This is a genomic window from Campylobacter sp. RM19073 (genome assembly GCF_024723495.1).
Lineage (GTDB): Bacteria > Campylobacterota > Campylobacteria > Campylobacterales > Campylobacteraceae > Campylobacter > Campylobacter porcelli.
The window spans coordinates 57,363-172,705 of record NZ_JANQCT010000001.1 but is presented as its reverse complement, the minus strand read 5'-3'; the positions used below and the strand labels follow the sequence as shown (position 1 = coordinate 172,705).

The 115,343-nt window shown below is 34.0% G+C and carries 117 protein-coding genes and 1 tRNA gene (2 of these 118 cut by a window edge); 52 read left to right on the top strand and 66 right to left on the bottom strand.

What is annotated here, in order from left to right:
• The 13 genes from metK to CSUIS19073_RS00835 all read left to right on the top strand — a co-directional run.
• Positions 1-1,018, top strand: partial view of a methionine adenosyltransferase gene (gene metK / locus CSUIS19073_RS00895; RefSeq protein ID WP_086236690.1) — the 3' portion only. Its footprint begins 176 nt before the window's first position; only the last 1,018 of its 1,194 coding nucleotides appear in the window; its start codon lies beyond the left edge, outside the window; the stop codon is at positions 1,016-1,018.
• Positions 1,019-1,021: 3 nt separating this feature from the next.
• Positions 1,022-2,737 (top strand): protein-disulfide reductase DsbD, encoded by a 1,716-nt coding sequence (gene dsbD / locus CSUIS19073_RS00890; protein ID WP_086242102.1) that lies wholly within the window; start codon positions 1,022-1,024, stop codon positions 2,735-2,737.
• A 9-nt stretch (positions 2,738-2,746) separates the two neighbouring features.
• Complete coding sequence (locus CSUIS19073_RS00885; RefSeq protein WP_086236688.1) at positions 2,747-3,133, top strand: rhodanese-like domain-containing protein; 387 nt, start codon at positions 2,747-2,749, stop codon at positions 3,131-3,133.
• On the top strand, positions 3,130-3,447 hold the full coding sequence (locus CSUIS19073_RS00880) for a hypothetical protein (protein ID WP_086236687.1): 318 nt from the start codon (positions 3,130-3,132) through the stop codon (positions 3,445-3,447). Before CSUIS19073_RS00885 ends, CSUIS19073_RS00880 begins: the two co-directional genes overlap by 4 nt.
• Positions 3,440-4,084 (top strand): HAD family hydrolase, encoded by a 645-nt coding sequence (locus CSUIS19073_RS00875; protein WP_086242101.1) that lies wholly within the window; start codon positions 3,440-3,442, stop codon positions 4,082-4,084. Before CSUIS19073_RS00880 ends, CSUIS19073_RS00875 begins: the two co-directional genes overlap by 8 nt.
• 89 nt (positions 4,085-4,173) lie before the next feature.
• On the top strand, positions 4,174-5,850 hold the full coding sequence (locus tag CSUIS19073_RS00870; protein WP_086242100.1) for an acetolactate synthase large subunit: 1,677 nt from the start codon (positions 4,174-4,176) through the stop codon (positions 5,848-5,850).
• A 2-nt stretch (positions 5,851-5,852) separates the two neighbouring features.
• Positions 5,853-6,317, top strand: coding sequence for an acetolactate synthase small subunit (gene ilvN / locus CSUIS19073_RS00865; RefSeq protein WP_086236684.1), 465 nt, complete (start codon positions 5,853-5,855; stop codon positions 6,315-6,317).
• Entirely contained in the window at positions 6,317-7,279 is a 963-nt protein-coding gene (gene lpxD, locus CSUIS19073_RS00860) for a UDP-3-O-(3-hydroxymyristoyl)glucosamine N-acyltransferase (protein WP_086236683.1), read from the top strand. Before ilvN ends, lpxD begins: the two co-directional genes overlap by 1 nt.
• Position 7,280: 1 nt before the next feature.
• The gene (locus tag CSUIS19073_RS00855) at positions 7,281-9,371 is read left to right on the top strand and encodes an RNA degradosome polyphosphate kinase (protein ID WP_086236682.1); all 2,091 of its coding nucleotides are present in this window, start codon (positions 7,281-7,283) and stop codon (positions 9,369-9,371) included.
• A 424-nt stretch (positions 9,372-9,795) separates the two neighbouring features.
• Complete coding sequence (gene metE, locus CSUIS19073_RS00850; protein WP_086242099.1) at positions 9,796-12,057, top strand: 5-methyltetrahydropteroyltriglutamate--homocysteine S-methyltransferase; 2,262 nt, start codon at positions 9,796-9,798, stop codon at positions 12,055-12,057.
• Between the two features lie 52 nt (positions 12,058-12,109).
• Positions 12,110-13,060, top strand: a complete 951-nt coding sequence (locus CSUIS19073_RS00845; RefSeq protein ID WP_086242098.1) for a methylenetetrahydrofolate reductase — start codon at positions 12,110-12,112, stop codon at positions 13,058-13,060.
• Positions 13,061-13,356: 296 nt separating this feature from the next.
• Positions 13,357-13,698: a DUF485 domain-containing protein gene (locus tag CSUIS19073_RS00840; protein WP_086236678.1), complete on the top strand. Its 342-nt coding sequence runs from the start codon at positions 13,357-13,359 to the stop codon at positions 13,696-13,698.
• The gene (locus CSUIS19073_RS00835) at positions 13,695-15,338 is read left to right on the top strand and encodes a cation acetate symporter (RefSeq protein ID WP_086236677.1); all 1,644 of its coding nucleotides are present in this window, start codon (positions 13,695-13,697) and stop codon (positions 15,336-15,338) included. Before CSUIS19073_RS00840 ends, CSUIS19073_RS00835 begins: the two co-directional genes overlap by 4 nt.
• Positions 15,339-16,019: 681 nt before the next feature.
• Here CSUIS19073_RS00835 and trmA read toward each other — a convergent pair.
• From trmA to CSUIS19073_RS00820, 3 genes are read right to left on the bottom strand one after another with little or no spacing between them, the layout of a single operon-like run.
• The gene (gene trmA / locus CSUIS19073_RS00830; protein WP_086236676.1) at positions 16,020-17,117 is read right to left on the bottom strand and encodes a tRNA (uridine(54)-C5)-methyltransferase TrmA; all 1,098 of its coding nucleotides are present in this window, start codon (positions 17,115-17,117) and stop codon (positions 16,020-16,022) included.
• A gap of 3 nt (positions 17,118-17,120) precedes the next feature.
• A complete protein-coding gene (locus CSUIS19073_RS00825) occupies positions 17,121-17,867 on the bottom strand; it encodes an SDR family NAD(P)-dependent oxidoreductase (RefSeq protein WP_086242097.1) in 747 nt (248 codons plus the stop codon).
• 9 nt (positions 17,868-17,876) lie between these two features.
• Positions 17,877-19,298, bottom strand: coding sequence for a COG3400 family protein (locus CSUIS19073_RS00820; RefSeq protein ID WP_086236674.1), 1,422 nt, complete (start codon positions 19,296-19,298; stop codon positions 17,877-17,879).
• A 142-nt stretch (positions 19,299-19,440) separates the two neighbouring features.
• On the opposite strand from CSUIS19073_RS00820, the gene tgt reads away from it, so the two are divergent.
• Positions 19,441-20,559, top strand: coding sequence for a tRNA guanosine(34) transglycosylase Tgt (gene tgt / locus CSUIS19073_RS00815; RefSeq protein WP_086236673.1), 1,119 nt, complete (start codon positions 19,441-19,443; stop codon positions 20,557-20,559).
• Positions 20,560-20,569: 10 nt separating this feature from the next.
• Here tgt and CSUIS19073_RS00810 read toward each other — a convergent pair whose 3' ends face one another.
• The 9 genes from CSUIS19073_RS00810 to CSUIS19073_RS00770 are packed head-to-tail and all read right to left on the bottom strand — an operon-like array spanning position 20,570 to position 27,738.
• The gene (locus CSUIS19073_RS00810) at positions 20,570-21,334 is read right to left on the bottom strand and encodes an RluA family pseudouridine synthase (protein WP_180379354.1); all 765 of its coding nucleotides are present in this window, start codon (positions 21,332-21,334) and stop codon (positions 20,570-20,572) included.
• Positions 21,335-21,336: 2 nt separating this feature from the next.
• Positions 21,337-22,455, bottom strand: a complete 1,119-nt coding sequence (waaA, locus tag CSUIS19073_RS00805) for a lipid IV(A) 3-deoxy-D-manno-octulosonic acid transferase (RefSeq protein WP_086236671.1) — start codon at positions 22,453-22,455, stop codon at positions 21,337-21,339.
• A complete protein-coding gene (locus CSUIS19073_RS00800) occupies positions 22,452-23,165 on the bottom strand; it encodes a zinc ribbon domain-containing protein (protein ID WP_086236670.1) in 714 nt (237 codons plus the stop codon). The genes waaA and CSUIS19073_RS00800 overlap by 4 nt, the downstream gene beginning before the upstream one ends.
• Positions 23,166-23,179: 14 nt before the next feature.
• Positions 23,180-23,905, bottom strand: a complete 726-nt coding sequence (locus tag CSUIS19073_RS00795) for a Nif3-like dinuclear metal center hexameric protein (RefSeq protein WP_086242096.1) — start codon at positions 23,903-23,905, stop codon at positions 23,180-23,182.
• Entirely contained in the window at positions 23,902-24,759 is an 858-nt protein-coding gene (gene glyQ, locus CSUIS19073_RS00790) for a glycine--tRNA ligase subunit alpha (protein WP_086236668.1), read from the bottom strand. The genes CSUIS19073_RS00795 and glyQ overlap by 4 nt, the downstream gene beginning before the upstream one ends.
• Positions 24,756-25,244, bottom strand: a complete 489-nt coding sequence (locus tag CSUIS19073_RS00785; RefSeq protein ID WP_086236667.1) for a DUF3972 domain-containing protein — start codon at positions 25,242-25,244, stop codon at positions 24,756-24,758. The genes glyQ and CSUIS19073_RS00785 overlap by 4 nt, the downstream gene beginning before the upstream one ends.
• On the bottom strand, positions 25,241-25,747 hold the full coding sequence (purE, locus tag CSUIS19073_RS00780) for a 5-(carboxyamino)imidazole ribonucleotide mutase (protein WP_086236666.1): 507 nt from the start codon (positions 25,745-25,747) through the stop codon (positions 25,241-25,243). The genes CSUIS19073_RS00785 and purE overlap by 4 nt, the downstream gene beginning before the upstream one ends.
• Positions 25,748-27,016, bottom strand: a complete 1,269-nt coding sequence (locus CSUIS19073_RS00775; protein WP_086236665.1) for a peptidase U32 family protein — start codon at positions 27,014-27,016, stop codon at positions 25,748-25,750.
• Positions 27,013-27,738, bottom strand: a complete 726-nt coding sequence (locus tag CSUIS19073_RS00770; RefSeq protein WP_086236664.1) for a chemotaxis protein — start codon at positions 27,736-27,738, stop codon at positions 27,013-27,015. The genes CSUIS19073_RS00775 and CSUIS19073_RS00770 overlap by 4 nt, the downstream gene beginning before the upstream one ends.
• A 154-nt stretch (positions 27,739-27,892) precedes the next feature.
• Here CSUIS19073_RS00770 and CSUIS19073_RS00765 point away from each other — a divergent pair.
• The 3 genes from CSUIS19073_RS00765 (at position 27,893) to glnA (ending at position 30,348) form a co-directional block, all read left to right on the top strand.
• A tRNA-Arg gene (locus tag CSUIS19073_RS00765) sits at positions 27,893-27,969 on the top strand.
• 84 nt (positions 27,970-28,053) lie between these two features.
• Entirely contained in the window at positions 28,054-28,833 is a 780-nt protein-coding gene (locus CSUIS19073_RS00760; protein WP_086242095.1) for a histidinol-phosphatase, read from the top strand.
• An 87-nt stretch (positions 28,834-28,920) separates the two neighbouring features.
• Complete coding sequence (glnA, locus tag CSUIS19073_RS00755) at positions 28,921-30,348, top strand: type I glutamate--ammonia ligase (RefSeq protein WP_086236662.1); 1,428 nt, start codon at positions 28,921-28,923, stop codon at positions 30,346-30,348.
• Between the two features lie 22 nt (positions 30,349-30,370).
• Here glnA and acpS read toward each other — a convergent pair whose 3' ends face one another.
• The 18 genes from acpS to rpe form a co-directional block, all read right to left on the bottom strand.
• Complete coding sequence (gene acpS / locus CSUIS19073_RS00750; RefSeq protein WP_086242094.1) at positions 30,371-30,730, bottom strand: holo-ACP synthase; 360 nt, start codon at positions 30,728-30,730, stop codon at positions 30,371-30,373.
• The gene (gene fliL, locus CSUIS19073_RS00745) at positions 30,727-31,236 is read right to left on the bottom strand and encodes a flagellar basal body-associated protein FliL (protein WP_086242093.1); all 510 of its coding nucleotides are present in this window, start codon (positions 31,234-31,236) and stop codon (positions 30,727-30,729) included. The genes acpS and fliL overlap by 4 nt, the downstream gene beginning before the upstream one ends.
• Positions 31,237-31,277: 41 nt before the next feature.
• Positions 31,278-32,144, bottom strand: coding sequence for a fumarylacetoacetate hydrolase family protein (locus tag CSUIS19073_RS00740; protein ID WP_086236659.1), 867 nt, complete (start codon positions 32,142-32,144; stop codon positions 31,278-31,280).
• Entirely contained in the window at positions 32,141-33,295 is a 1,155-nt protein-coding gene (locus CSUIS19073_RS00735) for an aminotransferase class III-fold pyridoxal phosphate-dependent enzyme (protein WP_086236658.1), read from the bottom strand. The genes CSUIS19073_RS00740 and CSUIS19073_RS00735 overlap by 4 nt, the downstream gene beginning before the upstream one ends.
• Positions 33,296-33,298: 3 nt before the next feature.
• Positions 33,299-33,922 (bottom strand): trimeric intracellular cation channel family protein, encoded by a 624-nt coding sequence (locus tag CSUIS19073_RS00730; protein ID WP_086236657.1) that lies wholly within the window; start codon positions 33,920-33,922, stop codon positions 33,299-33,301.
• 21 nt (positions 33,923-33,943) lie between these two features.
• Positions 33,944-34,429, bottom strand: coding sequence for a flavodoxin domain-containing protein (locus tag CSUIS19073_RS00725; protein ID WP_086236656.1), 486 nt, complete (start codon positions 34,427-34,429; stop codon positions 33,944-33,946).
• Between the two features lie 122 nt (positions 34,430-34,551).
• A complete protein-coding gene (locus tag CSUIS19073_RS00720; RefSeq protein WP_086236655.1) occupies positions 34,552-35,106 on the bottom strand; it encodes a 2-oxoacid:acceptor oxidoreductase family protein in 555 nt (184 codons plus the stop codon).
• Complete coding sequence (locus tag CSUIS19073_RS00715) at positions 35,103-35,948, bottom strand: 2-oxoglutarate ferredoxin oxidoreductase subunit beta (protein WP_086236654.1); 846 nt, start codon at positions 35,946-35,948, stop codon at positions 35,103-35,105. The genes CSUIS19073_RS00720 and CSUIS19073_RS00715 overlap by 4 nt, the downstream gene beginning before the upstream one ends.
• Positions 35,949-35,950: 2 nt before the next feature.
• Complete coding sequence (locus tag CSUIS19073_RS00710) at positions 35,951-37,072, bottom strand: 2-oxoglutarate synthase subunit alpha (protein WP_086236653.1); 1,122 nt, start codon at positions 37,070-37,072, stop codon at positions 35,951-35,953.
• Between the two features lie 9 nt (positions 37,073-37,081).
• Complete coding sequence (locus CSUIS19073_RS00705) at positions 37,082-37,387, bottom strand: 4Fe-4S dicluster domain-containing protein (protein ID WP_086242092.1); 306 nt, start codon at positions 37,385-37,387, stop codon at positions 37,082-37,084.
• A 191-nt stretch (positions 37,388-37,578) separates the two neighbouring features.
• A complete protein-coding gene (locus tag CSUIS19073_RS00700) occupies positions 37,579-38,478 on the bottom strand; it encodes a lactate/malate family dehydrogenase (RefSeq protein WP_086242091.1) in 900 nt (299 codons plus the stop codon).
• A gap of 3 nt (positions 38,479-38,481) precedes the next feature.
• Positions 38,482-40,674 carry an NADP-dependent isocitrate dehydrogenase gene (locus tag CSUIS19073_RS00695; RefSeq protein WP_086242090.1) on the bottom strand — a complete coding sequence of 731 codons (2,193 nt, stop codon included), beginning with the start codon at positions 40,672-40,674 and terminating at the stop codon, positions 38,482-38,484.
• Positions 40,675-40,772: 98 nt separating this feature from the next.
• Entirely contained in the window at positions 40,773-41,258 is a 486-nt protein-coding gene (locus CSUIS19073_RS00690) for a SixA phosphatase family protein (protein WP_086242089.1), read from the bottom strand.
• On the bottom strand, positions 41,255-42,043 hold the full coding sequence (locus tag CSUIS19073_RS00685) for a ferritin-like domain-containing protein (protein WP_086236649.1): 789 nt from the start codon (positions 42,041-42,043) through the stop codon (positions 41,255-41,257). Before CSUIS19073_RS00685 ends, CSUIS19073_RS00690 begins: the two co-directional genes overlap by 4 nt.
• Positions 42,040-42,573 (bottom strand): rhomboid family intramembrane serine protease, encoded by a 534-nt coding sequence (locus CSUIS19073_RS00680; protein WP_442863270.1) that lies wholly within the window; start codon positions 42,571-42,573, stop codon positions 42,040-42,042. Before CSUIS19073_RS00680 ends, CSUIS19073_RS00685 begins: the two co-directional genes overlap by 4 nt.
• A gap of 4 nt (positions 42,574-42,577) precedes the next feature.
• Positions 42,578-43,219: a hypothetical protein gene (locus tag CSUIS19073_RS00675; protein WP_086236648.1), complete on the bottom strand. Its 642-nt coding sequence runs from the start codon at positions 43,217-43,219 to the stop codon at positions 42,578-42,580.
• A gap of 1 nt (position 43,220) precedes the next feature.
• The gene (locus CSUIS19073_RS00670; RefSeq protein WP_086236647.1) at positions 43,221-44,024 is read right to left on the bottom strand and encodes a 3'-5' exonuclease; all 804 of its coding nucleotides are present in this window, start codon (positions 44,022-44,024) and stop codon (positions 43,221-43,223) included.
• 15 nt (positions 44,025-44,039) lie between these two features.
• Positions 44,040-44,681: a ribulose-phosphate 3-epimerase gene (gene rpe / locus CSUIS19073_RS00665; protein WP_086236646.1), complete on the bottom strand. Its 642-nt coding sequence runs from the start codon at positions 44,679-44,681 to the stop codon at positions 44,040-44,042.
• Positions 44,682-44,805: 124 nt separating this feature from the next.
• Between rpe and rseP the strand changes: the two genes are divergently transcribed.
• Together rseP and CSUIS19073_RS00655 are read left to right on the top strand one after the other, a co-directional pair.
• Positions 44,806-45,912, top strand: a complete 1,107-nt coding sequence (gene rseP, locus CSUIS19073_RS00660; protein ID WP_086236645.1) for an RIP metalloprotease RseP — start codon at positions 44,806-44,808, stop codon at positions 45,910-45,912.
• Positions 45,913-46,533 (top strand): YggS family pyridoxal phosphate-dependent enzyme, encoded by a 621-nt coding sequence (locus tag CSUIS19073_RS00655; protein ID WP_086242088.1) that lies wholly within the window; start codon positions 45,913-45,915, stop codon positions 46,531-46,533.
• Between the two features lie 73 nt (positions 46,534-46,606).
• Here the strand turns inward: CSUIS19073_RS00655 and CSUIS19073_RS00650 are convergent, their stop codons facing one another.
• The gene (locus CSUIS19073_RS00650) at positions 46,607-49,180 is read right to left on the bottom strand and encodes an ATP-dependent Clp protease ATP-binding subunit (protein WP_086242087.1); all 2,574 of its coding nucleotides are present in this window, start codon (positions 49,178-49,180) and stop codon (positions 46,607-46,609) included.
• A 172-nt stretch (positions 49,181-49,352) separates the two neighbouring features.
• Between CSUIS19073_RS00650 and CSUIS19073_RS00645 the strand changes: the two genes are divergently transcribed.
• Genes CSUIS19073_RS00645 through CSUIS19073_RS00610 form a run of 8 tightly spaced genes read left to right on the top strand, consistent with a single transcriptional unit; the run spans position 49,353 to position 55,585 of the window.
• Positions 49,353-50,627, top strand: a complete 1,275-nt coding sequence (locus CSUIS19073_RS00645; RefSeq protein WP_439099125.1) for a S41 family peptidase — start codon at positions 49,353-49,355, stop codon at positions 50,625-50,627.
• A 10-nt stretch (positions 50,628-50,637) separates the two neighbouring features.
• Positions 50,638-51,351, top strand: coding sequence for a phosphoribosylaminoimidazolesuccinocarboxamide synthase (gene purC / locus CSUIS19073_RS00640; protein WP_086242085.1), 714 nt, complete (start codon positions 50,638-50,640; stop codon positions 51,349-51,351).
• 20 nt (positions 51,352-51,371) lie between these two features.
• Positions 51,372-51,602 carry a phosphoribosylformylglycinamidine synthase subunit PurS gene (gene purS, locus CSUIS19073_RS00635; RefSeq protein ID WP_086236640.1) on the top strand — a complete coding sequence of 77 codons (231 nt, stop codon included), beginning with the start codon at positions 51,372-51,374 and terminating at the stop codon, positions 51,600-51,602.
• 2 nt (positions 51,603-51,604) lie between these two features.
• Positions 51,605-52,270 carry a phosphoribosylformylglycinamidine synthase I gene (purQ, locus tag CSUIS19073_RS00630; protein ID WP_086236639.1) on the top strand — a complete coding sequence of 222 codons (666 nt, stop codon included), beginning with the start codon at positions 51,605-51,607 and terminating at the stop codon, positions 52,268-52,270.
• Positions 52,264-53,406 (top strand): hypothetical protein, encoded by a 1,143-nt coding sequence (locus CSUIS19073_RS00625; protein ID WP_086236638.1) that lies wholly within the window; start codon positions 52,264-52,266, stop codon positions 53,404-53,406. Before purQ ends, CSUIS19073_RS00625 begins: the two co-directional genes overlap by 7 nt.
• Positions 53,390-54,073, top strand: coding sequence for a lysophospholipid acyltransferase family protein (locus tag CSUIS19073_RS00620; RefSeq protein WP_086242084.1), 684 nt, complete (start codon positions 53,390-53,392; stop codon positions 54,071-54,073). The genes CSUIS19073_RS00625 and CSUIS19073_RS00620 overlap by 17 nt, the downstream gene beginning before the upstream one ends.
• A gap of 7 nt (positions 54,074-54,080) precedes the next feature.
• A complete protein-coding gene (locus CSUIS19073_RS00615; protein WP_086236636.1) occupies positions 54,081-54,683 on the top strand; it encodes a DedA family protein in 603 nt (200 codons plus the stop codon).
• Complete coding sequence (locus tag CSUIS19073_RS00610; RefSeq protein WP_086242083.1) at positions 54,680-55,585, top strand: AEC family transporter; 906 nt, start codon at positions 54,680-54,682, stop codon at positions 55,583-55,585. Before CSUIS19073_RS00615 ends, CSUIS19073_RS00610 begins: the two co-directional genes overlap by 4 nt.
• On the opposite strand, the gene fliP is transcribed toward CSUIS19073_RS00610, so the two are convergent.
• The 10 genes from fliP to CSUIS19073_RS00560 all read right to left on the bottom strand — a co-directional run bounded on the left by fliP (position 55,578) and on the right by CSUIS19073_RS00560 (position 64,556).
• Entirely contained in the window at positions 55,578-56,303 is a 726-nt protein-coding gene (fliP, locus tag CSUIS19073_RS00605) for a flagellar type III secretion system pore protein FliP (RefSeq protein ID WP_180379368.1), read from the bottom strand. The two genes, CSUIS19073_RS00610 and fliP, sit on opposite strands and share 8 nt — an antisense overlap.
• 74 nt (positions 56,304-56,377) lie before the next feature.
• Positions 56,378-57,082, bottom strand: a complete 705-nt coding sequence (cmoA, locus tag CSUIS19073_RS00600) for a carboxy-S-adenosyl-L-methionine synthase CmoA (RefSeq protein WP_086236633.1) — start codon at positions 57,080-57,082, stop codon at positions 56,378-56,380.
• Positions 57,072-57,971, bottom strand: a complete 900-nt coding sequence (locus CSUIS19073_RS00595) for a bifunctional riboflavin kinase/FAD synthetase (protein ID WP_180379367.1) — start codon at positions 57,969-57,971, stop codon at positions 57,072-57,074. The genes cmoA and CSUIS19073_RS00595 overlap by 11 nt, the downstream gene beginning before the upstream one ends.
• Positions 57,940-58,641 carry a 23S rRNA (cytidine-2'-O)-methyltransferase TlyA gene (gene tlyA, locus CSUIS19073_RS00590; protein ID WP_086236631.1) on the bottom strand — a complete coding sequence of 234 codons (702 nt, stop codon included), beginning with the start codon at positions 58,639-58,641 and terminating at the stop codon, positions 57,940-57,942. The genes CSUIS19073_RS00595 and tlyA overlap by 32 nt, the downstream gene beginning before the upstream one ends.
• Entirely contained in the window at positions 58,631-60,577 is a 1,947-nt protein-coding gene (ligA, locus tag CSUIS19073_RS00585) for an NAD-dependent DNA ligase LigA (protein WP_086242082.1), read from the bottom strand. The genes tlyA and ligA overlap by 11 nt, the downstream gene beginning before the upstream one ends.
• Complete coding sequence (gene folP, locus CSUIS19073_RS00580) at positions 60,574-61,713, bottom strand: dihydropteroate synthase (RefSeq protein WP_086236629.1); 1,140 nt, start codon at positions 61,711-61,713, stop codon at positions 60,574-60,576. The genes ligA and folP overlap by 4 nt, the downstream gene beginning before the upstream one ends.
• Complete coding sequence (locus tag CSUIS19073_RS00575) at positions 61,710-62,333, bottom strand: DNA polymerase III subunit delta' (protein ID WP_086236628.1); 624 nt, start codon at positions 62,331-62,333, stop codon at positions 61,710-61,712. The genes folP and CSUIS19073_RS00575 overlap by 4 nt, the downstream gene beginning before the upstream one ends.
• Positions 62,330-62,869, bottom strand: a complete 540-nt coding sequence (locus tag CSUIS19073_RS00570; RefSeq protein ID WP_086236627.1) for a HobA family DNA replication regulator — start codon at positions 62,867-62,869, stop codon at positions 62,330-62,332. The genes CSUIS19073_RS00575 and CSUIS19073_RS00570 overlap by 4 nt, the downstream gene beginning before the upstream one ends.
• Positions 62,869-64,086 (bottom strand): aspartate kinase, encoded by a 1,218-nt coding sequence (locus tag CSUIS19073_RS00565; protein ID WP_086242081.1) that lies wholly within the window; start codon positions 64,084-64,086, stop codon positions 62,869-62,871. The genes CSUIS19073_RS00570 and CSUIS19073_RS00565 overlap by 1 nt, the downstream gene beginning before the upstream one ends.
• Positions 64,086-64,556, bottom strand: coding sequence for an RNA pyrophosphohydrolase (locus CSUIS19073_RS00560; protein WP_086236625.1), 471 nt, complete (start codon positions 64,554-64,556; stop codon positions 64,086-64,088). Before CSUIS19073_RS00560 ends, CSUIS19073_RS00565 begins: the two co-directional genes overlap by 1 nt.
• Before the next feature lie 113 nt (positions 64,557-64,669).
• On the opposite strand from CSUIS19073_RS00560, the gene hemW reads away from it, so the two are divergent.
• Positions 64,670-65,704, top strand: a complete 1,035-nt coding sequence (gene hemW, locus CSUIS19073_RS00555) for a radical SAM family heme chaperone HemW (protein WP_086236624.1) — start codon at positions 64,670-64,672, stop codon at positions 65,702-65,704.
• A 17-nt stretch (positions 65,705-65,721) separates the two neighbouring features.
• On the opposite strand, the gene dnaK is transcribed toward hemW, so the two are convergent.
• From dnaK to CSUIS19073_RS00530, 5 genes are read right to left on the bottom strand one after another with little or no spacing between them, the layout of a single operon-like run.
• Entirely contained in the window at positions 65,722-67,593 is a 1,872-nt protein-coding gene (dnaK, locus tag CSUIS19073_RS00550) for a molecular chaperone DnaK (RefSeq protein ID WP_086236623.1), read from the bottom strand.
• A 53-nt stretch (positions 67,594-67,646) separates the two neighbouring features.
• Complete coding sequence (locus CSUIS19073_RS00545; RefSeq protein WP_086236622.1) at positions 67,647-68,165, bottom strand: hypothetical protein; 519 nt, start codon at positions 68,163-68,165, stop codon at positions 67,647-67,649.
• A gap of 1 nt (position 68,166) precedes the next feature.
• Positions 68,167-68,553 (bottom strand): hypothetical protein, encoded by a 387-nt coding sequence (locus CSUIS19073_RS00540; protein ID WP_086236621.1) that lies wholly within the window; start codon positions 68,551-68,553, stop codon positions 68,167-68,169.
• Positions 68,554-68,568: 15 nt separating this feature from the next.
• Complete coding sequence (locus CSUIS19073_RS00535) at positions 68,569-69,090, bottom strand: nucleotide exchange factor GrpE (RefSeq protein WP_086242080.1); 522 nt, start codon at positions 69,088-69,090, stop codon at positions 68,569-68,571.
• Positions 69,087-69,875 carry an HrcA family transcriptional regulator gene (locus tag CSUIS19073_RS00530; protein ID WP_086236619.1) on the bottom strand — a complete coding sequence of 263 codons (789 nt, stop codon included), beginning with the start codon at positions 69,873-69,875 and terminating at the stop codon, positions 69,087-69,089. Before CSUIS19073_RS00530 ends, CSUIS19073_RS00535 begins: the two co-directional genes overlap by 4 nt.
• A gap of 235 nt (positions 69,876-70,110) precedes the next feature.
• Between CSUIS19073_RS00530 and CSUIS19073_RS00525 the strand changes: the two genes are divergently transcribed.
• Positions 70,111-70,278 (top strand): hypothetical protein, encoded by a 168-nt coding sequence (locus tag CSUIS19073_RS00525; RefSeq protein ID WP_180379353.1) that lies wholly within the window; start codon positions 70,111-70,113, stop codon positions 70,276-70,278.
• Here the strand turns inward: CSUIS19073_RS00525 and CSUIS19073_RS00520 are convergent.
• Genes CSUIS19073_RS00520 through CSUIS19073_RS00505 form a run of 4 tightly spaced genes read right to left on the bottom strand, consistent with a single transcriptional unit; the run spans position 70,267 to position 74,103 of the window.
• Entirely contained in the window at positions 70,267-70,500 is a 234-nt protein-coding gene (locus tag CSUIS19073_RS00520; protein WP_086236618.1) for a hypothetical protein, read from the bottom strand. The genes CSUIS19073_RS00525 and CSUIS19073_RS00520 overlap by 12 nt on opposite strands.
• Positions 70,500-71,513 (bottom strand): DHH family phosphoesterase, encoded by a 1,014-nt coding sequence (locus CSUIS19073_RS00515; RefSeq protein WP_086236617.1) that lies wholly within the window; start codon positions 71,511-71,513, stop codon positions 70,500-70,502. The genes CSUIS19073_RS00520 and CSUIS19073_RS00515 overlap by 1 nt, the downstream gene beginning before the upstream one ends.
• Positions 71,514-71,525: 12 nt before the next feature.
• A complete protein-coding gene (flhA, locus tag CSUIS19073_RS00510) occupies positions 71,526-73,697 on the bottom strand; it encodes a flagellar biosynthesis protein FlhA (protein ID WP_236845248.1) in 2,172 nt (723 codons plus the stop codon).
• Position 73,698: 1 nt separating this feature from the next.
• Positions 73,699-74,103, bottom strand: coding sequence for an Rrf2 family transcriptional regulator (locus tag CSUIS19073_RS00505; protein ID WP_086236616.1), 405 nt, complete (start codon positions 74,101-74,103; stop codon positions 73,699-73,701).
• Positions 74,104-74,348: 245 nt separating this feature from the next.
• On the opposite strand from CSUIS19073_RS00505, the gene murJ reads away from it, so the two are divergent.
• From murJ to CSUIS19073_RS00490, 3 genes are read left to right on the top strand one after another with little or no spacing between them, the layout of a single operon-like run.
• Entirely contained in the window at positions 74,349-75,746 is a 1,398-nt protein-coding gene (gene murJ, locus CSUIS19073_RS00500) for a murein biosynthesis integral membrane protein MurJ (protein ID WP_086236615.1), read from the top strand.
• On the top strand, positions 75,733-77,109 hold the full coding sequence (gene cysS / locus CSUIS19073_RS00495) for a cysteine--tRNA ligase (protein ID WP_086236614.1): 1,377 nt from the start codon (positions 75,733-75,735) through the stop codon (positions 77,107-77,109). Before murJ ends, cysS begins: the two co-directional genes overlap by 14 nt.
• Entirely contained in the window at positions 77,097-78,815 is a 1,719-nt protein-coding gene (locus tag CSUIS19073_RS00490; protein ID WP_086242223.1) for an ABC transporter ATP-binding protein, read from the top strand. The genes cysS and CSUIS19073_RS00490 overlap by 13 nt, the downstream gene beginning before the upstream one ends.
• Before the next feature lie 58 nt (positions 78,816-78,873).
• On the opposite strand, the gene CSUIS19073_RS00485 is transcribed toward CSUIS19073_RS00490, so the two are convergent.
• Positions 78,874-79,746, bottom strand: a complete 873-nt coding sequence (locus tag CSUIS19073_RS00485; protein ID WP_086242079.1) for a hypothetical protein — start codon at positions 79,744-79,746, stop codon at positions 78,874-78,876.
• 172 nt (positions 79,747-79,918) lie between these two features.
• The gene (locus tag CSUIS19073_RS00480; RefSeq protein WP_086242078.1) at positions 79,919-81,517 is read right to left on the bottom strand and encodes a multicopper oxidase family protein; all 1,599 of its coding nucleotides are present in this window, start codon (positions 81,515-81,517) and stop codon (positions 79,919-79,921) included.
• A 286-nt stretch (positions 81,518-81,803) separates the two neighbouring features.
• Between CSUIS19073_RS00480 and CSUIS19073_RS00475 the strand changes: the two genes are divergently transcribed.
• From CSUIS19073_RS00475 to CSUIS19073_RS00430, 10 genes are read left to right on the top strand one after another with little or no spacing between them, the layout of a single operon-like run.
• On the top strand, positions 81,804-82,862 hold the full coding sequence (locus CSUIS19073_RS00475) for a quinone-dependent dihydroorotate dehydrogenase (RefSeq protein WP_086242077.1): 1,059 nt from the start codon (positions 81,804-81,806) through the stop codon (positions 82,860-82,862).
• The gene (locus CSUIS19073_RS00470) at positions 82,863-84,110 is read left to right on the top strand and encodes a M16 family metallopeptidase (RefSeq protein WP_086242076.1); all 1,248 of its coding nucleotides are present in this window, start codon (positions 82,863-82,865) and stop codon (positions 84,108-84,110) included.
• Positions 84,107-85,000: a 4-hydroxy-tetrahydrodipicolinate synthase gene (gene dapA, locus CSUIS19073_RS00465; protein ID WP_086242075.1), complete on the top strand. Its 894-nt coding sequence runs from the start codon at positions 84,107-84,109 to the stop codon at positions 84,998-85,000. Before CSUIS19073_RS00470 ends, dapA begins: the two co-directional genes overlap by 4 nt.
• Positions 85,000-85,788: an enoyl-ACP reductase gene (locus CSUIS19073_RS00460; protein WP_086236608.1), complete on the top strand. Its 789-nt coding sequence runs from the start codon at positions 85,000-85,002 to the stop codon at positions 85,786-85,788. Before dapA ends, CSUIS19073_RS00460 begins: the two co-directional genes overlap by 1 nt.
• Entirely contained in the window at positions 85,788-86,333 is a 546-nt protein-coding gene (gene pgsA, locus CSUIS19073_RS00455; protein ID WP_236845255.1) for a CDP-diacylglycerol--glycerol-3-phosphate 3-phosphatidyltransferase, read from the top strand. Before CSUIS19073_RS00460 ends, pgsA begins: the two co-directional genes overlap by 1 nt.
• 9 nt (positions 86,334-86,342) lie before the next feature.
• On the top strand, positions 86,343-87,092 hold the full coding sequence (locus tag CSUIS19073_RS00450) for a transporter substrate-binding domain-containing protein (protein ID WP_086242074.1): 750 nt from the start codon (positions 86,343-86,345) through the stop codon (positions 87,090-87,092).
• Positions 87,085-87,747 (top strand): amino acid ABC transporter permease, encoded by a 663-nt coding sequence (locus CSUIS19073_RS00445; protein ID WP_236842465.1) that lies wholly within the window; start codon positions 87,085-87,087, stop codon positions 87,745-87,747. The genes CSUIS19073_RS00450 and CSUIS19073_RS00445 overlap by 8 nt, the downstream gene beginning before the upstream one ends.
• 9 nt (positions 87,748-87,756) lie before the next feature.
• Positions 87,757-88,497 (top strand): amino acid ABC transporter ATP-binding protein, encoded by a 741-nt coding sequence (locus CSUIS19073_RS00440; RefSeq protein ID WP_086242073.1) that lies wholly within the window; start codon positions 87,757-87,759, stop codon positions 88,495-88,497.
• Between the two features lie 2 nt (positions 88,498-88,499).
• Positions 88,500-89,369 carry an EamA family transporter RarD gene (gene rarD, locus CSUIS19073_RS00435; RefSeq protein WP_086242072.1) on the top strand — a complete coding sequence of 290 codons (870 nt, stop codon included), beginning with the start codon at positions 88,500-88,502 and terminating at the stop codon, positions 89,367-89,369.
• Entirely contained in the window at positions 89,356-89,790 is a 435-nt protein-coding gene (locus CSUIS19073_RS00430; protein ID WP_086236603.1) for a hypothetical protein, read from the top strand. The genes rarD and CSUIS19073_RS00430 overlap by 14 nt, the downstream gene beginning before the upstream one ends.
• Here CSUIS19073_RS00430 and CSUIS19073_RS00425 read toward each other — a convergent pair.
• The 10 genes from CSUIS19073_RS00425 to CSUIS19073_RS00380 form a co-directional block, all read right to left on the bottom strand.
• Positions 89,787-90,845, bottom strand: coding sequence for a glycoside hydrolase family 3 N-terminal domain-containing protein (locus CSUIS19073_RS00425; RefSeq protein ID WP_086242071.1), 1,059 nt, complete (start codon positions 90,843-90,845; stop codon positions 89,787-89,789). The genes CSUIS19073_RS00430 and CSUIS19073_RS00425 overlap by 4 nt on opposite strands.
• A complete protein-coding gene (locus CSUIS19073_RS00420) occupies positions 90,842-91,732 on the bottom strand; it encodes an NAD(P)H-dependent glycerol-3-phosphate dehydrogenase (RefSeq protein ID WP_086236601.1) in 891 nt (296 codons plus the stop codon). The genes CSUIS19073_RS00425 and CSUIS19073_RS00420 overlap by 4 nt, the downstream gene beginning before the upstream one ends.
• Positions 91,729-93,147 (bottom strand): Asp-tRNA(Asn)/Glu-tRNA(Gln) amidotransferase subunit GatB, encoded by a 1,419-nt coding sequence (gatB, locus tag CSUIS19073_RS00415; RefSeq protein ID WP_086236600.1) that lies wholly within the window; start codon positions 93,145-93,147, stop codon positions 91,729-91,731. The genes CSUIS19073_RS00420 and gatB overlap by 4 nt, the downstream gene beginning before the upstream one ends.
• Positions 93,148-93,217: 70 nt before the next feature.
• Positions 93,218-93,754 (bottom strand): thiamine phosphate synthase, encoded by a 537-nt coding sequence (locus CSUIS19073_RS00410; RefSeq protein ID WP_086236599.1) that lies wholly within the window; start codon positions 93,752-93,754, stop codon positions 93,218-93,220.
• Between the two features lie 178 nt (positions 93,755-93,932).
• On the bottom strand, positions 93,933-94,613 hold the full coding sequence (locus CSUIS19073_RS00405) for a F0F1 ATP synthase subunit A (protein WP_086236597.1): 681 nt from the start codon (positions 94,611-94,613) through the stop codon (positions 93,933-93,935).
• A 78-nt stretch (positions 94,614-94,691) separates the two neighbouring features.
• A complete protein-coding gene (locus tag CSUIS19073_RS00400; protein WP_086242070.1) occupies positions 94,692-95,456 on the bottom strand; it encodes a TSUP family transporter in 765 nt (254 codons plus the stop codon).
• Between the two features lie 8 nt (positions 95,457-95,464).
• Positions 95,465-96,898 carry a potassium/proton antiporter gene (locus tag CSUIS19073_RS00395; protein ID WP_086236595.1) on the bottom strand — a complete coding sequence of 478 codons (1,434 nt, stop codon included), beginning with the start codon at positions 96,896-96,898 and terminating at the stop codon, positions 95,465-95,467.
• The gene (locus tag CSUIS19073_RS00390; protein ID WP_086242069.1) at positions 96,891-98,564 is read right to left on the bottom strand and encodes a cation:proton antiporter; all 1,674 of its coding nucleotides are present in this window, start codon (positions 98,562-98,564) and stop codon (positions 96,891-96,893) included. Before CSUIS19073_RS00390 ends, CSUIS19073_RS00395 begins: the two co-directional genes overlap by 8 nt.
• 5 nt (positions 98,565-98,569) lie before the next feature.
• The gene (locus CSUIS19073_RS00385) at positions 98,570-98,929 is read right to left on the bottom strand and encodes a heat shock protein transcriptional repressor HspR (RefSeq protein WP_086236593.1); all 360 of its coding nucleotides are present in this window, start codon (positions 98,927-98,929) and stop codon (positions 98,570-98,572) included.
• 9 nt (positions 98,930-98,938) lie between these two features.
• Positions 98,939-99,826 carry a DnaJ C-terminal domain-containing protein gene (locus CSUIS19073_RS00380; protein ID WP_086236592.1) on the bottom strand — a complete coding sequence of 296 codons (888 nt, stop codon included), beginning with the start codon at positions 99,824-99,826 and terminating at the stop codon, positions 98,939-98,941.
• Positions 99,827-99,978: 152 nt separating this feature from the next.
• Here CSUIS19073_RS00380 and CSUIS19073_RS00375 point away from each other — a divergent pair, with 152 nt between their 5' ends.
• From CSUIS19073_RS00375 to CSUIS19073_RS00365, 3 genes are read left to right on the top strand one after another with little or no spacing between them, the layout of a single operon-like run.
• On the top strand, positions 99,979-101,391 hold the full coding sequence (locus CSUIS19073_RS00375) for a Do family serine endopeptidase (RefSeq protein WP_086242068.1): 1,413 nt from the start codon (positions 99,979-99,981) through the stop codon (positions 101,389-101,391).
• 45 nt (positions 101,392-101,436) lie between these two features.
• On the top strand, positions 101,437-102,111 hold the full coding sequence (locus CSUIS19073_RS00370; RefSeq protein ID WP_086242067.1) for a response regulator transcription factor: 675 nt from the start codon (positions 101,437-101,439) through the stop codon (positions 102,109-102,111).
• Between the two features lie 17 nt (positions 102,112-102,128).
• The gene (locus tag CSUIS19073_RS00365) at positions 102,129-103,376 is read left to right on the top strand and encodes an ArsS family sensor histidine kinase (protein WP_086236589.1); all 1,248 of its coding nucleotides are present in this window, start codon (positions 102,129-102,131) and stop codon (positions 103,374-103,376) included.
• Here CSUIS19073_RS00365 and CSUIS19073_RS00360 read toward each other — a convergent pair.
• From CSUIS19073_RS00360 to CSUIS19073_RS00345, 4 genes are read right to left on the bottom strand one after another with little or no spacing between them, the layout of a single operon-like run.
• Entirely contained in the window at positions 103,347-104,603 is a 1,257-nt protein-coding gene (locus CSUIS19073_RS00360) for a ComEC/Rec2 family competence protein (RefSeq protein WP_086236588.1), read from the bottom strand. The genes CSUIS19073_RS00365 and CSUIS19073_RS00360 overlap by 30 nt on opposite strands.
• Complete coding sequence (locus tag CSUIS19073_RS00355) at positions 104,604-105,899, bottom strand: TolC family protein (protein WP_086236587.1); 1,296 nt, start codon at positions 105,897-105,899, stop codon at positions 104,604-104,606.
• 1 nt (position 105,900) lies between these two features.
• Positions 105,901-107,826, bottom strand: coding sequence for a MacB family efflux pump subunit (locus CSUIS19073_RS00350; RefSeq protein WP_086242066.1), 1,926 nt, complete (start codon positions 107,824-107,826; stop codon positions 105,901-105,903).
• Positions 107,826-109,016: an efflux RND transporter periplasmic adaptor subunit gene (locus tag CSUIS19073_RS00345; protein WP_086242065.1), complete on the bottom strand. Its 1,191-nt coding sequence runs from the start codon at positions 109,014-109,016 to the stop codon at positions 107,826-107,828. Before CSUIS19073_RS00345 ends, CSUIS19073_RS00350 begins: the two co-directional genes overlap by 1 nt.
• Before the next feature lie 135 nt (positions 109,017-109,151).
• Between CSUIS19073_RS00345 and glmU the strand changes: the two genes are divergently transcribed.
• The 7 genes in view from glmU to truA are tightly spaced (each overlapping or abutting the next) and all read left to right on the top strand, a layout consistent with a single transcriptional unit that may run on beyond the window.
• A complete protein-coding gene (gene glmU / locus CSUIS19073_RS00340) occupies positions 109,152-110,456 on the top strand; it encodes a bifunctional UDP-N-acetylglucosamine diphosphorylase/glucosamine-1-phosphate N-acetyltransferase GlmU (RefSeq protein ID WP_086242064.1) in 1,305 nt (434 codons plus the stop codon).
• Entirely contained in the window at positions 110,446-111,606 is a 1,161-nt protein-coding gene (coaBC, locus tag CSUIS19073_RS00335) for a bifunctional phosphopantothenoylcysteine decarboxylase/phosphopantothenate--cysteine ligase CoaBC (RefSeq protein WP_086236583.1), read from the top strand. Before glmU ends, coaBC begins: the two co-directional genes overlap by 11 nt.
• Positions 111,603-112,274, top strand: a complete 672-nt coding sequence (locus CSUIS19073_RS00330) for a hypothetical protein (protein WP_086236582.1) — start codon at positions 111,603-111,605, stop codon at positions 112,272-112,274. Before coaBC ends, CSUIS19073_RS00330 begins: the two co-directional genes overlap by 4 nt.
• Positions 112,271-112,948 carry a polyprenyl diphosphate synthase gene (gene uppS / locus CSUIS19073_RS00325; RefSeq protein WP_086236581.1) on the top strand — a complete coding sequence of 226 codons (678 nt, stop codon included), beginning with the start codon at positions 112,271-112,273 and terminating at the stop codon, positions 112,946-112,948. The genes CSUIS19073_RS00330 and uppS overlap by 4 nt, the downstream gene beginning before the upstream one ends.
• Positions 112,948-113,670 (top strand): prepilin peptidase, encoded by a 723-nt coding sequence (locus CSUIS19073_RS00320; RefSeq protein ID WP_086236580.1) that lies wholly within the window; start codon positions 112,948-112,950, stop codon positions 113,668-113,670. The genes uppS and CSUIS19073_RS00320 overlap by 1 nt, the downstream gene beginning before the upstream one ends.
• Positions 113,667-114,692 (top strand): LptF/LptG family permease, encoded by a 1,026-nt coding sequence (locus tag CSUIS19073_RS00315; RefSeq protein ID WP_086236579.1) that lies wholly within the window; start codon positions 113,667-113,669, stop codon positions 114,690-114,692. Before CSUIS19073_RS00320 ends, CSUIS19073_RS00315 begins: the two co-directional genes overlap by 4 nt.
• Positions 114,692-115,343, top strand: the 5' portion of a protein-coding gene (gene truA / locus CSUIS19073_RS00310; RefSeq protein WP_086236578.1) for a tRNA pseudouridine(38-40) synthase TruA. Its footprint extends 110 nt past the window's final position; 652 of the gene's 762 nt are visible here — the first part of the coding sequence; its start codon is at positions 114,692-114,694; its stop codon lies off the right edge, out of view. The genes CSUIS19073_RS00315 and truA overlap by 1 nt, the downstream gene beginning before the upstream one ends.

The following is a 115,343-nucleotide window of genomic DNA, read 5'->3' as shown; positions in this document are numbered from 1 at the left end:
AAATTTAAGTCATCAAGAGTATAGAACAATAGTTAAAAATGCCTTAGCAAAAATAGGATATAACGGCAATCCGCACTTTAGCAAAGCTCAATGTCTCCATCCAGATGATATTGAGGTAGATGTATTTTTGAATCAGCAAAGCCCAGATATAAATCAAGGCGTAGATCAACAAAGTGGCGAAATAGGTGCTGGAGATCAGGGGATTATGTTTGGATTTGCTTCGTGTGAGACTAATAATTTAATGCCAGCAGCGATAACTTACGCAAGAGTGCTTTGCGATAAGGTTTATAATTACGCTCTTAAAAATCCAGATAAACTAGGTGTGGATATAAAAACACAAGTTACAATCGATTATGGCACAAAATCAAATTTTGAAAATTGCAAACCAGAAAAAATCCATACAATAGTAGTTTCAGCCCCAAGCGTTGAGAGCTTAAAAATAGAAGAAGTAAGAGATTTGATACAAGGCTTGATAGATGATGCTGGACTTCCAAAAGAGCTTTATGACAAAGAAAAAACCATAATCTACATAAATCCAACTGGCAGATATGTAAATCACAGCTCACTTCACGATAGCGGATTAACAGGTAGGAAATTGATCGTAGATAGCTTTGGTGGATACTCACCTATTGGCGGTGGCGCTCAAAGTAGTAAAGACTACACAAAAGTCGATCGTAGTGGATTATACGCAGCTAGATGGATAGCTAAAAACATAGTCGCAGCAGGACTTGCTAAAAAGTGTATCGTCCAGCTAAGCTACGCTATAGGGGTAGCAAAACCAGTGAGCGTAAGCGTGGATTGTATGGGGACAAATATAAATAGCAATGATGATAAGCTTTCTGAGTTTGTCTATGAGAAATTTGCCTTAACTCCAAAGTGGATTACTGATAAATTTGGACTAGATAAACCTAGCAAAGATACATTTTTATACTCTAATGTAGCGGCTAAAGGGCAAGTAGGAGATCCTAGCTATCCATGGGAGAAGCTAGATGCTGTAGAGATATTTAAACAGATTTAATATATGAAAAAGCTATTATATCTATCTATTTTCATTGTATCTTTATGTCTTGGTAATATTTTAGAGCCTAAAGATGCCTTTAAAATCGCTATTTTAGGGGATAACCAAAGCGGTATAGTGGCTAAATTTGATATTGCTAATGGGGTATATCTATATCAAGATAAGATAAAAATAGAGCTTGATAGTAGTGATATTACTAAATTTTTAAATATTCCAAAAGCGATAAAATATGATAATTATGAAATTTATAGGGATTTAGAGATATTTATCCCTGCTGGCTTGGCGATAAATAAAGATAGATTTGAGCTTGATATTTACTATCAAGGTTGTAGCGATAGTGGATTTTGCTATCAACCTTTGCGGGATAAATTTGATATTAAATTTGATACAGATGGCAAGGTTATAGCAAATAGATTAAAAGCAGATCAAACGCCAAAATCACTAAATAAAGATAGCGGTAAAACCACACAAAATGAGCAATCTCAAATCGCTTTAAATTTAGAAAATAACTCGATTTTATGGATAATCTCTACCTTTTTTATCTATGGAGTTTTACTCTCGTTTACCCCATGCGTATTTCCTATGATACCAATTCTTTCTGGACTAATAATCTCCAAAGGCTCTAAGGATATTAAAAGCAACTTTATCATCAGCTTAATCTATGTCTTATCTATGAGTTTTACCTACGCTATAGCCGGAGTAGTGGCTAGTATGATAGGAGCTAGCGTTCAAGGATTGCTCCAAACTCCAGTTGTGCTAATTATATTTAGTGCTCTTTTTGTTATACTCTCTCTTTGTATGTTTGGGCTGTTTGAGTTTGATATTCCAAAGAGTTTGCAAAGTTATATAAACTCTAAAAGCTCTAAATTTAGCCATATTGGCGGTGTGATTTTTATGGGTGTTACATCAGCTTTGATAGTAGGGCCATGCGTAGCAGCACCACTGGCTGGAGCGCTTTTATATATCGCAAATAGTGGTGATATGATAGTTGGGGGATTGGCTTTATTTGTAATGAGCTTTGGTATGGGGTTACCACTTCTTGCCATTGGACTTGGTGCTAATAAATTCTTGCCAAAGCCAGGCGAATGGATGATAAGAGTAAAAATCGCATTTGGTTTTATCATGCTTGCTATGGCTATTTGGGTGGTTTCGCCTATTCTTAAAGATGAATTTGCTATGCTTGGATATGCTATTTTAGGCGTGATTTTTAGCGTGATTTTTGGTACATTTGATAGGGCATTTAGCATGGCTCAAAGAGTGATTAAGGCTATATCTATCATTATTTTTTCTATTAGTATAGTGGTGATTGTAGATTTTAGTATTGGTAAATTTGCACCAAATTTAAAGCCAAATCCTAAGATAAATTTGGCTAAAAATGAGATTAAATTTGATTATGTAACCAATCTAAAAGAGTTAAAAGAGATTATAAAAACTACTAAAACCCCACTTCTTATAGATTTTTGGGCTAGTTGGTGTGTGAATTGTAAGGAGCTTGAAAGCAGTGTTTTTACCCAAAGCGATGTAGCAAAAAGATTGAGCGAATTTAAGCTTATTAAAATTGATGTAAGCCAAAATAGTATAGAAAATCAAGAGTTGATGAAAGAGTATCAAATTTTTGGCCCACCAGTTTTATTGATTTATAATAATAGCCAATTAAAATATCAAATAACTGGGCTAATCACGCCTGAAGAGCTACTAGAAAAATTAAATCAAATTTAAGGAAATAAAATGATAAAGGTGTTATTAATGATGTTTTTTACAACTGCGATGGCTATGGCTAAGTATATAAATGTAGATATAGATGAGAGTGTAGTTAATGACAAAAATATACAAATTGTAGATATTCGCACTCCGATCGAGTGGAGTTATGGAGTATTAAAGGGTGCTATTTTAGTAAATTTAACAGATGATAATGGGTATTATAATGAGAATTTTATAAATATGATAAAAGAAAAAACAGACCCAAATAAGAAGATTGCTGTAATTTGTAGAAGCGGACATAGAAGCCAAACCGCATCTGAAATTTTAATCCAAAATGGATATAAAGATGTGATAAATTTATCCGGTGGTATGATATTAGCGACTAAAAAAGGTCTTGATATAGTAAAGCCATGAATGATAAAGTAAAGCGGGTCAAATATCTAAGGGGGCTTGAAAAATTTGCTAAATTAGCTATTAGAAATTTAAAAAGAGATGATTATGATGAGAGTAAATTTCGAGCTCTTGTAGATAAAAACTCACAAATTCTAGCTAAAATAGAGCCTGTCTATTTAGATCAGCCATACTCAAAATCACTTTGCGAGTTTGTAAATTTGGTTATTACTCTAAATGATAAAACAACACTTTTAAAAGCTGCAAATTCACTTGAAAAGCTTAAAAATTTAAAAAGCTACAAAAAAGATAAACACAAAGGTCAGATTTATGAGTAGGGTTATAATCTTTGATATGGATGGTACTCTTGTTGATAGTGATAAGGCGATTTGTAATACTATTAATTATATGCGACAAGGGCTAAATATGCCCCCATTAGATGATAATGAGATTATAGAAATTATCAATAATCCAGCAAAAAACTATATGATGGAATTTTACGCAGTAGAGAGAGTTAACCAAAATATGATTAAAATTTTTGAAGAGGAGTATCAGAAAAACTACTTTTTACACGCTAAAATTTATCAAGATACTTTGGATATAATGGATTATTTTCAAAAAATGGGTTATAAAATGGCAGTTGCTTCTAACGCTCCAGATACAAGCCTAAATCAGATATTATCAAATCTTAAAATATTAGATAAATTTGAGATAATTGTAGGTGCTAGCGCTACCATGCCTTGTAAGCCAGCCCCAGATATGCTGAATTTCATCACAAATAGACTTGGCAATCAAGCAATATTTATAGGCGATAGCTATAAAGATAAACTAGCTGCTAAAAATGCAAAAATAGAATACATAAATGTAACTTGGGGAGCAAATAGGCAAATTCTAGATAGCATAAATTGCCAAAATGCCAAAGAGGTGATAGAAAAAATCGATTTAATATGTAAATTTGATACATTTGTAATTTAATTTTACTTAATTTCATATTTTTAACCTTTCTAAATAAATTTAATGCTATAATCAAAGAATTTTAATCAAAGTTAATAAAAGGTAAAAATATGAAGAAGCTAAATGGCTCGCAAATGATAAGCGAAGCACTAAAATATGAGGGTGTTAGCGTTGTCTTTGGCTATCCAGGCGGTGCAGCATTAAATATATATGATGAAACATACAAACAAGAGTATTTCACACACATTTTAACACGCCACGAGCAAGCAGCCCTACACGCTGCTGATGGCTATGCAAGGGTTAGCGGTGAGGTTGGTGTGGCATTTGTTACTAGTGGTCCAGGCTTTACTAATGCTATAACCGGCTTAGCTACGGCGTATGCTGATTCTATCCCGTTAGTGCTTATTAGCGGTCAGGTTGGCTTACCATTAATTGGCACTGATGCATTTCAAGAGATTGACGCTGTAGGTATCTCAAGACCATGTGTTAAGCACAATTTTTTAGTCAAAAGCATTGAAGAGCTACCGCTTATATTAAAACAAGCATTCTATATAGCAAGAAGTGGTCGCCCAGGTCCTGTTCATGTCGATATTCCTAAAGATGTAACGGCTGCTATTGGCGATTTTGAGTATCCTAGCCAGATAAAAATGCAAACATATAAGCCAACTACAAAAGGTCATCCAAATCAGATTAAAAAGGCTTGCGAGGCTATACTAGTGTCCAAAAAACCCATTGTTTATATAGGTGGCGGTGCTGTAAGTAGTGGTGCTAGTGATGAGATTAGAGAGTTTGTTCAAAAGACTCAAATTCCAGCTGTAGAGACGCTAATGGCACTTGGGGTTTTAACTCCTGTTAATCCTTTGAATTTAGCTATGGTTGGAATGCATGGTAGTTACGCTGCTAATATGGCCTTAAGTGAGGCTGATTTGATTATCTGTCTTGGGGCTAGATTTGATGATAGGGTTACTGGCAAACTTAGCGAATTTGCCAAAAATGCTAAAATAATTCATATAGATATTGATCCAAGTAGCATTGGTAAAATCGTTCGTGTGGATTATCCTATAGTTGGTGATTTGAAAAATGTAATGGTAGAATTAAATGATAGAATTAATCTAAATGGCGATGAATTTGCTGCTTGGAGAGAGCAAATTGAAATTTATAAAAAACTTCATCCACTTAGTTATAAAGATAGCGATGAAGTTTTAAAACCACAATGGGTAGTAGAAAAAATGGGGCAAATGCTACCAAAAGAGTGTGTAATTGCCACCGATGTGGGTCAGCACCAGATGTGGGTAGCGCAGTTTTTTCCATTTAATCGCCCTAGACAATTACTTACAAGCGGTGGCTTAGGCACTATGGGATATGGACTTCCAGCTGCGATGGGTGCTGCTTGGGCTAGTGATGCTCCAGTGATTGCAGTTAGTGGTGATGGTGGATTTTTGATGAATATCCAAGAGCTAATGACCTTAGTGGCAAATAAAAAGCGAGTTATAAATATTATTTTAAATAATAATTTCTTAGGTATGGTGCGTCAGTGGCAAACATTCTTTTATGATGAGAGATACTCACACACTGATCTTAGCATTCAGCCTGATTTTATCAAAATTTGCGAAGGCTTTGGCGGTAAAGGATTTGTAGCTACTACAAAGAGTGAGTTTGAATCTGCTTTAAATCAGGCTTTGGAGTGCGAGTGCGTAAGCGTGATCGAGGTTAAGATAGATAGATTTGAAAATGTCTTGCCGATGGTTCCAGCTGGTGCTGCAATTTATAATATGATATTGGAGTAAGAATGAGAAGAGTTATTTCAGCAATTGTATTAAATGAACACGGGGTTTTAAGCCGTATAGTTGGGTTATTTTCTGGGCGTGGATACAATATCGACTCTTTAACAGTAGCTCCGATACCCGATAGCGAATTCTCAAGAGTTACAATTACTACAAGTGGCGATGCTAGAGTATTTGAGCAGATTGTCAAGCAACTTCATAAACTCATACCTACATATAAGGTTATAGATGATAGTGGCGAATATGTAGAAAAAGAGATGGTACTTATCAAAATATCGCTTAATGAGGATTTTAGCGGACTTGATGCGATACTCAAATCATATAACGCTATAGTAGCAAATGCAAATGAGCAATATATAATAATAATGGGCTGTGATAACTCAGCTAGAATTGATTGTTTTATCAAGGTTATGAGAAAGTATAACCCAATTCAGATAGTTCGTAGCGGCTCAGTGATGATGGAAGTGTGATGAAATTAAGTCAAATTTACTCTATTTTAGGATTAGAATTTAGCGGAGATGATATGGAGATTGCCTCACTTAGCTCCCTAGCTTTAGCTAAGCAAGGACAGATGAGCTACTGCGATTCATCTAAAAATACAAAGTATTTAGCTGATTGTAAAGCTGGTGCTGTGCTAGTGACTAAAGATATGGTTGATATGGTAAAGAGTAGGGCGGTCGTGGTAGAAAATCCACATCTTGCCTTTGCTATCTTATCAAAGCACTTTTCAAAACCGCTAATTAGGGAATTTAAACCATCAAATATAGATGAGAGCGTAACTATAATGCCAAATGTATATATAGGTAGCGGAGTTAGCATTGGTAAAAATAGTCTAATTATGCCAGGGGCATATATCGGCGATAATGTCCAAATTGGCAATGAGTGTGTAATCCACCCAAATGTAACAATATACGCCGATAGTATAATTGGTAATGAGTGTATAATAAATGCAAATTCAGTAATAGGTAGCGATGGATTTGGCTACGCACACACAAGGACTGGAGAGCATATTAAGATATATCATAATGGCTGGGTAATCTTAGAAGATTGCGTGGAGATTGGAGCTTGTACTACGATAGATAGGGGGGTTTTCGAGCCTACAATCGTGCGTAAATACTCAAAAATTGATAATCTAGTCCAAATAGGCCATAACTGCGAAATCGGATATGGTAGTATCTTAGTATCTCAAGTTGGTCTAGCAGGAAGCACTAAGCTTGGTCGTAATGTTATAATGGGCGGTCAGAGTGGAACTGCGGGGCATTTAAGCATTGGTGATTTTGCTAAGATAGCTGGGCGTGGTGCTGTATCAAAGAGCATTGAAGGTAGCAAGGAGTATGGCGGACATCCACTTATAGAGCTTAAAGATTGGCTAAAGACTCAAGCTAGATTTTTACGAGAATTTAGTGGTAAAAACGACAAAAAGGGAAGTTAATATGGAAAATAAAGATATGTTTATCAATCGTGAGCTATCTTGGCTTAGGTTTAACTCTAGAGTTTTAGCTCAATGCAGCAAAGATCTTCCACTATTAGAAAAGCTTAAATTTATAGCGATATATTGCACAAATTTAGATGAATTTTATATGATTAGGATAGCTGGGCTTAAGCAGCTATTTGCCGCTGGTATAGTAGTAAGCGGTAGCGATGAGATGACCCCACTAGATCAGCTAAGGGAGATTAGAAAGTATCTAAAAGATGAGCAACAACTACTAGAAGCTTACTATAAAGATACCGTTAGTAAGCTTGCTGAGCATGGATTATATATCCAAAATTATGAAGAGTTAAGCGATGAGATTAAAGTTAGGGCAGATGAGTACTTTTTCTCAAATATATTGCCTGTTATTGTGCCAATTGCGGTTGATCCAACCCACCCTTTTCCTCATCTTAATAATCTTAGCTTTGCCTTAGCGGTTAAATTATGCGATGATGCTCATCCTGAGATTGTCAAATTTGGTATGATTAGGATTAGTAGAGTATTACCTAGATTTTACTATGCTGGAAATGGCGTATATGTGCCAATTGAGAGTATAGTTCATAGACATGCAGGCGAGATATTTCCTGGCTATAGGCTACTTAGTAGCTGTGCTTTTAGGGTTACTAGAAATGCTGATATGGTAATAGAAGAAGAAGAGGCCGATGACTTTATGCTTATTTTAGAACAGGGGCTAAAACTTCGCCGAAAAGGTGCGTTTGTAAGATTACAAATAGACTCTGGTTGCGATCCTGAAATTTTGGATTTTCTAAATTTACATATGAAAATTTTCTATAAAGATATATATGAATATAGCACACCTTTGACACTTGGGGCGCTTTGGCAGATTATCTCTGATAAAGAGTTTTCCCATCTATTATTACCACCATATACGCCTAAGACTTTGCCGCCATTTGGTCAAAATGTCTCTATGTTTGATGCTATTGATAAAGAAGATGTGTTGTTATTTCATCCATATGAGAGCTTTGATCCTGTAACGCAATTTATTAAAGAAGCAGCCAAAGACCCAAAAGTTATATCTATTAGAATGACCCTTTATAGAGTGGAGAAAAACTCAGCCATAATCCAATCCCTTATAGATGCAGCCAACGATGGAAAGCAAGTTACGGTAATGGTGGAGTTAAAAGCTAGATTTGATGAAGAAAATAACCTTCACTGGGCTAAAGCATTAGAGAATGCTGGTGCTCATGTGATATATGGAATTACTGGATTTAAAGTTCATGCTAAAGTTAGTCAAGTTATACGCCAAATTGGAGATAAGCTAAATTTCTATATCCATCTAGGTACTGGAAACTATAATGGAAGTAGTGCCAAAATCTACACAGATATTAGCTATTTTACCTCTAGAGATGATGTGGCTAAGGATACTACTACATTTTTTCATATCTTATCAGGATTTAGCAAAAATCGTCGCTTAAATGAGCTATCAATGTCTCCAATGCAGATTAAAGAGCGTGTAATAGCAATGATTAAAAATGAAGCAAAAATGGGAAGTGAAGGCAGAATTATAGCCAAAATGAATGCCCTAGTAGATAGCGATGTTATCAAGGCTCTATATGAGGCTAGTAATGCTGGAGTGCAGATAAATTTAATCATAAGAGGTATATGCTGTCTTCGTCCAGGAGTGTTAGGAATGAGTGAAAATATCAAGGTCAGATCAATCATAGGTAAATACCTAGAACACGCTAGAATATTCTATTTTAAACACGCAAATCCTAAATTTTACATAAGTAGTGCTGATTGGATGCCTAGAAATTTAGAAAGAAGATTAGAGCTTATGACGCCTATTACTGATGCGGTATCACAAGGGAAATTGGGCGAAATTTTACGCTTACAAATCCAAGATAATGAGTTAGCATTTGAATTAGGTAGCGATGGAGAGTATAGCAGTGTGGTAAGAGCTCCAAATGAAAAAGCGATAAATAATCACGAATTTTTCGAAGGTTATCTAAATAAAATCTTTAAAACAATGAAAAAATCAAGCGACCAAGATAAAGTTCAAATTCTAGCTTCAAAACTCTTTAAAGAGAGTTAATAGCCTTGCTTAAACAGGGCTATTTCAGCTATTATTTATAAGATTTTTGATAGAATTTTGGCCAAATTTTAAATTTTTAAGGATACAAGGCTATGAGCTGTCCCATGTGTGCTTGCTTATCGTGCTATTTCTAAAGCTTTAAATAAAGATAAATTTATATTTTTAGTTAGGTTACAACTCTCATTTATAAGTGCTATATCATATTTGGCCTTTATAGTAGCTTTTCCTACGCATTGCAACTGCGTATTTAGACGCAAAGCTCGCATAGCGTTATTAAAATTAAAAAAATTCTATTTTAGCGATTTTAGCCAATTTTATAGATTTCATGGACTTTGGCCGCCGCTTGTGCTTTTTGAGATGCGCAACTTTGCCAATAGTAGAATTTAAATTTAATTTTTAAAATAATTATATAAGGATAAATAATATGTCAAAAAGTTTTGTAACGGGATTTCCAAGAATAGGCGAACAAAGAGAGCTTAAATTTGCCCTTGAGAGTTTTTGGGCTGGTAAAACTAGCTTTAATGAAGTTCAAAATGTAGCTAGTGAGCTAAAAAAACGCCACTGGGGCTATCAGATAGATGCAAAAGTAGATCTAATCAGTGTAAATGACTTTTCATATTATGATTTAATGCTTGATAATATCATCACTTTTGGTGCTATTCCGCCTAGATTTGCTGGGCTTAGCGGATATGATCTATACTTCTCAATGGCTAGAGGAAATGCAAATAGCGTAGCTATGGAGATGACAAAGTGGTTTAATACAAACTACCATTATATCGTGCCAGAGCTTAACCGAGATACTAAATTTAAGCTAGATAGTAGCAAGATTATTGCTGAGTATAAAGAGGCCAAAGAAGCTGGGGTTGATAAAGCTAAAATCAATCTAATTGGCCCTATTACCTTCTTAGCGCTTAGCAAAACAACAGATGGTAGTAATGCTTTTGATCACCTTAATGCTTTAAGTGAGCAATATACCAAGCTAATTAGTGAGCTTTCAAAGCTTGATAGCGAGGTTATTATCCAAATTGATGAGCCGATATTTGTAACTGATAAAGCTAGTGAATTAGCAGATAAAATAGTGCCAATTTACGATTCTTTAGCCACTGCTGCAAACAGTGTCAAAATCATATTTATGACATATTTTGAGCATGCAAATGAAGCGGTTAAAGAAGTAGTAAAAAGCAAAATTTGGGCTATAGGTTTAGATTTTGTCCATGCCTCATCTCAAGATAAGGCTCTTGAGATACTATCTAATAGCGATAAGGTGCTTTTTGCTGGTTTGATAGATGGTAGAAATGTGTGGGTTAGTAACCTTGATGCTAAGGCTCAAATCGCAAATAAAATAAAAGAATTTATCCCAGATGAGCGCCTATATATCGGGACTTCTTGCTCTTTATTACATGTGCCATATACTTTAAAATATGAAGATAATTTGGCTATAAAAGAGTGGTTGGCCTTTGGTGTTGAGAAGCTTACAGAGCTTAAAATTTTAAAAAAATTGGTAAATGGTGGCGAGTTTTGTGAAACTGGCAAATGCCTAATAGAAGCCAACAGAGCTGCCATAGCCTCTAGAAAAACTTCAGATTTAATCAATGATATAAATGTTCAAAATAGAGTTAAATCACTAACTAAATTTGATAGAGATACAGCCTATGAAGAGCGTATAAAAGCCCAAAAAGCATTATTTAACCTACCTGAACTTCCTACTACTACAATTGGTAGTTTCCCACAAACTCCAGAGCTTCGCCAAGTCCGCAACGCATATAAAAAATCTCTAATCACAAAAGAGTCCTATGAGAGTGAGATTAAAAAATATATTGATGATTGTATCAAATTCCAAGAAGAGTGCGGATTAGATGTATTAGTCCATGGTGAGCCAGAGAGAAATGATATGGTTGAGTATTTTGGCGAACAGCTAAAAGGATACGCATTTAGCGCTAATGGTTGGGTGCAAAGCTATGGTAGTCGCTGCGTTAAACCACCACTTCTATTTGGAGATGTGAGCCGTCCAACACCAATGACTGTAGAGTGGATCACGTACGCTCAAAGCAAAACTTCAAAGATTATGAAAGGTATGCTAACAGGCCCTGTAACTATCCTAAATTGGAGCTTTGTGCGTGATGATAAGCCAAGAAGTGATATAGCTAAAGAGCTTGCACTTTGTATCTATGATGAGATCGATGACTTACAAAAAGCTGGTATCAAAATCATTCAAGTTGATGAAGCGGCATTTAAAGAGGGGTATCCACTTCGTAAAGAGAATATCCCAGCATATGAGAAATTCGCTGTTGATTGCTTTAAATTAAGCGTTTGCGTAGCAGATAAAACCACGCAAATTCACACTCATATGTGTTATTCTGAATTTAACGATATTATCAAAACCATTGAAGCAATGGACGCCGATGTAATCAGTATCGAGACAGCAAGAAGTGGCAATGAGCTATTAAAAATCTTTAAATCAGTTGGCTACAAACAAGAGGTTGGTCCAGGTGTCTATGATATCCATAGTCCTAGAATTCCTACGGTCGAAGAGATAGCAACTCAAATCAACGCTCTTTTAGAGGTATTGCCTAAATCTCAGCTATGGATCAATCCAGATTGCGGATTAAAAACACGCAAATGGCAAGAGGTAAAACCTAGCTTAGAAAATATGGTAAAAGCGGTTAAAATTGTCCGTATGAGTTAATTTATTTACAGAGCTAACTTCGGTTGGCTCTATTAAATAAATTTGGAGTTATATGCTAAAAGATAAGATAAAACAAGGTAGATCGGGAATTATTTTATATGGTCTTACTCCGCCCAAAATTAGTCTAAGCGAAGATAAAGCTAAAGAGATAGCCTTAAAGCAACTTCAAAGGCTTGAAGGGATAAAGATAGATGGCCTAGTAATCTATGATTTACAAGATGAGAGTAGTCGCAACTCAGATAATAGGACATTTGAATTTGTCCGAACGATAAATCCTGAAATTTATGCTAAGGATTATTTACAAAATCGCTATGAATCTGTGATATACAAGGCTGTTGGCAACTATGATAAGAGTGAATTTAGAGATTTTTTACTATCTCATAGTAATGCTATAAGCGTATTTGTAGGGGCTAGCTCAGCTAGTGATACTCCTAGACTTGCCCTAAATGAAGCCTATAAAATGAAAAAAGAGATAGCAAATAGCCTAACTCTTGGCGGTATATGTATCCCAGAAAGACATATGAAAAAGCACAATGAAGATCTGCGTGTAGCATCCAAACGCCTTAAAGGATGTGAGTTTTTCATCACTCAAGCGGTTTATGATATCGAAACTGCGAAGAGATTTTTAGATGATTTTGCGGCATTAGGGATCAAAAATACTCCGATAATCTTCACTTTCACGCCTTGCGGCAATGAAAAGACATTAGAATTTATGCAGTGGCTAGGAGTATCTATAAGTGAATTATCTAAGCGTAGAATCTTTGATAGTAATGATCCATTGGAAAATTCAGTGAAATTAAGCCTTGATATGTTTGAATTTTTATATAAATATGGTCTTACAAAGGGAGTTAGCATAGGGGCTAATGTGGAGAGTATCTCTACTCGCAAAGTAGAAATAGAGGCTTCTATCAAACTTTTAAAAGGAATTATCTCAATTATAGAAAAGGACTCATTAGAAAATACCAAAAGCAGAGTTCAAAGTGCGTCTAAATTTGATAAATAGAGATAAATTTTAAAATATTTTTCAAATTTAGATTAATATTACGTAAAATTATCTTATATATTTAAATTTATCATATAATTTTATTAAATCCAAATCTTATATCTATTGATAATTTTTATAAATCATATATATTAATATTTATAAAAGATAAAAATATAATTAGTAATATATAATTAATTTATATATCTTTAATAAGATTAATATAATTTTAAATTAATATTCTAATAAAAATATCTTATTGATTAATCCCTATGATTGAGATAGAATTGTAGCTCAAATAAAAATAGGGAGGCAAGATGAAAAATCAAGATATTTTAAAGAGATATAATAAATTTATCTCTTTTAGAAATAGATTTTGCGTTTTGATGAGTTGCGGAATTTTTGCTATATTTTTCGCTTTTATACTAGCTATTGGTTTTTATCCCGATATTTTAGGATACAAAATAGGACCTAGCTCTATTACACTTGGGATTGTGTGTGGTGTGTCGATAATCATTATCGCCATATTATCTACTGGCGTTTATACGCTATTTGCAAATAAATATTTTGATAAAGAGCAAATGCAAATTATTGAAATAATAAAATCAAATAGTAAATTAGACAACGCTCAAAAATATGGTATAAAGGGGCTAGAATGAGAATATTTATAATATCGCTACTATTTTTTGCCTTTTGTTATGGGGCTAGTTTGGATTTAAATGGAGCAAAAAGCGAATTAAATATCATTGCTATTTTAATGTTTGGTATCTTTGTTTTGGCTACACTTGGCATTACATACTACTCCAATAAACTTTCAAAATCCGCTTCTGGATTTTACACTGCTGGGGGCAATATCACTGGATTTCAAAATGGTATGGCGACAGCTGGGGATTATATGAGTGCGGCTAGCTTTTTGGGGATTGTAGGGATTGTATTTCATAGCGGTTTTGATGGGCTTGTATATTCAATAGGATGGCTTGTAGGTTGGCCTATTGTGCTATTTTTGATAGCAGAAAAATTCAGAAATCTAGGAAAATTTACATTTTCAGATATTATTGCTTATAGACTAGATGAGAAGCCTGTAAGGGTAATCTCAGCAATTAGCGGACTTATACTTATTGTATTTTATCTTATAGCTCAAATGGTTGGTGCTGGAAGTTTGATACAAGTTCTTTTTGGGTTGCCTTATGAAGTAGCGGTAGTTATCGTAGGAATTATGATGATATTATATGTGGCTTTTGGCGGTATGCACGCTACTACTTGGGTGCAAATTATTAAGGCTGGATTATTGCTAGGTGGGGCTACTTTTATGGCTATTATGATACTTTATCGCTCTGAATTTAATCTTAGCTTATATTTTGATTTAGCCATTGCAAATCACCCTAATGGCAAAGATATTATGAGACCTGGTGGCTTACTATCTGATCCTATATCTGCTATATCTTTGGGGCTTGCTTTGATGTTTGGCACTGCTGGATTACCTCATATTTTAATGAGATTTTTTACAGTAAAAGATGCCAAAGAGGCTAGAAAATCTGTATTTTACGCTACAGGATTTATAGGGTATTTTTATATTTTAACATTTATTATAGGCTTTGGAGCTATCGCATTTTTGCTTGGTAATCCTGAATTTATAGGAGCTGATGGTAAATTTAATGGTATAGCAAATATGGAGGCAATAGAGCTTTCTAAAGTGCTAGGCGGAGATATATTTTATGGATTTATCTGTGCTGTAACCTTTGCTACTATCTTAGCTGTTGTGGCTGGGCTTACCATATCTGGAGCTGGAGCTATCAGCCATGACTTGTATGTCAATGTCTGCAAAAATGGACAATGCGATGCAAAACAAGAGATGAAAGTAACTAAAAGAGCTACAATAGCTCTAGGATTACTAGCGATTTTACTTGGTATGGCTTTTGAAGGGCAAAATGTAGCATTTATGGTTGGACTTGCATTTAGCATAGCAGCTAGTGTAAATTTTCCTATAATTTTACTTTGTATATATTGGCGTGGGCTTAGCACAAAAGGTGTATTCTATGGTGGCTTGATAGGACTATTTGGCGTAATTAGTCTAGTTACATTAAGTCCTAGTATCTGGGTAAGTGTGCTTGGATTTGAGAGTGCTATTTTCCCTTATAATTATCCTGCAATATTTAGTATGCCTATCACATTTATAGCTATCTATATCATATCTAAACTAGATAACTCACAAAGGGCTAAAGTGGATAGAACTGGATTTGAAGCTCAAGATTTCAGAGCACAAACTGGCATTGGTGCTAGTGGAGCCATATCGCATTAATAGAGTAGGGGAGTGTATAAATCCCCTATTTACCATATTTTATTTCTACTTCTTATATCTTTTATTTAAATTTATCTATTTTTTAGCTTGAATTACCGATATAAAATAAGCAATTGTAGCCTATACACAGACTAAAATTAATTATCTAGAGTTAAGCAAATTTAAATAAGCATTATGAACGATAAATTTTAAAATCAAATAAACCCATATTAATCAATACTTAAAACATCAAAATGGTAATATTTCAAAATTAAAATCAATAAACATAATAATAAATAAAAGCTAAAAGCCATAATTTATATATTTTTGTATCTGAAAACCAAAATCTTAACCCAAAATAAAAACCCAAGCTAGAATGATATAAAATAGTAAAATACGCACTATTTTATATATTTTGTATTGAAAACTATAATTTTCAAACTAAAATAAATTTAGCAATTTCCAACCTATTTTTATATATTAATATATCGATTTTACCATATTTTAATTGACTTTACCTTTTGTATGATAGTAATTTATCCATAAAATTTAAGGTGAAATATTTGACTTTTGTATGTGTATTATTTTATGTATTATTTTATGTAAAATTATACTATATAAAAAGATATAAATTTTGAATGCAAAAATTAAATTTAGCTTAATATATTTAAAAGTATGATTAAAAATAGAAAGAAAGTAATCTTAATTGAATTTTTCTAATATTACGCCACATTCTATGTGGTTAGTATGGACAAATTGATCAAAAATGGCAAATTTAACCACCTTGTGAGTTTGTGATAAAATATTTAGGTTATCTCTAAGTGTATGTGGATTACACGAAATATAGATAATATTATCAATCCCGCTCATAAATTTTAGCACACTATCCTCGCACCCAGCACGAGGTGGATCGACTAATATATGGCTAAATTTATAACTATCTAGATCTACACCACGCAATCTTTCAAACTCTCGCTCTTTAGCCATTGCGCTCATTATCTCAGCAGCACTTAAGCGAACAAATTTGATATTGCTTACGCTATTTAATTTACAATTTTCAAGAGCCATATTGATTGAGCTTTTTGAGATTTCAGTAGCTAAAACTTGATTAAATTTAAAACTAATAGGTAAAGTAAAGTTACCATGACCGCAATATAATTCTATTAAATCAGCCCCACCCATAATCCCATCTACAGCCCATGAAATCATCTTTTCATTCATATTTCTATTTGGCTGGATGAAGGCAGTATCACTCATAGTATAGTAAAATTTACGCCCATTTACCATCAATATCTCATCGATATTTACATTGCCAAATTCTAGCTTCACTCCCCTACTTCTAGCGATCAAGCCGATTTCTAATCTGCTTTGTAATCTTGCTAGATTATCATAAATTTGATCTATATCCTTATGATACAAAAGTGTTGCCACCAAGCTTTTAGCCGAACTGATAAACTCCACACCAAATAGCCGCCCCACTAAAGCCTCATCATCTTTAATAGCATTTAGCAGTCTAGGCATTAAATTTGATATTTTCAAATCCACTATTTGACAGCTATCAATTGGCAATTTTTGAGAATTAACCCCACGCATACAGTAGCTTATATCGCCATCTTCATGCCAGATACCAAACTCCGCCCTACTCCTAAATCCAACTTCATTTGATTGAAAAAATTCAAATTCCCCGCTATAAAACTTTCCAAAAAGCTCTTTTATCTTAGCGATTTTTAGCTTCTTTTGCTCATTATAGCTAATCGTTAAGGCGCAGCTACCGCATCTATGTAAATATTTACAATCCACGCCCTACTCTTTTTCAAAGAAAAATCCAGCCCAACTCTGCGTCGTAGGCATAACTTCAAGGCTATTTATATTGACATGTTTAGGTAAATTTATACAATCAAGCACGATTTTTGCTATATCATCAGCTTCAAGGTAGCTTGTCCCATCATATACTGCATCGCTTTTTTGCTCATCTCCTTTGTATCTTACTAGGCTAAATTCAGTCTTAGCAATGCCAGGAGCAATCTCTGTAACCCTTATATTATCGCCTTTTAAGTCATTTCTAAGATTAAAGCTAAATTGCTTTACAAAAGCCTTGGTAGCACCATATACATTCCCACCAGGATATGGCCACTGACCAGCTACGGAGCCAAGATTAAATATATAGCCACTTTTTCTCTTAGTCATAATAGGCAAAACAGCCTTAGTAGCGTATAAAAGCCCTTTTATATTAGTATCAATCATAGTCTCAAAATCATCTAAACTCGCCTCATTAACTCTCTCAAGCCCAAGGGCAAGCCCAGCATTATTAATCAAAATTTCAATATCTCTATACTCACTTGGTAGCTCATCAATAGCTTTAAATAGAGCATTTTTATCCCTAATATCACAAGCAATTATATGAGAATTTGGCAATTCATCTGCTAGATTCTCTAGCCTATCTTTACGGCGACCAAGCAAGATTAGCTTATAACCATCTTTAGATAAAGCCCTAGCCATCGCCTCCCCAAAACCAGAAGTAGCTCCAGTTATAAAAGCTGTATTTTTCATATCTATCCTTTAAATTTTATCATTTTGTGGTATGAAAAGTTGATAATTATCATCTAATATATAGTAAAGACGATTTATATCTTTAGAGAATATCGCTCCAAATTTATTATCCAAAATTTTATTACTAAAGCTTAAAAATTGTAAAATATCATCACTATTACGCAACTTTAAAAGCGGATTAATATCATCATTTATTATATTTACCTTTTTATTAAAGATTTTAGAAAGACTCTTAAAATGCTCTATAACCTTTTTGCTATCATTATCAATTTTAGTATCAAAATGATAAAAATCGATACTAAAATCTAGCTGCTTACAGCAGTCCATTATCACGCTAGAGTTGCTCTCGGCATCTGTTTTATCACCTAGTATTACACCTTTTTTTAATATTTTAAATCCATTTTTTCCTATTTTTAAAATAGGCACTTTAAGGGCTTCAAAACCTCTTTTATAGTGGTTAAAGACCTTGCTATTAGTGATTACTAAGCCTATATCAAGCTCATTCATCTTAGATTTATTAATCGAAATTTTAGTGCTAAAATAGTCAATATCTATAAATATTTTATTAGATTTTAGCTCTTTTATACGGCTAAAATTAGAGCATAGAGTCGGATTTATCACCTTTATAAAAAGCTTTTTATTATTTAATCTATTATGAAGTTCGATAGTATCATCTATGAGTAGATCTATCTCATTTTTACTCATAAATTTCATATCTAACTCTAAATATATATTGTTTCCAAATGGATTTGGGAATTGACCTGGCTCCTTTTTAATCGCACGAAAAACGCTTTCTAAAATTCTAGGCTCCCCTACGATTAAAAGTGTATCATTTGGCATTATTAAATCATCAGCAGTAGCGATGGTGTAGCTACCTTTTCTATATATCATAGCTATTTTCCACCGCTTTTTACGGATATTTCCTACATGTCTATAGGCGTAGCTACTACCATTTGGGACTTGAACCTCCATAATCTCGCCTACCCCCATGCCTATATTATCAGCGATAACTGGCACATCTGGTAAAAAATCCATAAATCTAGAGCTTAAAATTTTCCTAGCATCAATGATAGATATATGATTATCACCGCTAAAATATCTACCCATACCCCATAAATCCAGCACATCCATATCTAAATTTGGGTAAATTTGACGCAGATTTTCGCATACGCATTTTATGTCAAATTCATTTTGCATTATCACCATAGCTTGTTCAAATTCGCTCTTTAAATGTAGCTTTAGCTTACCAAGACTAGTTGGATCAAAGTTATAAAATATAAAATTTTCAAAATTCACATCCCAGCTAGGGATAGTCTCTTCATTATAGGTTATTACTGTATAGTTATGTAAGGCGTTATTTTTGCTATTAAATAATCTCTCAAGGAAATTTTTAGCCAAAATTCCATCAGCAATAATCAAAATATTTTTCATCAACTCTCCATAAAAAATGGTTATCTTAGCATAATTGAAATTTAAAAAAGATAAAAAGCGATTAAATTTGATTTTGTCCTTTAAATATCCTAAATTCTAAGCAAGATTTTGATAAAATTATGCTAATTAAATAAGGATTTATATGGAATTTAAAATAGACAAAATAAGCCAAAACGCAAGAGCTTGCACCATCAAAATGGCTCACGGCATAATTCAAACTCCAGTGTTTATGCCAGTTGGCACACTTGGAGCGATTAAGAGTCTTGATGCGGTAGATATGAGCGAAATTTTAGACGCTAAGATAATTTTAGCAAATACATATCATCTCTATTTACGCCCTACTAGCAAGGTTGTTAAGGGATTTGGCGGACTTCATGGATTTAGTGGATTTGATAGAAATTTTCTAACTGATAGCGGTGGATTTCAAGCTTTTTCTCTCTCTCATCGCTCTAAGGCTGATGAAAATGGGATTAAATTTAAAAGTCATATAGATGGTAGTTTGCACTATTTTACACCAAAAAGTGTGCTAGATACGCAGTATGATTTAGGCAGTGATATTATGATGATTTTAGATGATTTAGTGGCTCTTCCAGCGACAAAAGAACGCATAGAACTAAGCCTAAAACGCACGATAAAATGGGCCAAAGAGGCTCAAATGTATCACAAAGCTCAAAAAGCAAATGGAGTTGGCGCTCATCAAAATCTCTTTGGTATCATACAAGGCGGGACTGATTATAAAGCTAGAAAAGAGTGCGCTACGGCGCTATGTGATATGGATTTTGATGGATTAGCCATAGGTGGATTAAGTGTGGGTGAGTCAAATGAGCAGATGTATGATACAGTTCAAGGCGTTATGCCATATATCGACCCAAATCGCCCTAGGTATCTAATGGGCGTTGGTACCCCAGAGGATCTAGTAGAAAATGTAAGTCGTGGGGTGGATATGTTTGATTGCGTGATGCCTACAAGAAATGCTAGAAATGGGACTTTATTTACTAGTTTTGGTAAGCTCAATATCAAAGCGGCTGCTTTTATAAACGACCATGAGCCAATCGACCAAGAGTGCCAGTGCTATACTTGTAAAAGATACTCTAGGGGCTATCTAAATCATCTATATAAGGCTAGAGAGCTTACATTTTTTAGACTAGCAAGTTTGCATAATCTACACTACTATCTAAATTTAATGAAGCAAATAAGAGAGGCGATAATGGCTGATAAATTTGCTGAGTTTAGGAGTGAATTTTATGCGAAAAGAGCGTAAATAATCTGATTTAAACCATTTTTAAAATGGTTTTATCAATTTCATTAAATCCTTGATTAAAAAACTCCCTACTAGGCTCGGCGTAAAACTCATAATCAAAAATTTTAGTTCTTAAACTATGTAGATATAATCTATTAGAGCTACTTTTGGCATACTTCTCATCACCCAATACACCAAATCCACTACTAGCTAAATGCACCCTAATCTGATGAGTTCTACCTGTTTCTATATCTACTTTTAATAGCGATTTTTTGCCTTCGACTGCTATTGGGGCGATATGCGTGATGGCTGATTTACCATTTTTTAAATCAATCTTTGCGAATGCTCCAGATCTTGTTTTTATGGTAGTTAGCGGCTGATTAATTGTCAAATTTTCACACACTATCCCCTTAACAACTGCTAAATAGGTTTTTTTCACTCTATTTTGCGAAAACTCCCTAATAGCCCTTTGCTGGAAATCATCATTTTTATATAGCATTATTACTCCGCTAGTCTCCTTATCCAAGCGATTTAATAGTGGGAATTTAAACATTTCAGCAATCTTTTGGCTTGTGATAAATGGCGGTTTATTTACTGCTATGATATTTTCATCTTCAAAAATTTTCACTGGTTTGGCTAGTTTTGTTACCTTAAATTTAGCACTCTCTTTTAAAAGTCCTCTAGCAAGCATAACTCTTTGACCGCCTACGCTTACAAGCCCAGCATCTATCATCACTTTTGCTTCACTATTTGAAATTCCCTCTTGAATGGCTAAAAGTTTATAAGCTTTTTGCATATTTATCCTTTTATCTCTTTTATTATCTTATCCATATCGCATATATTTATAATTTTAGTGCTTTTTAAATTTGAGTTTATCTTCTCCCACACATTTTCATATGAGCAAAACTCAATCCCGCTTACTGCTTTATATAGGTCTTTTTGATTATGGATATACTCTCCGCTTAGAATTTTACAACCAAACTGAGCCGCCTCTATAGGATTATGCCCTCCAATGCCATATTCAAAGCTGCCACAAAGCACGACAATATCGGCAATTTGATATAAATTCACTAGCTCCCCAAGAGTATCTACAAGAATAATCTGCGATCTTAACCCCATATTATCGCTAAATTTCTCAAAGCTCATATCGCTTTTAATGCTATCTTTGATAATTTTACACACTTCAGCAAATCTCTCAGGGTGCCTTGGAGCGATAAAAAGCTGATCATTTGGGCTTAAATTTAAATTTTTAAGCAAATTTATCTCTTCATTTTGATGAGAGCTAGCTATTACTATAACTCTTTTATCTAGCTTTACATAGTTTTTAGATGGCTTTGGTAGATTAGCTGATTTTATATTGCCAACAACCTTAATATTTTTTGCCCCAAGCGTAGCTAAACGCTCTTTATCCAAATCGCTTTGAGCTAGCACCAAATCAACATATTTAAAAAGCCATCTATAGTAAAATTTAAATCTTAGATAATTTTTATAACTTTTATCGCTAATTCTAGCGTTTAAAAGCACCGTTTTTGATCCATTTGATTTAGCAACTTTAAATAAATTTAGCCACAACTCAGCTTCAAAAACTATCAAAACATCTGATCTGCTTAGCCAAAAAGGTAAAAAACACTCAAAAGGCAAAAATCTACAATCAGCGTATTTACTAGCATAGTCAAATCCAGTTTGAGTAATCACGCTAACCCTACAATCACCCAAACGCCTTACTAAAGGCTCAATAGCACGAGCTTCACCAAGACTACAAGCGTGGAAGTGGTATTTGGCTAATTTTGGTTTTGGATTTTTGATTAAAAAAAATCTTGCCCTTATACTACGGATAAACTTCTGCTTAAAACTTAAAAGCCATAAAAACGGCGAACAAATCCCAAGCAAAAGTGCCGTAAATAGAGTATATATCACTCCTGTGTAGTCTCTTTATAGAGAATTCTACCACAATGTGGGCAAGTTGTGATATCATCACTTTTGATAATATGAGCATAAGTCTTATCATTTATCTTCATAAAACAGCCATAACAAGCCTGTTTTCTCACTGGCACAACGGCTGTATTTTTAGCCCATTTACGAATTTTTTCATAAAATGTAAGAATTTTTTGATTCATATCAGCTAATAGCTTCTCTTTTTGATCATAAATTTTACTTCTTTCATCATCAATAGCTTTTATCTCATCAGCAACTTCGTTACTTATACCCTCAAGGCTATTTTGAATTTGCGTTTTTTTCATCTCAAGCTCAGATTTTAACTCATTTTTACTATCGATAATCCTCTCAAGTCTATTAATCTCTTCATTAGCTGCTTCAAGCTGATCTTTGGCTAAATCCTCTTCTAAATTTAGAGCTTTTATCTCTTTTTCACTTTTTACTGCGGAAGTTTTTTTACTAATTTCTTTGATTTTAGCGTTAAATTCATTAATGTGAGAGTTTGTATTGGCAATTTGAGCTTTTAATTCTGATATTTCATTATCAACTTTTTCTATATTTTCATCTATAGCGATTATCTCATCTTTTTTAAGTTGTAAATTTCTATTAATGCTCTCAATTCTTGGTGCGTAACTATCTATTTTTTGGTCTATTTGCGATAAACTTACAAGTTGCTGTAGATATTTATTCATTGATTTCCCTTTAGTTATCTATATTCAAATGGATTTATTGAATTTGTGATTGTAGCAAAAAGATTAAATTTTTGCAAGTAAAATGCCAACGACTTCCCAAAATATCGCTCACTTTCAAAATGATTTATATCAATTAAGCTAAGCGAATTCTCATAAGATTCAAGTGCTGTGTGATACTTAAAGTCGCCACTTAAAAAGCAATCAGCCTCAAAGCTACCAATTAATTCACTCCCACTTCCAGTGCAAATTGCGGCCGTTTTTATAAATTCAGACCCCTTTACAACCCTTAAAGTTGGTAAATTTAATTTAGATTTTATCCTAGATACAAACTCTTCAAAGCTCTGATTTACCTCAAATTTAAGTATAAAATCGCCATATTGTTCATAATCTTGATAACCCAAAATCTCGCTTAAAACAAATTTATTTAAAACAACCTTATCATAATTAGTATGCATTGAGATTAGGCTAATATCCTTTTTAATCATCATTTTGATTAAATTTGATGGATATTTGCTACTATCAACTCTTTTTAATCCTTTAAAAATAAGCGGATGATGAGTGATAAAAAGCGTATTTGGCTTAGCACTAGCCACAATAGTGCTATCTAAATCCAAGCTAAGCACAATATCATCAAATTCATCACTCATACTACCTATGATTAATCCAGAATTATCCCAACTCTCTTGCAGTTCAAATGGCGCTATACTATCTAAAATAGCGTAAATTTCAGATATTTTCACCTATTTAAACTCTCTTTATAAGCCATAGCACAACCCTTAGCCAACTCTCTAATCTTAAGGATATAATCTTGCCTTTGCGTAACGCTAATTGCTCCACGAGCATCAAGCACATTAAAAGTATGTGCCGCAAGCATACAATAATCATAAGCTGGAAGTGCCAACCCATGCTCCAAAATCGCCTTACACTCATTAGAGTATGAGTCAAACCAATCAAAGAGCTTAGCAGTATCAGCTATTTCAAAGTTATATTTGCTAAATTCAAATTCGCTCTGTTTATGGACATCGCCGTAGGTTACTACATTTGAATTATGCTCATCCCAAATAATATCATAAACACTATCTTTATCTTGAAGATACATAGCTAGGCGTTCGATTCCATATGTTACTTCTGCGCTAACTACCTCACAAGGTATTCCGCCAACTTGCTGAAAATATGTAAATTGCGTAACCTCCATACCATCTAGCCAAACTTCCCAGCCTAAGCCCCACGCACCAAGAGTTGGGCTCTCCCAGTTATCTTCTACAAATCTAATATCATGTTTTTTAAGGTCTAATCCAAGCCTTTCTAAGCTTTTTAGATATAGCTCTTGGATATTTTTTGGGCTTGGTTTCATTATTACTTGAAATTGATAGTAGCTACCAAGTCTATTTGGGTTTTGACCATATCTACCATCGGTTGGACGGCGAGATGGAGCTACATATGCCACATTCCAAGGCTTATCTCCTAAAGAGCGTAAAAATGTAGCTTGATGATATGTCCCAGCGCCAGCTGGCATATCATATGGTTGGACGACAATGCAACCTTGCTCATTCCAATACTGCTGAAGAGTTAAAATTATCTGGCTAAATGTCATAAATTTCCTTTATTGTCATTAAAATTCTCTATTGCTTTATTCCACATTAGCTTATATTTTCTCTTTAAAAACTCAACCTCTTCTTGAGCCAATTTAAGCTGATTAGTAAGCGTCTCTACGGTTTTTCTATCTTCATCATATAGTTCTTGCATGGAGTATAAAGCCTCTTTGAGAAATTTATTCTCATTTCTAAGTGCATCTAGCGTCTCATCTTTAGCGTCTAAAACTTTTTCGTGTAAATTTAAAATAGTCCCAATGGTCTTTTCTACAAAGCTCTCTCCAGGCAAGGTATAAGGCTCCCCGCTTACTACCATCTCTCCATTGCTAGTTGGCACCACGCTCATAGTGCCTTCATTTGCCTCTATATAGACTATATCATTATCTATTTTTGTATTTAATGCACCTCTTTGGATCATGCCATCTACAACTTCTCGTTTTAAATGAACTAGCTGACAAAACTCATCAATGGCTAGATATGTTTTCATTTAGCACCACCTAGAAGCACCTCGATCTTTTTAGAATCTGCCTCTAATAATTTAGCTTGTTTCTCTCTATCTTCTTTTAATTTTATTGCTAAATTTTCATCAGTTAGGGCTAAAATTTGCATTGCTAAATACGCAGCATTTTTAGCTCCAGCCTTACCAATGGCTAGAGTTGCCACTGGTATGCCAGCTGGCATTTGAACTGTGGAGTATAGCGCATCTACGCCATTTACAGCTGATCCACCCATAGGCACACCAATAACTGGCTTAATAGTATAAGCCGATACCGCTCCAGCTAAATGAGCTGCCATACCAGCTGCACATATAAATAGAGCCGCACCCCTAGCATCGGCATCTTCTACATATTGATGAGTTCTAGCTGGGCTTCTGTGAGCTGAGCTAATAATCATCTCATATTTGACATCAAATTCCTCTAAAATCTTAGCCGTTTCACTAATAATCTCATAATCGCTCTTACTACCCATTATAATGCTTATAAATTTCATCTACTCTCCTTTTATAATCTCTTTACGCAAAAAACTAAACTCAGGCAAATTAGCAGGAAGCCTAATCTCATTCTCATTTCCACTATGAATTTCATCAAATTCTTTGCCTTTTGTGCTTATTAATTTTTTGAATTTTACATAGTATTTATCATCTTTTTTATAGATACTTCCTAGCTCATTCTCTACGCTATTTATCACAGCATTAACAGGAGCAAAGATCTCGTATTCATGCTTGGTATCTATCTTAAATTTGGTTTTAAAGCTAACCCCATCAGTGCTAATAGCATGGACTTGATGAGTGCCCTCTTCTATGCTATTTATATGATTTTGCGTATCTTCTCTCTCATAAGGCTTATGAATGAGATAGCCATCGCTAAAGCCTCTATTTTTAAGCGTATTTAGCTCAGCTTCATAAATTTCTGGACGGAAATTACCCGCTATAGTATCATCAATTGCCATCTTATAGGCTTTTGTCGCACAAGCAACATAATACTCGCTTTTTGTGCGACCCTCTATTTTTAGGCTATCTATGGCTTGGGTTTTAATGACTCTCTCTATATGCTTACTTAAATTTAGATCTTTAGAGTTCATTATATGTGTGCCATGCTCGCTCTCTTCTAGGCGAAATAACGCCCCATTATCTGGGCTTTTAGCGTATAATTCATAGTTAAATCTGCAATCATTAGCACAACTTCCACGATTGCTTAATCTACCGCTTTGGACTGCTGAGACTAGACATCTACCAGAGTATGCAAAGCACATTGACCCATGGCAAAATATCTCTAATTCTAAGCTTGGTATCATCTCTTTTATTAGCACCGCATCTTTTAGGCTCATCTCACGAGCAGCGACAATCCTACTAGCACCCATATCGTGATAAATTTGAGCATCAAGATAATTCATTACATTTGCTTGTGTAGAAAGGTGTATCTCAATATTTGGAGCAATCTCTTTAGCAAGTTTCATAACTCCTGGAGTTGCGATAATAAAGGCATCTACGCCAAATTCGCTAATAGTTTTAATATGTTTTTTGAGATTATCAAGCTGAGTATTATATGGAAATCCATTTATTGTAGCGTAAAATTTTACCCCGCTTTTATGGGCTAATTTTACACCATATTCAAAGCTTTCAAGATTAAATTCCTTCGCACTTCTTTGACGCAAAGAGAAGTTACCTACACTAGCATAAACCGCATCAGCCCCATAAGCCAAAGCGATTTTAAGCTTGGTTAAATTCCCAGCTGGGCTTAAAAGTTCTGGTCTTTTCACTTTTTACTCAATGATTCAATTAAAGCTTCTATATCGGCGTTACTTACAACATCTTCGGTTGTAGTATCCCCATCTATATGAATAGCAGAGCCAACCCGCTTATCATCATCTATTTTACCTTCAAATAAGCTATTCATATATTTACTCAAAGCGCGCATTACATTAATAACTCTCTCTATTTTTTGGCGATGAATATCTTGATATTGCATCATATCCATAGTCATCATAACTTCATCTTGTCCCATTTGAAGGCTATTTATCGTATCATCTAGCTTGGTATCTAAATTTTTATTAAGCTCTAAAAGCTCTTCAAATGCCGCTACATTAGGGAATTTAGAGTGTAGATTTTCAAATATTTCTAGATTTTTTGCTATACCAGCTTTTATATCATTTGATACGCCTTCAGCATCTGCGAAAAATCCACTAATAGTCTCAAGCTTATCAAACATCTCTGTGGCTTTTTTTTCTGAATCTTTCGTGACATCATCAAGCTGATGAACTACTTTGTGATCATCTGTCGGTGGCGGTGGTGGCCAAGCCGCAGTAGAGCTTACCCTATAATTATCATGCGTTATAATATGCCCATCATCTTGAACTACGCTATCAGCGTCTTCTTTTGAATTTGCCTCATTATCAAGACCAATCTTATCTATATCATCTATACTATTACCTAAATCGCTTAAATCATCAGCCATTAACGCATCTAACTCTTCTTGCGTCATAAGAACTCCTTAAGAACATAATTGCGTGATTGTATCTAAATTTATATAAATTTTGCTTTACATTATCAAATTCATATAAATTTCAAAAAAATATTTTAAATTTTGCTAATTTTAAGAAATGATTTAGTATAATTCTAACTCTTAAATTTAAAGTGCGCTCTTAGCTCAGCTGGATAGAGCATTTGATTGCGGTTCAAAAGGTCAGAGATTCGAATTCTCTAGGGCGCACCATTTTATTATTTTATTATCCAAATTTATATTTAATCTTTCATCTTGTATAATTATAAATATTATTGATATTTTCAAGGATTATTTATGATTGTAGATTTACATAACCACACCCCACTTTGTAATCACGCTACTGGGACGCCCATTGAGTATGCTAAGGCTGCGTTTAATCAAGGGTGTAAATATTATGGATTTAGCGACCACGCACCGATGAATTTTGATCAAAAATATAGAATGAGCTTTAAGGATATGGATGATTATAAAGAGTCAATTGAGATGGTTAAAGCTGAATTTAAAGGCAAGATGGAGATTCTTTTTGGCTATGAGGTGGATTATTTACCAGGATTTATAGATGAGCGAGTGATGGGAGCTAAGGTTGATTATCTCATTGGTTCGGTGCATTTTTTAAATGGCTGGGGATTTGATAATCCTGAGTTTATCGGAGAGTATAAAAATAGAGATATTGATCAAATTTATATAGACTATTTTAATGCTATCAAAGATATGGCAAGATATGGTAAATTCGATATAGTCGGTCATATTGATTTAATCAAAGTTTTTAACTATAAGCCTAAAAAAGATATTAAAATTATCGCTAGTGATGCTCTAAAAGAGATCAAAAAAAGCGGTATGAGTATCGAGCTAAATAGCGCTGGACTTCGCAAACCAGTGGGCGAAATTTACCCTGGAGATGAAATTTTGGAGATGATGAGTCAGATGGGTATTGATATTACTCTATCTAGCGATGCTCACTGCGTAGAACATGTTGGCTTAAATATGGATAAAACTATAGAAAAAGCTAAAAAATTTGGTTATAACGAGGTTGTAATATACCAAAATCGTGAGAAAAAAATGGTAAAAATTTAAAATAGTATAGATTTCAATATAAATTTAAAATTAAAATTGCTATTTTATGCTATAATGTCAAAATTTTAATTTTTAAGGAGTTTGCCTATGGGTAGATTTGTTAATAGCGTTAGCGAATTTTTCACATATTGTGATGAAAATGAGGTTAAATTTGTTGATTTTCGCTTTACTGATCTAAAAGGAACATGGCATCACGTATCATATAATATTAAAGCAATAAATGTAGATTCTTTTAAGGGAATTCCATTTGATGGTAGTTCAATTGATGCGTGGCAGCCTATACATAAGTCGGATATGATGCTTATACCTGATGTTGAGACTGCATTTTTAGATCCATTTACTGCCGATACAACAATCATCGTAATATGCGATGTATATGATATATATAAAAATGATCTATATGAGAAATGCCCTCGCTCAATCGCTAAAAAGGCTATGCAACACCTAAAAGATAGCGGAATTGGCGATGTTGCGTATTTTGGACCTGAAAATGAGTTTTTTGTCTTTGATAATGTAAGAATTATCGATAAACAAAATTGTGCTATGTATGAAGTAGATACTGAAGAGGGCGAATGGAATGACGCTAAAGACTATAAAGATGGTTATAATAGCGGTCATCGTCCAAGAGCACAAGGCGGATACTATCCAGTTCAACCAATTGACTCAATGGTAGATCTAAGAGCTGAAATGGTAAATGTGCTAGAACAAGTAGGTCTTGAGACCTTTGTGGTGCATCACGAAGTTGCTCAAGGTCAAGGCGAAATAGGTGTGAAATTTGGAACATTAGTAGAAGCTGCCGATAATGTGCAAATTTATAAATATATAGTAAAAATGGTAGCTCATTTAAATGGCAAAACAGCCACATTTATGCCAAAACCACTATATGGCGATAATGGTAGCGGTATGCATGTCCATCAAAGCATATGGAAAGATGGTAAAAATTTATTTTATAAAGCTGGAACATACGCTAATCTAAGCGATATGGCTAGATGGTATATTGGCGGGGTATTAAAACATGCTAGAAGCGTTGCAGCATTTACCAATCCAAGCACAAATAGCTACAAAAGATTAATTCCTGGATTTGAAGCACCAAGCATTTTAACATACTCTTGCCAAAATAGAAGTGCTAGTTGTAGAATTCCATATGGATCAGGTGAAAAAAGCGTAAGAGCTGAGTTTAGATTTCCTGATAGCACCGCTTGCCCATATCTAGCATTTGCAGCAATGCTGATGGCAGGACTTGATGGTATCAAAAATAAAATTGAGCCAGTAGGGCCAATGGATGAGGATCTATTTGAGCTAACTCTTGATGAGATTAGAGAGCGTGGAATTGAGCAATTACCACATACACTAAGAGGAAGCTTAGAGGCTGTAATCCGTGATAATAAATATTTAAGCGCTATAATGACAGAGCACTTTATAGATACATATCAACACTATAAATTTGAAACTCAAGTATGGCCATATGAGCAACGCCCTACTCCATTTGAGTTTAAAACAGTATATTCTTGCTAATTTAACCCATTGGGCTTAAAGCTCAATGGGAATTTATTCTTTCAATAATAACCGCAGCAATCGCAAATCCGCCATCGTGCGTGATACTAAGCGATGAGCTTTTGATATTAAATTTACTCTCTATGTGTTTGGCAAATTTAATCTTTGGAGCACCTTTGCTATCTTTGTATATGGTAGCGTCATTAAAGCTAAATTCCGCTCCAATTCCGCAGCCAAGAGCCTTGCTAATAGCCTCTTTTGCAGCCCAAAACCCAGCTATAGTAGCATCACTCTTAGCAATTTCTATCTCGCTACTATTTAAAAATTTACGCAAAAATAGCTCACCATGCCTTATTTTAGCATTGGCGATCCTATCTATGCTTACAATATCAATGCCTATCATTGAACGATAAAATCAGTAAAAAAGACATTTTTAATATATCCATCTCTTAGAACCTCATTTATTCTAGTTACTAACTCATCTTTTAGACGCTCTTTGCCTTTGGCTGTGCTTACATCTTCATATGTTTTAGCTGATAGACTTCTTATGATAATATCCCTGATTAATGCTTGTTTTTTATCTATTTCTGAGCTTAAAGTCTCTTCGCTTAGCTCTAAATTCATTGTGGTTTTTAGGTATCTAGTGCCACTTTCGCTAAGTAAATTTACGACATATTGCTCCATCGGATAGACTGGACCGATATTAAAAAAATCATTGGAGCGTTGTTTTGGTGCTACTTGAGTTGGGGGGACATTAGCGGCTTGAGAGACTTGCTTATCATCTCCGCCACTCATTAAAAGCATAACAACAATTATCCCAATAATTAATAAAAATACAACCACGCCAATAATAGCTATTAGCACCACCGGACTTTTCTTGCTCTCTAATTTTATATCTTCATCTGCCATTTTGATTCCTTTTTTAATTTAAATTTATCTAAATAAGACTATTAGCCAACTATATTTTTCAATACCCCAATGCCTTCTATCTCGCACTCTATCACATCGCCTTTCTTAAGATATTTTGGCGGAGTAAAGCCCATACCTACTCCACTTGGCGTGCCAAGTGATATTATTGTGCCAGCTTTTAAAGTCATACCTGCACTTAAATCACTTATTATATATGCTGCATCAAATATCATATCTACGGTATTTGCATTTTGCCTTAGCTCGCCATTTACTTTTGAGCTAATTTTTAAATTTGATATATCAAGGTCAGTCTCAATCCAAGGCCCCATTAGCGTTGAGCCATCTAAGCTTTTACCATAATACCACTGCTTATATCTATTTTGAATATCTCGTGAGCTAATATCATTTAAAATTGTATAGCCAAAGACATACTCTAAAGCCTTATTAATAGGAACATTAAAAGCATCTTTACTAATAATCAATGCTAGCTCCACTTCATAATCTAGCGTTTGAGTTATCTGGCTATGGCTTGGAAATACAGCTCCATCACCCAAAATATAGTTAGCCCTTTTACCAAAATATACAGGAAATTCTCTCTTGCCATCAAATTCAATCTTTTTAAACCTATATGACTCCTTAGCATGCTCCATATAATTAATCCCAAGACAGATAATATCTTGAAGTGGGCTTAAAATCGGCGATAATATCTGGATATTATTATATGGCTCACCACCGCTTTTTAAGCTTAATTCATTTAGAATTTGATATTGAGCTTGATCTAGAGTGGTTATCAAATCATTCATATCTTTTTTATCTATTCCAACGCTACTAATATCGATAACTCCATTATTTGCACTCAATACACCAAGCTTAATTTGATTATCTTGTTTATAAGTTAAAAGCCTCATTTTTTAATCTCGCTAATTGCTAGTTTTAATCTAGCAAAACCATCTTTCATCTCTTTTTTGCTTAAATTTAGTGGTGGCAAAAATCTTAAGGTACTATCACCAGATCTTAATACCAAAACCCCACATTCTAAAGCTTTTGATACTATTTTGCTTAATAAATTGCTATCTTTAACCACTATGCCTTGCATTAATCCAAGACCAACTCTTTTAAGAAAAATATCGCTATTTTGCTCCACTAATTTATCTAAATTTTTTTCAAATTTAGCTATTTTTTTATCCAATTTTCCACTATTTTTTAATCTGCTTAATTGGCTAAGCACATATTCAGCCACGCTAGTTACCAAAAATCCGCCACCAAATGTGCTTCCATGATCTCCTGGCTTAAAGATAGATACCCTACTTGCACACGCACTAATTGGCACTCCATTGCCAAGCCCTTTAGCAAATGTGATAATATCAGGCGTTATATCATATAATTTAGATGTTACAAACTCCCCTGTGCGATATACGCCGCATTGGACTTCATCGGTGATAAGCAAAATATCTCTTTGCTTTAAAATCCTAGCTAACTCTTGGACTTTAGCCTTATCAAGCGGATTTATGCCGCCCTCACCTTGGACTAGCTCAATTATCACAGCTGCGGTATTTTGATTTAAATTTTTAATAATCTCATCTATATCATCATAAAATTTAAATCCATCTGGATAAGCCCCAAATTCATCTGGATGAAATTTATCCTGACCAGTCATCGCTAAAGTTGCGATAGTTCTGCCATGAAATGAGTTTTTAAGGCTGATAATTTCGCTTTTTCGGCCTTTAATAAAACCAAATTTTCTAGCCAATTTTATCGCACACTCATTTGCCTCAGCACCACTATTAGCAAAAAATAGCTCATATCCACCACCTAGCATATTTGAGATTTTATCGGCAAGTTTAGATTGTGGAGTGATATTGTATAAATTTGAAGTGTGAAGTAGTGTTTTAGCCTGTTTTGAGATGACTTTTTCTACACCTTTATGGCTATGACCCAAAGCACAAACCCCAATCCCACTAGCAAAATCTATATAATCTTTACCACATTTATCCCACAAAGTAGCACCTTTACCACGCACAAAACTAACACTAGCTCTACTATAGTTATTCATCAGCATAAATCAATCCTTATAGTGAATTTGCGGCAAATTCCAATTTCTATAATATGCTACAAGCCGCCATGCAACACCAAATATAAATAGAGCAAATATCCAATAAATGCTAGTTAGCTCAGCTAAATACATAAAATAGTATATCGCCCCAACCCCCATACTAATTGTGCCGTATAATCCAGTTTTTAAAAACCATGGAACCTCGTTTAATAGCATATCTCGTATAATCCCACCGCCAACACCATTAAAAAATGCCACCATAATTACACCAAAAATATTAAGACCAAACTCCAAAGATACAATAGCACCAACAATAGAAAAGCTTACTACATCTACAGCGTCAGTCATAATAAATATAAATTTTTTATCTAAATTATTTCTATCTTTTTTATGAAATTTCAGTAAAAAAGCTAAAATCATAACAGATAAAACTATACAAACAGGAATATAGTGAGTAAAAGAGTACGCAGGGCGACCGACTATAACATCACGGATTAGCCCTCCGCCAAGTGCTGTTAAAAATGCGGCTAAAAATACACCTAGCCAGTCACAACCCCTACGTATCCCAAATAAAAAGCCACTCAAAGATGCTGATGCGATACCGACATACTCTGCAAATAAAAAGGCTTCCATGGCTAATTTTAAGCTTTAAGATTAAAACTCAGATTTAATAGATTCAACCCACTTATCAGCTCTTTTTTGCCAATTTTCATCATTTTTATAATCAACTCCAAGACCTATAAATTTGCCATTGATAAATGATAGTGAGTTTTTAAACACATATCCATCAATATCAGTTGCACCCACAAGTTTAGCGCCACGAATTAATGGTAAAAACTCTACCAAGCCATCAAGAAATGTAGTAGGATGTTTGATAGTGCCACCAACCCCTACAAGGGCTAAAGTCTTACCACCAAAATCAGCCTCGCTAATTAAATCTAATTTAGCTTTGAAATCCTTTTGCAACTCTCCATGACCATGAGTAGATGCTGCAAAAATCAATCTATCATATTGATTTATAAATTCAAGCGTCAAATCCTTAGCGTCGATTATCTCGCTATCAAAATTTTTGCCTATATACTCTGCTACAGCTTTAGTATCTCCAGCATTTGAGCCATATACTATACCAATTTTTGCCATTGTGTTTCCTTTAAGGGTAAATTTAAAGGTTAGATTATATCAAAGCAAACTCTAAAATCTGCTTAATTAATTATTGTAATAGAATACCAAAGCCAATATTTAGGCTTTGGTTAAAAGAGTATTTACTGCATACATTTAGCAGCGTATGAGAGTCCTAAATCATAAGCTTTATTATTTGCCTCTTTGACCTTATCAGGAACTGAGCTTAGCATCTTATTTCTTACAATCTCTTCATCCATCACGCCTGTAAATTTAACAGCCACACCAAGAGCCACAACGCTTTGAGTAATTACATTACCCACTTCATCTTTAGCAATTGATATAATAGGAATTTCATATATTTTCCAGCGTTTTTTATCCTCTTCGCTAGGCTTAACTAAATTTGGCTCAATTACGATTATACCACCATCTTTAACCCCATCTTTAAAGGTATTATAGCTATTTTGAGCAGTTGCTAGCATAAAGCAAATTTCGCCTTCATTTGCATATGGATACTTAATCTCTTCATCGCTTAAAATAATATCAACCTTAGTTGGACCGCCACGAACTTGAGATGTGTATGTAGAAGCCTTAACGCCATATCCACCAGCTTCAATCTTGGCTGCTGAGAGTATCTCTCCAGCTAGGATAACACCTTGACCGCCAACCCCAACAAATCTTAACTCTGCTAAACTCATATTATCTCCTCAAAGTTGATTTTTGTCTTGTTTTGAGCTGCTTCTTTTACTTTGGCATATGCTTTACAATACTCCATATGAGTATCATCTTTAAATAGCACACCTGTAGGGAATTTACCCTTTTTCTCCTCATCACTTAATGATTCAAATTTAGCCTTAGGTAGAGTTCTTTCATCAATCCATTTTACCATTTGTGTGGCTTCACCCATTTTATTTTTTCTACCTAAATTTATATGGCAGTTAGAGAATATATCAAAGAAGCTATAGCCTTCGTGTTTAAAGCCCTCTATTAGCATTTTCTCAATTCTAGTTGGGTTAATGACAGTCTCACGACCCACAAATGTAGCTCCAGCGGCTGTTGCTAACTTCGCAGCATCAAAATTTGGGTCTATATTACCCCATTGTGCTGTAACAGTCCAAAATCCTTGTGGAGTTGTAGGGCTTGTTTGTGAATTTGTAAGACCATAAATAAAGTTATTAATCAAAATGTGATTAATATCTATATTTCTACGACATCCATGAATTGTGTGATTACCACCAATTGCCAAGCCATCGCCATCACCAGTTACTACTATTACATGTTTATCTGGATTTGCTAGTTTGATACCTGTAGCATATGCGATCGCACGGCCGTGAGTAGTATGGACAGTGTTGCAATTAACATAGCTTGAGAAGCGTCCGCTACATCCAATACCACTTACTACGCAGACATCATCCATATTCCATCCCATAGCATCTATAGCACGGATAACGCTTTTTAAAATTACACCATCACCACAACCCCAACACCAAAGTGTCGGCATTTTGCTTGTTCTTAAATAGTTATCATAATTAAAAGCCATAATTAAAACTCCTTGACTTTACTAATAATTTCGCTTGGGCTAATTGGTCTGCCGTTTGCTTTTAATAGTGTTTTAAAATCATCTCTTAAAGAGCATCTTTGTATCTCGCCTAGATATTGCCCCATATTTAGCTCAGTTACTAAGATATTTTTAAATTTAGCACAAATCTCTTTAATTTTTGCCTCTGGGCTTGGCCATAGTGTAATCGGTCTAAATATACCAGCTTTTATCCCTTCAGCTCTTAACTTATCAACTGCCTCTTTAGCTGCTAAGCTCACACTTCCATAGCAGATAATGCATATATCAGCATCTTCTAGCTTATACTCTTCAAATTTGATAACTTCATCTAGATGAGCGTGAATTTTATTAAACAATCTTTTAATATTATAATCTACTATTTTACCATCTTCAGTAGGGAAGCCTGTAGGGCCGTGATGAAGACCGGTAATATGATAGCGATAACCTTTAAAGAATGGATTTAGCGTAGCTGGCTCATCTTCTTTTGCTTCATATGGATTATAATCAGCTGGGTCACCTTTAAATTCGCGTCTAGGCTCAATTTTTATATCACTTAATTCTGGTATGCTAGCCTTGCCTTGCATATGACCGATTGTTTCATCAAGAAGTAAAAATACTGGAGTGCTAAATCTATTAGCTAGGTTAAATGCTCTTATTGTCTCAGTGTAAATTTCATCTAAATTGCCAGGTGCTACTGCAATAGAGCAAAAATCACCATGGCTTGGGCTTTTAGCTTGTAAAATATCACCTTGAGCCACACGAGTTGGAAGACCAGTTGATGGGCCACCACGCATTACATTTGCAATTACTAATGGAATTTCAGCTATAAATCCAAGGCCAATTTGCTCAGCTTTTAGTGAAATACCAGGCCCTGAGCTTGCTGTCATAGCTTTAGCCCCAGTCATACTAGCACCAAGTGCTACTGAAATACCAGCAATCTCATCTTCCATTTGAATGAAGTTGCCACCATTTTTTGGTAACGCTACGCTTAATTCATGCGCAATCTCACTTGATGGAGTAATAGGGTAACCACCAAAAAAATTACAGCCACACTCAATAGCTGCTTTTGCCGCTAAAGCATTTCCTGTTGTTATTAACTCTCTCATCTAATATCCTTAATTAACTTTCCTAAAATGATTTGCCTTAATAGCCGCAGCTCTCTCTTTAGCCTCAGGGCTAAGTTTAACAAATTTAAATCCTTTTTCAGCCACATAAATAGCAAAATCAGGGCAGTGAAGCTCACAATCCCTACAGCCAATGCACGATTCAGGGTGGCTGACTTCTATCATCATTCCTTGAATAGCGTGAATATCTTCTTTCATATTCAAAACACCAGCAGGGCAGTAACTTACACAAATATCGCAAGCCTTACACCTACTCTCATCTACCCAAACAGCTGTATTAAGCGGTTGTTCTATCATTACTATCTCCTATTAAATTTAAGTACAACTTAAATAAAATTCTAGCTACAATCGTAGCGACTAAACTGCTTGAAATCAAGCAAATAAACACCAAATTTTGCCAAATGCAAAATCAAATTTAAAAACTTTTGTGCTACTTTATCTTAAAAAAGTTAATAAAATAGATAAATAAAAAAACTAAAATAATAACTTTAGCTAAAGTTAAAATTAGCACTATTTATATTAAGATTATTAATATAAATTATAAATTCTTCTATGCTTTTATCCAAAATTTCTCTATCTTTTGATTTTAAATTTAACTCCAAAATCTCTTTTACTCCACTTCTATCAATAACCACTGGGCGACTAAATGCTATAAAATTAGAGTCTAAAACCGAACAGCTAAGCACCTTTGTACTACCATTTATCAATGCTTCGCATATATTTATCACTCCAGCTGCTGGAGCATAAAATGCAGATGTATTCATCAATTTTACGATCAATGCTCCGCCATTTATGGTTTGAGATTTAATCTCATTTAGCTCGCTATCACTTAAATTTTCATCGATTAATGGTATCATACTATCGCTATGCATACCTATTACAAGGGATTTTGAGCTACTCATATCTCTCTTTAGATGATTTTGCAAGGCAAATTTAAGTCTAGCACTATCTAACTCGCCAGCCATTCCTATAACCTTGCTTCTATCAAAGCCACTAGCCTTACAAGCTACATAAACCATTATATCAAGTGGATTTGTTACTACGATTATTATTGAATTTGGAGCAAATTTAGCAATTTTATTAGATGCTTTGGCTACTATATCAGCGTTAATTTTGACAAGTTCTGCTCTACTTTGTCCATCTTTTCTAGCCATTCCAGCAGTTATTATCACAATATCAAAATCGCTTAAAAGCTTGTAATCATCGCCACTAATTACGCTAATATTTACACCTAAGGCAATTGCCATTTGCGATAGATCAATCGCCTTGGCTTTAGCTAAATTTTGGTTAATATCAATAAGTGCGATCTCATCACACATCTGCTTAGAAATGAGAAGACTAGCAATGCTAGCTCCTACATTTCCAGCGCCTATTATTGCGATTTTCACAACTTATTTCTTAATAGCTTGGTTGTAAATTTGACTTGGACGCATTACGGCTGATACCTTAGCATCATCAAAGATATAGTATCCACCGACATCTACCCTATTTCCTTGAGAGCCATTTAGCTCATTTGTAATGGCAGATTTATTCTCATTTAAAGCTTGTGCGATAGCCGTAAATTTAGAAGATAACTCACTTTTAGCTAGTTCATCAGCCCAATATAGTGCTAAATAGAAATGGCTACCTCTATTATCATTTTCTCCCACATTTTTGCGTGGAGAGTTATCATTTTTTAAATAGCTCGCAATTGCTTTATCAAGCGTTTTAGCTAAGATGGCTGTTTCTTTTTTGCCACTTACATTAGCTAAATGCTCTAAACTTGCACCAAGGGCTAAAAATTCGCCCAAGCTATCCCAGCGAAGGTGATTTTCTTCTATTAATTGTTGAGCGATTTTAGGCGCACTACCACCAGCACCAGTCTCAAATAGACCGCCACCACTTAAAAGTGGGACTATTGATAGCATTTTTGCACTTGTTCCAAGCTCTAAAATTGGGAATAAATCAGTTAAATAATCCCTTAATACATTACCAGTTACGCTAATAGCATCTTTGCCAGTTCGTATTATAGAAATTGACTTTTTAATCGCTTCAGTTGGAGCTGCAATGCTAATATCTAGACCGCTTAAATCGTAGTTTTTAAGCTCTGAATTTACTATTTTGATCATACTAGCATCATGAGCTCTAGCGCTATCTAACCAGAAAATTGTAGCTGAGTGTGTCGCTTTTGCCCTATTAATCGCAAGTTTAATCCAATCTTTTATAGCTTCGCTTTTTGCTTGCATAGCTCTAAAAATATCGCCAGCTTCAACTTCAAATTCCATTTTATCGCCACTGCCACTACTAACTATGAATTTACCAGCTTCACTAGCGATAAATGTCTTATCGTGGCTACCATACTCTTCTGCTTTTTTAGCCATCAAGCCTACATTTGAAACGCTACCAATAGTAGCTGGATTTAATGCTCCATTTGCCTTTAAATCATCAATTGTAGCCTCATAAATAGTCGCATATGTGCGATCTGGAATAACTGCTAGGGTATCAGCTGTTTTGCCATCTTTATTCCACATTTTACCGCTATTTCTTATCATTGCAGGCATAGATGCATCGATAATAACATCACTTGGAACATGTAAATTTGTAATTCCTTTATCGCTATCTACCATTGCTAGATCAGGATTTTTATCTAAAATTTCATTATATTTTGCTATGATTTTATCTTTTATAGGTAGATTTTCTATCTTAGCAAATAGATCTTTTAAACCATTATTTGCCACTACTCCAGCTGTATTTAACTCACTACCAAATTCATCAAAAATTTCAGCGAAAAATACCTTTACAAAGTGACCAAACATAACTGGATCGCTTACTTTCATCATTGTAGCTTTTAGATGAACTGAGTATAATAAAGACTCTTTTTTAGCTTCTTCTATGGTTTTAGCAATGAATTTATCTAATTTTGCCGCACTCATAAATGTAGCACTAATCACATCTCCAGCAGCTGCTTTTATACCATCTTTTAGCACTTTTGTATTGCCATTTTTGTCTGTAAATTCGATCTTAAATTCGGTTGAATCTTTAACTATTACTGATTTTTCATTACCATAAAAATCGCCACTATCCATATACGCCACTCTTGTCTTAATGCTGCTATCCCAAGCGCCATTTTTATGTGGAAACTCTTTGGCGTAAGCTTTTACCGCACCAGCGCATCTTCTATCTGAGTTACCCTCTCTTAAAACTGGATTTACCGCACTTCCTAGAACTTTAGCATATCTTGCTTTTATATCAGCTTCTTTTTCATTTGATGGGTTTTCTGGATAGTTTGGCACATTAAAGCCCTTTGATTGAAGCTCAGCAATAGCCGCATTTAGCTGCGGGAGCGATGCTGAAATATTTGGAAGCTTTATAATATTTGCCGTTTTCTCTTTAGTCATTTCACCTAGAATTTCTAGATAGTTTGGAACTTTTTGATCATCTTTTAAATTTTCAGGGAAATTTGCCAAAATCCTACCAGCTAAAGATATATCCATAGTATCTATGGTAATACCGCCACGACTTAAAAACTCCTTAATAACCGGTAAAAGTGAAAATGTAGCCAAAGCTGGCGCCTCGTCTGTGTAAGTGTAGATTATATCTGCCATTTATGTCCTTTATTTAAAATTTTGTTTATTTTATCAAGTTTTAACTAAATTAAACCATTAAACTATAAATAATTTTTATAATTAATCTAAATTTAAGTTTATTCTATCTTTTTTGGGTAGTCAAAGAGCAAAACTCGCCCAACTCTAGCCCCTATCTCCTTAAATTCCTTCACATCAAACTCAATCCCAAAAACCCCACCAGTAGGAATATTGCCAATATGACTATCGCTTAAAATTTCGCAAATTTGAGTTAGAGTATCATTGTGTCCTATGATAAATACGCTATTTAAAGAATTATCAATCTGCCATATGAGTTTTAAATAATCTTGCGTATTAGCTTCGTATAGGGATTTTTCAAATTTTATTTTGCCATTGAAATTTATATTTTTTGCTATGATTTTAGCCGTTTTGGCTGTTCGTTTAGCTGGCGATGAGATTATAAGCTCTGGTAGTATCTTTTTGCTTTTTAATCTTCCAGCCATTAATTTTGCAGCCTTTTTGCCCTTAGAGTTAAGTGGCCTATCAAAGTCAGTAGCGGCGATTTTTTTAGCCTTTGCGTGGCGGATAAAATATATAATTTTCATACTCTCTCCTGAAATTTTTGAATTCTATCAAGCTCATCTTTGCTAAATCCTGCTAATAATCTATGCTCTATATCTAATGCTCTTTTGGCTTCAAATGCCCTTGGATAGCACTCTCGCACTATATCAATCCACGAATTTGGATCAACCCCATTAGCCACGCAAGCAAATTTAAACCACTTATCACCCTTGCTAACATGGCTAATCTCCTCTTGATGAATCACTCTTAATATATCCAAAATCCCATCTTTATCGCCATTTAAATTTAGCTTTTGCATCATAAATAGATTAGCATCAAGGCCATTTGCCTCCATATATCTAGGCAAAATCGCCATACGATTTATGAGTGAATCTTGGGTTTTTAATAAAGCGATAAATAGCCCATCATGGACGGCATAATCGCCATATTTTACACCTAAAATATCCATTTTTTGCACTATCATATTAAAGTGCCTTATCTCATCGTTTGCTACTTCTAGCCAATCATTATAATACTCCATAGGCAAATTTCTAAATCTATAGCACGAATCTAAGGCAATATCAATCGCACTATACTCAATATGAGCTATAGAGTGTAAAAACGCTTCATTTGTGCGGTTTTGCTTTATATCTTTCATGGATTTGACATTACAAAATTTAGCATAGCTAGGCTCTTTTAGTGGCAAAATATCGCTGTTGAAATTAATATCATCGCTTTGAAAATTCCTATAAATTTGATTGAATTTATCAAATTTTTGCTCCAAATTAGAGCAGTTCATACACTCCCAAATTTCATCAAAAAATCTCATCTAAATACCCTTAAAAATCCAGCCAAATACCCCACGCCAAATCCTATTAAATGTGCATACCAAGCCACACTAATCCCCGTTAAAAGCGGTGCAAAACTAACTAACAATATAACGATTATAAGCCCTTTGCGATTAAATTTATCAATACAAGCTAAAAATCCAAGTAGCACCGATATAGCCCCACTAGCACCGACTAAATTTACATTTTGTATAAATAGATAAAAAAGGCTTAAAAATCCAGTTATAATCCCGCCAAATATATATAAAATACCAAATTTAATCCACCCCAAATAGCTCTCTAGTAGCATTCCAAACTGATAAAGCACTATCATATTCATCAAAATATGCATAAAAGAGCCATGGATAAACATAGAAGTAATAATCTGCCAATAAGCCCCAGCAAAAAATAGCTCATTAAGCCCAAAAATTATCCCAAATTCATAAGGATTATAGACAAAATACTCTAAAAAATATACCACGCAATTTAACGCTATTATCGCTGCTGTAAATCGTAATTTCCCTGTATTAATCAAATTATTTCACCGCTATATCTTTGCTAATCTTACCAAAGCCAGAAAATCTATTTGAGACCAAACAGCTTGAGCTTTTACAATTTGCTATTATGTAGGCATTTACTTTATTGCCATCTACTTTATGAAAATCCTTATACTCTAAATTCATCACACTTAAAACATTTTTTCCTTTAAGATTGTGTAAAAATACTATTGTTCCATCATCTTTTATCTTTTTTACCACTCCGATATGAGTGATATTGTGACTCTTTTTGCCTCTTGTTGATTTTGTAGTATTATTAAAAAATATTAAATCGCCAGGACTAGCTAGGTGGTGATTAATCTGGTTTTTACTCTTATAAAGATTATAAATAGCTTGTGAGCGGCGACCATCTCTACTATAATACAAGCTTAAATCGCTTAGAGAGTATATATCATCATTTTTTACGCTTATAGTAGTGATTAAAGCGGAGCAATCTGCGGATTTTTTGCCTATATATTTGCTTAAATTTAGGGTGTATTCATACTCTTTCATATGATTTTGATATGCCTCTTGATTTCTTATATTAATATCTTGTATATTTTGGGTGCTTTGAGTATCTATGGATTTTATGCTACATCCACTAAAGATAATAGTAAAAGTTAAAAATATAAATAGTCTCATCTTAAACTTGCTTAGATAAATTTACTTGTTCTACTATATTTGGAATTCGCAAAACCTTTGCTGTTTTGCTAAATAGTATGAGATCTTCTACGCTTTGTATATGCCATGGTAATCTCTTTATACACTCTTTAAATATCTCACACGCAGCAATCGCATCATTTAAAGCTCTATGATGAGCATTATCTATACCTAAGATTTCCTTAAGCGTTCCTAATCCATATCTATTTGATTCTATCGTTCTTCTAGCTAGGTCAATGGTGCAAATTTTACGATTTAGTAGCATTCCAAATCCAAGCCTTGTAAGGCTAATGCTTATAAAATCATAATCAAATTTAACATTATGAGCTACAAATACAGAATCAGCTAAAAATAGCCTAAAGCTCTCAAGTGCATTTGCTAATCTTGGTGCGTTTATTAAATCAAATTGATAAATTCCAGTTAGTTCGCTAATATTTTGCGGAATTTCGCTAGCCCAAACTAGGGTTTCAAACCTACCAATCTCCTTACCACCTTGTATTTTAACCGCACCAATCTCGATGATTTGACCGCTATTTATCCCGCCACTTGTCTCTATATCAACGATACAAAAAACCTGCTCATTAAGATCTCTAAATCTAGTTGGCATAGCTATTTTACCATTATCTAAACGCTCTAGCTCAAGACCTAAAAGTCGCCAATCAGCTAAATTCCTTGGCTCTATAATATCAGTAAGCTCTTTTATCTCACCTGCTTTTTGCAAAAAATCATAATAATTTAGATTAGTTTTCGCTAATAAATTTATAAAATTATCTAATTTATCTTTCAAATTTACTCTTTATTACTAAATTTTTAACGCCCTAATCGCCCCAGCATAGTCATTACTACCAAAAATAAAGCTTCCAGCCACCGCAATATCCACGCCAGCATTATCTAAATCTGAGATATTTAGACCATTTACTCCACCATCAACTTCTATCATACATTTAGCATTTTTTGCCTCTATCAACTCTCTTAATTGCACAACTTTAGATAAAACTGAAGAGATAAATTTCTGTCCGCCAAATCCAGGATTTACACTCATTAAAAGCACCATATCAATCTCATTTATTATATACTCCAAAGAGCTTATTTGCGTGTGTGGATTTAGTACTATAGCTGGGCTTACACCGTGCTGACGGATATGATCAATTAGCCTTAATGGGTGCTTCTCTTCTTCTATATGAAAGCTGATAAATTTAGGCTTTAATGGCAAAAATAGATCCACAAAAAACGGCACATTCTCAACCATCAAATGAATATCAAGTGGCTTTGTAGATGCCTTAGCCACCGCATCTACAACGAGTGGACCAATTGTCAAATTCGGCACAAAATGCCCATCCATAACATCTATGTGTATTAAATCAGCCCCAGCCTCACAGACATCTTTTACCTCTTGGGCTAACTTACCAAAATCAGCTGATAAAATACTTGGGGCTACATACATTTTTCTACCTTAAAAATTTATTTAAACGCGTTATTTTACTCAAATTATAATAAAATTACCTTTATAATTGTGGGTTATTATATATTTTTTGTTATACTAACGCAATTTTTTATAAGGGTGGAATTTGAGAAGTTTAATATTTGTTTCAATGCTTTTAATAGCTAGTTTTTGGTATTGGGGATTGCACTTTGGAGTAACTATCTTAGCACTATCATTTCTTATATTTTTTCACGAGCTTGGGCACTTCTTGGCTGCTAAATATTTTAGAGTTTTTGTCAAGACATTTAGCATAGGATTTGGGGAGAAAATTTATAGCAAAAAATTTGGCGATACCACATACTGCCTAAGCGCCATTCCGCTTGGAGGATATGTCCAATTAAAAGGGCAAGATGATATAAATCCAAAGGATAAAAATTACGATAGTGATAGCTATAACACACTAAGCCCATTAAAAAGAATTATAATCTTATTTGCTGGGCCATTTTTTAATATATTATTAGCTTTTATCTTATATATAGCACTTGGATTTATCGGGGTTGAGAGATTAGCACCAGTTGTTGGCACTATATTGCCAAATTCAGCCGCACTAAGTGCTAATATAGAGACAAATGATAGAATTCTAGCTATGAATGGGGTTAAAATCAAGGAGTGGGATGAGATAAAAAAACATATATCAACAGAGCCTACAAATATACTTATCAAGCGTGGAGATAATAATATCAATATAACGCTAACTCCACAAATTGGCCAAAGTAAAAATATATTTGGCGAGACCATAAACACCCCACTAATTGGCATTACTCCAAGTGGAGAAACTACAACTATATATAATTCTGGCTTTAATAGCATTAAATTTGCATATGATGAGACAATTAAAGCATCAACGCTAATATATAAAGGGCTAGAAAAGTTAATAACAGGAGTAGTCCCAGTAAATCAGATGGGCGGGATTGTCGCTATGGCTGATATCACTACTAAGGCTAGTCAAATCAGCATATCTGTGCTTTTAATAATCGTTGCTTTAATATCAGTGAATTTGGGTATATTAAATTTACTTCCACTTCCAGTGCTTGATGGCGGCCATATAGTGTTTAATCTTTATGAGATGATATTTAAAAAAGCGGTAAATGAGCGTGTTTTTGTAACTCTTAGCTATGCTTCTATGGCGTTGCTCTTTACCTTAATGGCATTTACCATAATCAATGATATAGTTAGATTAGCAGGAGAGTAGATGAGTTTAGATACTATTTTAAAGCAGATTAATGGCAAGGCAAGATTAATTGCTGTAAGCAAAAATGTTACCCAAAATGAGGTAATAACACTATATAATCAAGGCGTTAGAGAATTTGGCGAAAATAGAGTCCAAGAGCTAAAAAGAAAAAGCGAAATTCTATCAAATTTGGATATTAAATGGCACTTTATAGGTCGCTTACAAAGTAATAAAATAAATCAACTCATATCACTTCACCCAGCTTTATGGCAAAGTTGCGATAGCTTAGAGATAGCACTTGAGGTGGATAAAAGGCTAAATTATAAGCTTGATACCCTACTTCAGATAAACTCTGCCAAAGAAGAAACCAAACAAGGCGTTGATCCTAAAAATGCTATAGAAATTTATAAAGAGATTAAAGATAGATGTAGGAATTTAAATTTAATCGGCGTGATGAGTATAGGTGCTAATAGCGATGATGAAAAAGAGATTAAACAGAGTTTTGAAATCACTAAAGAGATATTTGAAAAGCTAAAACCACAAGGAGCGATAATATGCTCAATGGGAATGAGTGGGGATTTTAATCTAGCTATAGAGTGTGGCTCAAATATGGTAAGACTTGGGACAATTTTATATAGCTAAAATATTTTTTATTTAAGGTCTGCTAGATGATTAGCACAAACCATCTAGCAAGATAAATTTATTCGTGGATAAATCAACCCTTTGTTATCACAATTTGACTATCATTAGCATCTATAACTATGCTATCGCCGCTTATGATTTCATCTTTTAAAATCATATCAGCCACCCTATCTTCTACTAGCTCATACAAAGCTCTGCGAAGTGGTCTAGCACCATATACAGGGTCAAATCCGGCTTGTGAAATTAAATTTATAGCTTTATCGCTAAGCTCTGATTTTATCCCACGAGCCAAAAGCTTGCTCTCTAGCTCTTTAAACATTATTTTTACAATCTGACCCAACTCCCCTTCACCAAGCGGATTAAATATAATACAATCATCTAATCTATTTAAAAATTCAGGCTTAAAATACTCTTTTAAAGCTAGTTTAACCGCTTCATCTCTCTCTTTACCGCTTAGATCCATAATCGCTGATGAGCCAATATTGCTAGTTAAAATAATGATTGTATTTTTAAAATCTACAGTAACACCCTTACTATCAGTCGCCCTGCCATCATCTAAAATTCCAAGTAAGATATTAAACACATCTTTATGAGCCTTCTCTACTTCATCAAACAAAATCACGCTATATGGCTTACGCCTAACTGCTTCAGTAAGCTGTCCGCCCTCTTCAAACCCCACATAACCAGGAGGCGCACCAAGAAGTCTGCTAACGGTGTGCTTCTCCATATATTCACTCATATCAAATCTTATCATCGCTTTTTCATCATCAAAAAGAAATTTCGCCAACGCCTTCGCACTCTCAGTCTTACCAACGCCCGTAGGCCCAAGGAATAAAAAGCTACCGATCGGGCGATTTTGGCTACTTAGGCCAGCTTTATTTCTCTTAATAGCCCTAGATAGTGCGTGTAAGGCTTCATCTTGACCTATTACGCTATCTTTGAGATGTTTTTCTATATTTAGATATCTCTCTTTTTCGTTTGTGAGCATTTTGCCAGCTGGGATTCCTGTCCATTTGCTTAAAATTCCAGCTACCATATCTTCATCTACTTCATTTTTGAGTAGCACTCCACCCTTTTTCATCTCTTCCCATTTAGCTTCTAGCTCTTTTATCTTAGTGTTTGCTTCTGGAATTTTGCCATATTCTATCTCTGCTGCCTTTTCATAAGCGTTATTTCTCTTCGCTTGCTCAGCTTCATTTTTTAGAGTTTCTATCTGTTTTTTAGCCTCACTTATACCATTAAATACCGCTTTTTCATTTTTAAATTTAGCCTCTAAATTTGATTTTTTCTCATTTAAATTTGCTATCTCTTTTTCTATCTCATTTAATCTATCGCTATTTTTATCTTCACCCTCCATTTTTAAAGCCTCTTTTTCGACTATTAAAGTCTCAATCTCTCTTTTAGTCTTAGCTAGCTCAAAAGGCTCACTCTCAATTTGCATTTTTAACTCTGCGGCCGCTTCATCTATAAGGTCAATTGCCTTATCAGGCAAAAATCTACCACTAATATATCTATGACTTAGCTTTGCTGCTGCTACTAAAGCACTATCTGTGATGGTTACATTGTGATGGACTTCTAATCTATCTTTTATCCCACGAAGGATTTGTAAAGCTTCATTTACACTTGGTTCTGCTACATTGACAGGTTGAAATCTCCTTTGTAAAGCGGCGTCTTTTTCAAAATATTTTCTATACTCTTTTAGAGTTGTAGCCCCAACTGTGTGAAGCTCTCCACGAGCTAAAGCTGGCTTTAATATATTAGCAGCATCCATAGAGCCTTCGCTAGCTCCAGCGCCTACTATTGTGTGAATTTCATCTATAAATAAGATTATATTTCCAGCTTTTTTGACTTCATCAATTATCGCTTTTAATCTATCTTCAAACTCACCTCTATATTTGGCTCCAGCGATCAACGCACTCATATCAAGAGCTATTACTCTTTTATTTGCTAAGGTTGTAGGGACTGCCTTTTTGACAATTAGTTGAGCCAAGCCCTCTACAATAGCGGTTTTACCAACTCCAGGCTCACCTAATAATATCGGGTTATTCTTAGTCTTTCTAATTAGAATTTGCATCATTCTAGTGATCTCTTCATCTCTGCCGATGACTGGATCAAGCTCACCGCTAGCGGCCTTTTTAGTTAGATCAATCCCAAATTTATTTAAAGAGTCTAGATTTTCATCAGCAGTTTGGGTATCAATACTCTTACCTCCACGCATTAGCTCTAACTCTTTTTTAATCTCAAGCAAATCTAGATATTTTGATAAAATCCCCTTTATAGGCTCACTATCTAAATTTCCAATTATCCAGCTATCAACTGCTATAAATTTATCCCCTAAGCCGATCATTACGGACTTAGCACGCTCTAAGCTATCTACTAATTCATTTGAAATTTGAATATTATTTTTTGAGACATTTGAGCTTTGTGGTAATTTATCAGCGTTGCTTTTTATATCTAGCACCAAGGCATCTTTGCTTACATTTGCTTTATTTAGAATTTGATTTAATACTGAGTTACTATCAGCACTCAAAGCCCAAAGCATATGCAAAGGGACAACTTGCGGATTTTTATTTCCAATGGCTAAAGATATAGCACTATCTATTAAATCTTGGCTCATTGATGTTAGTTCATTGAATATATTTGCCATATTTTCTCCTTAAACTTTATATGAGTAGTATTATATAACTTTAGTCTGTATTTGTCAAGGTTTGGTAAATTTTCTAATATTTTTAATCAAATTTAACTAATTTTTTTAATGTTATAACAAATTAATATAATTTTAGGTAAAATAGCTGATTTTATTTTTTTGGAGTTATATGTTGAAAAGTAGTAGAATTTTACAATTAACTGGTTTTATAAGCGTTATAGCCGCTAGTGCCATTGCCCTAAATGCTCAAACAACACAAGATAGCAGAGTAGAAGCTCTTGCGAAGCTGACAAAAACTATAGCCATAGTAGAAAAGCACTATGTAGATGATATAAATTTTACTCAAATAGTTGATAAAACCATATCCGGACTCTTAACAAATCTAGATGCTCACTCTGGATATTTAGATGAAAAAGCCTTTAAAGATATGTTAATCCAAACTAAGGGCGAATTTGGCGGTCTTGGCATAACTGTTGGGATAAAAGATGGAGCTTTAACCGTTATAGCCCCAATCGATGATACTCCAGCTTATAAAGCTGGGGTTAAATCAGGTGATGTGATATTAAGGATAAACGGCGAATCAACTATAAACACTACTATTGATGAGGCTGTAAATAAGATGAGAGGCAAGCCAAATACCCCAGTAGAGATAACCATAGTAAGACAAGGGGAGAAAAAGCCATTTGATCTAAAAATAGTAAGGGATATAATCACCGTAGAATCAGTCCAAGCTAAGATGATTGAAGATGAGAATATCCTATATTTAAGAGTTACAAATTTCGATCAACATGTAACCAAAAAGGCTAGAGAATTTATCAAAAAATATCCAAAAGCCAAAGGCATAATCCTAGATTTAAGAAATAATCCAGGCGGATTATTAAACCAAGCTGTTGGGCTTACAAATTTATTTGTTGAAAGTGGCGTTATAGTATCTCAAAAAGGTAGAGATAAAAATGAAGATGAGATCCACTCAGCACAAAAAGGCAACTTCATTACAAACGCACCATTAGCAGTGCTTATAAATGGCGGAAGTGCTAGTGCTAGTGAGATAGTAAGCGGAGCCTTACAAGATTTAAAAAGAGCCGTGGTAATCGGAGAAAATAGCTTTGGTAAAGGGAGCGTTCAAGTAATTATGCCAGTTGATCAAAAAGAGGCTTTAAGATTAACTGTAGCAAGATACTATCTCCCAAGCGGTAGAACTATCCAAGCAGTAGGAGTAACACCAGATATTGTAGTATATCCTGGCAAAGTGCCAAACGAAGAGAGTGGATTTAATATAAAAGAGGCTGATTTAAAGCAACATTTAGAGAGTGAGTTAAACAAAATCGAACCAAAAAATAAGAAAAAAGATAAAGATGATAAAAATACAATAACCCAAAAGCAAATTTATGATGATATTCAGCTAAAAACAGCTATTGACTCTATAAAAGTATTAAATATCAAATAAGGAGAAATGTATGGAAAAATTAGAGTTGCTTTACGAAGGTAAAGGTAAAAAAATGTGGTCGGTCAAAGGTAGTGATGAGCTATTAATCGCTGAATTTAAAGATGATTTAACAGCATTTAACGCTGAAAAAAGAGGCAACGAAGAGGGAAAAGGTGCTTTGAATAATAAAATTTCCGCCGCTATATTTAAACTTTTAAAAGAAAATGGCATAGAAACTGCCTTAATAAAAAGCATTAGCCAAACTGAGCAACTAGTCAAAAAATGCTCAATTATCCCTTTAGAAGTAGTGGTTAGAAATATCGCTACAGGAAGTTTAAGCAAGAGATTGGGTATTAAAGAAGCTACCGTTTTACCTTTTACTTTGGTTGAGTTTTACTATAAAGATGATGCTTTAGGCGATCCGCTAATCAATGATGAACACGCTATTTTATTAGATATTGTAAAGAGCGAACAAGATTTAGTAACTCTGCGTCATCTTGGAAGACAAATCAACTCAATATTAGTGCCATTTTTTGCTTCAAAAGGGCTAAAACTTGTTGATTTTAAGGTTGAATTTGGTGTTGATAAAGATGGAAATATTTTATTAGCTGATGAGATTAGCCCTGATAGCTGTAGATTTTGGGACGCAGATACAGGTGAAAAGATGGATAAAGATAGATTTCGCCAAGATCTAGGTAGTGTAAAAGTAGCCTATGAAGAGGTTTTGCGTAGGATATTATCATAATAAATTTAAAAGGGTAGATTATGAAAGTAACTATAAATGTATATTTAAAAAATGGGGTCTTAGACCCAGCTGGTAAGGCTACAAAACATGCTCTACAAAGTCTTGGTTTTAATAGCGTAAATGATGTCCGAATAGGCAAACAAATTATCTTAAATTTAAATGAGAATACCACAGATGAAGAGATAAAAAATATGTGCGAGGAGCTACTAGCAAATACGGTTATAGAAGATTATGAGATAGTAAAAGGCTAAAAATGAGAGTAGCTATCATAAATTTCCCTGGGACAAACTGCGAAAGGGATACTAAATACGCTTTTGATTTGCTAGGATTTAATTCAGAGATAATCTGGCATAAAGATAGGGATTTTAAGGCTGATTTGATAGTATTGCCTGGTGGATTTAGCTATGGAGATTACCTAAGAACAGCAGCAATTGCTAAATTTAGCCCAGCTATGCAAACAGTTATAGAGCACGCCAATAGCGGTGGATTGCTACTTGGGATTTGTAATGGATTTCAAATGCTTTTAGAGCTTGGCTTACTTCCTGGGGCTATGAGACGAAATGAAAATATGAGTTTTATTAGCAAATTTAACCATCTAAAAGTAGTATCAAATAATAATAAATTTCTATCAAATTTCAATAACTCCGATATAATCAATATCCCACTAGCTCACGGAGAGGGCAACTACTACGCTGATGATGATACTATAAAATCACTATATGATGATGATTGTGTATTACTAAAATATTGCGATAAAGATGGAAATGAGATAAATCTAAATGGCTCAGTGGATAATATTGCTGGAATTTGTAATAAAAATAAAAATATATTTGGCCTTATGCCTCACCCAGAAAGAGCTGTAGAGAGCATATTAGGCAGCACAGATGGCGCTAAAATGCTTAAAGGATTTCTTTGTTAAGAGCTATTTTTGCACTTATTTTGCTTGTTAATATATCTTTTAGTAATGAGCGATTAATTACGAATGAGCAGATACAAGGCATAGCAGATACTGATGAGATAATGGATATTGATCCATCTCTAATATACCAAAATATCGATCCAGTAGAGCTAAGCCTATCTAGTCAAAGTGTAGAAAAATCAGTCTATATCTATCAGCCTTTTACCCTAAATTTAGTTGCAAATACTGATAAAATTCTAGATTTTGATATGAATCTTACCTTGCAATCTAATGATATAACTTGGCTAAACCAAAAGCCACTATGGAGTAAAAAAGCCGCTGGAGTATATGAAACCTCCATACATTTAATAGCTAGTAGTCCAAATGCTGATATTGAGGCTATTACTCTAACTCTTAAAAGAAATGGTATGTTCTTTCAAAATAGAACAATCAAACCAAATCTTCCTTTGATAAAAGCCATTAAACCAAAGGGGAATTTTGCCAATTTCGTAGGTGAAAATTTAGAGATAAAAATGTTTAAAAGCTCTAAATTTAATGAGTATTCTAATCTAACCACCATTGAATTAAGCAGCAAAAATGGGAATTTAACACTCTTTAATATCCCTGGAAATTTCGAAAAACAGGGCTTTGACACTCTTAAGGGTGATTATAAAAATCAAAGTGGAATTTACCTAATAATAAGCGATAATAATCTAACCAATATAAACTTTAGTTACTATAACCTTGATAAAAATAGCTTTGATGATATAAATCTTACTATAAATGTCCAAGATAGCGACCTAAGCACGCAGGTTCCACTAAACCCAAAAGATGGAGAATTTCAACTATATAAAGAGATTAGCATATATATTGCTATTATTATATCTTTGCTTATTTTTATCTGGCAAAGGAGCTACTATTGGTTGCTAATTGCGATAGCATTCATCGCCTACTCTATTCATGATAATAAGCCTTTTAGCGACGCTAAGCTCAAAGCAAATGCTAAGGTAAGAATTCTCCCAATGTCAAATTCAACTATATTTGCCATAGCAGCAAAAGAGCAAAACGTTAAAATTATCACCAAAAATGAGAATTACACAAAGATAATTTTACAAAATCAAACAATAGGCTGGGTAGATAATGAAAGCATTAAATAAGATAAAAAGCTGGCTATATGCTATTGAGATACTACTAAGTGTGGTTATCGTAGTTTTAATATTTTTTGTAGCTCCATCATCTAATCTATGGGTAAGACGCAAATGGTCAAGAATGCAAAAATTTCTAATTGGGTATAAAATAGATATAGTAGGCTCTCCAGACCCAAGGGCAAATATGATTATAGCTAATCACCAAAGTATGCTAGATATAATGGCATTAGAAGATATACATCCAGCTAATATCTGTTGGATAGCCAAAAAAGAGATTGAGGATATACCATTTTTTGGTAATGTAATTCGTGTGCCAAAGATGATACCAATAGATCGCAAAGACCCAAGATCACTACCAAAGATAATAAAATTAGCCAAAGATAGAATTAGCGAAGGTAGAGTAATAGCGATATTTCCTGAGGGCACTCGTGGAAATGGAGATAAGATTTTAAAATTCAAAAGCGGTGCAAATATGATTGCCAATAAGCTAAATTTAGTCGTTCAACCTGTGCTAATCATCGGATCAAGAAAGATTATAGATAGCAAGAGTATTAGCGTAAATTCTGGCACCTTGAAAATTATCTATATGGATATTGTAGATACTAGCGATAAAAATTGGCTTGAAAATACTAGAGTTAAGATGCAAAATTTGCTAGAGCAAAATCTAAGCAAATAGGTCAAATATGCTAGAAACTATCGTTAATTACTTAGTGAATTTAGTAGCTGATTGGGGCTATGTGGGCATATTTTTACTAATGGCTTTAGAGAGTAGCTTTTTTCCTTTTCCTAGTGAAGTAGTGATGATACCAGCTGGATATTTGGTATATACTAATCAGATGAATTTATATATGGTATTTGCATCTGGAGCATTAGGTAGCCTTGCTGGAGCGATATTTAACTACTATTTGTGCTACTTTTTTGGTAGAGCATTTATATTAAAATATGGCAAATATATAGGAATTACAGATGAGAAAATGGCTAAATTCGAGAGATTTTTTAATAAATATGGTGAAATTTCCACATTTAACTGCCGTTTAATTCCTGGCATTAGACAATATATCAGCTTGCCAGCAGGACTAGCTAAGATGAATATCTTTACTTTTAGCATTTATACCACGCTTGGAGCTGGAATTTGGGTAGCGATTTTAATTGCTATTGGGTATTATATTGGAGACCAAAAAGAGCTAATTAAAGAGTATTTACTCCAAATCACCATATATCTATTAATTGCTGTAGCCATCATCACGCTCATATATCTATACATACAAAAAAGACGCAAAAAATGATAATATATCCCCTATTTTCAATGTTTATACTGCTATTTAGCGGATATGTAGCAAAGAGATTAAGAATCATCTCGCCAAATAAAGCTATAGTATTTTTGGATTTTGTTTTATGGTTTGCCTTGCCATCATTGATTTTTGATAAAGTATATCATTTAGTTGTAGATTTAAATTTAATTAGTATGGTGCTTGTGGGGCTTATCTCATCAGTAGTAGCTGCTTTTGTAGCTGTAGCAATAGGCTATATGCTTAAATTTTCAAATGCTACTTTAGCTAGTATAGCACTCCTTAGTATGTTTGGCAATACCCTATTTATAGGTATTCCTATAGTTCAAGGATTGTATGGCGAGGGTGCTTTGAGTATAGTTATTTTATATGATCAAGTAGTTACAGCTTTGCCTATTAGTATCTTTGGGCCATTGATACTAGGATTTGGAACTTCAAAGAAAAGCTCAATAATCCAAAATAGTCTTAAAATTATCAAATTTCCCCCATTTATTGCACTAGCTCTAGCTGTAATACTTAAAAATTTTACCCTACCTGAGATTATATTTGAGCCTTTAAAAATGCTATCTAGTAGTATGGTGCCAGTGGCTCTATTTGCCGTTGGGTTAAGGCTTGGGTTTAATAGCATTAAAAGCTCTTATAAGGCTTGCTCGGTAGTGATTTTAGCCAAGATGATATTAGCGCCGATTATATTTTTATTAATCGTAAAAATCTTTGGTATAGAGCTTAGCAAAGAGTGGGTAATAGGGTTAATAGAAGTCGCTACTCCGCCAATGGTATTAGCAAGTGCTATGATATTAAAGGCAAATTTAGACTCAAATCTAGCCATATCAAGCGTAGCCATAGGTATGATAACTATATTTATCACAATGCCAATTTTATATTTTATAGCTACTTAAAGCTTTGGACTAAATTACCAACTAATAAATTCCAACCATCAACAAGGACAAAAATAAGCAATTTAAATGGCAGCGATATCATAACAGGTGGCAACATCATCATACCCATAGCCATCAAAACCGAGCTTACAACCATATCAATTACCAAAAATGGCAAATATAGCAAAAAGCCTATCTCAAATGCAGTTTTAAGCTCACTAATTATAAAAGCTGGAGCCGCTATAGTCAGTGGCACATCATCTATAGTTGCCGGATTTGGTAGCTGACGAATACGATAAAATAGTGCCAAATCCTTTTCTCTAGTATTTCGTATCATAAATTCTTTAAATGGCTTTGCACCTTTATCAAAAGCCTCTTGATAACCAATTTGCTCATCCAAATATGGCTTTATACCCTGCTCATAACTCTGCTTAGCCACTGGCTCCATAATGAAAAATGTAAGTATCAAAGCTAGAGATATAAGCACATTTGTAGGTGGCATCTGCTGAGTACCCATAGCTTGACGCAAAAATGAAAACACTATAACTAATCTTAAAAAGCTAGTAACTACAAATATCAAAGATGGAGCAAGAGCTAAAAGAGTTAAAACTACTAAAACATTTAAACTAGTAACTAACTGCTGTGGGGTATCTGGTGCGCTTAGGCTAAGATTTATAGTAGGCACGGTTACCGTATCAGCGCCAAATCCAGAAGCAAAAAACAGAAATATTAAAGCCAAAAATCTCAAAAAAGCCCCTTAAAATAATGATTATTCTACATTAAATTTATTTAAATACTAATAAATCAATATTATCACTTAAATGCTACAAAGGTAGCGAAATTAGCCCATTTAAATATGGTTTCTACACTTTTAAAACCGCTATTTATGCATAATTCTCTATTCTCATTTTCGCTATATGGTATCAAGATATTCTCTAAGGCTTGACGCTTTTGTACTATTTCAAATTTAGAATATCCTTGCGACTCTTTATACTCTTCATAGATATTTATCATATCTAGAGCCAACTTCTTATCATCATATACTAGCTTTTCACTAAATATAAATATCCCATCTCTATCTAAACTAGCAAAAATTTTCTTTACAAATTCATCTCTTTTAATAGGCCTAATAAACTGCAAAGTATAATTAAGCATTACCGCATCTGCCCTATTATAATCATACTCCAAAATATCAGCATTAATCAGCTCAATTTTCGCTCCATAGCCACTAGCCCTATTCTTAGCACGCTCTAGCATAGCAGGACTATTATCAACGCCCAAAAGCTCCAAATCCCCCCTAACCCTATAAAGCTCCAATAAAGTAGTAGCAGTAGAACATCCAAGGTCAATAACCCTAGAGCCTTGCTCTAATCTTTTAGATAAAAATGAGATTATAAGCTCCTGGGTTTGCTTATAAAATGGCACAGATCTAAACACCATATCATCAAATACACTTGCCACACTCTCATCAAATTCAAATTGCTTATTTATAGCGGTTTTAAAGACCTCATCTCTCATCATAAACCCCTTCTAAATTTCTAGAGTGCAAACTAACCTCTTCAATGCTTAAATCACAGCTTTTTGCCACATTTTGTGCTATTACTATATCTTTTGAAATTTGCTTTTTTAAATCATCTAGATTATCAAATTTAGCATTATCCCTAATCCACTCAACAAAGCAAACTCGCACACTACTTGGTCTATTATCAATGCTTTTATCTAAAATATGATTCTCAATAGCAAACTCCCCATCAGTGCTAAGCCTATAGCCAATAAATGTGATAGAGCTATAGGTATTATCATCTATCTTTGTCCTTGTAGCATATACTCCATCTTTAGGCACTAGATATGGGGTTATATCCAAATTCAGGGTTGGATATAGATATTTTTTACCAATTCCTTGGCCTGTTATCACCTTGCCAATTACGCTATACTCACGCCCTAAAAGCCTATTAGCCCTATATATATCACCATCACGCAAAAATCTTTTTATAGCTGAGCTATGCACCCCAAGACCATCAAAGCAAAACTCATCTACCACAACCACTTCACCGCTAAATAGATGCTTTAAATCATGTTTATCCCAGGCTCTATCCTTGCCAAATTTAAAATCATATCCGACAACAATCTTGCTTAAATTTACAAAATCCCTCTTAAGCATATCTATAAACTCATCGCCTCTAAGCTCAGAAATATCCTTTAAATCATAGTAAAAACATGGCACACCGCTATACTCTTGGTGTCTATCCTTAGGAGTTAAACAAGCCTTATCGCTTCGCACTACCACTAAAGCGCCATCTTTTCCAAGCTGCTTGATTAGCTCCTTATGGCCTTTGTGAATTCCATCGAAATTACCGATGGCTATGGCTTTTATGCTACTTTTTAAAATAGTAGAATAGCTCAATATTCCCTTCCTTGCCTTTGATTTTTGACTCGCTTTTTTTGATTAATTTCCAGCCCAAAGCTAAACACTCACTTTGGAATTTAACCATAGCTTTATTTATAGCCTTTTCATCTTTTACAACACCATTTTTAGTTCGTTTAGCACTCTTGCCAACCTCAAATTGCGGCTTAAATAATAGTATTATATCACTAAGTGCCAACCTATCAATATGCGTAATGATATGTAATAATGAGATAAAGCTCACATCAGCAGTAATAATATCAAATTTATCCACGCTTACAAACTCCCTAATATCGGTATTTTCTTGGACTATTACCCTGCTATCATCTCTTAAATTTGGACTTAATTGCATAGTGCCTACATCAAGAGCTGTGATCTGCCCTATCCCTTTTTCTAGCAAAATTTGGACAAATCCACCAGTACTAGAGCCAATATCCAAAGCGATTTTACCGCTTAAATCTAGCTTAATTTCATCTAAAAATCCAGCCAATTTCAACGCTGCTCTACTAACATAAATTTGAGTTTGAGCCTCTATAACATCATCTACACTAATCTCTTGACTAGGCTTATTTATAGGTTTTGAATTTACAAGCACAGAGCCATCATATATGAGTTGTGCTGCTTGATTTCTACTGATATTTAAGCTATTTGCCACAGCCAAATCAGCCCTCATTTATCAATCTTTCATACTCTTTTTCATCTATGATTTTAACCCCTAAAGATATGGCTTTATCATATTTACTTCCGCTTGATTCCCCGCTTAGTAGATAATCACTCTTAGATGATACAGAGCTACTAACCTTAGCCCCAAAGCTCTCTAGCTCTTTTTTTATCTCATCTCTAGGACGAGAAAGGGTGCCAGTTATAACTATAGTTTTACCACTAAATATATTTTGAGTAAATTTAATATCTTCAATTTTAGGCTTTACAAACTCCATAAGCTCAATAATTTTATCATAATTAACACGCATAAACTCCAAATAGCTAAGTGCCATCGCCTCGCCAAATCCATCAAGGCTTAAAAGCTCATCTTGATTTAAATTTAGCCAATTATTTGGATAGGTTGAGGCTATCTTTTTTGCTGCTACTTCGCCAATATGCTCAATCCCTAAAGATGTGATAAATCTATGAAGTGGTGGGGTTTTGCTTATATTTATGGCATTTAGGATATTATCTATCTTTTTATCCTTAAAGCCCTCTAAACCATTAAAGCTACCCCTATCTAATCTATAAATATCAATTATACTTGATATTTTGCCATTTTCATATAAAAGCTCTATAATAGCATCGCCAAGACCATCGATATTCATACACTTTTTAGAAGCAAAATATATAATCGAGCTTACCACCCTAGCCTTACAACTCAAATTTTGACACTTTATAAATACCCCTTCATCTAAAAGCTCACTACCACACTTAGGGCAGTTAGTCGGACGCTCTATATTAGATTGGGTGCCATCTCTTCTACTTTTATACACATCTGTAATCTTAGGTATCACATCTCCACTTCTAATTACGCAGATCATATCACCCTTCATAAGCCCTAGACGCTCTATCTCATCGAAGTTATGTAAGGTTACATTTCTTACAAAAGCCCCATCAATCTCCACCCCATCAAGAATACCAACAGGAGTAACCACGCCAGTTCTACCTACTTGTAAAGCTATATCTAGTAATTTAGCGCTCTTTTGTGTAGCTGGGAATTTATAAGCTACCATAAATTTAGGAAATTTAACCGTAAATCCTAGCTCATCGCACTTAGCAAGGCTATCAATGCGAACTACCATACCATCCATCATTATAGGCTTCTCATCTCTTAGCAATAAGAGTTTAGAGTAGGCATTTTTAACCTCATCTACGCTATTACAAACCCTAATAAAATCATCTCTTAAAAATCCAAGAGATCTTACAAACTCCATCATTTGGCTATGTGTGGCAAATTTAAGCTCATTTGCCCCCACTCCCCACGGATAGAATTTAAGCCTTCTAGATTTAGTTATACTTGGATCAAGCTGTCTTAAGCTACCAGCAGCTGCGTTTCTAGGATTGGCTAGTAAATTAAGCCCATCTTGAATTCTCTTAGCATTAATCTCTTCAAAATCCTTTTTAGCGATAACCACTTCGCCCCTAATCTCGATAAATCCATCATAAGGAATCTTTAAAGGAATAGAGCTAATCACCTTAGCATTATTAGTAACATCCTCGCCAATCTCTCCATCTCCCCTTGTGGCAGCACTTTTTAAAATTCCATTTTCATATGTTAAATTCAAACTCGCACCATCAAATTTAGGCTCTACAAAAAATCTTTGCAACCCCTTATCTCCACGCTCAATCCACGCTAAAAGCTCATCATCGCTAAAAATATCCTCCATAGACCACATTCTAGCCTTATGAGCTAACTTCTCAAACTGATCTAAAATCTCGCCACCTATGCGATTAGTAGGCGAAAACAGCACCTTTAAGCTTGGATTTTCTTTCTCAAATTTAACAACCTTATGATATAAAGCATCATACTCATCATCGCTTGCTATTGGTATATCATCGGTATAATAAGCCTTTGCCCATATATTTAGCGTATCAACCGCTTCTAAATACTCTTTTTGATTCATACTATTTCTAAATCCTTATACGCATTATGTAAATTTAGCATCTGAATATGCTCCTTAGGATCGTGCGTCCTAATGATGCTAGCGCCATTTTCTATAGCTTTTTGATGTAGATACAAGCTCCCAGCTAAACGCTCATCTACACTACTTGGATTATAGTAATCTATCATAGATTTTCTACTAGCTCCTACTAAAAGCGGATAACCAAAGGATAAAAAGTGCTCTAAATGCTTAATCAAAGCCATATTATCACGGGCGGTTTTGCCAAATCCTATACCCACATCAAGATAAATTTGCTTAGCCTTAGACTCTTTGATTTTTTCTAATTTTTGAGCAAAAAACTCACTTATAATCTCTAAAATATCGCTATTTTTTACATTAATTTGCATAGTTTTTGTATCGCCATTTTTATGCATTAGACAATATTTTGCTCCATATTTACCGGCTAAAAAAGCCAAATTTGTATCCGCACTTATATCATTTACAAAACCAAATCCATGATTCAAAGCATACTCCAAACAAAATGGATCAAAACTATCAAGGCTAAACTCAACTTTCTCATAAAGCTTATTAGTATAGATTAGATCTACAACTGGCTTTACCCTTTCAAATTCCGCCTTAGCACCGATATATTCGCTTCCTGGCCGTGAGCTAACCATACCAATATCTATATAATCCACACCCAAATCAATCAAACTCTCCATACGCAAAACCGCCTCATCAGCGCCAACTCTACTTGCTGGATTAAAGCTATCGTTATTGAAATTTAAAACCGCCATTATCTCGCATTTTTTTGGCTTTTGGAATGAATTTGATAAAAAATAGCCCAATTTTTTAAGACCAAAATCTTGAGATAACTCCTTTTTAGCTAGGATTTGAGCTTGTTTATCATTTATTATTAAAAGTGCATTTTCTAGCTTCTCCCCACCAAAAATTGCACCATGCGAACTCACTAGCTCAGCACCGATACTAAGGGCATCTTGCTTTAAGATATTAACCGCCACAGCCTTTATATCTTTAATTAAAATAAAATTTAAATTTGCCTTTTTTCTCATAATTTTCGCCCCACTTTTATGCGGAGCTATAAAATTGCAAATTTGGTCAAAATCACTATCGATATTTAACTTATAAGCTCTCATTTTATCCTTTGCATTATCAGTAGAAGTAGTGGTAAAAGCGTGGTTTGAGCCTTAGCATTTAGATCTGTAATTCTATAAAGTTTATTAAAATATATATAGTCCTCATGGCTAAATTTAACCCCATTTTTAACTGCGTCTATGATTATGGATTTGAGTAAATTTAGAAGTTGAGTTTTGCTTAATTTATCGCTTTTTTCTAGTGCCACTTGAGTAGCTACATAATCGTTAATATAAGCTAAATTTAAGTTTGAGAAATTTATACCAGTTGGCTCACTTTTTGCTAGTTTCACCCTATTTTCAATACCTAAACGAGAGCAAACCGTAGGTAAAAATATATTCTTAGCTGGTGCAACCAAAACAAAAATTATATTTCTTGGTGGCTCTTCTAAAATTTTAAGTAGAGCATTTTGCGGATCTATGCCATATTTATTAGCCATAATTAGCAAGACTTTTGGCTGATTTTCTGCGATATATGCTTGAGATATTATCTCCCTAGCGCCTTCCATAAGCAAATTCTCATACTCAAAAATCTTTAAATACTCAGGCTTTAATAGCTGCGAGTACTCAGCCTTAATACTCTCAAAATCATCGCTAATAATAATTTTACTACTTAAACTCAAAGCTCAACCCGACCAAATAGCACCGCATCTATAGTTCTATCAAACAATCTAAACATAGATAAAAGCTTAAAATCCAAATTCTCATCTGTAGAGCTAAGATAGAAGCTATTTTCAGCTTGTTCATCAAATAGCCACATATAGCTACTAGTGCGATTTTTGGCTATTGCACATAGCTTTGAGCTACTTTTACCGATATAAAAATATACAAATCCATTTGGAAAAGAGATACTAAGCATATCATCAAGCAAACTTATCTCTTCTTTGGAATTTATATCATTTAATCTTGGATATAAGGACTTAAGCGAAATAAATGGCAATATAGGTCTATGCGAGCCTTTGCGGTTAATACTGCGTAAAAAATAGCTCTCAAACCACTCCCTATCCTCATCGCATATAATTATAAATGGCGCACCATCGATAAGGTATCTAAGCCTTGAGGCAAGTAGCGGCGCCCACTCTAGACGCCTCTCCTCCATCCAGCTAAGCTCCTTGCTTGAACTCCTTATAGCATCCAAGCTCCATTTGATAAGATCCATTACTTCTCTAACTCATAAGCTTTATGAAGCGCTCTAACGGCTAATTCGCCATATTTTTCTGCTACAATCATCGAAATTTTAATCTCGCTAGTAGAGATCATCTGGATATTAATCCCCTCATTTGCCAATACAGAAAATGCCATAGATGCTACACCGCTATGACTCTTCATACCCACACCAACTACGCTTACTTTGACTACTTCGCTATCTATCTCAATGGATTTTGCACTACCATCATCAACTACATTTCTAGCCGCCTCCATCTCATTTTGAGGCACTGTAAAGCCAAGGCTTGTAGTGCCATCTTCGTGGCTTGTATTTTGAATAATCATATCTACATTTATATTTTTATCAGCTAATTTTTTAAATATACTAGCTGCAACTCCTGGCTTATCTACAACACCCCTCATCGTTACTCTTGCTTGATTTTTATCTAGCGCTATACCGCTTATTAATGCTTGCTCCATTCCTGATATTTCCATGTTTGCCTCTCCTGTGATTAGTGTTCCTTCATTATTGTTAAAGCTACTTCTAGTGACTAAATTTACCTTTAATTTTTTGGCTAACTCTACACTTCTATTTTGTAGTACCTTTGCCCCCATACTAGCTAGCTCTAGCATCTCATCATAGCTAATTTTCTCAAGCTTTCTAGCCTTAGGCTCTATCCTTGGATCTGTAGTATATACCCCATCTACATCTGTGTAAATCTCACACAAATCAGCCTTTAGAGCTCCTGCTACAGCCACAGCACTTAGATCGCTTCCGCCACGACCTAGCGTTGTTACATCTCCATCTTTACTAACGCCTTGAAATCCAGCTACTACGACTATATTGCCTTCTTTTAGCGCTTCTTTCATCTTTTTGCCATCTATATCGATAATTCTAGCCTTGGTAAAATCGCTATTTGTTATAATCCCAGCCATATCTCCACTAAATGCCACAGCCTTATATCCTTTTGAATTTAAAGCAATTGATAAAAGTGAGCTTGTAACTCTCTCGCCAGAGCTAAGGAGCATATCCATATCTGCACTTTGTTGCTGAATTTTGCTAAAGTGCTCAGCATATTCTATTAGCTGATTTGTTACCCCACTCATAGCAGAAACCACGACTACTACATCATTACCAGCATCTTTAGTAGCAATTACTCTTTTAGCAACCTCTTCTATTCTTTCTAAATTTCCAACGCTTGTCCCGCCATACTTTTGCACTATTAGCATTATATGAATCCTTCATCTTTAAAATATTTAAGCACTTTAGCATACGCGCCCTTTTTGAAGTGATTAACCTTGCTTAATACATCATTTACAGGCATAAAGCAGTAATCATCAAATTCAGGGTGTTTTGTCGCTAGATCAATCTTTGCATTTGGCTTTAGTCTAACCAAAAAATATCTTTGAATTTGTCCATCATATGGCGCCATTTTCTTAGCGATATTTTCAGGAAAATCATACTCAAGCCACTTAGGGTGCTCACATAAAATCTCTACTTCACTTGTCCCTATCTCCTCTTCAAGCTCTCTAAAAAGAGCCTCTTTGGGTGATTCGCCTTCATCTATCCCACCTTGTGGAAACTGCCAAGCTCCACTAATATCATATCGTTGAGCGATGAATACTTTACACTCTAAAGGATAAGATGGAGATAAAATAATCGCCGCTACATTTGGACGATACCTCTTGCCTTTATCCATTTTTGATCCTAAAAATTTGGTAAAAATCCTACCCTAAAAGCGTTTAAAGTTTAATAAATCAACTAAATTTAATAAATTATTTGTTAAATTTAGAATAAATTTTAGGACAAATTTTGCATATCTATATACACATTCCATTTTGCGAATCAAAGTGCCCATATTGTGCTTTTGGCTCTCATAGCGATCAATTTGCTATAACTAAAGAGTATTTTAAAGCCCTTACAAAAGAGATAAAAAATATCAAATTCAATGATAAAATCTCCACAATATTTATAGGTGGTGGCACTCCAAGTAGCGTAGATGCTAGGTTGTATGATGAAATTTTTGAATACTTAAGACCAAATTTAAATAAAGATTGTGAGATCACAAGTGAGGCAAACCCAAACTCAGCAAATTTGAAGTGGCTAAATCATATGAGAGAGCTTGGCGTAAATCGCTTAAGCCTTGGGGCTCAAAGCTTTAATGAAAAAAAGCTTAAATTTTTAGGCAGAATTCACAACTCAAAAAGAGTATTTAAAGCTGTAGAAGATGCCAAAATAGCTGGTTTTAAAAATATAAATGTTGATATAATGTATGGCACAAAACTTGACACTAAAGCCTTAATATCTAGCGAAATTCAAGCCTTAAAAGAGCTAGAAATTACACATATATCAGCCTATAGCTTAATGCTTGAGAGTGAGTTTAGCTCTAAAATATCATATCAAAAAGATAGCCCAATCCTAGCTAAATATCTTATAAATTCACTTGAAAATATCGGATTTAAGCAGTATGAAATATCTAATTTTGGTCAAATTTGTAATCACAATCTAAGCTACTGGCAAGGCGATGACTACTATGGATTTGGTGCGTATGCTGTGGGGACAATTGGGCTAAAAAGATATAAGGGTGCGACAAATCTTAAAAATTATATAGCCAACCCTTTTAAAAAAAGCATTGAAAAATTAAGCCTTGAGGATAAAAGAAGTGAAAGAGTATTTTTAGGTCTTAGGAGCATTATTGGCGTAAGCTTAAGCGATTTAAGTTCAAATATGCAAAAAACAGCTGAAATTTTAATCAAAGAGAGAAAATTAATATTAAAAAATGGGAGAATTTATAATCCAAATTTCTTATTAGCCGATGAGATATATCTATATTTAAGCCAGCCTTAATTAGGCTAGCTTAAATTTTATTCTACTTCAGCGTCTATGACATCATCATCTTTTTTCTTATCTTGTGCGTTGGCACCAGCGGTTTGATTTTGATACATAGCTTCAGCTAGTTTATGGCTAACTTCGCTTAGAGCTTTTACTTTTATATCGATTTGCTCTTTTGTAGCACTCTCATCTTTTAATGTCTCTTTTAGATCATTTAAGGCTGCTTCGATTTTAGCCCTATCTTCGCTTGGAAGTTTCTCGCCAAGCTCATCAAGAGATTTTTGAGTTTGATGGGCTAAGCTATCAGCACCATTTCTAGCCTCAACTGCCTCTTTTCTCTTTTTATCCTCTTCTTTATGAGCTTCAGCGTCATTTACCATTTTATTTATCTCTTCTTCGCTTAAGCCGCTTGAGCCACTGATAGTTATGTTTTGAGCTTTACCACTGGCTTTATCTTTTGCTGAAACGGTTAAAATTCCATTTGCATCTATATCAAATGTAACTTCAATTTGTGGCACACCTCTTGGAGCTGGCATAATTCCTTCAAGATTGAAATTACCTAAGCTTTTATTATCTTTAGCAAACTCTCTTTCGCCTTGGAGTACATTGATTGTAACTGCGCTTTGATTATCCTCAGCAGTTGAGAAAGTTTGAGATTTTTTAGTTGGGATTGTGGTGCCCTTTTCTATCAATTTACTCATAACCCCACCAAGAGTCTCAATACCAAGGCTAAGAGGTGTAACATCTAGCAAAAGAACATCTTTTACATCGCCTTTTATAACCGCACCTTGGATAGCCGCACCAATTGCTACAACTTCATCAGGATTTACTGATTTGTTTAGCTCTTTATCAAATGCTTTTTTGACCTCTTCTTGCACTACAGGAACACGAGTTGAGCCACCTACCATTACTACTTCTTTTATATCACTTTTGCTTATACCAGCGTCTTTTACTACCTCATTTATTTTTGTGATAGTTTGAGATACCAAATCATCTATCATACTTTCAAATTTAGCCCTACTAATAGTCTTTGTAAGGTGTTTTGGCCCAGTGGCATCAGCTGTGATAAATGGTAGATTTATAGTTGTCTCCATAGCGCTACTTAGCTCTTTTTTGGCATTTTCAGCAGCCTCTTTTAAGCGTTGAAGAGCCATAACATCATTTTTAAGGTCTATTCCACTTTCACTTTTAAATTCATTTACCAAAAAGTCAATTAAGCGGTTATCAAAGTCATCTCCACCTAAGAAGGCATTTCCACCTGTTGCTAAAACCTCAACTACGCTATCTCCAGTTTCTAGCACAGTTACATCAAATGTCCCACCACCTAGGTCATAAACTACGATTTTTTCGGCCTCTTTTTTATCTAAACCATAAGCCAAAGCCGCCGCTGTTGGTTCATTTATGATTCTAAGTACATTTAATCCTGCTATCGTTCCAGCTTCTTTTGTAGCTTTTCTTTGGCTATCATTAAAATATGCAGGCACAGTTATAACCGCATCAGTAACACTCTCACCCAAAAACGCCTCAGCATCTTCTTTTAATTTAATCAATACTTTAGCTGAAATTTCTTGTGGAGTATATGTTTTACCAGCTATCTCAACAGCACACGCACCATTTCTATCTACTATATGATATGGAAGGCGGCTTTTTGCTTCCACGGCATTTTTCTCATTCATCATAAGACCCATAATTCTTTTTATAGAAAATATGGTTTTTTCTGGATTTGTTACTGCTTGGCGTTTAGCTGTATCGCCGACTAAAATCTCTCCCTTATCAGTAAAAGCCACAACGCTTGGAGTTGTATTTTTACCCTCTTTGTTGGGGATTACTTTGCTTTCGCCTCTTTCATATATGCTTACGCATGAATTTGTTGTTCCTAGGTCTATTCCTATTACTTTTGCCATTGTTTTCTCCTTGAAATTAGTTTATTAAACAATAAATCACACAAATTGTGCACCTATTTTCTTCTTCCTTGATATCTTTTCTCTATCTCTCTTTTTCCTTTATCTGTAATAGATAACTCCCCAGTTTTCTCATCATATTTAATGTAGTCAATATTTTCATTAAGATAAGAAGTTTTATTTCTCCTATTACAAATAACATTATTTACCAATTGGGGATGATGTGGTGCAAAAATTTTTTCTATATCATCCCCGCTGACACTATCAATTTCATATAAATATAATAGTATCAAATCATCAAATAATGCATTATGGTTTATGCCATTACAACTATTTTCTTGTGTTATCATATCTTCTCCTAAAATTAATTTAAATTCTTTATATACTTCATTTGTATAAGTATATTTTGTTGTTGGTTCTGTATAGAACTCCTTGTTTATGCTGTTTTCTATGAAATCTCTTAAGCTATCTTTATACATTTCTTTAAAATATTTTTTGTCAATATTTCCTTTAATATAGCCATAGCATAGGATTTCATAAAAATTTCTAGAGTCTTCATAAAAACTTTCTAACATGTCAAATGCGAGTATTGCTTGTTTGTAGTCGTCTATAAAAGACATTTTCTCGTGACAAGAAAAAATTTTTTTCTTTATTTTTACCTATTTCCCTCCAAATTTCAATAGCTTGCATATTTTGGTTTATAAGTTTTTGTGACCTAGCAATGTATGCCGACCCAAAAGCTACAAAAGCTGAGATGACCGAAACACATAGTGAAAAAATAGAAATAATTTGGCTATTTTCCACTCTTTGCCCTTGCTTGGCTTTTTCTATCTCTTTTTTACGCAAATATTCTAAACGCTCATTGGCTGAGTTTGCTATAGCTGTATAAAAGCCTGTACTTTTTACACTATCCAAGCTTTCATTAGCTATTTGGACTCTTTGTGAATTTTCAGTATTTGACATATTTTCTCCATTAAACTATTTTGCTATTACAACCATAGATGGTCTTAAAACTCTATCATTATATAGATAACCTTTTTGATAAACAGTAGCTATCTTGCCACTTTCTACCTCCTCTGTCTCTATATAATTTATAGCGTTATGAACTTCTGGGTTAAACTCACCGCTAGTATCAATCTCCTTTATACCATACTTTTCAAAGCACTTTTTAAACTGCTCTATGGTTAAGTTTATACCATCTTTTATCTTATTTGCTATCTCATCATCGCCACTTTGTAAATTCGCAGCAATCTCCAAAGCATCAATAACTGGCAAAAGATCTCTAGCAAAGCTCTCATTTGCGAATTTCAAAGCTTCAGCCTTTTCTCGCTCTAAACGCTTTTTGATATTTTCAAAATCCGCAGTAGCTCTTATCAAATCCTCTTTAACCTTAGCTAACTCACTATCTAATTCGCTTTGCTCATCTTGCTTACAATCTTGACAATCTTGCTCATTTAAAGCTAAATTGTCATCTAAATTTTCATCTATATCTTGACTCACGCAGCCTCCTTTAACATACTTAAAAACTTCTCATAATCGCTATAAACGCTACTAGCACAAAGCATAATAGCTGGTTTGCCCTGATATATCACATCAGTTTTTAATCCCATATAGCCAGTAGAAAATAGCGGACTAAAGGCTAAATTTCCATTAAAATTATTACCAAATGATGGATCTAAAATCGCCTTTATACTATCATCTTTACAAATTTCAAAAGCAATTTTCTCATTTTCTTGAAATAAAATCTCCTCTCTTTTTAAAGCTTTAATTTTAACTCTTAGCTCACTTAGTCCCACTTGCATAGAGATGTGATCTAGCTCTTCTAAGCTAACTCCAATTAAATTGCTTAAAAATTTTTCAACTTTTGAGCTAAATTTAATAGATATACTCTGAGTGTTAAAATCAAGAACTAAAAAGCGATCTTTAAGATTTAAAACATCTTTTAAAAATAGCTTTTGATTTTCAAAAATCATGCAATAAATATCATTTTTATAAACTAAAAAATTTAGTAAATCAATATTATTTATAGATAATATTGGGCTAAATTTAAGTCTATTTTGCCAATAAATCTCCATCGCACTAGCTGTAGGAATTCGCCCACCGCTAATGTGTAGTTGAGTGATCGCCCCCTCATCGCTAAGCTTTTTAAAATATACCCTAATAGTAGATGCCGGGATAGCTATATTCATTCTCATACCAAGCTCACTAGACCCAATTGGCTCATTTGCTTCTAAATATGCATGAATGATAGACTCTAGTATTAAATCTCTCTTATCTACTTTCATTATTAGCACTCTTTATATTTAATTGCTAAGTTAATTATACAACATTGAGCCAACCTTTGTCAAGTATTTTAAGCAAAAATATTAAAATTATCAAATTTATTTAGCAATTGATATACCTAACTGCTTATAATCATAAAATTTAAATATGTGAAAATATAAATTGTATGCAAAAAATTTATTGATATTTAATAACTCATAAAGTATAATTCACTTCTTAAATCAAAAAGGGGACAAATTGAGCAATCTAACAGCAAAAGAGAGAGATGAATTAGAGCATATTTTTACTCAAATTCAGATTAGTAGGTTTAAATTTAATATCTATAGGTATTATAAAACGCTAAATAAAAAGAGTCAATTTGCCATTAGACTACTAAGATATAAAACCAAAAGGCTACTTAAATAGCTCTGGATAATTCTTTTTCATATATTCTACTACAGCTATAACCTCATCTACGCCGTTTGCGTCGCTATCTTCTAGCACATCATCTATAACATCAATGTATCTATCAAAGGCCTCATTTATCAGCTCCTTTTTAACCCCAGCATAATACAACATACCAAGAGTCGCTAGCTCAAGCTCATAGCTCATCTCCTCTAAAGTCACATCATTTTCATAATTTTTCATTATTGCTCTCCTGTTTTTTTATTAATCAAATTTACCACTTGTGATTTTATCTCATCATAATTATAACTATCTACAAATCCAGCAAAAAACCCACCACTAGCATTTTTATGCCCACCTCCATCACAAAGCTCTTTTGCCATTTGGCTTACATCAAAATCCCCATTTGATCTAAAACTCATACTCTTTTTACTAGTTATATCAATGAAAAATTTAAACTCAGGATTTGCTACTAAAAAGTCATTTCCAATCACGCTAGCACTCCCTATATTATAGGTTAGAATTCCCCTACTCCCACGATAATCAATGCTAAATTTATCACTATTTGAAGTAAGATGCCTAACTAGATAATTTGAATTTAGATTGCTTAGAGTATCATCATTTTTAAGGTAAAAAAACTCTTTTTTAATTCCATGAAGTCTATTATCAAGCTCGATATGGGCGTTATTTAAGCTTAAGAATTCGCAAAAATTTTTAATAAGATAGAAGATATACTCTATATGCTCCTTTTCAAACATAACCTTATTTATCTCCTTAGCTCCAGCAATTGCCCCCATACAGACCTTACCAAGCTCAAAATTTGGATCATTTTTTAGCCAAATATCCACCGCATTTACCACATTACAATACGCCTCTAGCCTCTCATCAGCCCCAAACATCGCACTAAAAAAATCATAACAAATTTTAGTAGCACTCCTAGAGTTATCAAGATAGTACCAAGGAAATATCTGTGAGCACTCAGCACCAGTTTGATGATGGTCTAATAAAATTAACTTAACATTTTTATCTTTGAGTTGCTCTTCGTAGCTTTGGCATTGAGTTTTGGTTAAATTTAAATCTGTAATTAAAATAACAGCCTTATCATTACCAATTTTAGAGATGATATGCGACATTTTTTTATCAATCTCTTTTCCATAATTTGAGTTATAAAATTCAATATTTTTAAGATAAAAATTACTAACAAACTGACAAGAGTATCCATCTAAATCAGTATGACTAAGATGATAAATTTTCATTTTATTCCTTTATTAAAGTTCTGGTATCTCTATAGTCCCAAGTGTCTCAAACTGCGTGTTTGGTGCAATTTCAGCAAAGCTAAGCACAGCAATATCGATTGAGAAATTCTGCACTATACTATCTATAAATTTACGAATACTAGGCTCAACGCAAAGCACCATATCGCCTTGTTCGCTTATAGGGCGATTCTCTCTTTTTGCTCTTAATGCGCTTACTATGGCTGAAGTTTGTGCTACATTTATCATCATAGTGTATGCACCATCTTTATAGCTTAGGCTGTCTATTAGCTTTTGCTGGGCTGAGGCTTCTAGGATATAAAAATTTAACTGACCATTCTCATCAACATACATAGAAGTTATCACCCTTGCTAGGGCTGCTCGAACATGCTCAATTATCATATCTAAATTCTTGCTAACTTCAGCCACATCGCTAATTGCCTCAAGTATGCTAAGCATATCTTTAATAGGGATATTATCTTTAAGCAAAGCTCTTAATACCTTTTGTATAACTCCCACACCAACTACTTTTAGCGTATCATCAACCACTACAGAGTATTCTGATTTTACCTTATCAAGGATATTTTGAACCTCTTGCTTGGTTAATAATTCACTCGCATTTTGCTTGACTAATTCGCTCATGTGAGTAGATATAACACTAGCCGCATCAGCGACTGTATATCCGCTTAATATCGCATCTTCTTTATAATTTTGATCAATCCACAAAGCATCAAGCCCAAAAGCTGGGTCTTTTACCGCAATGCCATCAATATCAGCACTCACATATCCGCTATCCATAGCTAAGCACTTATCAGGATAAACCACGCCAGAGCCTATTACTACGCCTTTTAACTTAAATTTATACTCATTTGGTCCAAGCAAGATATTATCTCTTAATCTAATTTTAGGCATTAAAAATCCTAGCATTGTAGCCATATTTCGCCTCATAGCACGAATTCTCTCTATCAAATCACCATCGGCAAGCTTTAAAAGCCCATAGCCTAAATCAAGCTCTAAAATTTCAATTTTTAAAATATCATCAATCTTAGCTTGCTCTTCCATAGCGATCTCTTCTTCGCTTTTTTTAGGAAGTTTGCTTGTAGATGCTTGAGTGGATTTACCTGTAGCGTCTGATGATTGGGGGCTATTTTTATCACTTTTAATCGCACTAAAATCGATTTTGCCATCTTCTATCTGCTTTAAAATAAAGCCAATTCCTAAAAATAAAAGCCCCATAAATCCAAGCGATAGCGTCGGAAGGCCTGGAACTAAAGCAAACATAAAAAGTATAAAACCAACTATCAAAAGCGTTTTATACTCGCCAAGTAGCTGGGATACGACCCCTTCGGCAAAATTATCCTCATCCTTGCTAGCTCTAGTTATAATAATAGCCGTTGCAGTTGATGTGATAAGACCTGGAATTTGGCTTACCAATCCATCTCCAATTGTAAGAATAGTATATGTAGAAGCGGCATCTTTGATAGCCATATCATGCTCAAAAGCACCAATCAAAAACCCACCAATAATATTAATAATTGTAATGATAATACCAGCTACAGCGTCACCTTTTATAAATTTAGATGAACCATCCATTGCTCCATAAAAATTCGCTTCAGATATTATATCTTGACGCCTTTGCTTAGCTGCTTGCTCATCTATCAACCCCGCATTTAAATCCGCATCAATAGCCATCTGCTTTCCTGGCATCGCATCTAGGGTAAATCTAGCTTGAACTTCACTTACACGGGTTGAGCCTTTAGTTACAACCATAAAATTTATAAGCACCAAAATACAAAAGACAATCACGCCAATTACATAGTTGCCACCAACTACGAATTTACCAAAACTAGCGATAATATCACTTACAGCCTCTGGTCCGTTATGACCTTCGCTTAAAATCATTCTAGTAGTTGCTATATTAAGTGCTAATCTAAATAGAGTAACTATCAAAACTAAAGTAGGAAATGTGCTAAGATCTGTTGGTTTGGGTACATAAATAGAGATTAATATTATAAGCACAGATATAGCTATGGATAGAGCTAAGAAAAAATCAAGCACCCCACTAGGTAAAGGCACAATGATAATAGCCAAAATAGCTATAATGACAAAAACTACAGTTAGACTCTTAGCCTTTATAACTGGCGCTAAAAATGGCGCCACCATGGTTAAAATATTGCGTTTAGCCAAACTATTTCTTCATAATATCAGCTAATGTTATCTGGTCTAAAAAGTTATCAACTCGACCTTGCAAGTCGTTAAATATAGGCCAAATTTGGCACCCATCTCCTTTATTGCTAGGGCAATCGCATCTAGAATTTGCACACTCAAATACATTTACTTTACGCTTTTCTGCACTCTCTAAAATATGTTTAATAGTCAAATTTGATGGCTTATCAGCTAAAACAAATCCGCCATTTGCCCCCTTAAAAGAGTTTAATATCCCAGCTTTTGCTAAATTTTGTAAGATTTTAGCTAAAAAACTTTTTGAAATTCCAAGCTCTGATGATATAGTATCTACATCTTTTGGATAGTTTGCTTGCGATAATAATATTAATGATAGCATAGCATATTCACTAGCTTTGGTAAATAACACCTTTGCTCCTTTGAGAATTTAAATTCAGATATTCTACTAAAAAATATATTAATATTAACTTTTTTTAGAGTATAATATCAACTTATTTTTAATATTTTAAGATAAATTAATAAGCATTTATAAATAGCTTTTATATGGATATTTTCATTTAATTATAGTGATAAATCTTAGGCATTTATCAAGGTGCCATTTTGCTTATTTTAATTATAAATTTATAGTAAAATTAAATTTAGGAAAATAGATATTTGCTTAGACATTTTTTTACAAATAGTATTGGAATTTTATGCTCTAGGGTGCTTGGATTTATCAGAGATTTAATGACAGCAAATGCTCTTGGTGCAAGCATTTGGAGCGATATATTTTTTGTAGCGTTTAAGCTACCTAATCTCTTTCGCAGACTCTTTGGCGAAGGGGCATTTTCTCAAGCTTTTATGCCAAATTTAGTTAAGGTAAGTAAAAAAGGGTTATTTGCTACTGAAATTTTAATCAAACTTACCATTGCTATGCTAATTCTAAGCTTGATAGTTATGCTTTTTGCTCCGCTTGTTACAAAGGCTTTGGCTTATGGATTTAGCGATGAGATTATAGCTCTTGCTGTGCCTTTGGTGCGGATTAATTTTTGGTATCTTTTGGCTATTTTTATAGTTACCTTACTATCAGCACTATTACAATACAAAAATCACTTTGCCACTACTGCTTTTAGCACGGCATTTTTAAATTTCTCTATGATAACGGCTCTATTTTTAGCTAATAATCTAGATCAGCAAAGCGCAGCCTTATACCTTAGCTGGGGCGTTGTAGTTGGTGGATTTATCCAAGTTTTATCCCATATTATCGCACTTAAAAGGCTAAATTTACTTCGATTATTAACCCTTGGAATGGCTAAGTTTATAAAAGGCAAAAGAGCTAAAGCTAAGGGTTTTTGGCAAAATTTTACTCACGGGATAATTGGTAGTAGCGCAAATCAATTAAGCGATTTTATCTCCACATTTATCGCTAGTTTCTTAGCTACTGGAGCCATAAGCTACCTATATTATGCTAATAGAATTTTTCAACTGCCATTAGCACTATTTGCCATTGCTTTATCAACTGCGATTTTCCCTAAAATTTCAAAAGCCATTAAGATAAATAGTGATGAAACGGCTATAAATTTACTTAAAAAAAGCTTTAATTTATTATTTTTCTTGCTTATATTTTCTACAATTGGCGGATATATTTTATCTAAAGAGATTATCTGGCTGCTATTTCAAAGAGGGGAGTTTAATTCGCAAAATACCATAGAATCGGCTAAGGTTTTACAAATGTATATACTTGGGCTTTTACCTTTTGGACTTTATAAGCTATTTTCGCTTTGGCTATATGCCAAAATGCAACAAAAAATCGCAGCCAAAATCGCCATATACTCACTATTTATCAACACAATTTTATGCCTAATCTTATTTAAGCCTCTTGGTGCTAGTGGATTAGCTTTAGCTAGCACTATTAGCGGAGTATTTTTGCTAGGATATTCAATTTTTATATTTGGTATTAAGCAATTTTTAGATATAAGCCTTAGTAGGATAAATTTAATTACCATAATTTTAGTTATAATTTTTGGCTATTTATTAGTAGAGTTAAGGGAGTTTATATATGCAAATTTATGATACAGCATTAAAGCAAAAAATTGAGTTAAAACCACTAAATAGCAATGAGATAAATATATATGTATGTGGCCCAACTGTATATGATGATGCTCATCTAGGTCATGCTAAATCTAGCATTAGCTTTGATCTTCTTAGGCGGGTTTTGATAGCGCTTGGATATAGAGTTAAATTTGTTAAAAATTTCACTGATATAGATGATAAAATTTTAGCCAAAATGCAATCAACTAATCAAACTTTAGAGCAGATCACAACACATTATATAGATAGATACATTAGTGATATGAAAGCCCTAAATGTATTAAACGCTGATATAGAGCCTAAGGCTACTTGTTATTTAAACTCTATTATAGATTATATCTTAAAGCTAGAGCAAAATGGAGTAACATATAAGCTTGAAGATGGAATTTACTTTGATACTAGCAAAGATGAAAAATATTTAAGCTTAAGCGGTAGAAAAGATGAAAATCTCATCGCTAGAGTAAAAAGCAACAACTCCAAAAGAAGTGAAAAAGATTTTGTTTTATGGAAATTTGATGAGAATTGGTATGATAGTCCATTTGGCAAGGGGCGTCCTGGCTGGCATACAGAGTGTGTAGCGATGATTTCAAATATATTTGGTAAGACTATTGATATTCACGCTGGTGGGGCTGATCTGCTCTTTCCGCACCACGAAAATGAAGCCGCACAATGTAGGTGTGCATATCATAAAGAGTTGGCTAAGCACTGGATGCATAATGGATTTATACAAGTAGATAATGAGAAGATGAGTAAGAGCTTAGGTAACTCATTTTTCATAAAAGATGCGTTAGATATTGCTCCAGGCGAGGCGGTGAGATTTTATTTAATGAGTAGCCATTATAGAGCAAATTTCAACTACGATATAGCTGATCTACTCTCTAGCAAAAAGCGTCTTGATAAAATTTATAGGCTTAAAAAGCGATTAAGTGGGGTTGAAGCTAATGAGGCTAAAGGGGAGTTTAAAAACTCTATTTTAGATGCTTTAAGCGATGATTTAAATATCTCGGTGGCTCTAGCTAAAATTGATGAAATGGTAAATCAAGCCAACACAAATCTAGATAAAGAGCCAAAAAATAAAGCCTTAAAATCCACAATTATGGCTAATCTAAATTTTATCAAAGATACTCTTGGGATATTATATCAAGATGAATTTGAGTGGTTTCAATATGGATTTGATGAAACGCAAAAAGAGAGAATTATGAATTTAATAAAAGCTAGAGATGAGGCTAAATCGGCTAAGGATTATAAAAAAGCTGATTTGATAAGAGATGAATTAAATAGCCTTGGCGTGGCTATAATGGATACGCCAAATGGAGTAAAATGGGAGAAAATATGGACGGAATAGCAGAGGTTTTTAGACGATTTAAATCATATTATAAGGAGTATATACCACAATTTATCATAGCTATTATCGGAATGATTATGGCTAGTGTTGGGACTGCGGTATCAGCTTGGCTTGTTAAGCCTGTGCTAGATTATATCTTTATCCAAAAAGATGAAAATTTACTATATTTGCTTCCATATGCGATTATTGGGATATACTTTATAAAGAGCCTTGGGATCTACTTACAAGTATATTTCACAGCCTATATCGGACAAGATATAGTAAGACGCTTTAGACACAATCAACTAGCAAATATATTAACCCTTGATATGAGCTTTTTTCATAAATATAGAAGTGGAGAGCTTATGAGTAGGATTATGAGCGATATAGAGAGAATTCGCTCTATAGTATCAAATTTAATCCCAGAGCTAGTGCGTGAGTTTGTAACTATTATTGGTTTGCTTTGTGTGGTGATTTATCAAAGCCCTACCCTAGCACTATTTTCTCTAATAGTCTTGCCAGCAGCACTCTATCCACTCTCAAGACTGGCTAAAAAGATGAGAAAGATAAGCCGAACTTCACAAGAAACCTCAGGCGATATAACCTCTGTTTTAAGTCAGATATTTGCTAATATTGAGATCATAAAAGCTAGTAACGCACAAGGTAAGGAGCTAGAGAAATTTGACACTCAAAACGATAAAATCTTTAAATTAAATTTAAAATCCGTCAAGGTAAATACCCTAGTAAGTCCGATGATGGAGACGCTAGGCTCTATTGGCATTGCCATTACTATTATAATAGGCGGCCAACAAGTTATAAATGGAGAGATCACAGTTGGGAGCTTCTTTAGCTTTCTTACAGCACTATTTATGCTATATACGCCAATTAAAAGGCTAACTTCTATATACAATCAAATGCAAGATGCTATAGTAGCTAGTCAAAGGACATTTGAGCTACTTGATATGAGCCCAAATATAGTTGATGGCAAGCTTGACTTCCCGCATAAAGTAAATTCAATCACAATCCAAGATCTCAAATTTAGCTATGGAGATAAGGTAGCATTAAATGGCATCAACCTTAAAGTATATAAAGGTCAAATGATAGCCCTAGTAGGAAGTAGCGGTGGCGGTAAAAGCACACTTATAAATCTCTTAATGAGATTTTATGATCCAGACTTAGGAACAATACTAATAAATGAAAATGATATAAGTGAATTTAAACTTAAAGGCTTAAGAGAAAATATAGGCCTAGTAACTCAAAGAGTATATATATTTAATGATACAATCGCTGCTAATGTCGCTTATGGAGCGCCTTTAGATGATAATAAGGTTATAAATGCACTTAAAATGGCAAACGCATATGATTTTGTCCAAAAGCTAGATAGTGGCATACATACAATGCTTAGTGAGTATGGGGCTAATCTAAGTGGCGGTCAAAGACAGAGAATTGCTATCGCAAGGGCTTTATACCATAATCCTCAAATTTTAATTTTTGATGAGGCAACAAGCGCATTAGATAATGAAAGCGAACAAGAGATAACCAAAGCCATAGAAAACTTAGGTCAAGAAAAGATAGTAATAGTAATAGCCCATAGACTATCAACCATCAAAAATGCTGATAAAATAGCGGTTATTAGCTCTGGTAAAATCGTAGGATTTGGCACAGATAAAGAGTTAGAAAGCCAGTGTCAAATATACCAAAGGCTAAAACTAGGAGCAATCCACTAGATAATACTCACTAGCTACCAAAACTAGCGAACGCCTTATAAATATAGATTATACTTTTTTAAACCGATCTCCACACAGCAATCGAAGTTGGATTAAATGGGTCAGTACCACAACTATATTCTAATAAAGCATCTTCAATGATTATATCTCCATTTTGATTAGCTTTTTTCAAAGTTTTAGCAAAATTTAAATTCCAGCCATTTTTAAGAAAATACTCTTTATGATTTTTACTAGCTTCGCCTAAATTTTGAATTTGAAACCCAAATGGTTCAGCGTGAATACATCTCACAAATGGAGCGATACTTGTTACAGATTTAAACCAATTATCTGGAATCTCTTTAACCTGCTCAATCGTATGAGATGTAAAGACTAAAACACGCTTACCAAAATCCAAATTCTTATCAAATTTAGGCTTTAAGTGGTTAAAATGGAAAAACTCAGCCTTCATCTTAGGCTCAATATCTGCTAATTTTCTAGCCATCTCTACACCACTATTAGTAAATTCGCCACCAAAATATCTTAAATTTATCCCACCGCCATTATAAAATATCTTAAATAAATTTCTACCATATCCGCACCCAAGCTCGATTACACTATCATACTCATCAAATGACAAAGCATCGATAATAAAATCAATAAAGCTTGTTTTAGTATAATATGGGACTAAAATAGTCATACCATTTAGGGAAGTTACACCATAATACGGAATATCTACAAAATTAAATTTCTCGCTCTGGCTCTCTTTTTTTCGCCATTCATAATCGCCATTATCATTAACTGCAAGGGTATAATGTCGCTCCCTTTTCTCCAACTCTGAAATTACTTGTAAAGCGTTATACCCCCCCCCACTTATAAATTTACTCATAAACTCAGCCCTTATAGCCCATGCTCTTTCATAGAAATTTTGCCATTTTTTCTCTTGATATGCCATTTTAACACCTTAAATTTATAATTTTGATTATATCTAACGCAGCATAAAATATCATTAAATTTATTTAAATTATAAGCAAATTTAAGCTATAAATGGCTAGTATAACCACCTATAGCATAATAAAATCATATCTATATTTTGTTTTTCTAAGCAAATTTAAGCTTCTACCATTTTATTCCTTCACTTCTAAATTTCCCATCATACCCAAATCTTCATGTTCTAAAATATGACAATGATACATTCTATGACCTATAAAATCTTGCTTCATTCTTAGTCTTACTTCTTCATTAGGACGCACATTAATAGTATCTCTTAGGGCTCTAAATTCTGCTTTTTTAACCTTACCATTTAATTTTGATGAGATAAGCTCAAATTGTGTGCCATGTATATGAAAAGGATGGTCCATATGTGATTTATTAATCACTATCCACTCTTCTACCACTCCTACTTTAGAATGTAAATCAACACCATTTAAATCAAAGCTTTTCCCATTGATTAAAAACATAGAAGCTAGTGCAATTCTTAACTCTTCTTCATTTTTATTCATTAAGCCATTCATTTGCATATGATCTTCGCTCATTATGACTTCTTTAAAATCTTTTGGTTCTTCTAAAGGCTTAAAGGTTCTTAATGTTTTTGGTAGTTGTAATTTTTCTTTTTTAAAAGAAATATCAGCTAAGAAAAGAGTATTTGGCTCTTCTTTTACCATCATTTTATCTCTATCGTAATAGCCACTTTCAAGCTTGAATTCTCCATCTTTTGTCGCATCGATTAAAACTTCTACGCGTGAAGCAGGGCTTAAGAAAATTTCATCTTTAAAAATCGGTTTTTCTATAAGCCCTCCATCAGTTCCAACAAGTATAAATTGTGCCCCTTGTATGCGTAAATTTAAGTATCTAGCTGCACTCATATTATAAATGCGTATGCGTTCATTGCTTGCGAGTTTGATTTTAGGTTGGTATTGTCCATTAATAAGCACAAACTCACCTTCTCTACCATTAAGCCAATCGATTAAGGTATTGTGTGGAATTTGAGCGTTTTCATCAAGACGCAAATCAGTAATCATAAGATCTTTTTCTTTAAGATGGCTAAGAGCATCTTTTTTAGCCTTGACTACAAAACATCCAGCTAAACCCATAAAAACTTGTTTTGAAGCAATAAAATGCGGATGAGGATGATACCAGTAAGTACCAGCACTATTTTGTGGTATTGTAAAATGATAAATCCTCTCTTCACCTGCTAAAATAGCATCGTGTGGATTTCCATCTTGATTAGGCGGCACAAGAAGTCCGTGCCAATGTATGGTTGTCGGTTCTTTGAGTTTATTTTTAACTAAAATTTCAACTTTATCCCCTTCATAAACCTCTATTTTTGGAGCTGGTATTGAGCCATTATAGGTATAAAATTTTGTTTTTTTGCCCTTAATCACTTCGATTTGACTCTCTTTTACCTCTATTGTCGCACGAAAAACATTTTTTTCCTTGCTTTCATTTTTAAGCACAGGCAGAGCTTTTAAAGCTTCTCCTTTAGGGAAATATTTCTGGTCTAAAAGCTTTAAATCTTTTTGAGCAAATTGGATAAAAGAGGTATCAATCTCTCTATTCATTGGCATTTTATCCATATCATGGCCCATCATGTCATGGTCCATCATGTCATGCCCCATATGCCCCATCATGTCATGATCCATCATGTCATGCCCCATATGAGGATTTGCATAAGCTACACCTGCTAAACCTAAGAGATTTAATTTTAAGAAATTTCTTCTATTCATTGTGTTTTATATCCTTATTTTTGATTTTTCATCGCTGATTAAATTATAATTATTATAAATGAATATTATATAAATTGTTTTAAAATTTCGGTATTTAAAGATATAAAGCAACTCTTACCACAACTAATATATGTTTTAAATTAAAATTTAAGTAATTTACCACTTTAGCACCTTGAATTTATAATTTTATTATATTCACACATATCCAAAATATCATTAAATTTATTTAAATTATAAGCAAATTTAAGCAAATTTTAGCTAAAATTGCTGATTTTAAAGGAATATAATGGATTATGGCGATATTAAAAAAATTTTATTTAAACTAAACCCAGAAAATGCCCATAAAATAGCTGAATTAGCTATGCGTGTATCTGTAAAAATTCCATTTGTGAGCGACTATTTGGTGAATAATTTTTGCTTTATTGATACTAAATTATCGCAAAATATTTTTGGATTAAATTTCTTAAATCCTATTGGTCTTGCTGGTGGATTTGATAAGAATGCAACTATGATATTACCGCTATCTGCGATGGGATTTGGATTTTTAGAGTATGGGACTTTGACTCCAAAACCGCAAATTGGCAACCCAAAGCCAAGACTATTTCGATTAATAGAAGAAAAAAGCATTCAAAACGCTATGGGATTTAATAATGATGGGCTAGATAAGATTAAAGCTAGAGCCACGAAATTATACCCTTCTAGCATTCCATTAATTGCCAATATAGGTAAAAACAAGATCACCCCAAATGAAATGGCTATTCAGGATTATGAGACTTTAGTTAAAGGGCTTGATAGTTGCTGTGATGCCTTTGTAATCAATATAAGCTCGCCAAATACCCCAAATTTAAGAGATTTACAAAGCGAATCTTTTATAGGTGAATTATCTACTACTTTAAACGGCTTAACCAAAAAGCCATTAATCTTAAAAATCGCCCCAGATATGAGTATAGACTCAGCTATATCGCTTTGTTTAACTGCTGCAAATTCTGGATTTAAAGGGCTTATAATCAACAATACAAGCGTAGATTACTCACTTACTCCTAAGGCAAAAGATTTTGGCGGTTTGAGCGGACAACTTATAAAAAATAAGAGTAAAGAGCTGTTTAAAGAGGTTGCCAAAGAGCTTTTTGGCAAAGCTATTTTAATTAGCTGCGGTGGGATTGATAGCGCAGATGAGGCTTATGAACGCATTAAAATGGGTGCGAATTTAATACAGATATACACTAGTTTTATCTATGAAGGCCCTAGTATCTGTAAAAATATAAACAATCAAATATTAAATTTAGCCCTAAGCGAAGGATATGAGAGTATTTCCCAAGCAGTTGGCGTAGATATAAGGAGATAAATGCTACCACAATTTAGCAAAATTACCCTTGAGAATGGATTTGAGATATATCACACTCCACTAAATTTAGGCTCAAATGTTATTAGTATAGATCTATATTATAAGGTTGGCTCTAGAAACGAAACAATGGGTAAAAGCGGGATCGCACACATGCTAGAGCACCTAAATTTCAAAAGCACAGACAATAAAAAGGCTGGGGAATTTGACCAAATAGTAAAGGGTTTTGGTGGGGTAAATAATGCTAGCACTGGATTTGATTTTACCCACTATTTCATCAAATGCTCAAGCCAAAATCTTGATACTTCACTAGAGCTTTATGCTGATATTATGTCAAATTTAAGCCTTAGAGAAGATGAGTTTTTGCCTGAGCGTGATGTGGTTTTAGAAGAGCGTAGATGGCGAACGGATAATAATCCAACTGGAATGCTCTATTTTAGGCTATTTAATCACGCTTTTATCTATCATCCATATCACTGGACTCCAATTGGCTTTATAAATGATATACAAAATTGGACTATAGATGATATTCGCAATTTTTGGTCTATATACTACCAGCCTAAAAATGCTTTTTTGATGATTACTGGTGATATCGATAAAGAGAGCGCCTTTAATCTAGGCAAAAAGCACTTTGAAGGTATAAAAAACCGCTGTCAAATCCCTGCTTTACACTGCGTAGAACCAGAACAAAATGGCGAAAAATCTCTAGTAATCCGCAAGCAAAGCGATGTAGAAATGATAGCCATAGCCTACAAAATTCCACCATTTAATCATAAAGATCAAACCGCATTAAGTGCTATTAGCGAATATCTATCAAGCGGCAAAAGCTCCCTTTTTGAAAGAGTCTTAATAGATGAATTAAATTTAGTAAATCAAATTTACGCTTATCCTATGGATAGCATTGATGAGAATTTATTTATTATAATTGCTATTTGTAATCCAGGCGTAAAAGCCAAAAATGTTAAAAAAGAGATTTTAAAACTAATAAAAGAGCTAAAAAATAGCGATATAAAAGCTGATGAGCTAACTAAGATAAAAAATTGCTTAAAAAGCAACTTTATCTACTCGCTAAGTAGTGCTAGTAAACTTGCAAGTCTATATGGAAGCTACATAGCAAAAGGCGATATAGAGACACTTTGGCAGCTTTCAGATATGACAAATGCACTTACAACGCAAGATATTAAAGATTGCGCAAATAGATATTTTAATAAAGATAAATCAACTACAATTATATTAAAAGGAACCAAATGAAAAAGAGTATTTATGGGGCAATGACGGCCTTAGTAACGCCTTTTAAAAATGGTAAAATAGATGAAAATTGCTATGAAAAACTCATTAAAAGACAGATTAAAAATGGCATTGACGCAGTTGTGCCTGTAGGAACTACTGGAGAGAGTGCTACTTTAACCCATGATGAGCATAGAATTTGTATCGAAATAGCCGTAAATGCGTGTAAAGGTAGCAATGTCAAGGTATTAGCCGGTGCAGGAAGTAACGCCACGCACGAAGCTATAGGTCTAGCTGAATTTGCCCAAAAATGCGGTGCTGATGGGATATTATCAGTAGCTCCATACTATAATAAACCAACTCAAGAAGGATTGTATCAACACTACAAAGCCATATCCAAATCAGTAGATATACCAATCTTATTATATAATGTCCCATCTAGAACAGGATGTGATATATTGCCAGAGACAATTATAAGACTATTTAATGATTGTGATAATATTTATGGAGTTAAAGAGGCAAGTGGAAATATAGAAAGATGCGTTGATATATTAGCTCATGAGCCAAAAATATATCTATTAAGCGGCGATGATGCTATAAATTATCCAGTGCTTAGCAATGGCGGAAAAGGCGTAATATCTGTTACTTCAAATTTATTACCAGATCAAATATCTGCACTTACTAGATACGCATTACAAAATGAATTTTTAAAAGCAAAAGAGATTAATGATAAGCTATATAATATTAATAAAATTCTATTTTGTGAGTCAAATCCGATACCTATTAAAGCAGCTATGTATATTGCTGGGCTAATAGACACATTAGAGTATAGACTTCCGCTGGTTGCCCCAAGCGAGCAAAACCTTAAAAAAATAGAATTAGTAATGAAAACTTATGATATAAAAGGATTTTAATGAATTGTTATCATGATGAATTTAAAGGCAAAACATTAGTTATTAGTGGCGGTACAAGAGGGATTGGTAGGGCAATTGTGCTTGAATTTGCTAAATGCGGTTCAAATATCGCTTTTACCTATAATTCAAATGAAGAGATGGCTAAAAATCAAGCTTTGGAATTAGAGAAAGAATTTGGGATAAAAGCTAGAGCTTATGCTTTAAATATCCTTGAGCCTGAAACTTATAAAGAGCTATTTTTAGAGATTGATAAGGATTTTGATAGGATTGATTTTTTCATATCAAATGCGATTATTTCAGGGCGTGCTGTAGCTGGTGGATATACTAAATTTATGAAGCTCAAACCTCGTGGAATAAATAATATATTTACCGCTACGGTTAATGCCTTTGTAGTAGGCTCCCAAGAGGCGGCTAAAAGAATGCAAAAAGTAGGCGGTGGTAGCATAATCAGCCTAAGCTCAACTGGCAATCTAGTCTATATCGAACACTATAGCGGGCACGGCACAGCAAAAGCCGCAGTAGAAGCTATGGCAAGATACGCCGCAACTGAGCTTGGAGAGCATAATATTAGAGTTAATGTAGTAAGTGGAGGTCCGATAGAAACAGATGCACTAAGGGCTTTTACAAACTATGAAGAGGTAAGAGACGCTACAGCTGCACTAAGCCCACTTGGCCGTATGGGGCAGCCTACAGATTTAGCTGGGGCTTGTCTATTTTTATGTAGCTCAAAGGCTAGTTGGGTAACTGGACATACATTTATAATTGATGGTGGCACTACATTTAAATGATAAATTTACCAAATTCTCTAGCCATATTTCGCATACTTTTAGCGCCATTAATGTTCTTTTTGCTATTAAAAATCAAAAATAGCAGTAGTTATATAGATATTAGTTGGCTTAACTACTTCTGTGCTTTAACTTTTGTAGTAGCTAGTATTACTGATTTTTTTGATGGCTATATAGCTAGAAGCTGGAATCAAAAGACAAAGCTAGGTGCTATCTTGGATCCATTAGCTGATAAGATGCTGATTTTAGCAGCATTTTTGGGACTAATGATTATAGATAGAGCTAATGCTTGGGCTGTGTATATCATACTTGTTAGGGAGTTTTTTATCACTGGATTTAGGGTTGTTATGGCTAGTGAAAATATCGATGTGAGTGCCTCCATAGCTGGTAAGATTAAGACTATTATGCAAATGGTCGCTATAGGATTTTTATCTATGCAGTGGTGGGGTGGCGAGATTTTATTATGGATTGCTGTAGCCATCACGCTATATTCAGGCTATGAGTATATACACGCATATACAAAACATATAAGAAAAAATCAAATTTAAAGGAAAAAAATGAGAAATATCTTTGCTATTTTATTTATGGCTTTTATCTTTATTGGTTGTTCTGGAGATAAGAGCGTAAAGGATAAATTAAGAGTCGCTACAGAAGGCACATATAATCCATTTTCATATCACGATGAAAGCGGTAAATTGGTAGGTTATGATGTTGAAGTAATAGCTGAAGCAGCCAAAAGAGCTGGATTTGAGATCGAATTTCATGAGACAAACTGGGATGCGATATTCTCAGGGTTAAACTCAAATCGCTTTGATATGATAGCTAATCAAATTAGCGATGCTGACCCAAAAAGAGCTGAGCTTTACACACTTAGCGATCCATATATAGTTACTTCAGCAGCTATAGCAGTAAGGGCTGATGATAATAGCATAAACTCGCTAAATGATATAAAAGGCAAAAATATCGCCCAATCAATGGGAAGCAACTACTATGAAACTGCTATCAAAAATGGAGCAAATATAATCTTAGTTGATGGCTTAGCACCCGCCATTAAAGCTGTAAGCCAAGGTAGAGCTGACGCTACTATGAATGATAAATTAGCGATTTTACACTACTTAAAAACAACAGGCGATAAAAATATTAAAATCGCATTTGATACAGGCGATGGCACTAGAAGTGTCTTTTTGTTTAAAAAAGAGCTAACAGAACAAAGAGATAGAATCAACAAAGCCTTAGAATCTATGAAAAAAGATGGCACTCTAAAACAAATTTCAGAAAAATATTTTGGAATGGATGTTAGTGAATAGCTATATTGAAGCTTTTATACCTATGCTTAAAGGGGCGATCTTATATACGATTCCCCTTAGCGTTATATCTTTTATTTGTGGTATAGCTATAGGGGTGATTGTCGCACTAATTCGCATTAATCACAGCAAAAATGCAATATCAAATTTGCTTAAATTACTCTCTCAATTCTATGTATCTATAATCAGAGGAACTCCGCTTTTGGTTCAGCTATTTATAATTTTTTATGGTTTGCCAAATATCGGCGTAACGCTAAATCCATTTATTAGCGCTATAATCGCTTTTAGCCTTAGCATTGGTGCGTATAGTAGCGAAACTATCAGAGCTAGTATATTAGCAGTACCAAAGGGCCAATGGGAGGCTGGTTGGAGCATTGGACTAACTAATAGCGATACTTTTATTAAAATTATAGCACCGCAAGCCCTTAAAATAGCCTTACCAACTCTATCTAATACCTTTATAGCGCTTATTAAAGATACATCTTTAGCTTCAGTGGTTTTGGTAGCTGAGCTATTTCGACAAGCTCAAACTATAGCCTCACAAAATTATGAATTCCTAAGAGTATACTCTCAAGCTGCTTTGATATATTGGGTTATATGTATCGGACTTGGGTATATCCAAACACGCCTTGAAGCTAAATTTAGTAAGCATTTATAAGAGGAAAATATGCTACAAATAAAAGATATTAATAAACAAATAGCCTCTCACACCATCTTATCAAATATCAGTTTTGATATCAAAAAAGGTGAAATAATAGCAATTATCGGCCCAAGCGGAAGTGGCAAGACAACACTTCTTCGCTCATTAAACTACCTTGAAGCACCAGATAGCGGGATTTTGGAATTTAGCGATGGGAGTTTAAAAATTGATTTTAAAAAGCATCCAAATAAGCAAGAGATCCTAAATTTAAGACGCAAAATGGGGATGGTCTTTCAATCTTATAATCTATTTGCCCATCTAAATGCTACGCAAAATATCACCCAAGGGCTAATCAGTGTCCAAAAAATGCCAAAAGAAAAGGCTATTGAGATTGCTTTAAATTTATTAAATAAATTTGGCCTAAAAGATAGAGCCAACGCCTATCCAAGCTCACTTAGTGGTGGTCAGCAACAACGAGTCGCAATAGCTAGAGCTATGGCTTTAAAGCCTGATATTTTGCTACTTGATGAGCCTACAAGCGCACTTGACAAAGAGCTAGTAAGCGAAGTTTTATCCACGCTTAAAATGCTAGCCAATGAGCATCAAACGATGATTTTAGTAACACATGAACTTAAATTTGCTAAAGATATTGCTGATAAGATTATATTTTTAGAAAATGGTAAAATAGTAACAATACAGCCGCCAAAAGAGTTTTTTGAAGCACAAAACAATCCAAGAATTATTAAATTTATAGGCGATTTACACTAATAATGGCACAAAAAGGGTTTATCCTAGCTTTAGCTACATTTATTATGTGGGGGATTTTCCCTATATTTTTTAAATTTATCCAAGGCATTAGTGCCACTGAAGTCTTAGCCCATAGAGTTATATGGTCATCTGTGATTTTGCTAATTGTGCTTATAATCACCAAAAAGCTAAATAGCGTCAAAAGATTAGCAAAAATCAAAAAAGTAACCCTAACTCTAGCCGTTACTGGCGTATTAATCGCTAGTAACTGGGGGATATTTATCTATGCAATCAATCAAAATGATATCTTAGCAACTAGCCTTGGATACTTTATAAATCCGCTTTTTTCGATACTTCTTGGGGCTATTATATTAAAAGAGGAGCTTAGCCCAGCCTTAAAGCTATCAATTTTCATTGTATTTATAGCTATCGCAATTCAAATTTACGCTCTTGGCAGACTTCCATTCATATCCATTATACTACCACTATCATTTGCTCTATACGGGCTTTTGCGTAAAAGACTTGGGGTAAGAGCATTTGAAGGATTATTTATAGAAACTATGATTTTATCGCCATTTGCCATAATATATTTGGTATATTTATATATTAATCAAAGTAGCGAATTTGGATTAAATTTTAATGGAGTAATGCTATTTTTAAGCGGCTTTATCACAATTTTACCGCTACTGACATTTAATGCTAGCACCAAATATCTAAAGCTTTCTACAATTGGATTTTTACAATATATAAGTCCAACTTTAAGTATGATTATTGCAGTTTTTATGTATAATGAGACTCTTGATTTTTATAAATTTACTAGCTTTATGCTTATATGGATTAGCCTTGCTATTGCTGCGATGGCAAATTTAAGGAGAAAAAATGGGACAAAATGATCTAATTATAATGGCATTGGCCGTTTTGGTCGTAGGAGTGATACTATACAAACAGATAAATAAAGTTACGCAAAATATCACAATAGAAGATGAAAACCCAAATTTAGCCTACTCTAAATTTTGCGGTGAGATAGATAATCAAATAGATATATTGCGTCAAATAGCCTTAGATAATGGCATACTATACCCAGATAAAAAAGATGAAATCTTAGAAAATTTAAGCGATTTTAGCAAAGAGCTTGTGTTTATAGAGTCTTTGAACTCCAAAGATAGCACCAAGTGGCAAAGTAAGCTTTTTGATCTACTTAGTAGAGTTGATGATTTTGTGGAGTTAAATTTTATAAACGGCAAAGAGATTGCTGATAAGGTAAAAAATAGCCTAAAAACAGAGTTTAATAGACTTGGGCTAGATAAAGGCTAAAATCTAGCCTTTTGAGCAATTATGCGATTATAGGCATCTACGATTCTAGTCATCTCTATTTGACCGCTCTTAACTGCGTTAAAAATCGCATCATTTACTGCTTTTATGGAGTTTGTTTTATTATAAAAATACTCACTAACAAGCACTATATCTACTCCAGCTTTTATAGCTTTTATGGCGTTTTCTTCTAAAGTCCCGCCAAGGGCTTTCATCAGCATATCATCACTTATTACAACCCCTTCAAAAGCTAGACTATCTTTTAATAAATTTGTAACAACTTGATAAGAGAGTGTGGCTGGATTTGTATCATCGATTACTGGGATTATCATATGACCAACCATTACAAATTTAGCCTTTTTGCGTTTAATTAGCTCATAATATGGCCTAATCTCATCAAAATCAAAATTATCCACAATAGTTTTGGTTTTATGAGTATCAGCTGCTGCGTTGCCATGGCCTGGAAAATGCTTTAACACACTAGCAACGCTGTAATTATCAAATGCAGATATAAACTCACTTGCATAGGCAGTAACCTCGCTAGCATCACTACTAAATGCCCTTTGCCTTTGACCAATTATAGGAGATATATCATTATGCAGATCAACTACCGGAGCAAAATTCATATTTACCCCAAGACTTTTTAACTGCATTGCCATCTTGCTATATAGCTTATTTGCACTACTTAAATTTAGCTCATTTCCAACCTTATAAGCTGATGGAAAGTGCTCAAAATCGCTAAATTTATTAAATCTGCTAATTTCTCCACCCTCTTCATCAATTGCGATAAATAGCGGCTGTTTTGGTCTGGCTGAGTTTAGATAGCTTATTAGCTCTTTTAATCCTTGCTTGCTGCTAATATTCCTAGCTAGTATCATAACTCCGCCAATTCTACCATTTTTAATATCTAAGCGTAGCTGTCTTACCCACTCATCATTAGTGCTACTACCACTAAAGCCCACCATAATCATCTGACCGATCATATTTCTAAGCTCTTTATCGCTTGAGTTACCAAACAAACAAATAGTAAATATAAATAGTAAAATAATCTTTCTCATTGTCTTTTTAATAGATCCTTTAAAGCCTCTTTGGCATTTTTTCCGCCTAGCATATCAACTACTTGATTAGCAATTGGAGTGTAAATCACCCTTTGTTGCGCCATTTTCGTTATAGCTCTTGCTGTGGCTACACCTTCTGCTACTTCGCCAATCTCATCTAAAATCCTATCTAAATTCTCTCCTTTAGCTAGTCCAAGCCCTACTCTATAATTTCTTGATAGCTCACTACTTGCGCTTAAAAAGAGATCTCCAGCTCCACTAAGACCTAAAAATGTATCACTTTTAGCCCCAAAATGCTCGCCAAATCTAGCCATCTCCACTAGCCCTCTAGATATTAAACTAGCCCTAGCATTCTGCCCAAGCCCAAGCCCAGCACACACTCCCCCAGCTATAGCAATCACATTTTTATACGCACCGCAAATCTCGGCACCTATGACATCACTGCTAATATAAGGCTTAATAAAATTTGGAAAAGCACTAGCCCAAATTTGAGCTAACTCCTTATTTTGACTACTTATCACAAGAGCACACGGCAACCCTTGCATAACCTCACTAGCAAAGCTTGGGCCGCTAAGAAATGCTAGATTATCGCCACTGCTAAATTTAGCATATATTTCATGTAAAAATTTACCGCTAATTATATCAATGCCCTTTGAGGCTACCAATATTTTTTGATTATTTGATTTAAAATTTAAGCTTAGAAATTCATCTGTCATCTGAGTTGAGATACTAAAAAGCAAATAATCATACTTCAAAGCTTCTGATAAACCTATAAATCCATCTATATCTCGCTTTGTTCTAGATGAAATAACACAATCATTATTAATCTTAAGTGCTGAGTATAGAGCTTGACCCCATTTCCCAGCACCAATTACTGCTATTTTCATAGCTTTGACTTTAGTAGCTCATTTACTTTAGCTGGATTGAAAGCACCCTTACCCTCTTTCATCACTTGTCCGACAAAAAATCCAAATAATTTATCCTTGCCACTTTTATACTCAGCTACCTTATCACTATTTGCGGCCAAAACACTATCGATAATAGCTATAATCGCTGAGTCATCACTTACTTGTTTTAATCCTAAGCGATCAATTACGCTATCTACGCTCTCATCACTTATGAAAATCTCATCTAGCACATCTTTAGCAGCTTTTTGAGAGATTGTGCCATCTTCTATTCTATTTAATAGTATTGATAGCTTAGCACTGCTAACTGGTGAAGTCTCGATTGTTAAGCCATTTTTTAATCTACCCAATAGCTCAACGCTTAGCCAAGTTACACACAATTTAGCAGAGTTACCACTAGCTATTAAATCTTCAAAATATTTAGCCATCTCATAGCTACTAATTATCACATCAGCATCGCTCTCTTTTATCCCAAATTCGCTCATATATCTAGCCTTTTTCTCATCTGGCAATTCAGGCAAGATACTAGCCTCTGCCATCAAGCTATCTGGGATTATCACAGGGAGTAGATCTGGATCTGGAAAGTAGCGATACTCAGCGCTATCTTCTTTGCTTCTCATTGGTTTTGTAATAAGCTTGGTAGTATCAAATAGCCTTGTCTCTTGGACTACCTCGCTATCATACCTGCCATCTTCCCACGCTTCACACTGACGCTCAACCTCATACTCAATAGCTTTTTGGATAAATTTAAATGAATTTAAATTCTTAATCTCAACCCTAGTATATAGCTTATCATCGCCCTTTGGTCTGATACTAACATTAACATCGCATCTAAAAGAGCCTTCTTGCATATTTGCATCGCTAATATTTAAAAATCTTAAAATACTATGGAGCTTTTTAAGGTAAGCTACTGCTTCATCGCTACTTCTTATATCTGGTTCGCTCACAATCTCTAAAAGCGGAGTTCCAGCACGATTTAAATCTACCAAACTACTCTTGCCCTCATGGCTATTCTTACCAGCGTCCTCTTCTAAGTGAGCTCTAGTAATGCCAATTTTTTTATTTTTATCGCCAACTTTAATAATCAACTCCCCATTTTCTACAATTGGTATTGTAAATTGAGATATTTGATACGCCTTAGGAAGGTCTGGATAGAAGTAGTTTTTACGATCAAAAACGCTTTTTTTATTCACAGTTGCATTTATCGCTTTACCAAAGCTAATAGCCTTTTTAACCGCTTGAGAATTTAGCACCGGTAGCGCTCCTGGTAGAGCTAGGCAAGTAGGACAAACATGCGTATTTGGCTCTTCTCCAAAGCTAGTTGAGCAGCCGCAAAATATTTTAGTTTTTGTATTTAGCTGACAATGAACTTCTAATCCTATAACTGTTTCAAACATAAATTTGACCTTTTGATATTAATAAAATGGCATATTCTAGCACAAAAAAAATTAAATATTAATAACACACTCAATCTAGCGTAAAATAGCGAATAGAGGCAAATCCAGCAGCACCGCAATCAACCACACTATCAATTTGCTCTTGGCTTATTATGCCACCTAAGGCAATAACCTTAGCTTTAGAGATTTTTACAACCTCTTTTAATACCTCTAAGCCTTTTGGCTCACCCTTATTTGGTGTGAAAAAGATCGGGCTAAATGTGATAAAATCAGCACCATATTGACTGGCTAATTCTATCTCTTTGATATTGTGAGTGCTAGCAATTTTGATTAAATTTGGTGGTGTATCTTTTAAAAGATGGATTAAATTTGAGCTAAAATGAATTCCATCAAAACCAAGCTTACAAGCCGAATTTATATCATTTTGAGCCAAAAATTTAAGATTTTCGGATTTGAATTTAATAAAATCAGTAGCTAATTTATAATAATTTTTAGATATTTTATCTCTAAAAAGTATCATATCAGCACTTTTTAATCTACTAAAATTATTAAAAGCGTAATCAAAATTTGAGTAGAATTTAGGATCGCTTATCGCATATTTTATCATAGCTTAAAATTTTTATTAACAAATGTGTGATAAAAGCTAAAATTAGCCCAAAACTAGCCCCAACAAAACCGCTAATAAAAAATCCAAAAAAATGAAAATAGTAGATAAAAATCAGTGCGCCAACAAGAGCTATTGCCCATGACGCACCAAGAATAAAATTAAGTATATATATCAAAAATCAGTGCTCTTCAGATACCACTACAGCACCAGCTAAATATACATATGTCAAAATCATAAATATAAAAGTTTGTAGTAGTGCCATAAATGTAAGCAAAGCAAAAGCAGGAAGTGGGGCAACCCACGGAGCAAGACTTAAAACAACCATTAAGAATAGATCATCACCTTTTATATTACCAAAAAGCCTAAATGATAGCGAAACTATGCGTGATAAATGAGATACAATCTCTATAGGAAACATTAATGGAGCTAGAAATTTATTTGGTCCCATAAAGTGAGCAAAATATTTAATCACACCTTGAGTTCTAATACCTTCAAAATTATAATACAAAAATACACAAAGTGCTAAACAAAGAGTTAAATTCAAACTTGAGCTTGGAGCTTCAAAACCTGGTATTATACCTATAACATTGCTTGTTAAAACTATCAAACCAATTGTAGCTACAAGTGGTAGATACTTTCTAGCAAGTTCATCGCTACCCATAACATCACGCCCCATAGATACAATACCTTCTAGATATGCCTCAAGCAAATTCTGAGTACCACGAGGCACAAGCTGCATCGAGCTAGTAGCCATTTTGGCGATAATTAGCACAATGATTGCGACTAAAATTATGTGAAAAAGATATGTGAAACTATGATCATTGATGATCAAATTTGAAAAAAGAAAGAGATCTTTCATAGAAAAGTGCCTTTGAGAAAATTTTTGCCAAGATTATATCTTAATTTAGATTAAGCAAAAATTAAAATATATATTTTACTATGATAAAATGAATAGATCATAAAGTAACTTAACAATAGTTAAACTTACCACAGTTAAAAAGATAATTTTTATAAATTTAATCTCCCTTTTAATAACCATATGAGAGCCAAAATATGCCCCTATCATCTGCCCAAATCCCATAATCACACCAAGCATCCACAATATCTGTCCGCCACCGATAAATACGCATAAAGAGACAATATTTGAGACAAAATTTAAAATTTTAGTATTGGCTACAGCGCTTTTTAAATTCAACCCCAATAAACTAACAAAAGCAAACATCCAAAATGACCCAGTCCCAGGCCCTATAAATCCATCATAAAATCCAATGATTAAGCCAAAAATAGTGTAAAATAGCCCCTCTCCTATCCTTTTTTCTCTATCTATTTCTCCAAGTTTTGGGCTAAAGATTGTGTATATTAAAATCGCAATTAAGCAAATTGGAATTAGATATTTTATCACACTAGCATCGATTAATAGCACCGCCCAAGTGCCAAGCACTGCTCCTATAAATGTCCATATAATCCCACGCCATAAAGAGTTAAAATCCACCATCTTTTTATGCGTAAAATTAGCCGCAGCTGTGAAGCTACCAAAGGTGGCTTGGAGTTTATTAGTAGCTAGTGCTATATGCTCTGGAATGCCTACTGATATAAGTGCTGGAATGGTAATAAGCCCACCACCTCCAGCAATAGCATCTACAAAACCACTTAAAAATGCTACAAAAAATAGCAATACAAAAACCCAAATTTCTAATTCCATTATATACCCTATAATCCATAAATCCTAATAATTTTTTGGTATCTTAGTTCGCTATTACATAAAATTAGCAATATATCATTTTGCATAAATTCAAATGAGCCGCTAACCTTTATTAGCTCCCCATCTCGCTTTGCTAAAACGATTAAAAAATCATCTGGAAGTCCAATTTCGGTTAAATTCTTACCAATCACCTTAGATGACTCACCAATTCTATACTGCTTTATATCTGAGTATGAGATTGGGCTACTAGGCATATTTGTGTTAGATTTTTCTGCTTCTATAACCCCAAATATCTTTGCGCTTTTGTTTAAAGTAGTGCCTTGAGTTAAAACTGAGATTAAGACCATAAAAAATATAATATTAAACATCAATTGACCATTTTCTAACTCTGCAGATAGCGGATAGGTCGCTAAAATAATAGGCACAACGCCCCTAAGGCCAACCCAAGAGATAAAGCATTTTTCTTTAAAATTATATTTAGAAAATATCGTACAAAAAAACACACTAATAGGTCTAGATATAAACATCACAATAAGAGCCATCAATATGCTTATCATCGCTACATGAGGCAACTCGCTAGGGAATACCAAAAGACCAAGAGTAAGGAATATAAATATCTGCATCATCCAAGCAATTCCATCGAAAAAGCCAGTTAAATTCTTTTTATATAAAAACTCTTTTTTATTAGCTATAATTCCAGCTACATACACTGCGATATAGCCATTGCCACCGATCTTTTCTGATAAGCCAAAAAGCATAGCAACTAAGGCTATTAAAAGCACTGGATATAGCCCCCATGAGCCTAGCTTTACCCTATTTATTAGGCTTGGAATTATAATACCAAATAGATATCCCATCGCACCACCAAGGATAAACTCAAGCAAAAGCTTTATAGACATTGTATATGGATCAATCACCGTTGTAGCTGTAAGCAATCCAAGCAAAGTAATGGTTAAAAATATAGCCATAGGATCATTGCTTCCGCTTTCAAATTCAAGCAAGGAAGCAAGATTATTCTTAAGCTTGGTTGAACGCATAATAGAAAATACCGCAGCAGCATCAGTAGAGCTAATAATAGCCCCAAATAATAGGGATTCTAAAATAGAAAATCCCATTATATAATAAGCAAATACTCCAGTGATAACAGCTGAAATTACAACCCCAAATGTCGCTAAGATTATACCACTTTTAAAAATAGGCTTAATTGATTTATAATTTGTATTAAACCCGCCAGCAAAAAGTATATAAATAAGTGCTATTGTCCCTACATTTTCTGCTATTTTAGCATTGTTAAACTCAAGCCCTATTACCCCATCACTACCAGCTAGCATTCCAACTGCTAAAAACATAAGCAAGGCTGGGACGCCATATTTATCTGATATTTTGCTAAACAAAACACTAAGAAGAAATAATAAACCAAATATTATCAGCGAATTATCCATCTACACTCCTACTAAATTTATCTTTTACGCACTCTAAGGCCTTGCGTATAATAGCATTAGCCACAGCTTCCCTTTCTTTAACCAAATGAAAATGATCTCCAAAATCCCTATAAAGCCCCTTCTCTATAGTATCAGCAAATCTTATAATAGTATTTACATCATATCCTAAATCTTTAATAGAATTTGCTATTAATTCAGATTTTTGCTCATTACTAACTGCGATTATGGCCGCTACACAATCTTTAATACAAACTTTTTGTAATGTGCTACTTTGAGTTGCATCGCCATAATATACATTATCGCCACTTTTTTTACCCCGTTCTACTAAATTTAAATCACTCTCAAGAGCGATATACGAGCAGCCTTTAGCCTTTAACTGCCTTATTATTTCACGGCCTAGCCTACCATATCCACATACTACAAAATGCTCTTTAAGCTCCATAGAATTTTTACTGGTTAGCTCGTCCATTATATCTTGCTCTTGGCTACTGATAATCTCATCATCTAAGATATCTTGCTCTTCCATTTTATCAGCGATTTTAACGACATTTTTTAAGATAAATGGGGTTAATACCATCGATATTATCACTACAGCGGTTAAAATTTGAAGGATTCTATCATCTATCATATTTTTTACTGATAAAAGAGTAAATATCGCTAGGGCAAATTCGCCTACTTGCGCTAGGCTAAGGGCTGTTTTTAATGCTGTCTTTTTCCTAGCGAACATCATTAAAAATAGATAAACCACCATAATCTTTATAAATAGCACACAAATTAGCATAGGAATTATGATTAAAAGATTGGTAAATATCACAGCAAAATTTATCTGCATACCAACTGTTATAAAAAATAATCCTAGTAGTAAATCTCTAAATGGTATCAAGTCAGTCTCTATTTGGTGCTTATATGGCGTTTCTGCGATAAGCATTCCAGCTATAAATGCACCCAAAGAGTAGCTAAATCCAAAATAGTGCGCTAAAAAACTAGCTCCAATTACGGTAAATAAAATTGTTGTTATAAATATCTCTTTTGAATTTGTTTGAATAACTGCGTTTAAAACACGACTTAAAATATACTTACCAATAAAATATAAAAGCACTATAAGAATAACTGCACTTATAATAGATGTGAGTATCAAAGAGCTTACTGAGCCATCTTTAATATCAAATATATCCATCATTAAAAGCAAAGGGATCACAGCAATATCTTGAAATAATAAAATTCCAAGAGCTTTTCTCCCATATTTTTTTGAGATATGACCAGTATCATTTAGTATCTTTAATACAATAGCCGTGGAGCTAAGCGCCATAGCAAAGCCTATGATAATAGCTATTTTTATATCCAAACCAAACATATAAAAAGCTAATAAACTAAGGATAAATCCAGTAACTATCATCTGTATAGAGCCATATAAAAATACATATTTTTTCATAGACATTAAATGCTTAATGCTAAACTCAAGACCGATAGTAAACATCAAAAATACAATTCCAAATTCAGCCACAAAGCTCAAATCGTGATTGCTCTTTAATCCAAAAAGTTGAGATATAAATACCCCAGTAGCGATATAGCCTATTATGGTTGGGATCTCATATTTGCGAAATATAAGATTAAATAATATAGCACAACCAGCTGCAATAATAAAAATATATACAAGATTATCCATTTAGCCTACTTTTTATCATCTACAAATATCATATCAAAGCTACTGACTCTTTTTACTAGCGAACCTTTATTTTGTGTTTTTATATTTGATCTTAATTCATCTATAATCGCCTCATACTCCTCAAGTCTTTGCTTAAGCCGTAAAATCACATCAACACCTGCTAAATTTACCCCCAAATCTCTTGTTAAACGCAAAATCATCTTAATCTTATCAAGATCTTTTTCGCTATATAATCTCATCTTGCCTTCAGTCCTACTAGGCTCTACTAAACCCTCTCTTTCATATTGTCTTAGAGTTTGTGGATGGATATTTAACACCTTTGCCACTACGCTAATTAGATAAACTGGTTCTTCATAATTTCTCATATTGCCTCTTTATAATTTTGTTTGAAGTAGATCTTTTAACTGCGCATCTAGCTGATCTACATCCGGTAAAACCACATTGATAACTAAATACATATCGCCATAAATCTCGCTCTTTCTATTTTTAACCCCATATCCTTTTAATCTAATTTTTTGACCATTTTTAGTATTAGCTGGAATTTTGATAGATACATCTTTTTTAAATGTCTTAACTTCAATCTTACCACCAAAAAGAGCCGTTTTTAAGCTAATATCTAAATTTTTATATAGATCATCTCCATCTCTTTTATACTCTTTATCATCTTCTATATTTACAGTTATGATAAGATCGCCCCTATGTGAGCCAGCACTTTTGCCTTTATTTCTAGCTCGTAGCTTTTCTCCACTTTTTAAACCTGCTGGAATTTTAATTTTAATTTTTTCGCCATTTATGCTAAATTCATAATCTCCGCCATTTACAGCTAACTCAAATGGGATATTTATCTTAGCTTGAATATCTAAATTTTGCCCAAATCCACCGCCAAATCCATCAAAACTCTCAAATCCAGATGAGCTAAATCCACCAAAACCTCTTCTAGAGCCACTAGATCTGCCAAAATTGCCAAAAATTTGATTTAAAATATCATTAATATCTGCGTTACTACCAAAATTTGCCCTACTAAAATCATGGAAGCTCTGTCCGCCAAACATACTATCGCCATATTGATCATACTGCTGACGCTTGGTCTCATCGCTTAAGATTTCATAAGCTGCGTTAATCTCTTTAAATTTCTCCTCAGCACCTGGCTCTTTATTAATATCAGGATGGTATTGTCTAGCTAATTTTCTATAAGCTTTTTTGATCTCATCGCTGCTAGCACCCTTTGAGATGCCTAAGGTTTCATATAAACTATTACTCATTATATATCTCCACTTATATTTTTTTATAGAAATTATATCATAAAAGTTGAGTTAGTGTCAATCAACTTATTTAAATTAACTTATATAAATATTAAATATGTATTTATTAGTAAATAATATAATTAAGTAATTTTTTAACTTAAGGAATAATTATGACAAAAATATCACTAATATCCCTATTAGCAGCTACGGCTATTTTTGGTGCAGATGTGGAATTTCGCGATGCAAACTCAAATTTTACTCGTATCAATCCAGCCTTAGATCAAAACTCAATTTTATCATACAATAGCTCAATTCAAAAAGCCAAACAAGCAGTTGTAAATATATCTACAAGCAAAACAATAAAAACAAAAAATAACTTAAATAGTTTAATGAATGATCCATTTTTTAAAGAATTTTTTGGATTTGGCTTTAATATACCAGAGCATAGAAGTCAAAAAAGCTCATCTTTAGGCTCTGGAGTTATCATCACTAGCAATGGATATATAGTAACTAACTACCATGTGATAGAAGATAGCGATGAGATCATAGTCTCAATGCTTGATAACTCAAAGGAGTATAAAGCAAAAGTAGTAGGCTCAGACCCAAAAACTGACCTAGCAATTATCAAAATCGAAGCGACAAATTTAACCCCAGCATACTTCGCTGATAGCTCAAAGCTACTTGAAGGCGATGTGGTATTTGCCATTGGTAATCCATTTGGCGTGGGCGGCAGCATTACAAGCGGTATAATTAGTGGTTTAAATAAAGATAATATCGGGCTAAATCAATATGAGGATTTTATCCAAACAGATGCTAGTATAAATCCAGGCAATAGCGGTGGAGCATTGATAGATAGTCGTGGGGCTTTAGTAGGGATAAACTCAGCTATTTTAAGCAGAAGCGGTGGCAATAACGGCATAGGCTTTGCCATACCATCAAATATGGTAAAAACCATAGCTCAAAAATTAATTAGCGATGGAAAGATAACTCGTGGTTACATTGGCGTAATGATAGCAAATTTAACCACAGATCAAAAAGAGATATATAAAAATAAAGAGGGTGCATTAATTACCAATGTAGAAAAAGGCTACCCAGCTAACAAGGCTGGATTACAAAGGGGAGATTTGATTATAAAAGTAGATAATAAGCAAATTAAAAGCGCAAATGATCTAAAAAATATAATTGGAGCCTACCCTCCAAATACCAAAATCAGCTTAGAGTATGAAAGAGCTGGTAAAATTTACTCTACAAAACTTCAGCTAACTACTAGCGATGAAGTAGAAACTATAGCTAAGAATTTTAGCATCGATGGGCTAAGTGTGCAAAATTTAAGCGATGATATAAGGTATAAATATAAAATCCCTCAAGATATAAAAGGGGTATTAATCACAGATGTTAAAGAGGGCTCAAATGCTGCTAATACCGGCTTTGAAAGTGGAGATATAATCATTCAAGTAAATGAAAAAATCATAAACAACATAAATGAATTTAGCAAAGAGCTACAAACCTCTAAAGCCTCAAATAGAAAGCCGATAATATGGATAAATAGAGCCGGAATTCTAATGGGGCTTGTATTGAAATAATAGCTATTTTTGGTTATAATCAGTCTAAATTTGTAAGGCAGATATATGATAAAAATTCTAATGATCGAAGATGATTTTGAGCTTGCTGAGATTTTAAGTGAGTATTTAGAGCAGTTTGATATAGAAGTTAAGATATGCGATGACCCATATTTAGGGCTTTCTACTCTTAATACCAGTAAATTTGATCTAGTTATTTTAGATCTTACTCTACCTGGGATTGATGGTTTAGAAGTGTGTAAAGAGATACGCATCAAACATACAATCCCTATAATCATCTCAAGCGCTAGACATGATATAAATGATAAGATTAATGCTTTTGAATTTGGTGCTGATGACTACTTGCCAAAGCCATACAATCCTCAAGAGCTTCTAGCACGAATTAAGAGCCATTTACGCCGCCAAAATATAACAATGCAAGAGATCTCTCCAACTCAAAAAGATTTAGTTTGTGATGATTTTCGCCATATTATCACACTAAAAGGTGAGCCACTTCAACTCACAGTAGCTGAGTATGATATACTAAGATATTTAATCAAAAAAGAAGGAGGTGCTATCAGCAGAGAAGAGCTGATTTATAACTGCAACTCAATAAATGAAGATAGCACAAATAAAAGTATTGATGTTATAATCGGACGCATTAGAACTAAGATTGGAGAAAACCCCAAAGAGCCAAAATATATACACGCAATTAGAGGTGTAGGCTATAAGCTAGAGCAGTAAATTTAAAGAGTGCTTAAATGCGATTTTCATCTATTTTTTATACTATTACTTTGATTTTTACACTTGGAATTGGAGCTATTGGTATAGCCTTTTTATGGCTTATAGAGTATGATAAAGCCAACTATGCAAGAGAGCTAAACACTAAATACTCCATCGTAGCTAGGGCAACCTTACTCTATCTAAATGAGATAATCACTCAAGATGAGTATAAAGAGCAACTATCAAATTTATATATGCCACCAGTAATTAATGAGGATAAAAAAGAGAAAATCATAAAAGAGGCCGCTACATTAGAGGAGATCTCTACTGAGCTAGGCGTGAGTGCTATATTGTTTCATCAAAAGAAAAACTATCTTAAAATCACCAAAGATGATGAAACTCTACTACTTATTGATACAGCCTATCAATCTTATAGATATATAATAATACAGATTATCTTTGCTTTTGTAGCGGGGATTATACTGCTTACATATATATTCATTATAAGAAAGATTATGCCACTTGGTAAGCTAAAGCGTGAAATTGATAAATTTGCTCAAGGCGACTTAGAGATTAAAAATGTCGCCACTGGAAATGATGAGATTAGCCAGGTTGCAAGTGCGTTTTATGAAGCTGTAAGCCAGATTAAAAATTTAAATAAAAGTCGCCAACTATTCCTTCGTAATATCATGCACGAGCTAAAAACTCCAATCACAAAAGGCAGGATTACTGCTGAGATGATAGAGAAAAATAAAAATCAAGAGCGATTAATCGATGTCTTTGAGCGACTTGAGAGTTTGATAAATGAATTTGCTGCTGTAGAGAGAGCTACTTCTAGGCTTGTTGGGGAGTTAAAGCCGTGTAAGGTGCGAGATGTCATAGATGAGGCTATAGATATCGCTATGGCTGATAGCTCAAATGTCAAGGTAGAAGCCATAGATGATACTACTATAAAAGCTGATTTTAAGCTTTTAGCCATTGCGTGTAAGAATATGATTGATAATGCCTTAAAATACTCTGATGATAAATCTCTTAAAATTATAATTTCAAATAATGAGATAATATTCTCATCTAAAGGTGCTGCTTTAGAGAATGATTTGAAATATTATATAGAGCCATTCACACAAGGCTCAAACGCCAAAAAGAGCTTTGGCTTGGGATTATATATAGTATATAATATCTTAGAAGCTCATAAATTAAAACTACTATATAATCACCAAAATGGGGTAAATAACTTTATCTTTAGCCTTAATAAATCAAATCAAGGCAAAAATATAGACAAATAGCCCAAGTAGTGCTAACAATATCATTATCTGCTTTTTATATATCGCTAGTAAAGCAAGGATATTATATGCGATGAACTGCCATAAATCCACATTTGCCCTACCCTGCGATGGTGCAAACTCTATAAATTTTAAAACCCACTCATCAAAAATCCCACCACACCCAATAAGATGTAAAAATAGGCTAAGCGGATAGAATATTATAAAAACATATGCCAAAGGAATAACGCTAAGCTGATACCAACTCACAGTTGGAAAAAAGTAATAAACAGGAATATTCATCGCTAAAAACACAAATATCTCTAAAGCCAAAGTATGAATAAAAATACGCTTATAGCTACTTAAATCTTCTTTATTTCCAAAATGATAAATATATAAAAATATAAAATAAACCCCAAAACATGAGAAATAAAAACCTATAGAAAAAAGTAGCTCAACGCTAAAAGCAAGCCCGATTAAAATAGATAAAATCAAATTTCCAAAGCTAAATACCTTTAATCCACGACTAAGCAGCAAAAACCCAACCACCCCCATAATATATGAGCGTAAAAAACTAGGCGTAAAATCCAAAATATATAGATAAAATCCCATTAAAATAAACAAAATTAAGCTGATATAAAATCTCAAATTTATATATGGAAAGTAGCGATCTTGTAGCGGTTTGATCGTAAAATTTGATATAAAAAATATAAAAATAAATATAACACTAAGATGAAATCCGCTAATTGCAATAATATGCGCAATCCCCCAGTTAGTTACATTTTGGCGTAGCTCCTTACTCATCGGCGTTGCTAAATATAACGCACTATATAGTTCTTGAATTTTAGTGCTTGTGTGCTGGTTTATGATACTCTCTTTTAATCTATTAGTAAGGCTCTTTGGCTCATCAAAATCACTAATCTTAAAGCTAGGTAAGAAAAATCTAGAGGTTATATAATCTTTAAATTTAAGATTTTTAGTTATCACTCCTACTTCACAGCTACTACATTTTGGTAAATCTTTTGATCTAGTGTAGAATATAAATTTATCACTTTTAAACTGAAGTATATAATAATCCCCACTTTTACCCTGCCTTTTATCACTAAATAGCAAACTAGCTTTGATAAAACTATATGGCGAAGATCTGAATTTCTCATAATTTCTAAACTCCAAATAGAAATTTAGAGCAAAAATCACCATACAAATAGCTACAAATAGACTAAATTGCCTAAAATTAGCAAAGAGATTCATCTACTTTGCAATAGCTTTATAGTAGCTAAGCTCATCATTTAAAAGCTCAAATTTTTGATTAATTAGTGAAATTTGAGTTGAGATCAAACTATCTTGAGCCTCAAGTAGATCTTTTAGCTCCGCACTCCCTTCATCATATTTGCTCTTATAAATTTCTACAATCTTAGCTTGATCGTTTCTCATCACTATTAAATTCTCATATGTTTTACTATCAGTTTGATAGAAATTTATATACTTTATCACCTCATTTATAGCATTTTTTAGCGTCTGTTCGTAGCTTAATCTAAGCTTATTAAACTCAAGCTCACTAATTTTAATATATTTTTTTAGCTTATAATAGTCTAAAAATGGCAAACTAAAGCTTAAAACCCCACCAAATTGATTAAAATCAAAGCTATTTTTAAATTTACTATCCCCATCACTCAAGCTCGCCCCAAGCGAAAATGTAGGCAAAAGATCCTTTTGACTTAGTCTATATTGATAAAAGCTTGAGTTTAGATTCGCAATTGCTTCACTTATATCTGGGCGATTTGATAGCTCACCTATATCAAACCCTCCAATCCCTACAAATCCAACTTCGCTTAAGCTAAGCTCATCAAATCTCATATCACTTCTTGTAAGATTTTTCAAGCTCTCATAATTTAGCTCTAAAGATCTTTGGGTTGATTGAATTTGATTTTGGATTCTTAATATATTTTGTGAGCTTTGCTTAATGGATAAAAACTCCTCTTTACCATTTTCATACTTAATTCTCACAAGCTCATCAAGCATCTTTGCATTATCTAAATTTTGGTTTAAACTACGCAAAGAGTCATTAAGATATAAGATATTAAAATATATATTTGCTACTTGATTTATGATAGTTAGCCTTAAATTCTCTAGCGTTGATCTACTAGCAACCCATAGCCACTCTTTAGATTTATATTTATCATAAATTTTACCGAATATATCAAGCTCATAGCTAATATTAAATTTAGAGTTAAACCCACTACTAAACCCATCACTCCTACTAATATCCCTACTAGAGTTTGCCCTAATCTCTCCACCAAATGATGGGATATATCCATCGCTTGCTACATTTGCATTTAGCATAGCTATCTCTAAATTTAAAGCCGCCTTGCTAAGATCTTCGCTATTTTTCATAGCCAAATCAATAAGCTCATTTAATGTAGTTTGATTAAAGTCCTTATACCAACTCGGAGTATAAAACTCAACTTCTTTTATCTCATAATCTAGCTTTTTACTAGCACATCCGCTAATTATAAAAGCGATAAAAATAGCAATCACATATCTCATATCAATCCCTTAATAACGCATCAATTGGATTTAGCTTAGAGGCATTTTGAGCTGGAATATAGCCAAAAATTATCCCTATAAGGCTAGAAACCACAATAGCTATAATAATTGAAGCAACGCTAAATATCATACTAAATTCAGTGCTTATGCTATTTACAATGGCGCCAACCAAATACGCCACTGCTACTCCAATCACACCACCAATAGCGCATAGTAGTATTGCTTCGATTAAAAATTGTAGCAATATATCTCTACTTTTTGCCCCTATAGCCATACGAATTCCAATCTCCTTAGTCCGCTCAAAAACACTCACAAGCATAATATTCATCACACCAATACCGCCAACCATTAGCGATATAAACGCCACCCCAGAGATCAAAAGCCCCATTGTATTTACCGTGCTTTGGACGGTTTGCCTAATGGTATCTGAATTTATGGTAAAAAAATCTTTCTCTCCCCTAATGGAGCTCATAGCTTCTATTAAGCCACTTTCAGCAACTTGAGTATTTACCTTTTCATTGATTTTAACAACTATAGAGCGGATCTTTTGCTGACCAGTAAGCTTATTGGCTACTGTTGTATATGGCAGATACACTGTGATATTATCCGCACCAAATGAGCCTGGATCTTTATATCCTACTCCTATTATAGTAAATGGCTGTTTATTAAATATAATTGTCTTGCCAATAGGATCAACCCCATCAAATAGCTCCTTTTGAGCTAAATTATCAATGATAATATTTGAGCGAGAAAATATCAAATCATCAAGCTCAAAATCCCTACCACTTATAATACTAACACCAGATACGCTAAGCAAATTCTCACTACCACTTCTTAGGCTAGCGTCTATATTTTTACTGCCATATGTCAAAAGTCCAGAGCTATTAATCCTAGGCGTAGCATAATCTACAAAGCTTAACCCCTCAAGCATTTTATAGCTTTCTATGCTAAAATCCTTAAGCTTCTTAGCATTTCTATCACCAAAATTTTTGCCTAAATTCATAGTAATAGTATTTGTCCCCATGCTATTTATACTAGCTAGAATTTTCTGCTCACTCCCTTTGGCTAAGGCCACCACGCAAATTACTGATGCGATACCAATTATAATGCCAAGCATAGTCAAAAATGATCTAAGCTTATGAGCTTTAATAGCTGATACGCTCATTATAAAGCTCTCTATCAACCGATCTTTAAAGGCTTGGAAATTTGACTCTATAGATATATTTTTAGATCTATTTTCATAGATCTCATCGCTTTTTATCTCATCTTTTATTATATTACCATCTTTAATCTCTATAATGCGATTTGCCCAGCTAGCTATATCCTTATCATGCGTTACTATTATGATGGTGTGCCCATCTTTATGAAGGTCTTTTAAAATTTGCATTACCATCAATCCACTAGCGCTATCAAGTGCTCCAGTAGGCTCATCACAAAGCAAAATTTCCCCACCATTCATAAGCGCTCTAGCTATGCTTACTCTTTGCTGCTGACCGCCACTTAGGTAGTTTGGCATAGTATCTATTTTGGTCTCTAAGCCTAGCTTTGCTAATAGCTCTTTGGCTCTATTTAATCTATCTTTTTTTTGCATACCAGCATAAATTCCAGGCAAGGCTACATTGCTTTTAGTATCATTAGAGCTAAGTAGATTATAACGCTGAAAGATAAAGCCAAATTTCTTTAACCTAAGATAAGATAGCTCATCTTTATTAAATTTACTTATATCTTTACCATCAAGCTCATAGCTTCCGCTAGTTGCGGTATCAAGGCAACCTAAGATATTCATAAGTGTGCTTTTACCGCTACCAGATTGCCCTATAATAGCTACGAATTCACCCTTTTTAATCTCTAAATCTATCCCCTTTAATACCTCAGTTTGAGTATTGCCAATCTTAAAAGATTTGCGAATATTACTTAGTCTAATCATCATAATCTCATCATCGGTTTTCTTTGGCCGCTAGTCATATTTTTCATACTATCTGAATTTAGATGAAAATATATAACCTCATCGCCCTCATTTAATCCATTTAATATCTGAGTATTTATCCCATTTGTTATACCAGTTTTTATAGGTTTTTGCTCTATCTTATCGCCATTTTTGATATAGACAAATTTCCCATTTTTATCTGATTTTATCGCCATTGTAGGAAGATATAAAACATCTTTATTTTCAGCGATTATTATTCTATTTTCTGTTGTCATTCCAATACGCAAAATCTCATCGCTATTATCTACATTGACCTTAGCGTAATAATATACTGCCGAGCTTGATGCCGAACTTGATGTCGAGCTGGTAGTGGAGTATTTACCATCACTTAGCGTAGTAAGACCTGGGTCAATTGAGCTAATTTCCGCACTATATTTTTTAAAATTATTTGAAAGAATCGAGTATTCTACCCTATTTCCTACCTTTATATTTGGCACATCGCCCTCACTAACTTGTAATCTTATCTCCATTTTAGTTAAATCAGCGATATTCACTAAAGTTGGAGTCGTTTGATTAGCATTAATAGTCTGACCTACCTCCACAGGCACAGATACCACAACCCCATCAAAAGGCGCTCTAATATCAGTATAGCCTAAATTTGTCCTAGCAGTATCAATCTCAATTCCAGTTTGCTTAATCTGAGCTTCAATCTCCTTTAAACTAGCCAATTTTAAGCTATAAGTATCTTTAGCGTTTTCTAAGCTTTGTTGGCTTGTGGCATTTTGCTTAGCTAGTTTTTCCTCCCTTTTATACTGCTTTAATGCAATATCAACTGAAATTTTAGCCGAATTTAATTTAGCTTCTAAAATCTCTAAAGCCGCTAGTTGCTGATCTAGTGTGTTTTGCTGTTTTATGCTATCTATTTGAGCTATTTTATCTCCAGCTTTTACCCTATCTCCTACCTTTACATATAGCTCTTTTATCTGACCGCTTACTTGAGCACCTACATCAACTAAATTACGAGAAAAAACCTCACCCACAGCATCTACGCTTTGAATTATATCACCTCGCTTTACAATCGTTGTTATATACTCATCTTTTGGTGCTTCATCTCTTAAGCCCCACCACAAAATAGCTCCACTAGCTACGATAACACTAGAAATAATTAAAATTTTCTTGGATATTTTCATCTTCTACCTTGATTATTTTTAGCAAAATTGTAAATAATTTATGTAAATTTATTGTTAAGTCCATAAATCAAATTTAATCAATTTTAACCATATTTTAGATACAATATTGCCAAATTTAACCCCAAAGAAAAGAGCATGAAAAATATATCAATCATCATATTAGCAGCTGGTAATGGCACAAGAATGAAATCGCCAAAATCCAAAGTTCTCCACACTCTAAGCGGCAGATCTATGATTAGCCATATAATAGAAAAATCACTTCAAATCTCTGATGATATATCTGTGGTTTTAGGGTATCAATTTGATGAAGTTAGCCAAGCTATAAATAGCGAATTTAGCAGTATCAATATCGCAAGACAAGATATTAAGAGTTATCCTGGCACGGCTGGGGCTGTTATGGCAGCAAAGCCAAAATTTGATAAAACATTAATAATTTGCGCTGATATGCCGCTAGTAAAAGTAGAAGAGCTAAGATCAATAGCTCAAGCAAATAGCGATATAACCATAGCCACATTTGAGTCCAAAGATCCATTTGGCTATGGTAGAGTAATAAAAGATGGCAATCAAGTAGTAAAGATTGTAGAGCAAAAAGACGCTACTCCAGCCCAAAAAGATATAAATTTATGTAACGCTGGGGCTTACTGCTTTAATACAGATCTATTAAAATCAATTCTACCACAAATAAACAACCAAAACGCAAGCAATGAATACTACCTAACTGACGCTATAGAAATAGCTATAAAAGATGGTAAAAGCGTTGGTTATGTCTTGGTTAATGAGCAAAATTTCATGGGGATAAATGATAAACTAGCCTTAAGCAAGGCTGAAATTTTAATGCAAAATGAGATTAAATCAAATTTGATGAAAAATGGGGTTATAATTAGGCTACCTGATAGTGTATTTATAGATAGTAGAGCCAAATTTGAAGGTGAGTGTGAGATAGAGAGTGGATGTGTGATTAAGGGAGATTGCCTTATTAAAAACTCAATTATCAAAAGTGGCTCAGTAGTAGAGTATAGCACAATAATAGATAGCGACATTGGTCCAATGGCACATTTAAGACCAAAAAGCTATATAAAATCCACTCATATTGGTAACTTTGTAGAGCTTAAAAACGCAAATTTAGATGGGGTCAAGGCGGGGCATTTAAGCTATTTAGGAGATTGTCAGATTAATGAAGGCACAAATGTAGGGTGTGGCACCATAACTTGTAATTACGATGGCAAAAGCAAAAATAAAACCATAATAGGCAAAAATGTATTTATCGGTAGCGATACCCAGCTCATAGCACCGCTAAATATCGCCGATGATACGATAATAGCAGCCGGTTCTAGCGTAACAAAAGATAGCCAAAAAGGTGATTTGATAATTGCTAGAGCCAAACAGAGTAATAAAAGCGGATTTTTCTATAAATTTTTTGGTATAAAAGATGAAAAATAGAGATATTCTCTTGGCCGTTTGTGGTAGTATCAGCTTTTATAAGGCTTATGAAATTTTAAGTCTACTTAAAAACAATGGAGCAAATGTGCGTGTTTTGCTAAGTGATGGAGCGCTTAAATTTACCACCCCAATAGGCTTTGAAGCACTTAGTAATGGCGTTTTAAGCTCACTTAATGAGAGCTGGGTGGGTGGACTGGATCACATAAGCTTTAGCAAAAATGATCTAATCATCATCGCACCAGCCACCGCTAATAGCATTAATAAAATCGCACTTGGGATTGCTGATAATATATTTTTACAAACCATATTAGCCGCATCTTGCCCCAAAATAATCGCTCCAGCGGCTAATCATAATATGCTACAAAATCCAGCGACAACTAGAAATTTAGAGCTTTTAAAAGATGATGGCTTTATAATAATTGAGCCAATTGCTAAGACTTTAGCTTGTTTGGATTATGGAAAAGGCGGATTAAATGAGCCTTGGATCATTGTAGAGACTGCTAAAAGGGTATTAAATCAAGATAAATTCTATCAAGGCAAAAAGGTGATAATCACAGGAGGACCTACAATAGAGAAGATTGATGACGCAAGAGCAATTACCAATCACTCAAGCGGCAAAATGGCAAAGGCCTTAGCTGATAGCTTCTATTACGCTGGTGCAGATGTAGTATTTATAAGCTCGGTTGATTTTGATACCCCGTATGAGACTATTAAATTTAAAAGCTCAAATGAACTTTTAAATGCGTTAAATTCTCAAAAAGTTACCCAAAATGATATTTTAGTAATGTGTGCGGCAGTTAGTGATTTTATCTGTCTTAATCCCAAAGATGGAAAGATTAAAAAAGATCAAATGGGCGATAAAATCGAGCTAAAACTAAATATTGATATATTGAAAAATTTAAATCTAAAGTGCAAAAAAATCGGCTTTAAAATGGAGATGGACGCACAAAATGCTCTAAATAACGCTAAAAATATGCTAATAGATAAAAATCTTGATGCTGTGTGCTTAAATATCTTAAACGATGAGATTAAATTTGGCTCTATTAAGACGCAAATAAGCTTTATAACCAAAGACTCAATCACGCAAACCGATTTAGCCCCAAAAGAGCTAATCGCATCGCAAATTACAAAATTGGTGAAAAATCTATGATAAATAGAGTAAATCAAATTCAATCAGCAAAGATTGCAAATAATATCCCAACGATGATAAATTCGAGTTTGCCTGTGATAATCAAAGTTTTAGAGCAAACTAGATTTAATCGCTATAATATCAAATTTGGCACTAAAACCATAAGCACTACAAGCTATACAGATCTAGAAGTTGGTAGTGAATATTACGCAAATATCGGTTCTCAAAGCGGCGGAGTGATAAGTATAAATTCCCTAACTAAAAGGAGCATTATAGAGCCAGTTTTAGATGGTGGAGCAAATCTGATAGAGATGGTAGCAAACTCTCAAAATCTCTCATGGCTCATCTCGCACATTAAAAATAAAATGGCAAATCCAGTATCAAAGGATGAATTTAGCATATATGCAGATATGATTATGGCGTTAAATGAAAATATACTTCATATACCATTTTACTATGATAATCGCTCTGCTCTACTTCAAATTCAGCTTAATAAAAATCCTAAAATTTACCTTCTATTTTCGATATTTGCACCATTAATCATCTCTATAAAAGATGGGAAATTTAACCTAATTAGCTCACAATACCCAAGCCTTGGCAAAGCCCTAGCTAGTGAATTAAAGTGCGAATTTGAGATTAAAGCTGTAGCTCCGCTATGGCAAAAAGCAACTATAAAGGCAACCATATGAATACCCTAAATCACCTAGCTATCATTATGGATGGCAATGGCAGATGGGCAAAAAGTCGCACTCTAGTAAGAACTGATGGACACAAAAAAGGTGCCGATGTAGTAGAAAATATAGCTATTTACTGTGCTAAAAATGGGATTAAAAATCTCACGCTTTATGCCTTTAGCACAGAAAACTGGAAACGGCCAAAAAGCGAGGTTGATTTTTTACTAAATTTGCTTTTAAAATTTATTAAGCTTAAGGAGAATTTGTTTTTAGAAAATAGCATTAGATTTCACACTATTGGGGATTTAAGCCCATTTAGCAATGAGCTAAAAGATGCTATAACTAATCTTAAAAACAAAACCAAAGATAATGATAGATTAAATTTAATCCTAGCTATAAACTATGGAAGTCAAAATGAGATTGTAAGAGCTGTAAATTTAGCTCTTGCTAGTGGGATTAAGATCAACGAACAAAGCATATCAAATCACCTTGATAGCGCTGGTTTTGGAGATGTGGATCTGATGATTAGAACAGGCGGAGAGCAAAGACTTAGCAACTTTTTATTATGGCAATCAAGCTACGCTGAGTTAGCCTTTACACCAACTCTTTGGCCAGATTTTACTAGTCAAGAGCTTGATAAAATCATCGCCAAATTTAGATCTACGCATCGTAAATTTGGGGCAATTTAATGCTATTTATATTTTTTATTTTTGGTCTATGTCTTGGCTCATTTGCTATGGTTTTGATAGAACGCTTACCAAATTCACAAGATATTATCTTTACTCGTAGTCGCTGCCCTAAATGCCATAAAAAATTAAATTTCTACGAGCTCATTCCATTAATCTCATATCTAGCCCTAAAAAGAGAGTGTAAAAGCTGTAAATTCCAAATCCCAGCCATCTATCCTATATCTGAGCTTTTAATTGGGATTTTAGCTATTTTGGCATATTTTATTCAGCCAAATTTAATTTTAGCTGTAATTTTAGTGATAATATTTACCATTTTTTACGCTCTTAGCGTGATTGATTTTAGGCTAAAGGCTGTGCCAAACTCGCTTCTAATGAGCGGATATTTTTTAGCTATAATTTACGCTTTTATGAGCGATATTGATAATGCTTTAAACTCGCTTATTATCATTGGTTTTATGATAATCTTAAAAAGCACACTAATGCTACTGCGTAAAAATGCCATAGAGCCAATGGGCGATGCTGATAGCATATTTATTGGGTCTATGGTGGCTATTTTGGGGCTTAAATGGGGATTTATAGCTTTATTTATAGGTGCTATAATCCAGCTTATAATTCACTTAATTAAAAAAAGTAGCCAAATAGCCTTTATCCCAGCACTATTTGCGAGTTTTATTATTGTTTTAATAAGCAAATTTAATAATATAAATTTAGGATTAATATGAATAGAGTAAATAGATATCTTTTTAGTAGCTTTTTATCTACATTTGCTTCGCTTTTTGCGACGCTATTTTTGATAGTTTCGATTGTATTTTTTATTCAAATTGCTAGAATTACTAGCTATATTGATATTAATTTTTTAGAACTTATCAATCTATATCTATTTATGCTTCCAGAAATTTTGCTATTTACCGTGCCTATTGGGTTTTTTGTCTCTTTGGCTATGAGCTTTTTTAGACTATCAAGAGAGAATGAAAGTATCGTGATATTCACCTTAGGATATAGCCCAAAGGATATAGCTAAATTTTTCCTAAAAATCTCAACCATAGTCTCGATAATTTTGCTATTTATAACTCTTGTCGCTATGCCTACGGCACTAAATTTATATAGTAGCTTTGTATCTTATAAAAAAACTAAACTAAGCTTAAATATCAAACCAAGCGAATTTGGACAAAGATTTGGCTCTTGGATGATATTTATAGATAGACAAAATATCGATGAAAATCTATCAAGATATGAAAATATCGTTCTTTATAATAATAGTATAGATGATGAGAGATTTATAACAGCAAGTAGCGGAGATATCACAAATGAAGATGCTAGGCTAAATTTAATCTTAAAAGATGGCTATATCTATGATATTAAAAGTAATAAATGGAATGTATCAAAGTATGATACGCTCACAATCCGCTCAAATATACAAGATAAATATGGAGATAATTTTAGTATAATTAAATATTGGCAGCAAGTAAATAGCGACCCAAAAGTAGCCAAAAAACTGACAATTTATACTCTAATAGCCCTATTTCCACTAGCTAGTGTGCTATTTGCCCTAAGCTTTGGTATAGTGACATATAGGTATGAAAAGGGGATTATTTATATAGGTATTTTTGCTGTTTTAGCGGCGTATTTTACCGCAATTTTGCTAATGTCGCAATATCCATTTTACGCAATTCCACTTATATTTACAACTACGATTTTAGCTAGTATAGCTACTTTTAAACATAAAGTTATAAAAAAATACTAATGAAAATCGCTCTAAAATATAGCTATAATGGCTCTAAATTCAGCGGCTTACAAACCCAGCCAAATATGCAAGCTGTAGAAGATGCGTTCAATGAGGCATTAAATCATGTAGGAATTTACGAGCCTATACTATCTGGTTCAAGGACTGATAAGGGTGTGCACTCATCAAATCAAATTTCAACCGTTCATTGTGGGGATTTTTGGGATTTAGATAGATTAAAAGAGCAGATTAATCGCCATCTTAGTCCATATATATCGCTTAAGGATATATATATTGTAGATGAGGATTTTCACCCTAGATTTAGTGCAGTGGCTAGGGAGTATAGATATATCATCTACCACGGCAAAAAGTCGCCATTTTTAAGCGATTTTGTATATTTTTATCCAAATTTAAATTTACAAAGGCTAAATCTAGCGCTATCTTACTTCATTGGCATACAAGATTTTAAGCCATTTTATAAGGTCGGAAGTGGCGAAAAATCCACAATTAGAGAGATTTATAAAGCCTATGCGTATCAAATTTACAAAACCCCACTAAGTCTAAAAAGGCGTAGCCTTAATCCAAATTTAACCATTATCAAATTCAAAGCCAACGGATTTTTAAGAGCACAAATCAGACTAATGGTAGCAAACGCCTTAAAAGCCGCAAATA

Coding starts and splice junctions, on each gene's coding strand:
- rpe (WP_086236646.1), bottom strand. CDS start 44,681: ATGTATGTAGCCCCAAGTATTTTATCAGCTGATTTTGGTAAGTTAGCC.
- ligA (WP_086242082.1), bottom strand. CDS start 60,577: ATGAATCAAAAAGAGTATTTAGAAGCGGTTGATACGCTAAATATATGG.
- CSUIS19073_RS00840 (WP_086236678.1), top strand. CDS start 13,357: ATGAAAAATCAAGATATTTTAAAGAGATATAATAAATTTATCTCTTTT.
- CSUIS19073_RS00710 (WP_086236653.1), bottom strand. CDS start 37,072: ATGAGAGAGTTAATAACAACAGGAAATGCTTTAGCGGCAAAAGCAGCT.
- CSUIS19073_RS00375 (WP_086242068.1), top strand. CDS start 99,979: ATGACAAAAATATCACTAATATCCCTATTAGCAGCTACGGCTATTTTT.
- folP (WP_086236629.1), bottom strand. CDS start 61,713: ATGAGAGCTTATAAGTTAAATATCGATAGTGATTTTGACCAAATTTGC.
- CSUIS19073_RS00355 (WP_086236587.1), bottom strand. CDS start 105,899: ATGAGATATGTGATTGCTATTTTTATCGCTTTTATAATTAGCGGATGT.
- CSUIS19073_RS00725 (WP_086236656.1), bottom strand. CDS start 34,429: ATGGCAAAAATTGGTATAGTATATGGCTCAAATGCTGGAGATACTAAA.
- CSUIS19073_RS00450 (WP_086242074.1), top strand. CDS start 86,343: ATGAGAAATATCTTTGCTATTTTATTTATGGCTTTTATCTTTATTGGT.
- CSUIS19073_RS00475 (WP_086242077.1), top strand. CDS start 81,804: ATGGATTATGGCGATATTAAAAAAATTTTATTTAAACTAAACCCAGAA.
- CSUIS19073_RS00385 (WP_086236593.1), bottom strand. CDS start 98,929: ATGAGAAATTATGAAGAACCAGTTTATCTAATTAGCGTAGTGGCAAAG.
- CSUIS19073_RS00485 (WP_086242079.1), bottom strand. CDS start 79,746: ATGGCATATCAAGAGAAAAAATGGCAAAATTTCTATGAAAGAGCATGG.
- cysS (WP_086236614.1), top strand. CDS start 75,733: ATGCAAATTTATGATACAGCATTAAAGCAAAAAATTGAGTTAAAACCA.
- CSUIS19073_RS00420 (WP_086236601.1), bottom strand. CDS start 91,732: ATGAAAATAGCAGTAATTGGTGCTGGGAAATGGGGTCAAGCTCTATAC.
- CSUIS19073_RS00390 (WP_086242069.1), bottom strand. CDS start 98,564: ATGGATAATCTTGTATATATTTTTATTATTGCAGCTGGTTGTGCTATA.
- CSUIS19073_RS00760 (WP_086242095.1), top strand. CDS start 28,054: ATGATTGTAGATTTACATAACCACACCCCACTTTGTAATCACGCTACT.
- rarD (WP_086242072.1), top strand. CDS start 88,500: ATGGCACAAAAAGGGTTTATCCTAGCTTTAGCTACATTTATTATGTGG.
- CSUIS19073_RS00440 (WP_086242073.1), top strand. CDS start 87,757: ATGCTACAAATAAAAGATATTAATAAACAAATAGCCTCTCACACCATC.
- CSUIS19073_RS00515 (WP_086236617.1), bottom strand. CDS start 71,513: ATGAAAATTTATCATCTTAGTCATACTGATTTAGATGGATACTCTTGT.
- ilvN (WP_086236684.1), top strand. CDS start 5,853: ATGAGAAGAGTTATTTCAGCAATTGTATTAAATGAACACGGGGTTTTA.
- CSUIS19073_RS00370 (WP_086242067.1), top strand. CDS start 101,437: ATGATAAAAATTCTAATGATCGAAGATGATTTTGAGCTTGCTGAGATT.
- CSUIS19073_RS00715 (WP_086236654.1), bottom strand. CDS start 35,948: ATGGCTTTTAATTATGATAACTATTTAAGAACAAGCAAAATGCCGACA.
- CSUIS19073_RS00430 (WP_086236603.1), top strand. CDS start 89,356: ATGGGACAAAATGATCTAATTATAATGGCATTGGCCGTTTTGGTCGTA.
- CSUIS19073_RS00685 (WP_086236649.1), bottom strand. CDS start 42,043: ATGAGATTTTTTGATGAAATTTGGGAGTGTATGAACTGCTCTAATTTG.
- CSUIS19073_RS00705 (WP_086242092.1), bottom strand. CDS start 37,387: ATGATAGAACAACCGCTTAATACAGCTGTTTGGGTAGATGAGAGTAGG.
- CSUIS19073_RS00690 (WP_086242089.1), bottom strand. CDS start 41,258: ATGAAAATTATATATTTTATCCGCCACGCAAAGGCTAAAAAAATCGCC.
- CSUIS19073_RS00825 (WP_086242097.1), bottom strand. CDS start 17,867: ATGAAAAATACAGCTTTTATAACTGGAGCTACTTCTGGTTTTGGGGAG.
- CSUIS19073_RS00720 (WP_086236655.1), bottom strand. CDS start 35,106: ATGAGTTTAGCAGAGTTAAGATTTGTTGGGGTTGGCGGTCAAGGTGTT.
- glnA (WP_086236662.1), top strand. CDS start 28,921: ATGGGTAGATTTGTTAATAGCGTTAGCGAATTTTTCACATATTGTGAT.
- dnaK (WP_086236623.1), bottom strand. CDS start 67,593: ATGGCAAAAGTAATAGGAATAGACCTAGGAACAACAAATTCATGCGTA.
- CSUIS19073_RS00800 (WP_086236670.1), bottom strand. CDS start 23,165: ATGAATAAATATCTACAGCAACTTGTAAGTTTATCGCAAATAGACCAA.
- CSUIS19073_RS00735 (WP_086236658.1), bottom strand. CDS start 33,295: ATGCTGATGAATAACTATAGTAGAGCTAGTGTTAGTTTTGTGCGTGGT.
- CSUIS19073_RS00770 (WP_086236664.1), bottom strand. CDS start 27,738: ATGACGCAAGAAGAGTTAGATGCGTTAATGGCTGATGATTTAAGCGAT.
- CSUIS19073_RS00470 (WP_086242076.1), top strand. CDS start 82,863: ATGCTACCACAATTTAGCAAAATTACCCTTGAGAATGGATTTGAGATA.
- CSUIS19073_RS00855 (WP_086236682.1), top strand. CDS start 7,281: ATGGAAAATAAAGATATGTTTATCAATCGTGAGCTATCTTGGCTTAGG.
- CSUIS19073_RS00845 (WP_086242098.1), top strand. CDS start 12,110: ATGCTAAAAGATAAGATAAAACAAGGTAGATCGGGAATTATTTTATAT.
- CSUIS19073_RS00480 (WP_086242078.1), bottom strand. CDS start 81,517: ATGAATAGAAGAAATTTCTTAAAATTAAATCTCTTAGGTTTAGCAGGT.
- CSUIS19073_RS00870 (WP_086242100.1), top strand. CDS start 4,174: ATGAAGAAGCTAAATGGCTCGCAAATGATAAGCGAAGCACTAAAATAT.
- CSUIS19073_RS00365 (WP_086236589.1), top strand. CDS start 102,129: ATGCGATTTTCATCTATTTTTTATACTATTACTTTGATTTTTACACTT.
- CSUIS19073_RS00785 (WP_086236667.1), bottom strand. CDS start 25,244: ATGAAAACATATCTAGCCATTGATGAGTTTTGTCAGCTAGTTCATTTA.
- CSUIS19073_RS00315 (WP_086236579.1), top strand. CDS start 113,667: ATGAATAGAGTAAATAGATATCTTTTTAGTAGCTTTTTATCTACATTT.
- CSUIS19073_RS00875 (WP_086242101.1), top strand. CDS start 3,440: ATGAGTAGGGTTATAATCTTTGATATGGATGGTACTCTTGTTGATAGT.
- CSUIS19073_RS00345 (WP_086242065.1), bottom strand. CDS start 109,016: ATGAAAATATCCAAGAAAATTTTAATTATTTCTAGTGTTATCGTAGCT.
- CSUIS19073_RS00565 (WP_086242081.1), bottom strand. CDS start 64,086: ATGCTAATAGTGCAAAAGTATGGCGGGACAAGCGTTGGAAATTTAGAA.
- lpxD (WP_086236683.1), top strand. CDS start 6,317: ATGAAATTAAGTCAAATTTACTCTATTTTAGGATTAGAATTTAGCGGA.
- CSUIS19073_RS00530 (WP_086236619.1), bottom strand. CDS start 69,875: ATGAAAGTAGATAAGAGAGATTTAATACTAGAGTCTATCATTCATGCA.
- CSUIS19073_RS00570 (WP_086236627.1), bottom strand. CDS start 62,869: ATGGATCTTATCAAATGGAGCTTGGATGCTATAAGGAGTTCAAGCAAG.
- CSUIS19073_RS00410 (WP_086236599.1), bottom strand. CDS start 93,754: ATGATAAAATATGCGATAAGCGATCCTAAATTCTACTCAAATTTTGAT.
- CSUIS19073_RS00820 (WP_086236674.1), bottom strand. CDS start 19,298: ATGAAAAATATTTTGATTATTGCTGATGGAATTTTGGCTAAAAATTTC.
- CSUIS19073_RS00405 (WP_086236597.1), bottom strand. CDS start 94,613: ATGAAAGATCTCTTTCTTTTTTCAAATTTGATCATCAATGATCATAGT.
- CSUIS19073_RS00655 (WP_086242088.1), top strand. CDS start 45,913: ATGAGTTTAGATACTATTTTAAAGCAGATTAATGGCAAGGCAAGATTA.
- CSUIS19073_RS00740 (WP_086236659.1), bottom strand. CDS start 32,144: ATGAGGCTTTTAACTTATAAACAAGATAATCAAATTAAGCTTGGTGTA.
- acpS (WP_086242094.1), bottom strand. CDS start 30,730: ATGATAGGCATTGATATTGTAAGCATAGATAGGATCGCCAATGCTAAA.
- CSUIS19073_RS00350 (WP_086242066.1), bottom strand. CDS start 107,826: ATGATTAGACTAAGTAATATTCGCAAATCTTTTAAGATTGGCAATACT.
- cmoA (WP_086236633.1), bottom strand. CDS start 57,082: ATGAGAGATGAGGTCTTTAAAACCGCTATAAATAAGCAATTTGAATTT.
- CSUIS19073_RS00545 (WP_086236622.1), bottom strand. CDS start 68,165: ATGTTAGAAAGTTTTTATGAAGACTCTAGAAATTTTTATGAAATCCTA.
- purC (WP_086242085.1), top strand. CDS start 50,638: ATGGAAAAATTAGAGTTGCTTTACGAAGGTAAAGGTAAAAAAATGTGG.
- CSUIS19073_RS00880 (WP_086236687.1), top strand. CDS start 3,130: ATGAATGATAAAGTAAAGCGGGTCAAATATCTAAGGGGGCTTGAAAAA.
- dapA (WP_086242075.1), top strand. CDS start 84,107: ATGAAAAAGAGTATTTATGGGGCAATGACGGCCTTAGTAACGCCTTTT.
- CSUIS19073_RS00560 (WP_086236625.1), bottom strand. CDS start 64,556: ATGGATAAAGGCAAGAGGTATCGTCCAAATGTAGCGGCGATTATTTTA.
- CSUIS19073_RS00395 (WP_086236595.1), bottom strand. CDS start 96,898: ATGGATAATTCGCTGATAATATTTGGTTTATTATTTCTTCTTAGTGTT.
- CSUIS19073_RS00730 (WP_086236657.1), bottom strand. CDS start 33,922: ATGGAAGCCTTTTTATTTGCAGAGTATGTCGGTATCGCATCAGCATCT.
- purE (WP_086236666.1), bottom strand. CDS start 25,747: ATGAAATTTATAAGCATTATAATGGGTAGTAAGAGCGATTATGAGATT.
- fliL (WP_086242093.1), bottom strand. CDS start 31,236: ATGGCAGATGAAGATATAAAATTAGAGAGCAAGAAAAGTCCGGTGGTG.
- CSUIS19073_RS00810 (WP_180379354.1), bottom strand. CDS start 21,334: ATGCAAAAAGCTTATAAACTTTTAGCCATTCAAGAGGGAATTTCAAAT.
- uppS (WP_086236581.1), top strand. CDS start 112,271: ATGAATACCCTAAATCACCTAGCTATCATTATGGATGGCAATGGCAGA.
- CSUIS19073_RS00330 (WP_086236582.1), top strand. CDS start 111,603: ATGATAAATAGAGTAAATCAAATTCAATCAGCAAAGATTGCAAATAAT.
- coaBC (WP_086236583.1), top strand. CDS start 110,446: ATGAAAAATAGAGATATTCTCTTGGCCGTTTGTGGTAGTATCAGCTTT.
- CSUIS19073_RS00835 (WP_086236677.1), top strand. CDS start 13,695: ATGAGAATATTTATAATATCGCTACTATTTTTTGCCTTTTGTTATGGG.
- gatB (WP_086236600.1), bottom strand. CDS start 93,147: ATGTTTGAAACAGTTATAGGATTAGAAGTTCATTGTCAGCTAAATACA.
- CSUIS19073_RS00650 (WP_086242087.1), bottom strand. CDS start 49,180: ATGGCAAATATATTCAATGAACTAACATCAATGAGCCAAGATTTAATA.
- CSUIS19073_RS00490 (WP_086242223.1), top strand. CDS start 77,097: ATGGACGGAATAGCAGAGGTTTTTAGACGATTTAAATCATATTATAAG.
- metE (WP_086242099.1), top strand. CDS start 9,796: ATGTCAAAAAGTTTTGTAACGGGATTTCCAAGAATAGGCGAACAAAGA.
- CSUIS19073_RS00425 (WP_086242071.1), bottom strand. CDS start 90,845: ATGAGAAAGATTATTTTACTATTTATATTTACTATTTGTTTGTTTGGT.
- tgt (WP_086236673.1), top strand. CDS start 19,441: ATGGAATTTAAAATAGACAAAATAAGCCAAAACGCAAGAGCTTGCACC.
- glmU (WP_086242064.1), top strand. CDS start 109,152: ATGAAAAATATATCAATCATCATATTAGCAGCTGGTAATGGCACAAGA.
- glyQ (WP_086236668.1), bottom strand. CDS start 24,759: ATGACATTTAGCCAGATAATTTTAACTCTTCAGCAGTATTGGAATGAG.
- CSUIS19073_RS00520 (WP_086236618.1), bottom strand. CDS start 70,500: ATGAAAAATTATGAAAATGATGTGACTTTAGAGGAGATGAGCTATGAG.
- purQ (WP_086236639.1), top strand. CDS start 51,605: ATGAGAGTAGCTATCATAAATTTCCCTGGGACAAACTGCGAAAGGGAT.
- purS (WP_086236640.1), top strand. CDS start 51,372: ATGAAAGTAACTATAAATGTATATTTAAAAAATGGGGTCTTAGACCCA.
- CSUIS19073_RS00615 (WP_086236636.1), top strand. CDS start 54,081: ATGCTAGAAACTATCGTTAATTACTTAGTGAATTTAGTAGCTGATTGG.
- CSUIS19073_RS00695 (WP_086242090.1), bottom strand. CDS start 40,674: ATGGCAGATATAATCTACACTTACACAGACGAGGCGCCAGCTTTGGCT.
- CSUIS19073_RS00320 (WP_086236580.1), top strand. CDS start 112,948: ATGCTATTTATATTTTTTATTTTTGGTCTATGTCTTGGCTCATTTGCT.
- CSUIS19073_RS00360 (WP_086236588.1), bottom strand. CDS start 104,603: ATGAATCTCTTTGCTAATTTTAGGCAATTTAGTCTATTTGTAGCTATT.
- CSUIS19073_RS00540 (WP_086236621.1), bottom strand. CDS start 68,553: ATGTCAAATACTGAAAATTCACAAAGAGTCCAAATAGCTAATGAAAGC.
- CSUIS19073_RS00885 (WP_086236688.1), top strand. CDS start 2,747: ATGATAAAGGTGTTATTAATGATGTTTTTTACAACTGCGATGGCTATG.
- CSUIS19073_RS00675 (WP_086236648.1), bottom strand. CDS start 43,219: ATGAGACTATTTATATTTTTAACTTTTACTATTATCTTTAGTGGATGT.
- CSUIS19073_RS00620 (WP_086242084.1), top strand. CDS start 53,390: ATGAAAGCATTAAATAAGATAAAAAGCTGGCTATATGCTATTGAGATA.
- CSUIS19073_RS00460 (WP_086236608.1), top strand. CDS start 85,000: ATGAATTGTTATCATGATGAATTTAAAGGCAAAACATTAGTTATTAGT.
- tlyA (WP_086236631.1), bottom strand. CDS start 58,641: ATGAGGGCTGATTTGGCTGTGGCAAATAGCTTAAATATCAGTAGAAAT.
- dsbD (WP_086242102.1), top strand. CDS start 1,022: ATGAAAAAGCTATTATATCTATCTATTTTCATTGTATCTTTATGTCTT.
- CSUIS19073_RS00380 (WP_086236592.1), bottom strand. CDS start 99,826: ATGAGTAATAGTTTATATGAAACCTTAGGCATCTCAAAGGGTGCTAGC.
- CSUIS19073_RS00610 (WP_086242083.1), top strand. CDS start 54,680: ATGATAATATATCCCCTATTTTCAATGTTTATACTGCTATTTAGCGGA.
- CSUIS19073_RS00400 (WP_086242070.1), bottom strand. CDS start 95,456: ATGGAATTAGAAATTTGGGTTTTTGTATTGCTATTTTTTGTAGCATTT.